The 115,343-nt window shown below is 63.6% G+C and carries 92 protein-coding genes and 2 pseudogenes (1 of these 94 running past the window's edge); 39 read left to right on the plus strand and 55 right to left on the minus strand.

Annotation, left to right across the window (positions count from 1 at the left end):
- Nucleotides 1-744 (plus strand): annotated as a pseudogene (locus tag DBR47_RS25350) (hypothetical protein); the annotation flags it as partial.
- A 56-nt stretch (nucleotides 745-800) separates the two neighbouring features.
- Here DBR47_RS25350 and yidC read toward each other — a convergent pair.
- From yidC to rpmH, 4 genes are all read right to left on the minus strand, one after another.
- Entirely contained in the window at nucleotides 801-2,516 is a 1,716-nt protein-coding gene (gene yidC, locus DBR47_RS09800; protein WP_124449466.1) for a membrane protein insertase YidC, read from the minus strand.
- Nucleotides 2,513-2,818, minus strand: a complete 306-nt coding sequence (yidD, locus tag DBR47_RS09805) for a membrane protein insertion efficiency factor YidD (RefSeq protein ID WP_231512255.1) — start codon at nucleotides 2,816-2,818, stop codon at nucleotides 2,513-2,515. The genes yidC and yidD overlap by 4 nt, the downstream gene beginning before the upstream one ends.
- 80 nt (nucleotides 2,819-2,898) lie before the next feature.
- Nucleotides 2,899-3,354, minus strand: coding sequence for a ribonuclease P protein component (locus DBR47_RS09810; RefSeq protein ID WP_197046973.1), 456 nt, complete (start codon nucleotides 3,352-3,354; stop codon nucleotides 2,899-2,901).
- Between the two features lie 17 nt (nucleotides 3,355-3,371).
- Complete coding sequence (gene rpmH, locus DBR47_RS09815) at nucleotides 3,372-3,506, minus strand: 50S ribosomal protein L34 (RefSeq protein ID WP_054021782.1); 135 nt, start codon at nucleotides 3,504-3,506, stop codon at nucleotides 3,372-3,374.
- Between the two features lie 704 nt (nucleotides 3,507-4,210).
- Here rpmH and dnaA point away from each other — a divergent pair.
- The 11 genes from dnaA to DBR47_RS09870 all read left to right on the plus strand — a co-directional run bounded on the left by dnaA (nucleotide 4,211) and on the right by DBR47_RS09870 (nucleotide 20,638).
- Nucleotides 4,211-5,830 carry a chromosomal replication initiator protein DnaA gene (dnaA, locus tag DBR47_RS09820; RefSeq protein ID WP_124450045.1) on the plus strand — a complete coding sequence of 540 codons (1,620 nt, stop codon included), beginning with the start codon at nucleotides 4,211-4,213 and terminating at the stop codon, nucleotides 5,828-5,830.
- Between the two features lie 207 nt (nucleotides 5,831-6,037).
- The gene (dnaN, locus tag DBR47_RS09825; RefSeq protein ID WP_124449472.1) at nucleotides 6,038-7,159 is read left to right on the plus strand and encodes a DNA polymerase III subunit beta; all 1,122 of its coding nucleotides are present in this window, start codon (nucleotides 6,038-6,040) and stop codon (nucleotides 7,157-7,159) included.
- A gap of 112 nt (nucleotides 7,160-7,271) precedes the next feature.
- On the plus strand, nucleotides 7,272-9,836 hold the full coding sequence (gene gyrB, locus DBR47_RS09830) for a DNA topoisomerase (ATP-hydrolyzing) subunit B (RefSeq protein ID WP_124449474.1): 2,565 nt from the start codon (nucleotides 7,272-7,274) through the stop codon (nucleotides 9,834-9,836).
- A gap of 79 nt (nucleotides 9,837-9,915) precedes the next feature.
- Complete coding sequence (locus DBR47_RS09835) at nucleotides 9,916-10,281, plus strand: hypothetical protein (RefSeq protein WP_124449476.1); 366 nt, start codon at nucleotides 9,916-9,918, stop codon at nucleotides 10,279-10,281.
- 53 nt (nucleotides 10,282-10,334) lie between these two features.
- A complete protein-coding gene (locus DBR47_RS09840) occupies nucleotides 10,335-11,108 on the plus strand; it encodes a KilA-N domain-containing protein (RefSeq protein ID WP_124450047.1) in 774 nt (257 codons plus the stop codon).
- Nucleotides 11,109-11,316: 208 nt separating this feature from the next.
- Nucleotides 11,317-13,827: a class I SAM-dependent DNA methyltransferase gene (locus tag DBR47_RS09845; protein ID WP_124449478.1), complete on the plus strand. Its 2,511-nt coding sequence runs from the start codon at nucleotides 11,317-11,319 to the stop codon at nucleotides 13,825-13,827.
- Complete coding sequence (locus DBR47_RS09850) at nucleotides 13,820-15,085, plus strand: restriction endonuclease subunit S (RefSeq protein WP_124449480.1); 1,266 nt, start codon at nucleotides 13,820-13,822, stop codon at nucleotides 15,083-15,085. Before DBR47_RS09845 ends, DBR47_RS09850 begins: the two co-directional genes overlap by 8 nt.
- Nucleotides 15,085-18,402, plus strand: a complete 3,318-nt coding sequence (locus tag DBR47_RS09855; protein ID WP_124449482.1) for a type I restriction endonuclease subunit R — start codon at nucleotides 15,085-15,087, stop codon at nucleotides 18,400-18,402. Before DBR47_RS09850 ends, DBR47_RS09855 begins: the two co-directional genes overlap by 1 nt.
- Before the next feature lie 70 nt (nucleotides 18,403-18,472).
- A complete protein-coding gene (locus DBR47_RS09860) occupies nucleotides 18,473-19,153 on the plus strand; it encodes a M48 family metallopeptidase (RefSeq protein WP_231512228.1) in 681 nt (226 codons plus the stop codon).
- A 179-nt stretch (nucleotides 19,154-19,332) separates the two neighbouring features.
- Entirely contained in the window at nucleotides 19,333-20,301 is a 969-nt protein-coding gene (locus tag DBR47_RS09865) for a DUF5655 domain-containing protein (protein WP_124449486.1), read from the plus strand.
- Between the two features lie 121 nt (nucleotides 20,302-20,422).
- Nucleotides 20,423-20,638 (plus strand): hypothetical protein, encoded by a 216-nt coding sequence (locus DBR47_RS09870; RefSeq protein ID WP_124449488.1) that lies wholly within the window; start codon nucleotides 20,423-20,425, stop codon nucleotides 20,636-20,638.
- Nucleotides 20,639-20,672: 34 nt separating this feature from the next.
- Here DBR47_RS09870 and DBR47_RS09875 read toward each other — a convergent pair whose 3' ends face one another.
- Nucleotides 20,673-21,236 (minus strand): YbhB/YbcL family Raf kinase inhibitor-like protein, encoded by a 564-nt coding sequence (locus tag DBR47_RS09875; protein ID WP_124449490.1) that lies wholly within the window; start codon nucleotides 21,234-21,236, stop codon nucleotides 20,673-20,675.
- Between the two features lie 122 nt (nucleotides 21,237-21,358).
- Nucleotides 21,359-22,171, minus strand: coding sequence for a helix-turn-helix transcriptional regulator (locus DBR47_RS09880; protein ID WP_124450049.1), 813 nt, complete (start codon nucleotides 22,169-22,171; stop codon nucleotides 21,359-21,361).
- A gap of 241 nt (nucleotides 22,172-22,412) precedes the next feature.
- On the opposite strand from DBR47_RS09880, the gene DBR47_RS09885 reads away from it, so the two are divergent.
- Nucleotides 22,413-26,444: a Pls/PosA family non-ribosomal peptide synthetase gene (locus DBR47_RS09885; RefSeq protein WP_370454896.1), complete on the plus strand. Its 4,032-nt coding sequence runs from the start codon at nucleotides 22,413-22,415 to the stop codon at nucleotides 26,442-26,444.
- A 4-nt stretch (nucleotides 26,445-26,448) separates the two neighbouring features.
- Nucleotides 26,449-27,027 (plus strand): 4-phosphopantetheinyl transferase, encoded by a 579-nt coding sequence (locus tag DBR47_RS09890; RefSeq protein WP_197046974.1) that lies wholly within the window; start codon nucleotides 26,449-26,451, stop codon nucleotides 27,025-27,027.
- 102 nt (nucleotides 27,028-27,129) lie between these two features.
- Here DBR47_RS09890 and DBR47_RS09895 read toward each other — a convergent pair whose 3' ends face one another.
- Nucleotides 27,130-27,603 carry an Lrp/AsnC family transcriptional regulator gene (locus DBR47_RS09895; protein WP_124449494.1) on the minus strand — a complete coding sequence of 158 codons (474 nt, stop codon included), beginning with the start codon at nucleotides 27,601-27,603 and terminating at the stop codon, nucleotides 27,130-27,132.
- Nucleotides 27,604-27,872: 269 nt separating this feature from the next.
- Entirely contained in the window at nucleotides 27,873-30,599 is a 2,727-nt protein-coding gene (locus DBR47_RS09900) for a TonB-dependent receptor domain-containing protein (protein WP_124449496.1), read from the minus strand.
- 413 nt (nucleotides 30,600-31,012) lie between these two features.
- Here DBR47_RS09900 and DBR47_RS09905 point away from each other — a divergent pair, with 413 nt between their 5' ends.
- Both DBR47_RS09905 and trxC read left to right on the plus strand, forming a co-directional pair.
- Nucleotides 31,013-31,813: a sporulation protein gene (locus DBR47_RS09905; protein WP_197046975.1), complete on the plus strand. Its 801-nt coding sequence runs from the start codon at nucleotides 31,013-31,015 to the stop codon at nucleotides 31,811-31,813.
- A 59-nt stretch (nucleotides 31,814-31,872) separates the two neighbouring features.
- Nucleotides 31,873-32,289 (plus strand): thioredoxin TrxC, encoded by a 417-nt coding sequence (gene trxC, locus DBR47_RS09910; RefSeq protein WP_124449500.1) that lies wholly within the window; start codon nucleotides 31,873-31,875, stop codon nucleotides 32,287-32,289.
- Between the two features lie 96 nt (nucleotides 32,290-32,385).
- On the opposite strand, the gene DBR47_RS09915 is transcribed toward trxC, so the two are convergent.
- The 15 genes and pseudogenes from DBR47_RS09915 to DBR47_RS09985 form a co-directional block, all read right to left on the minus strand.
- Nucleotides 32,386-35,196: a M4 family metallopeptidase gene (locus DBR47_RS09915; RefSeq protein ID WP_124449502.1), complete on the minus strand. Its 2,811-nt coding sequence runs from the start codon at nucleotides 35,194-35,196 to the stop codon at nucleotides 32,386-32,388.
- Between the two features lie 104 nt (nucleotides 35,197-35,300).
- Entirely contained in the window at nucleotides 35,301-35,858 is a 558-nt protein-coding gene (locus DBR47_RS09920; protein WP_197046976.1) for a PEP-CTERM sorting domain-containing protein, read from the minus strand.
- A 193-nt stretch (nucleotides 35,859-36,051) separates the two neighbouring features.
- Nucleotides 36,052-36,501 carry a hypothetical protein gene (locus DBR47_RS09925; RefSeq protein WP_124449506.1) on the minus strand — a complete coding sequence of 150 codons (450 nt, stop codon included), beginning with the start codon at nucleotides 36,499-36,501 and terminating at the stop codon, nucleotides 36,052-36,054.
- A 136-nt stretch (nucleotides 36,502-36,637) separates the two neighbouring features.
- Complete coding sequence (locus DBR47_RS09930; RefSeq protein WP_370454904.1) at nucleotides 36,638-36,865, minus strand: YbdD/YjiX family protein; 228 nt, start codon at nucleotides 36,863-36,865, stop codon at nucleotides 36,638-36,640.
- Between the two features lies 1 nt (nucleotide 36,866).
- On the minus strand, nucleotides 36,867-38,939 hold the full coding sequence (locus tag DBR47_RS09935; RefSeq protein WP_124449508.1) for a carbon starvation CstA family protein: 2,073 nt from the start codon (nucleotides 38,937-38,939) through the stop codon (nucleotides 36,867-36,869).
- A 158-nt stretch (nucleotides 38,940-39,097) separates the two neighbouring features.
- Nucleotides 39,098-41,110 (minus strand): TonB-dependent receptor domain-containing protein, encoded by a 2,013-nt coding sequence (locus DBR47_RS09940; RefSeq protein WP_231512258.1) that lies wholly within the window; start codon nucleotides 41,108-41,110, stop codon nucleotides 39,098-39,100.
- 201 nt (nucleotides 41,111-41,311) lie between these two features.
- A pseudogene (locus DBR47_RS09945) lies at nucleotides 41,312-41,806 on the minus strand (TonB-dependent receptor plug domain-containing protein); the annotation flags it as partial.
- Nucleotides 41,807-41,930: 124 nt separating this feature from the next.
- Nucleotides 41,931-43,169, minus strand: a complete 1,239-nt coding sequence (locus tag DBR47_RS09950) for a cytosine permease (RefSeq protein WP_124449514.1) — start codon at nucleotides 43,167-43,169, stop codon at nucleotides 41,931-41,933.
- A gap of 4 nt (nucleotides 43,170-43,173) precedes the next feature.
- The gene (locus DBR47_RS09955) at nucleotides 43,174-43,929 is read right to left on the minus strand and encodes an aspartate/glutamate racemase family protein (protein ID WP_124450052.1); all 756 of its coding nucleotides are present in this window, start codon (nucleotides 43,927-43,929) and stop codon (nucleotides 43,174-43,176) included.
- Nucleotides 43,930-43,982: 53 nt separating this feature from the next.
- A complete protein-coding gene (locus DBR47_RS09960) occupies nucleotides 43,983-44,918 on the minus strand; it encodes a branched-chain amino acid transaminase (protein WP_124449516.1) in 936 nt (311 codons plus the stop codon).
- Nucleotides 44,919-44,934: 16 nt separating this feature from the next.
- Nucleotides 44,935-45,723 (minus strand): SDR family oxidoreductase, encoded by a 789-nt coding sequence (locus DBR47_RS09965; protein WP_124449518.1) that lies wholly within the window; start codon nucleotides 45,721-45,723, stop codon nucleotides 44,935-44,937.
- 7 nt (nucleotides 45,724-45,730) lie between these two features.
- On the minus strand, nucleotides 45,731-46,126 hold the full coding sequence (locus DBR47_RS09970) for a cupin domain-containing protein (RefSeq protein ID WP_124449519.1): 396 nt from the start codon (nucleotides 46,124-46,126) through the stop codon (nucleotides 45,731-45,733).
- Nucleotides 46,127-46,163: 37 nt separating this feature from the next.
- Nucleotides 46,164-47,258: a DUF917 domain-containing protein gene (locus DBR47_RS09975; RefSeq protein WP_124449521.1), complete on the minus strand. Its 1,095-nt coding sequence runs from the start codon at nucleotides 47,256-47,258 to the stop codon at nucleotides 46,164-46,166.
- Complete coding sequence (locus tag DBR47_RS09980) at nucleotides 47,255-48,811, minus strand: hydantoinase/oxoprolinase N-terminal domain-containing protein (protein WP_197046977.1); 1,557 nt, start codon at nucleotides 48,809-48,811, stop codon at nucleotides 47,255-47,257. Before DBR47_RS09980 ends, DBR47_RS09975 begins: the two co-directional genes overlap by 4 nt.
- Nucleotides 48,812-48,825: 14 nt before the next feature.
- Nucleotides 48,826-50,982 (minus strand): TonB-dependent receptor, encoded by a 2,157-nt coding sequence (locus DBR47_RS09985; RefSeq protein WP_124449523.1) that lies wholly within the window; start codon nucleotides 50,980-50,982, stop codon nucleotides 48,826-48,828.
- A 185-nt stretch (nucleotides 50,983-51,167) separates the two neighbouring features.
- Between DBR47_RS09985 and DBR47_RS09990 the strand changes: the two genes are divergently transcribed.
- Together DBR47_RS09990 and DBR47_RS09995 are read left to right on the plus strand one after the other, a co-directional pair.
- Nucleotides 51,168-53,855 (plus strand): LuxR C-terminal-related transcriptional regulator, encoded by a 2,688-nt coding sequence (locus tag DBR47_RS09990; protein ID WP_124449524.1) that lies wholly within the window; start codon nucleotides 51,168-51,170, stop codon nucleotides 53,853-53,855.
- The gene (locus DBR47_RS09995; RefSeq protein ID WP_124449525.1) at nucleotides 53,852-54,241 is read left to right on the plus strand and encodes a YbaN family protein; all 390 of its coding nucleotides are present in this window, start codon (nucleotides 53,852-53,854) and stop codon (nucleotides 54,239-54,241) included. Before DBR47_RS09990 ends, DBR47_RS09995 begins: the two co-directional genes overlap by 4 nt.
- 1 nt (nucleotide 54,242) lies before the next feature.
- Here DBR47_RS09995 and DBR47_RS10000 read toward each other — a convergent pair whose 3' ends face one another.
- Both DBR47_RS10000 and DBR47_RS10005 read right to left on the minus strand, forming a co-directional pair.
- Nucleotides 54,243-54,881: a response regulator transcription factor gene (locus DBR47_RS10000; protein ID WP_124449527.1), complete on the minus strand. Its 639-nt coding sequence runs from the start codon at nucleotides 54,879-54,881 to the stop codon at nucleotides 54,243-54,245.
- Complete coding sequence (locus tag DBR47_RS10005; protein ID WP_231512229.1) at nucleotides 54,878-56,287, minus strand: cache domain-containing protein; 1,410 nt, start codon at nucleotides 56,285-56,287, stop codon at nucleotides 54,878-54,880. The genes DBR47_RS10000 and DBR47_RS10005 overlap by 4 nt, the downstream gene beginning before the upstream one ends.
- Before the next feature lie 447 nt (nucleotides 56,288-56,734).
- Here DBR47_RS10005 and DBR47_RS10010 point away from each other — a divergent pair, with 447 nt between their 5' ends.
- Entirely contained in the window at nucleotides 56,735-57,055 is a 321-nt protein-coding gene (locus tag DBR47_RS10010) for a high-potential iron-sulfur protein (RefSeq protein WP_231512230.1), read from the plus strand.
- A gap of 33 nt (nucleotides 57,056-57,088) precedes the next feature.
- The gene (locus DBR47_RS10015; RefSeq protein WP_197046978.1) at nucleotides 57,089-57,481 is read left to right on the plus strand and encodes a hypothetical protein; all 393 of its coding nucleotides are present in this window, start codon (nucleotides 57,089-57,091) and stop codon (nucleotides 57,479-57,481) included.
- Here the strand turns inward: DBR47_RS10015 and DBR47_RS10020 are convergent.
- From DBR47_RS10020 to DBR47_RS10030, 3 genes are all read right to left on the minus strand, one after another.
- The gene (locus tag DBR47_RS10020; RefSeq protein ID WP_124449529.1) at nucleotides 57,471-59,333 is read right to left on the minus strand and encodes a S8 family serine peptidase; all 1,863 of its coding nucleotides are present in this window, start codon (nucleotides 59,331-59,333) and stop codon (nucleotides 57,471-57,473) included. The genes DBR47_RS10015 and DBR47_RS10020 overlap by 11 nt on opposite strands.
- Nucleotides 59,334-59,450: 117 nt before the next feature.
- Entirely contained in the window at nucleotides 59,451-60,587 is a 1,137-nt protein-coding gene (locus DBR47_RS10025; protein ID WP_231512259.1) for an ABC transporter substrate-binding protein, read from the minus strand.
- Entirely contained in the window at nucleotides 60,581-62,683 is a 2,103-nt protein-coding gene (locus tag DBR47_RS10030) for a M13 family metallopeptidase (RefSeq protein WP_231512231.1), read from the minus strand. The genes DBR47_RS10025 and DBR47_RS10030 overlap by 7 nt, the downstream gene beginning before the upstream one ends.
- A gap of 303 nt (nucleotides 62,684-62,986) precedes the next feature.
- Between DBR47_RS10030 and DBR47_RS10035 the strand changes: the two genes are divergently transcribed.
- The 3 genes from DBR47_RS10035 to DBR47_RS10045 all read left to right on the plus strand — a co-directional run bounded on the left by DBR47_RS10035 (nucleotide 62,987) and on the right by DBR47_RS10045 (nucleotide 70,691).
- Nucleotides 62,987-64,108 carry a two-component system response regulator gene (locus tag DBR47_RS10035; RefSeq protein ID WP_124449533.1) on the plus strand — a complete coding sequence of 374 codons (1,122 nt, stop codon included), beginning with the start codon at nucleotides 62,987-62,989 and terminating at the stop codon, nucleotides 64,106-64,108.
- A 46-nt stretch (nucleotides 64,109-64,154) separates the two neighbouring features.
- Nucleotides 64,155-70,028 (plus strand): PAS domain S-box protein, encoded by a 5,874-nt coding sequence (locus DBR47_RS10040; protein WP_197046979.1) that lies wholly within the window; start codon nucleotides 64,155-64,157, stop codon nucleotides 70,026-70,028.
- Between the two features lie 72 nt (nucleotides 70,029-70,100).
- Nucleotides 70,101-70,691 (plus strand): DUF2242 domain-containing protein, encoded by a 591-nt coding sequence (locus DBR47_RS10045; RefSeq protein WP_231512232.1) that lies wholly within the window; start codon nucleotides 70,101-70,103, stop codon nucleotides 70,689-70,691.
- Here the strand turns inward: DBR47_RS10045 and DBR47_RS10050 are convergent, their stop codons facing one another.
- Nucleotides 70,692-71,486 (minus strand): CHAP domain-containing protein, encoded by a 795-nt coding sequence (locus DBR47_RS10050; RefSeq protein WP_124449539.1) that lies wholly within the window; start codon nucleotides 71,484-71,486, stop codon nucleotides 70,692-70,694.
- A gap of 107 nt (nucleotides 71,487-71,593) precedes the next feature.
- Here DBR47_RS10050 and DBR47_RS10055 point away from each other — a divergent pair, with 107 nt between their 5' ends.
- From DBR47_RS10055 to queE, 4 genes are all read left to right on the plus strand, one after another.
- Nucleotides 71,594-73,897 carry a helicase-related protein gene (locus DBR47_RS10055; protein ID WP_231512233.1) on the plus strand — a complete coding sequence of 768 codons (2,304 nt, stop codon included), beginning with the start codon at nucleotides 71,594-71,596 and terminating at the stop codon, nucleotides 73,895-73,897.
- A gap of 29 nt (nucleotides 73,898-73,926) precedes the next feature.
- Nucleotides 73,927-74,613, plus strand: a complete 687-nt coding sequence (locus DBR47_RS10060; protein WP_124449541.1) for a methyltransferase — start codon at nucleotides 73,927-73,929, stop codon at nucleotides 74,611-74,613.
- Between the two features lie 471 nt (nucleotides 74,614-75,084).
- Nucleotides 75,085-76,191: a 6-carboxytetrahydropterin synthase gene (locus DBR47_RS10065; protein ID WP_124449543.1), complete on the plus strand. Its 1,107-nt coding sequence runs from the start codon at nucleotides 75,085-75,087 to the stop codon at nucleotides 76,189-76,191.
- Nucleotides 76,192-76,201: 10 nt separating this feature from the next.
- Complete coding sequence (queE, locus tag DBR47_RS10070; protein WP_124449545.1) at nucleotides 76,202-76,837, plus strand: 7-carboxy-7-deazaguanine synthase; 636 nt, start codon at nucleotides 76,202-76,204, stop codon at nucleotides 76,835-76,837.
- 104 nt (nucleotides 76,838-76,941) lie between these two features.
- Here the strand turns inward: queE and DBR47_RS25355 are convergent, their stop codons facing one another.
- The 3 genes from DBR47_RS25355 to DBR47_RS10085 form a co-directional block, all read right to left on the minus strand.
- On the minus strand, nucleotides 76,942-78,756 hold the full coding sequence (locus tag DBR47_RS25355; RefSeq protein WP_124449548.1) for a methyl-accepting chemotaxis protein: 1,815 nt from the start codon (nucleotides 78,754-78,756) through the stop codon (nucleotides 76,942-76,944).
- 528 nt (nucleotides 78,757-79,284) lie between these two features.
- Entirely contained in the window at nucleotides 79,285-79,962 is a 678-nt protein-coding gene (locus DBR47_RS10080) for an OmpW family protein (protein ID WP_124449550.1), read from the minus strand.
- A gap of 26 nt (nucleotides 79,963-79,988) precedes the next feature.
- Nucleotides 79,989-81,128 carry an SGNH/GDSL hydrolase family protein gene (locus DBR47_RS10085; RefSeq protein WP_370454898.1) on the minus strand — a complete coding sequence of 380 codons (1,140 nt, stop codon included), beginning with the start codon at nucleotides 81,126-81,128 and terminating at the stop codon, nucleotides 79,989-79,991.
- A gap of 517 nt (nucleotides 81,129-81,645) precedes the next feature.
- On the opposite strand from DBR47_RS10085, the gene DBR47_RS10090 reads away from it, so the two are divergent.
- The 3 genes from DBR47_RS10090 to DBR47_RS10100 all read left to right on the plus strand — a co-directional run bounded on the left by DBR47_RS10090 (nucleotide 81,646) and on the right by DBR47_RS10100 (nucleotide 83,423).
- A complete protein-coding gene (locus tag DBR47_RS10090) occupies nucleotides 81,646-81,960 on the plus strand; it encodes a nucleotide pyrophosphohydrolase (protein WP_124450064.1) in 315 nt (104 codons plus the stop codon).
- Between the two features lie 53 nt (nucleotides 81,961-82,013).
- Nucleotides 82,014-82,667: a PolC-type DNA polymerase III gene (locus DBR47_RS10095; RefSeq protein ID WP_124450066.1), complete on the plus strand. Its 654-nt coding sequence runs from the start codon at nucleotides 82,014-82,016 to the stop codon at nucleotides 82,665-82,667.
- Nucleotides 82,668-82,904: 237 nt separating this feature from the next.
- Nucleotides 82,905-83,423 (plus strand): GNAT family N-acetyltransferase, encoded by a 519-nt coding sequence (locus tag DBR47_RS10100; RefSeq protein WP_124449554.1) that lies wholly within the window; start codon nucleotides 82,905-82,907, stop codon nucleotides 83,421-83,423.
- A 47-nt stretch (nucleotides 83,424-83,470) separates the two neighbouring features.
- Here DBR47_RS10100 and DBR47_RS10105 read toward each other — a convergent pair whose 3' ends face one another.
- Nucleotides 83,471-84,811 carry a polysaccharide deacetylase family protein gene (locus DBR47_RS10105; protein ID WP_197046980.1) on the minus strand — a complete coding sequence of 447 codons (1,341 nt, stop codon included), beginning with the start codon at nucleotides 84,809-84,811 and terminating at the stop codon, nucleotides 83,471-83,473.
- Between the two features lie 143 nt (nucleotides 84,812-84,954).
- On the opposite strand from DBR47_RS10105, the gene DBR47_RS24985 reads away from it, so the two are divergent.
- The 3 genes from DBR47_RS24985 (at nucleotide 84,955) to DBR47_RS10120 (ending at nucleotide 86,318) form a co-directional block, all read left to right on the plus strand.
- Nucleotides 84,955-85,602: a hypothetical protein gene (locus tag DBR47_RS24985; RefSeq protein ID WP_231512234.1), complete on the plus strand. Its 648-nt coding sequence runs from the start codon at nucleotides 84,955-84,957 to the stop codon at nucleotides 85,600-85,602.
- Nucleotides 85,603-85,607: 5 nt separating this feature from the next.
- Nucleotides 85,608-86,048 carry a putative toxin-antitoxin system toxin component, PIN family gene (locus DBR47_RS10115; RefSeq protein ID WP_124449558.1) on the plus strand — a complete coding sequence of 147 codons (441 nt, stop codon included), beginning with the start codon at nucleotides 85,608-85,610 and terminating at the stop codon, nucleotides 86,046-86,048.
- 84 nt (nucleotides 86,049-86,132) lie between these two features.
- On the plus strand, nucleotides 86,133-86,318 hold the full coding sequence (locus DBR47_RS10120) for a hypothetical protein (RefSeq protein WP_124449560.1): 186 nt from the start codon (nucleotides 86,133-86,135) through the stop codon (nucleotides 86,316-86,318).
- On the opposite strand, the gene DBR47_RS10125 is transcribed toward DBR47_RS10120, so the two are convergent.
- Nucleotides 86,301-87,449 (minus strand): hypothetical protein, encoded by a 1,149-nt coding sequence (locus DBR47_RS10125; RefSeq protein WP_124449562.1) that lies wholly within the window; start codon nucleotides 87,447-87,449, stop codon nucleotides 86,301-86,303. The genes DBR47_RS10120 and DBR47_RS10125 overlap by 18 nt on opposite strands.
- A 115-nt stretch (nucleotides 87,450-87,564) precedes the next feature.
- On the opposite strand from DBR47_RS10125, the gene DBR47_RS10130 reads away from it, so the two are divergent.
- On the plus strand, nucleotides 87,565-88,554 hold the full coding sequence (locus DBR47_RS10130) for a YafY family protein (protein ID WP_124449564.1): 990 nt from the start codon (nucleotides 87,565-87,567) through the stop codon (nucleotides 88,552-88,554).
- 15 nt (nucleotides 88,555-88,569) lie between these two features.
- Here the strand turns inward: DBR47_RS10130 and DBR47_RS10135 are convergent, their stop codons facing one another.
- From DBR47_RS10135 to DBR47_RS10150, 4 genes are all read right to left on the minus strand, one after another.
- Nucleotides 88,570-88,962: a DUF3597 domain-containing protein gene (locus DBR47_RS10135; protein ID WP_124449566.1), complete on the minus strand. Its 393-nt coding sequence runs from the start codon at nucleotides 88,960-88,962 to the stop codon at nucleotides 88,570-88,572.
- Between the two features lie 75 nt (nucleotides 88,963-89,037).
- Nucleotides 89,038-89,652: a cob(I)yrinic acid a,c-diamide adenosyltransferase gene (locus DBR47_RS10140; protein ID WP_124449568.1), complete on the minus strand. Its 615-nt coding sequence runs from the start codon at nucleotides 89,650-89,652 to the stop codon at nucleotides 89,038-89,040.
- A 107-nt stretch (nucleotides 89,653-89,759) separates the two neighbouring features.
- Nucleotides 89,760-89,990 carry a hypothetical protein gene (locus tag DBR47_RS10145; RefSeq protein ID WP_124449570.1) on the minus strand — a complete coding sequence of 77 codons (231 nt, stop codon included), beginning with the start codon at nucleotides 89,988-89,990 and terminating at the stop codon, nucleotides 89,760-89,762.
- 138 nt (nucleotides 89,991-90,128) lie between these two features.
- Nucleotides 90,129-91,571, minus strand: coding sequence for an OmpP1/FadL family transporter (locus tag DBR47_RS10150; protein ID WP_124449572.1), 1,443 nt, complete (start codon nucleotides 91,569-91,571; stop codon nucleotides 90,129-90,131).
- Nucleotides 91,572-91,826: 255 nt separating this feature from the next.
- On the opposite strand from DBR47_RS10150, the gene DBR47_RS10155 reads away from it, so the two are divergent.
- Nucleotides 91,827-93,248 carry an FAD-binding oxidoreductase gene (locus tag DBR47_RS10155; RefSeq protein WP_124449574.1) on the plus strand — a complete coding sequence of 474 codons (1,422 nt, stop codon included), beginning with the start codon at nucleotides 91,827-91,829 and terminating at the stop codon, nucleotides 93,246-93,248.
- A 139-nt stretch (nucleotides 93,249-93,387) separates the two neighbouring features.
- On the opposite strand, the gene DBR47_RS10160 is transcribed toward DBR47_RS10155, so the two are convergent.
- The 5 genes from DBR47_RS10160 to DBR47_RS10185 all read right to left on the minus strand — a co-directional run bounded on the left by DBR47_RS10160 (nucleotide 93,388) and on the right by DBR47_RS10185 (nucleotide 100,225).
- Entirely contained in the window at nucleotides 93,388-94,896 is a 1,509-nt protein-coding gene (locus tag DBR47_RS10160) for a SpoVR family protein (RefSeq protein WP_231512260.1), read from the minus strand.
- An 83-nt stretch (nucleotides 94,897-94,979) separates the two neighbouring features.
- Entirely contained in the window at nucleotides 94,980-96,260 is a 1,281-nt protein-coding gene (locus tag DBR47_RS10165; RefSeq protein WP_124449578.1) for a YeaH/YhbH family protein, read from the minus strand.
- Between the two features lie 35 nt (nucleotides 96,261-96,295).
- On the minus strand, nucleotides 96,296-98,218 hold the full coding sequence (locus tag DBR47_RS10170; protein WP_124449580.1) for a PrkA family serine protein kinase: 1,923 nt from the start codon (nucleotides 98,216-98,218) through the stop codon (nucleotides 96,296-96,298).
- Nucleotides 98,219-98,727: 509 nt separating this feature from the next.
- Nucleotides 98,728-99,633, minus strand: a complete 906-nt coding sequence (locus DBR47_RS10180; protein ID WP_124449584.1) for a ParB/RepB/Spo0J family partition protein — start codon at nucleotides 99,631-99,633, stop codon at nucleotides 98,728-98,730.
- Nucleotides 99,634-99,649: 16 nt separating this feature from the next.
- Nucleotides 99,650-100,225 (minus strand): alpha/beta hydrolase, encoded by a 576-nt coding sequence (locus DBR47_RS10185; RefSeq protein ID WP_124449586.1) that lies wholly within the window; start codon nucleotides 100,223-100,225, stop codon nucleotides 99,650-99,652.
- A 59-nt stretch (nucleotides 100,226-100,284) separates the two neighbouring features.
- On the opposite strand from DBR47_RS10185, the gene argC reads away from it, so the two are divergent.
- Complete coding sequence (argC, locus tag DBR47_RS10190; RefSeq protein WP_124449588.1) at nucleotides 100,285-101,229, plus strand: N-acetyl-gamma-glutamyl-phosphate reductase; 945 nt, start codon at nucleotides 100,285-100,287, stop codon at nucleotides 101,227-101,229.
- Nucleotides 101,229-101,669 (plus strand): GNAT family N-acetyltransferase, encoded by a 441-nt coding sequence (locus DBR47_RS10195; protein ID WP_124449590.1) that lies wholly within the window; start codon nucleotides 101,229-101,231, stop codon nucleotides 101,667-101,669. The genes argC and DBR47_RS10195 overlap by 1 nt, the downstream gene beginning before the upstream one ends.
- 17 nt (nucleotides 101,670-101,686) lie before the next feature.
- On the opposite strand, the gene DBR47_RS10200 is transcribed toward DBR47_RS10195, so the two are convergent.
- Genes DBR47_RS10200 through mnmG form a run of 4 tightly spaced genes read right to left on the minus strand, consistent with a single transcriptional unit; the run spans nucleotide 101,687 to nucleotide 105,910 of the window.
- Nucleotides 101,687-102,475 carry a GNAT family N-acetyltransferase gene (locus DBR47_RS10200; protein WP_124449592.1) on the minus strand — a complete coding sequence of 263 codons (789 nt, stop codon included), beginning with the start codon at nucleotides 102,473-102,475 and terminating at the stop codon, nucleotides 101,687-101,689.
- A complete protein-coding gene (locus DBR47_RS10205; RefSeq protein WP_124449594.1) occupies nucleotides 102,475-103,245 on the minus strand; it encodes a ParA family protein in 771 nt (256 codons plus the stop codon). The genes DBR47_RS10200 and DBR47_RS10205 overlap by 1 nt, the downstream gene beginning before the upstream one ends.
- A gap of 41 nt (nucleotides 103,246-103,286) precedes the next feature.
- Nucleotides 103,287-103,940: a 16S rRNA (guanine(527)-N(7))-methyltransferase RsmG gene (gene rsmG, locus DBR47_RS10210; protein WP_124449596.1), complete on the minus strand. Its 654-nt coding sequence runs from the start codon at nucleotides 103,938-103,940 to the stop codon at nucleotides 103,287-103,289.
- Nucleotides 103,941-103,951: 11 nt separating this feature from the next.
- Nucleotides 103,952-105,910, minus strand: a complete 1,959-nt coding sequence (gene mnmG, locus DBR47_RS10215) for a tRNA uridine-5-carboxymethylaminomethyl(34) synthesis enzyme MnmG (RefSeq protein WP_124449598.1) — start codon at nucleotides 105,908-105,910, stop codon at nucleotides 103,952-103,954.
- 124 nt (nucleotides 105,911-106,034) lie between these two features.
- Between mnmG and DBR47_RS10220 the strand changes: the two genes are divergently transcribed.
- The gene (locus DBR47_RS10220) at nucleotides 106,035-106,319 is read left to right on the plus strand and encodes a YkgJ family cysteine cluster protein (protein ID WP_124449600.1); all 285 of its coding nucleotides are present in this window, start codon (nucleotides 106,035-106,037) and stop codon (nucleotides 106,317-106,319) included.
- Here DBR47_RS10220 and DBR47_RS10225 read toward each other — a convergent pair.
- From DBR47_RS10225 to DBR47_RS10245, 5 genes are all read right to left on the minus strand, one after another.
- Nucleotides 106,309-106,548 (minus strand): DUF2061 domain-containing protein, encoded by a 240-nt coding sequence (locus DBR47_RS10225; protein ID WP_124449602.1) that lies wholly within the window; start codon nucleotides 106,546-106,548, stop codon nucleotides 106,309-106,311. The genes DBR47_RS10220 and DBR47_RS10225 overlap by 11 nt on opposite strands.
- Nucleotides 106,549-106,795: 247 nt before the next feature.
- Nucleotides 106,796-108,946, minus strand: a complete 2,151-nt coding sequence (locus DBR47_RS10230; RefSeq protein ID WP_231512235.1) for a peptidase domain-containing ABC transporter — start codon at nucleotides 108,944-108,946, stop codon at nucleotides 106,796-106,798.
- Nucleotides 108,939-110,192, minus strand: coding sequence for an HlyD family secretion protein (locus DBR47_RS10235; protein WP_124449604.1), 1,254 nt, complete (start codon nucleotides 110,190-110,192; stop codon nucleotides 108,939-108,941). Before DBR47_RS10235 ends, DBR47_RS10230 begins: the two co-directional genes overlap by 8 nt.
- 71 nt (nucleotides 110,193-110,263) lie before the next feature.
- Nucleotides 110,264-110,467 (minus strand): hypothetical protein, encoded by a 204-nt coding sequence (locus tag DBR47_RS10240; RefSeq protein ID WP_124449606.1) that lies wholly within the window; start codon nucleotides 110,465-110,467, stop codon nucleotides 110,264-110,266.
- 132 nt (nucleotides 110,468-110,599) lie between these two features.
- The gene (locus DBR47_RS10245; RefSeq protein ID WP_231512236.1) at nucleotides 110,600-111,442 is read right to left on the minus strand and encodes an autoinducer binding domain-containing protein; all 843 of its coding nucleotides are present in this window, start codon (nucleotides 111,440-111,442) and stop codon (nucleotides 110,600-110,602) included.
- A 108-nt stretch (nucleotides 111,443-111,550) separates the two neighbouring features.
- Here DBR47_RS10245 and DBR47_RS10250 point away from each other — a divergent pair, with 108 nt between their 5' ends.
- Nucleotides 111,551-111,865, plus strand: a complete 315-nt coding sequence (locus tag DBR47_RS10250) for a hypothetical protein (RefSeq protein WP_124449608.1) — start codon at nucleotides 111,551-111,553, stop codon at nucleotides 111,863-111,865.
- A 179-nt stretch (nucleotides 111,866-112,044) separates the two neighbouring features.
- Here DBR47_RS10250 and DBR47_RS10255 read toward each other — a convergent pair whose 3' ends face one another.
- The 3 genes from DBR47_RS10255 to DBR47_RS10265 form a co-directional block, all read right to left on the minus strand.
- A complete protein-coding gene (locus DBR47_RS10255) occupies nucleotides 112,045-113,913 on the minus strand; it encodes an ATP-binding protein (protein ID WP_124449610.1) in 1,869 nt (622 codons plus the stop codon).
- A 15-nt stretch (nucleotides 113,914-113,928) separates the two neighbouring features.
- The gene (locus DBR47_RS10260; RefSeq protein WP_124449612.1) at nucleotides 113,929-114,789 is read right to left on the minus strand and encodes a phosphate/phosphite/phosphonate ABC transporter substrate-binding protein; all 861 of its coding nucleotides are present in this window, start codon (nucleotides 114,787-114,789) and stop codon (nucleotides 113,929-113,931) included.
- Between the two features lie 94 nt (nucleotides 114,790-114,883).
- A protein-coding gene (locus tag DBR47_RS10265) for a cell wall metabolism sensor histidine kinase WalK (RefSeq protein ID WP_197046981.1) crosses the window boundary here: on the minus strand, nucleotides 114,884-115,343 show its 3' portion. It continues 1,394 nt past the right edge of the window; 460 of the gene's 1,854 nt are visible here — the last part of the coding sequence; its start codon lies beyond the right edge, outside the window; its stop codon occupies nucleotides 114,884-114,886.

The raw sequence follows: 115,343 nt of genomic DNA on the forward strand, positions 1-115,343 counted from the left end.
GCCCCTGCCCCTGCCCCTGCTCCTGCTCCTACTCCTGCACCTGCGCCATCTCCAGCACCTTCGCCCGCCCCGGTTTGCAGCGGCAACAGCTGGCTGACCCCCACCTACGATGTCTACAGCACGGCCAGCGCCACCGGCACGGCGACCGTGGCGAACTTTTACGGCAACAGCAGCACGGCGCCAACGCAGTGCATTGCGCTTGGCAGTACCTTGCAGGTCACGACCAGCGATGGCTTCAACCAGGTGTTGAACTGGGCCGACCCGGTTGCCAACAACGCCACCACCGTCGGCACCATGCTGAACAACCGAAACCTTTTGTTCACCTGCCGCAGCGGTAGCCACAACACCAACCATCTGGCGCTGCGCTCGGACACGGGCGCGGCGGTGTTCAAGGGCAGTGCGGCACGCTTGATGCTCGGCACGGCCTTCGCTTTCAGCTCGCTGGAATGCGGTGCAAGCGGTACGAGCATGCTGCGAGGTGCGACCACGGTGGCTGTTGCTGCCGACCTTTCATCGGCAACGATCACAGACACCACGAGCAACCCGGCCTCGGTGACGACGTTCAACGCCGAACAAATTGACGCTCTGTTCAGCCCTAACGGGCTGGTCACCGGCAACGGCAAGACCCTGCGCTGGGTACTTTATGTGGTGCCGGTGAGCTCGGGCCTCACCAAGCAGGTCATCGTTCACACCGCCGTACAAAGCGATGGCAGCATCAATGTGCTCTCGTTCCTGCAGCCCTGATCGACCATGAAAAAAGCCTCCGCATGCGGAGGCTTTTTGTTGGTGAGCGGCAGGCCTTAGTTCTGCACGCCCAGCTGCTTGTTGATCATCCACTGCTGAGCGATGGACAAGATGTTGTTGGTCAGCCAGTACAGCACCAGGCCGGACGGGAAGACGAAGAACATAAAGCTGAAGGCCAGGGGCATGAACCACATCATCTTGGCTTGCATGGGGTCGGGCGACTTGGGGCCCAGCGCCACTTGCAGCAAGCTCGACAGCGTCATCAAGATAGGCAGGATGAAGTACGGGTCCTTGGCCGACAGGTCGGTGATCCAACCCAGCCAAGGCGCGCCACGCATTTCAACCGTGGACAGCAGCACCCAGTACAAGCCCATGAAGAAAGGCATCTGCAGGAAGATGGGCAGGCAACCACCGATGGGGTTGACCTTCTCCTCGCGGTAGATGCGCATCATCTCTTGCTGCATCTCTTGCGGTTTGTCCTTCAGGCGCTCACGCATGGCCTGAATCTTGGGGCCCACGGCCTTCATCTTGGCCATGCTGCGGTAGGCACTGGCGTTCAACCAGTAGAACGCGGCCTTCAGCAAGACGACCAGGGCGATGATGGACCACCCCCAGTTGCCCAGATAGCTGTGCAGCTTCTCCAGCAGCCAGAACAGGGGCTTGGCCAGGATGGCGAAGATGCCGTAGTCCTTCACCAGTTCCAGGCCGGGGGCCAGGGCGGAGAGCTTCTTTTCTTCTTGCGGGCCAACGAAGAGTTGGTCATCGCGGATCTGCGTGGCACCGGGCGCCAGCACGGGCTGAGTGAAAACCATGCCGACGGCGTACTGATCAGGCACGGCGCCAGCAACCTTTTTGACGAAGAACTCGCGATGGCCGGCTTCGTTGTGCAACCAAGCACTGGCGAAGTAATGCTGGACCATGGCAACCCAGCCGTTATTGGCCGTCTTGTCGATCTCAACCTTGCCCTTGTCGATGTCCTTGAACTCGACCTTGTGGAACTTGCTGTTCTCGTTATAGACCGCCGGGCCGGTGAAGGTGCCGGTGAAGCTCGAGCCCTGCGGGCCGGCCACGCCATCGCGCACCAGCTGCACATAGACCTGTGGGGTTACCGGGGTGGTGCCGGCGTTCACCAGTTCATGGCGCACACCGACCACATAGTCACCGCGCTTGAAGGTGAAGGTCTTGACCAGCTTGACGCCGCCCACCACGGGCGACTCCATGCGCACCGTCAGCTCATTCATACCGGCCTTGAGCTCGCGCTCGCCGGGCAGCACCGTCATCAAGGTGTTGTGAGTGGGCAGTTGCTCACCCTGCGAGCCCAGCAAACCCGATTGAGCCTTGTAGCTCTTGCCCGCGGCGTCCAGCAGCACGATGGGCTTGGGCACGATGACGGGCTTTTGCTTCAGGCCCACGGCTTGCAGCAGCGGGTCGAACAGGCCGGGTTCCGGCACGTCCAGATAGCTCAGCAGCTCCACGCGGCTGACATCGCCACCCAGGGTTTCCAGCGTGACGTTCAAGACATCGGTCTTGATGTGCACCTTCTCGCTGCCCAGCACTGCAGGCGCGGCGGCCGGCGTGGGCACAGCGCCCGGCACGGCGGCAGGCGTCGGCACGCCCGTGGCGCCATTGCCCGAAGCGGCCGTGGCGACGGCCTTGGGCGCTGCGGGGCTGAACATGGACGGTTGCCCATTGTGCTTTTGCCAACCGTCCCAGAGCAGGACGAGGGACATGGTGAACACCACCCACAGCACGGTGCGGCGTATATCAGTCATGGGGAAGCTTCTGGTTGAGAGGGAGGGATGGGCTTGGTGGACGGCACCGGCTTGCTCAAACCTAGCTGGCTGAACAGGCGCGGCGCATGCTCGGGCACGCCATCATGGCCGCCCGCGCAAAAAGGGTTGCAGCGCAGGATTCTGTACGCTGCCAGATAAGTACCCGCAGCAGCACCGTGGCGTTCGAGCGCTTCGATCGCGTAGATGGAGCAGGTGGGGGTGAAGCGGCAGGACGCGCCCAGCCAGGGGCTCAGCATCAGCCGATAGCCGCGCACCAGACCAATCAGCAGGCGCTGGGCCAGGCCGAGGGGGGCGGGTACGGTGGGGTCGGGACTGCTGCTGCTCATCATCTTCGGTGTCGAATGCTGAGGAGGGGGGCGGCTCAGGGCTTGCTGCGGCTGTTCAGCACACGGCTGACCAGCTGCATGAGCTCGTCGCGCGCAGCGGCGCGCAGCGCCTCGGACGAGGCGCTGGGAAATAGCTTGCGATCAAAAGGCGAACGCAGGCGCACCACCCAGAGGCCGGGTGGCAGAGAAGGCTGCTGGTCGAAAGCCGCACGGATTTGTCGCTTCAGCAGAGAACGCGTGACCGAGCGTTTGGCATGCCGTTTCGGCACCACCACGCCCAGCCAACAAGCATCGGGCGGCAACTCATCCACAGGGCTGTGGACTTGTTGTGCGTCACCTGTTGATAACTCACGCTCGGCTGTGGATAAAACCTTGGCAGGCATCGAGGGCCGAGCGGACAAGTGATGCACAGCAAAGTGATTGCTGCGCGCACGGCTGGGACGACCCAGCACGCGTTCAAAGTCGGCCGATCGCACGATACGGCCGATCACAGGGCGAGTGCCTGGGCTCAGACAGCCAGACGCTTGCGGCCCTTGGCGCGGCGCGCGGCGATGACAGCGCGGCCGCCGCGGGTCTTCATGCGGACGAGGAAGCCGTGGGTGCGGGCGCGACGGGTCTTGGAAGCTTGATAAGTGCGTTTCATGATGGAGGCCTCTTGAGAAGGTCTAAGGACGTCGGATGACGCTTTAGCGGTTATTGGCGATGAATCGCCGGATGCAAAAAGTCAGATGCTGCCGGATGCAACAAGCTTTGCGCTCTGCGTCGCACTTGGCTGGCCTTGGGCCGATGGGCCCGACGAAGCCTTCACCGAGGTGAAAACTCCACAAGCCCACAGGCTTCAAAACAAGCCGGGTACTTCGCGCCAGAGCACTGCCAATGCGTTTGCAAGCAGCACTTACGAAGCCTGAGACCGAAATCTTGTTCACGCCTGTGAACAAGTCCTGCAATCCATCAAGTTTCGCGAGCACTACGTGGGTGGGTCTGCCCTGAGCTCACGACTGCAACAAAAACCGGATCGGCGAATCAAATGGGACTCAGCTTGAATCTCCACCCACCTTGCCTGGCACCCGGCCTCTGCGCTGCTCGCAAGCTCCTGCCTCTCTTTGCCGCAAGCACAAGCCAAGGCAATTCAAAACAAGACGAGCATTCCCCCTCCGCTTCATCCAGCGTCCGGAAAACCCGCGATTACACCAAATCTTTCGCCTCGGGTCAATGCCCGTGGCTTATCCCCAGGGGATTGCCCGGGATTGACCGGCTCGAAAATTCTGTGGATAACCTTGGTTTGGCTGGCCTTGAACCCGTACAATCCGGCCGCTCTAGAACAAGTTTTCCACAATGAGCGCAGACATGCTTGGCGCAGACCTTTGGCAACGCGGATGTGAGCGTTTGGCCACCGAGCTGCCCGAACAACAATTCAATACCTGGATTCGTCCCTTGCCGCCGGCCGTGGTTGCCGATGGTGTGGGTATCGATGCACTGGTCTTCTCCTTGCGCGTGCCCAACCGCTTCAAGCTGGACTGGATTCGCAACCAGTACGCCGGCCGCATCGAGTCCATCCTGACCGAACTCGCCGGCAAGCCCGCCCGCCTGGAGCTGGCCCTGGCCGCCCGCGAACCCATGGCCCGCCCAATCGCGGCGCCCAGCCATCAGCCCATGGCTGTCGGCCAGATCCTGCACAACGGCCTGCGGCCCGTCACCCAGCCGGCGGTGCAAACTGCCGTGCAACCCGCCGTGCAGTTGGCGGCCAATGCCGCCTCGCATCTGAACCTGACTCGCAGCCCCAAGACTCCGGGTCAGCCGCTTGCACAGGCCGCTCAGCCCCAGGCAACGGGCTCGCAGCAGAACTTCGGCCAGATGGTTCAGCCGCCTCAGGGGCGGCAGCTGCAGCCCGCGCAGCCGCAAAGCCCGCCGCAGAATCTGCCCCAGAACCTGCCGCCCAGTGCCAGCCGCCACCGCATCAATAGCGCGCTGACCTTTGACAACCTCGTCCCTGGCCGCGCCAACCAGATGGCCCGCACCGCCGCCCTGCATGTGGCCGGCGCCCCCGGCCAGATGTACAACCCGCTGTTCATCTACGGCGGCGTGGGCCTGGGCAAGACCCATTTGATCCACGCCGTGGGCAATGCCTTGCTGCGGGACAAGCCAGACGCCCGGGTGCTTTATCTGCACGCCGAGCAGTTCATCTCCGACGTGGTGAAGAACTACCAGCGCAAGACCTTTGACGAGCTCAAGGCCAAGTACCACTCGCTGGATCTGCTGCTGATCGACGATGTGCAGTTCTTCGCCGGCAAGGAGCGCACGCAGGAGGAGTTCTTCAACGCCTTCGAGGCCTTGCTGGCCAAGCGCGCCCACATCATCATGACCAGCGACACCTATCCCAAGGGCCTGGCCGATATCGATGAACGCCTGACCAGCCGCTTCGACGCCGGCCTGACGGTGGCCATCGAGCCGCCCGAGCTGGAGATGCGGGTGGCGATTCTGATCAAGAAGGCCGAGGCCGAGCAGACGCCCATGCCCGAGGACGTGGCCTTCTTCATCGCCAAAAACGTGCGCGCCAATGTGCGCGAACTGGAAGGCGCCCTGCGCAAGGTGCTGGCCTACAGCCGCTTCTCGCACAAGGAAATCAATATCCAGCTGGCGCGCGAGGCGCTGAAAGACCTGCTGTCCATCCAGAACCGCCAGGTCTCGGTGGAGAACATCCAGAAGACGGTGGCCGACTTCTACAAGATCAAGATCGCCGATATGTACAGCAAGAAGCGCCCGGCCAGCATCGCCCGGCCTCGCCAGATTGCCATGTACCTGGCCAAGGAAATGACGCAAAAAAGCCTGCCCGAGATCGGCGAGTTGTTTGGCGGCCGCGACCACACCACCGTGCTGCACGCCGTGCGCAAGATCGGTGGCGAGCGCCAGAAGAACACCGAGCTAAACCAGCAATTGCACGTGTTGGAGCAGACGCTCAAGGGCTGAGGCCCGCAAGCGTGCGTGGGGCGGACGAGCCGCCCAAGCGCTCGCCCCCAGCCCAAAGAACACAAACGGTGCAAAGACTAAGGTTTACAGCGGTCAGAAACAGCTGATATCTAGGTCAAAATGCTGGAGTACGGTGCCGCTGTATCAATCAGGCGCCGTGCGCGTCCAGCCGCCGAATAGAACGAGTGAAGAGAAAAGAGGTTTGACATGATTGTGTTGAAAGCCACCCAGGACAAGGTTCTTGCCGCCTTGCAGGCCGTTGCCGGCATTGTTGAGCGGCGTCACACCTTGCCTATCCTGGCCAATGTGCTGATACGCAAGTCCGGCAGCTCGCTGGAGTTGACCACCAGCGACCTGGAAATCCAGGTCCGCACCACCGCAGAGCTGGGCGGCGACGCCGGCGACTTCACCACCACGGTGGGCGCCCGCAAGCTGATCGACATCCTGCGCTCCATGCCCTCGGACCAGACCGTCTCGCTGACCGTCAACGGCTCCAAGCTGAATCTGCAGGGCGGCAAGAGCCGCTTCACCCTGCAGACCCTGCCCTCGGACGACTTCCCCCTGGTGCAAGAAGCGGCCGACTTCGGCCCCGCCTTCAGCGTGCCGCAGAAGACGCTCAAGAGCCTGATCAACCAGGTGCACTTCTCGATGGCAGTGCATGACATCCGCTACTACCTGAACGGCATCCTGTTCGTGGCCGAAGGCAAGAGCCTGACCCTGGTCGCCACCGACGGCCACCGCCTGGCCCTGGCCTCGGCCGAGCTGGAAACCGAGATCCCCAAGCAAGAAGTCATCCTGCCCCGCAAGACCGTGCTGGAGCTGATGCGCTTGCTCAAAGACGGCAAGGGCGAGGAAGAAAACCAGCCCATCGAGATGCGCTTTGCCGGCAACCAGGCCAAGTTCAGCTTCTCGGGCATGGAGTTCGTCACCAAGCTGGTCGAGGGCAAGTTCCCCGACTACAACCGCGTGATCCCCAAGAACCACAAGTTCAATGTGACCCTGGGCCGCACGACGCTGCTGTCCTCGCTGCAGCGCGCCGCCATCCTGACCAGCGAGAAGTTCAAGGCCGTGCGCCTGAGCTTCGAGCCCGGCCTGCTCTCCATCGCCTCCAGCAATGCCGAGCAGGAAGAGGCCAAGGAAGAGATCGAAATCGACTACGGCGGCGACCTGATCGAGACCGGCTTCAACGTGACCTATCTGATGGATGTGTTGCAAAACATGAGCCAGGACATGGTCAGCATCGACCTGAACGACAGCTCGGCCAGTGCCCTGATCACCATCCCCGAGCAAAGCGGCTTCAAGTACGTCGTGATGCCGATGCGGATCTGATCCCAGCTAAGAAATGACCCAAGCGGGCTAGCGGTTCATGGAACCCGGCCCGCTTCAGTGCTTTTAAAGGCAGCCGCCAAATGGTGCCTGCCGGTGTGAGAGAGAGTCCCAGATGACAGATGTTCCTAGCAATGAGCAAGCACCCAGCGGTGCCAACGCCAACGGTTTGAACGAAGCGCAACAAGCCGCCGTCACGGCGGAAGCGTCCTCCGGCGCGGTCTACGGCGCCGATTCCATCCAGATCCTGGAAGGCCTGGAAGCCGTGCGCAAGCGCCCCGGCATGTATATCGGCGACACCTCGGACGGCACCGGTCTGCACCATCTGGTCTTCGAAGTGGTGGACAACTCCATCGACGAATCCCTGGCCGGCCATTGCGACGACATCGTCGTCACCATCCACACCGACAACTCCATCAGCGTCAGCGACAACGGCCGGGGCATCCCCACCGACGTCAAGATGGACGACAAGCACGAGCCCAAGCGCAGTGCCGCCGAAATCGCACTGACCGAGCTGCACGCTGGCGGCAAGTTCAACCAGAACAGCTACAAGGTCTCGGGCGGCCTGCACGGCGTGGGCGTGTCCTGCGTGAACGCGCTGTCCAAGCACCTGCGCCTCACCGTGCGCCGCGAAGGCAAGATCCACCAGATCGAGTTCAAGAAGGGCTTCCCGCAGGACCGCTTGCTGGAGATGCGTGACGGCTTTGAAGTCAGCCCGATGAAGATCGTTGGCGACACCGACAAGCGCGGCACCGAAGTCCACTTCCTGCCCGACGACGAGATCTTCACCAACGTCGATTTCCACTACGAAATCCTGGCCAAGCGTCTGCGCGAGCTGAGCTTCCTGAACAACGGCGTGAAGATCCGCCTGGTCGACGAGCGCAATAACAAGGAAGACAACTTCGCGTATGCGGGCGGCGTGAAGGGCTTTGTTGAGTTCATCAACAAGGGCAAGAACACCCTGCACCCCACCATCTTCCACGCCCAAGGCGACAAGATCAGCGAGCAAGGCACCAATGTTGGCGTCGAGGTCTCGATGCAGTGGAACGAGAGCTATAACGAGAACGTGCTCTGCTTCACTAACAACATCCCTCAGCGGGATGGCGGTACCCACCTGACCGGCCTGCGCGCCGCCATGACCCGGGTGCTGAACAAATACATCGTCGACAACGATCTGGCCAAGAAGGCCAAGGTCGAGGTGGCCGGTGACGATATGCGCGAAGGCCTGGCCTGCGTGGTCTCCGTCAAGGTGCCCGAGCCCAAGTTCAGCTCGCAGACCAAGGACAAGCTGGTCTCCAGCGAAGTGCGCGCCCCGGTGGAAGACATCGTCGGCCGCCTGCTGACCGACTTCTTGCTCGAGAACCCCATCGACGCCAAGATGATCTGCGGCAAGATCCTGGACGCCGCCCGCGCCCGTGAAGCCGCCCGCAAGGCCCGTGAAATGACCCGCCGCAAGGGCGTGCTGGACGGCATGGGCCTGCCCGGCAAACTGGCCGACTGCCAGGAAAAAGACCCGGCCCTGTGCGAGATCTACATCGTCGAGGGCGACTCCGCCGGTGGTTCCGCCAAGCAAGGGCGCGATCGCAAGTTCCAGGCCATCCTGCCTCTGCGCGGCAAGATCCTGAACGTCGAGAAAGCGCGTTATGAAAAGCTGCTGACCAGCAATGAAATCATCACGCTGATCACGGCCCTGGGCACCGGCATTGGCCGCGGCGCCGGCAGCGACGACTTCAACCCCGACAAGCTCCGCTACCACCGCATCATCATCATGACCGACGCGGACGTTGACGGCGCCCACATCCGCACCCTGCTCCTGACCTTCTTCTACCGCCAGATGCCCGAGCTCTGCGAGCGCGGCCACATCTACATCGCCCAGCCGCCGCTGTACAAGGTCAAGGTCGGCAAGCATGAGCAATACCTGAAAGACGGCGTCGAGCTGGACGCCTTCTTGCTCAAGATCGCCCTGCAAGACGCTCATCTGCACACCGGCATTGGCGATGCCGTGCTGAGCGGCGAGGCCCTCGAAGCCCTGGCCCGCCAATACGTGCTGGCCGAAAGCGTGATCACCCGCCTGTCCAACTGGATGGACTTTGAAGCCCTGCGCGTGCTCGCCAGCGGCCTGGCCATCAATCTGGACAACAAGGAGTCCGCCGAGGCCGCCGCCACCGCCATGCAGGCCGCCCTGCACGAGGCGATCGTCACAAGCGAATACGACGCCCGCAGCGACAAGCTGCTGCTGCGCATCAGCCGCAAGCAGCACGGCAACACCCGCTCCTCCATCATCAATGCCGACTTCTGCCACAGCGCCGACTACGAAGTGCTGGCCGGTGCCGGCGTCACCTTCAAGGGCCTGATCGGCGAGAAGGCGATCGTCCGCAAGGGCGAGGGCGAGAAAGCCAAGGAAAGCAAGGTCGCCGACTTCCGCTCCGCCATGGACTGGCTGATGACCCAAGCCGAAAACGCCGTCGGCCGCCAGCGCTACAAGGGTCTGGGCGAAATGAACCCCAGCCAGCTCTGGGAAACCACCATGGACCCGACAGTCCGCCGCCTGCTGCGCGTGCAAATCGACGACGCCATCGAAGCCGACCGCGTGTTCACCATGCTGATGGGCGACGAGGTGGAGCCGCGCCGCGACTTCATTGAGACGAATGCGTTGAGGGCGGGGAATATCGACGTTTGAGATGCGGTGGGGGCCGTAAAGCTGCCAGGAAAGAAGAGATGGAGCGCTTCGTCACTCCAAACAGCCCAAAGGTGGCGCCATGAGCGCATTCGCCTCATCTCCCTATCCTGCAAGGCCCGCCGCTGACGCTTCATACCAAGAGCTTCTCGCCGAACTGCAAGCGGCCATCGGCCCCTTGCAGGCTTTGCACCAACAAGCCATTGAGGCCCTGGCACCCAAAGTGCTAGCGCTTGTACGCGCAGGCAGCCGCGATGCCGCGCAGATAGAACGCGCGCTAGATCAACTGTTGGACCACGCAGGCCATCCCGAGGGCCTGGCCCTGTTCAAAACCCTCTGCCGCTACTACTGGCCCTTAGACCCACAGGCCACCACGAGCTATGTGCAGGCCTACCGCGAGATGTGGGAGGGCGATGACAAGAACGATTCCGAGGAGGTGGCGCCGTGACTCGCAAATCAGCCAAGACCAAGACCCTCGACATCCAGGGCACCCGCGTGGCCATGGTGTCGTCGCCGCAAGGCGACTACATCTCGCTGACCGACATGCTGCGCGCCAAAGACGGTGAATTCTTCATCTCAGACTGGCTACGCAACCGCAACACGGTGGAGTTTCTGGGCATCTGGGAGTCGATTTATAACCCCGCGTTCAATTACGGCGAATTCGCCACAATTAGAAGTCAGGCCGGGCTCAACAGCTACAAGATCAGCGTCAAAGAGTGGGTGGAGAAGACCGGAGCCATCGGCCTCAAGGCCACGGCAGGCCGCTACGGCGGCACCTACGCTCACCCCGACATTGCCTTTGAATTCGGCATGTGGATCAGCCCCGAATTCAAGATCTATTTGGTCAAGGAGTTCCGCCGCCTCAAGGAGGATGAGAACAACCGCCTCCAGTTGGGTTGGAACCTGCAGCGCACGCTTTCCAAGATCAACTACCGAATCCACACCGACGCGATCAAAGACACCCTGATCCCGCCCACCATCACCAAGGCGCAGGCCAGCCAGGTGTACGCCAGCGAGGCCGACCTGCTGAATATGGCGCTCTTCGGTCAAACCGCCAAACAGTGGCAAGACGCTCACCCAGACACAGACGGCAACCAGCGCGACCACGCCACGCTGGAACAACTGGTGGTGCTGACCAATCTGGAAAGCCTCAACGCCGTTTTCATCCGCCAAGGCCTCTTAGCCCCGGAACGCCTGCACAAACTCAATGACATCGCCATCACGCAAATGCGCAGTTTGCTGACTGATCACAACATCAAAAAGCTGGCGTCTTGAAGAACGGAAAAACCAAGTCTTGGCGCCAAGAGTACGAGTCATGGCAATAGCCCTCTTGGACTCTTTACGGCGGGCTCTTCCAAGAGAGATGGATAAGAGTGGCTGCCGAGCCCAAATGCTCTCCTCATCAGCCATCGACCCCTGCGGCGACCGCAAGCGCCAACAACGATGGATTGATTGATAAAACCCACACGACCGGATTCCCCCAATGCCCTTGACCCTGCCCCAACTGGAGCGCCACCTCTTCAAAGCCGCCGACATCCTGCGCGGCAAGATGGACGCCTCTGAATTCAAGGAATACATCTTCGGGATGCTGTTCCTCAAGCGCTGTTCCGACGTGTTCGAGCAGCGTCGCGCCGAAGTGATTCAGCTTGAAATTGAATCCGGCAAGACGCCTGCTGAAGCCGAGGCCTCGGCCGAGAACAAGCGCTGGTACAAAAAAGATGGCTACTTCTGGGTGCCCAAAGAGTCGCGCTACAGCTACCTCGTCAACAACTCGCGACAAGCCAACGTCGGGAGCCTGCTGAGCAAGGCCTTGGCAGGCATTGAGGGCGACAACGTCAGCCTCTACGACGTGCTAGAGCACATCGACTTCACCCGCAAAATCGGCCAAAGCAAGATCCCCGACATCAAGCTGCAGCAGCTCATCACCCACTTCAGCCTGCACCGCCTGCGCAATGAAGACTTCGAGTTCCCCGACTTGCTGGGCGCCGCCTACGAATACCTGATTGGCGAATTTGCCGACTCGGCCGGCAAGAAAGGGGGCGAGTTCTACACGCCACGCTCGGTGGTGCGGATGATGGTGCGCCTGCTCAAGCCCGAGCTCAAACACGACATTTACGACCCCTGCTGCGGCTCTGGCGGCATGCTGATCGCCGCCAAGGAATACATCGACGAGCACGGCGAGGACGGTCGCAAGGCCAACCTGTTTGGCCAGGAGTTCAACGGCACGGTCTGGTCCATCGCCAAGATGAATATGCTGCTGCACGGCATCAGCACGGCCAATCTGCAAAACGAAGACACCCTGGCCGAGCCCCAGCACGTCGAGGGGGGCGAGCTGATGCACTTTGACCGCGTGCTCACCAACCCACCCTTCTCCATCGCTTGGGGCAACACCGAAGTGGATGCCGACGGCACGCCTGCCTGGAAGCCCAAGTTCCCCGAGCGCTTTCCCTACCAGGTGCCCCTGGGTGCCAAGAAGGCGGACCTGATGTTCCTGCAGCACATGGTCCATGTGACGCGCGACGGCGGCATGATCGCCACCGTCATGCCCCACGGCGTGCTGTTTCGGGGGGGCGATGAAGGCGACATTCGCGCGGCACTGGTGGAGCAGGACCTGCTGGAGGCCGTCATCGGCGTGGCGCCCAATCTGTTTTACGGCACAGGCATCCCAGCCTGTGTGCTGGTTTTGCGACAACAGGTCGCCAATGGCGCCAACCGCGTCAGCGGCAAGCCTGCCGAGCGCCAGGGCAAGGTGTTGTTCATCAACGCCGACCGCGAGTACTTTGAAGGCCGCGCCCAGAACTACCTGCTGCCCGAGCACATCGAAAAAATCGTCAACACCTTCGACGAGTTCCGCGCCATCGACGGCTTCTCAGCCATCGTCGACAAGGCCACGCTCAAAGCCAACGGCTACAACCTCAACATCCGCCGCTACGCCGACAACGCACCACCACCCGAGCCGCACGATGTGCGGGCCCACCTGGTGGGCGGCATCCCCAAGGCCGAGGTGGCTGACAAGGCCAAGCTGTTCAGCGCCCATGGCTTGAACCCACTGGACCTGCTGGTGGAGCGTGACGCCAAGTATTTCGACTTCGCGCCCGCCCTGGCCACACGGCAATCACTCAAGCCCGCCATCGAAGGCAATGCCGGGATCAATGCCAAAGAAGCCGCCATCCGCGCCGCCTTCGAGCAATGGTGGCAGGCCCACAGCGCCCGCATCACGGCGCTCTCGGGCCAGATGCAACAAGGCGAGGACAAGGCCTCCAGCCTGGTGGCCCTGCGCGCTGACCTGCTGCAAAGCTTCAGCCAAAGCCTGGAAGCCATAGGCCTGCTCGACCCCTTCCAGGTGCGCGGCATCGTGGCGGGTTTTTGGTACCAAACCAAGTATGAATTCCTAACCCTGCAGGCACGCGGCGCCAAGGGCGTGGCCGATGCCTGGCGCACCAGCATCGTCACCGCGCTGGAAGACAAGGCCAGCAAAGAAAGCCCGCTGGAGCACAAGCTGGTCAAGTTCCTGATGAGCGATTTCGTCGAAGCCATCACCGAGCTGGAAGCCAAAAAGGCCGAGCTGGACAGCCAAATCAAAGCCGCCAGCCCCAAAGAGGCCGAGGGCGAAGAAGGTGAAGCCGCCGAGGTGGCAGCGGACGAAGGCGACGACGAGAACGCCGTGGACGAAGCCCAGCTCAAGGCCTGGAAGAAGGAACTGGCCGCCGTCAAAAAGCAGCTCAAGGCCAAGCACGACAGCTTCAAACAGCACATCGATGCCGCAGTGGATGGCCTGAGCCCTGAGGCCTCTGCCGACTTGCTGCTGACCATTCTGCACAACGACATGAAGGCCATCGTCGAGCGCTACATCGCCGCCCAGCGCAAGCAGATCGTGGCGGCGTTTGAGACCTGGTGGGACAAGTACCGCGTGACGCTGACCGAGATTGAGGGCAAGCGGGATGAGGCGGCCAAGGCGCTGCAGGGTTTTTTGAAGGGGTTGCGGTATGTCTGAAGCAATGTGCACCGCCTCCCTAGGACAGAACATTAAGGTGCTGTCAGGGTTCGCTTTTCCCTCAGAAGGATTTAATCAACTCGTTGGCTTACCCCTGATAAGAATCCGTGACCTCGCGTCCTCAGACACGGAGGTTCGATTTAAGGGTAGGTATGACCCCACCTACCTGATTAAAAAGGGCGATGTTCTCATTGGGATGGACGGAGATTTCGAGGTCCATCGCTGGACTGGAGAAATCGCTCTATTGAATCAGCGTGTATGCAAGGTTGAGGCAGCTACGCGAGAGCTCGATCAGCGGTTCCTTTATTGGTATCTCAAGCCCAGAGTTGCAGAGATCCACAGGCGCACACCACAAACCACCGTTCGCCATCTTTCAGCGAGCGACCTCTACCTCATTCCGATGCCGCCAATCAGCGCAGACGAACAGGCAGCAGTTTCCCAAGTTCTTGACACCCTCGACACCGCCATCCACGAAACCGAGGCGATCATCGCCAAGCTCAAGGCCGTGAAGCAGGGCTTGCTGCACGATCTGCTGACGCGCGGCATCGCAGCCAACGGCGAACTGCGCCCGCCCCAGGCCGAGGCTCCGCATCTCTACAAGGAGTCGCCGCTGGGGTGGATTCCGAAGGAGTGGGAAGTCGAGTCGGTCACCAAGGTGTGCTCTGATGTAGTCGATTGCCCTCACTCAACGCCGAATTACCAAGACCAAGGTGTGTTGGTTGCCAGAACCATGCACATCAAGGACGGGATATTCCTTGAAACGCTGGCTTCGCGAGTTTCTGAGCGCCAGTACCAAGATCGAATTGCTAGGCTCGAACCGCAGGCAGGTGACGTGATCTTCACGCGTGAAGCACCAGTTGGCGAGGCGTTCGTCATACCTTTGGGTATGAGAATTTGCCTCGGACAACGAGTGATGTTGCTAAGACCAAAGAACGGTCGACTGGTTGCGCAGTACCTGCTTGCTCAAATCTACTCAGGTGCTGTCAAGGATCGGATTGCAACGCTGACCTCAGGGACAACAAATCCGCACCTCAACGTCTCGGAGGCAAAGGAATTCGAGATTCCGCTGCCGCCATTCGCTGAACAGCAAGAAATTGCAAAGCGCCTGAACGAGCACGAATCACGTCTTCAATCGGAAATTAGCGAGCAAAAGAAGCACTTACTCTTGAAATCCGGCCTCATGGACGACCTCCTAACCGGCCGCGTCCGCGTCACACCACTGCTGGCCGAGGCCGCACTAGAACAGGGGAGCGCCTGATGGGCTGGGAACTCGAAGACGTTGAAAAGCCCTTTGTCGCCCAGTTGCAGGCCCTGGGTTGGGCACATATCGAAGGCAGCCTTGACGACCCGGCGGTGACCGGCCGCAGCGGCTTTGCCGAGGTGATTCAAGAGCGGCTGCTGCGCGAACAGCTGCTTGCGCTGAACCCTGGGCCCGATGGCGCGCCCTGGCTGGACGAGGCGCGGCTGGATGAGGCCGTGGCGGCCATCACCCGGCTGGGCACGCACAGGCTGATGGAGGCCAACGAGAAGGCCACCGCCTTGCTGACCCGGGGCCTGACGGTGGACGGCCTGCCCGGCTGGCACGGCGGGCGCGGGCAGACCATACGCTTCATCGACTGGGACAAGCCGGCCAACAACCGCTTCACCGTGGTCAACCAATACCGTGTGGATTGCCCGCCAGGCTTCAACAGCGCCAAAGCTTTCATCGTGCCTGACCTGGTGCTGCTGGTGAATGGCATTCCGCTGGTGGTGGTGGAGTGCAAGAGCCCCTCGGTGCCCGAGCCGCTGGCCGAGGCCGTGGACCAACTGCGGCGCTACAGCAACCAACGCAAGGCAGCGTTTGAGGTGGATGACAACGAGGGCAACGAGCCTTTGTTTGCCACCAACCAGTTGCTGGTGGCCACCAGCTTTGACGAAGCCCGCGTGGGCTGCGTGGGCGCGGCTTTTGAGCACTACGCCCAGTGGAAAACGGTGGTCGGCCCCGATGGCACGGGCAGCGAAATCGAGGTGGCGCAGGCGCTGGGTAAGGCGGTGTTGTCTGAGCAAGAGCGCCTCATCTCTGGGCTGCTGACGCCCGCGCATTTGCTGGATGTGCTGCAGAACTTCATGCTCTTCATGCAGGCGGGCGGCCAGACCATCAAGACGGTGTGCCGCTACCAGCAGTACCGCGCCGTGAACCGGGCGATTGCGCGCATGAAGGCCGGCCAGACGCGGCTGCAGCATGGCGAGCACGATCAGCGCGGCGGCATCATCTGGCACACCCAGGGCTCGGGCAAGAGCCTGACCATGGTGTTCCTGGTGCGCAAGATGCGCGCGGATGCTGGGCTGCGGCGCTTCAAGGTCATCGTCGTGACCGACCGCAAGGACCTGCAGGGGCAGTTGTCCCTGACCGCCACGTTGACCGGCGAGGTGGTGGAGGTGGCCGAGAGCGCCAGCGGCGTGAAGGCCCTGGCGCGGCGCAAGGGGCCGGGGCTGATTTTTGCCACCATCCAGAAATACCGTGACCCGGATACCGCCGGGGATGCCCCGCTGACGGCGGATGATCTGCCCAAGGCGGAAGAGCCAAAGGCAAGCTACAAAACCGACGAAAAATTTGAGGTGCTGAACGAGGACGACAGCATCCTCGTGCTGGTGGACGAGGCGCACCGCACGCAGGCGGGCGACCTGCACGCGAACCTGATGGCGGGCCTGCCCAACTGCGCGCGCATAGGCTTTACCGGCACGCCCATCATCATGGGCGACAAGAAGCGCACCCATGAGATTTTTGGCGAGTTCATCGACCGCTACACCATCAAGGAAGCCGAGGCCGATGGTGCGACCGTGCCGGTGCTCTACGAGGGCCGCACGGCCAACGGTGCCATCAAGGACGGCGCCAGCCTGGACGAGTTGTTTGAAGACCTGTTCCGCCAGCACTCGAAAGAAGAGCTGGAAGCGATCAAGAAGAAGTACGCCACCAAAGGCCATATCTTTGACGCCCCGGCGCTGATTGCCGACAAGGCGCGCGACATGCTGCGCCACTATGTGAGCCACATCCTGCCCAATGGCTACAAGGCGCAGGTGGTGGCTTACAGCCGCTTGGCAGCGATTCGTTACTTCGAGGCCTTGCGCGCGGCCCGTGATGAACTGCTGGCCGAGGCCCATGCCCTCTCGCCCGAGGACAAGGCCTTGGATGACGAGGCGCTGTGCCAACGGCCTGCGGGCGTGCAGGCGGTGGTGCAGGCCTGGCGCTACCGCGAGACGCTGGCACGCATCGAGTTCGCGCCCATCATCTCGGGCAGCAACAACGATGACCCGGCATGGAAGCCCTGGACCGACGGCGCTGCGCATGAGCAGTTGATCAAGCGCTTCAAAAAGCCTTTGTTCCATGCCAAGCCCGAGAAGACCGACGCGCTGGCCTTTTTGGTGGTGAAGTCGATGTTGCTCACCGGCTTTGATGCGCCGATTGAAGGGGTGATGTACCTCGACCGGCCCATCCGCGAGGCGGAGTTGCTGCAGGCGATTGCCCGCGTCAACCGTACCGGCTTTGGCAAGCGCTGCGGCATCGTGGTGGACTATTACGGGGTGGCCCAGCACTTGAAGGAGGCGCTGGCGGCGTATGCCGATGAGGACGTGGCAGGTGCGCTGGCCAGTCTGAAGGACGAGGTGCCGGTGCTGCGCGACCGGCATCTGCGCGTGGTGGATGTGTTCCGCCAGCGTGGCATCGATCAGCTCTCGGACACCGAAGCCTGTGTTGAGGCCTTGGGCAACGAGAAGCTGCGTGCTGAATTCGCGGTCAAGCTCAAGGCCTTTTTGGGCTCACTGGACACGGTGCTGCCTCGGCCTGAGGGCTTGCCCTACACCCAGGACGCCAAGAAGCTCGCCTACATCTACGCCCGCGCCCGCAACCGCTACAAGGACACACCGGTACTGGGCAAGGATGTCGGCGCCAAGGTGCGCAAGCTGATCGACGACCATGTGATCTCGCTGGGCATTGACCCCAAGATCCCGCCGATTCAGCTGACCGACGCCCAGTTCGATTCGCAGGTGGCCCGCGCCGCAAATGACCGCGCCAAGGCTTCCGAAATGGAGCACGCCATTCGCTCCCACATCCGCAAGCACACCGACGAAGACCCGGTGCTGTACCGCAAGCTCTCAGAACATCTGAACGACATCCTCAAAACGCTGGGCGAAAAGTGGGACGAGGTGATCGCGCAGCTGCAAAAGATCATCGACGAACTGCGCACGGGCAAGGCCGGCAGTGCCGATGCACCCAGCGACCTGCCCGAGCATTGCGCGCCCTTTCTGCGCACCGTGCTGGATGTGGTGTGTGCGGGCCAAGCGCCCACGGGGGCCGAGTTGATGCGGCTGAAGGATGTGACGGTGGAACTGGTGGACCTGCTGGTGCAGGAGCTGCAAGGCAATCGTGACATCTGGAGCCCGTATAAGCGCGCGGCGCAGGAAGACCTGAATACCCAATTGTTCGAGCATTTGATGCGCTTGCGGCCACCCTTGGTGGATACCGACAAGGCGGGCGTGCTGGCCGACAAATTGATGGAACAAGCGCGCGCCAGTCACGACAAGTTGGTGCAGGTCTAAGGCCATGCAGGAGTCGCGGAAGTCACCCCATCGCAGCGCGGAGGCGCCAGCGTCAGAAGTTTGTATCGAAGTGGACGATCTGCACCTCACGATTCGACGCAGTGCGCAGCGCCGAACCATGCAGATCACGGTGGAGCGAACGGGGGAGCTGATCCTGAGCGCACCGCCCGAGGTGGGGGTCGACCGACTCCGCGACTTCGTCAGCGAGAAGCGCTTTTGGATTTACACCAAGCTGGCCGAGAAAGGCCAGTTGCAGCGCAAGGTCCCGCGCAAGCAGTTCGTTAGCGGAGAGGCCTTTCTGTACCTGGGGCGCAGCCATCGCCTCAAGTGGGTGGATGAGCAAGACCTGCCCCTCAAACTGGTGAACGGCCGCTTTGCGCTGCGCCGCGATGCGCAGGCAGGTGCACGGGAGCACTTCATTCGCTGGTACAGCGAAAGGGCTCGCGTTAGGCTGTCAGGCCGTGTGGCCGACTACCAGTCACGCATGGAGGTGACTCCGGCGGGCGTGAGGGTGCAGGACCTCGGGTACCGCTGGGGCTCATGCGGCAAGGGGGACTGGCTGTACTTCCACTGGAAGACCATCTTGCTGCCCGCCCGCATCGCGGAATATGTGGTGGTGCACGAGATCGCCCATCTGCACGAGCCGCACCACACGCCTGCGTTCTGGCTGCGCGTTGAGCGCGCGATGCCCGACTATGCGCAGCGTAGGGCCTGGCTGGCGGAACACGGAATTGATGTTGAGGGGATTTGAAAAAACATGGCGGACAACTTCACCTGTGAGTATTTCAAGCCGCTGAACCGATGGAAGGGGCAGCGGCGAGACGAGTCGAATCCCGAGCAGAACCGCGCGTACGAGGGCCTGAGAATGGCATACGAAGTGACGGGAGGCTTGGGCCAACCTGGTAAGGGACGCCTTGTTCCGGTAGTGGCATGAGCGACATCAAACTCTTTCGCCTCCAATCCGGCCGCGCCACCGAGCTGCAAGGCGATGCCTCCGACCTGGAGAAGCCGCTGCAGAACCTCATCGAGGCCAATCTCGAGACGCTGCTGGGCATTCGCTTCCTGGCCACCGAGTACTCCACCGGCAAGACGCATGGCGGGCGCATCGACACGCTGGGCCTGGACGAGAACCACTGCCCGGTGATCCTGGAATACAAACGCTCGGTGGGTGAGAACGTCATCAACCAGGGCTTGTTTTACCTGGACTGGCTGATGGACCACCAGGCCGAGTTCAAGCTGCTGGTGCTGGAGAAGTTCGGCAAGGCGGCGGCCGATGCCATCGACTGGAGCGCGCCGCGCCTGGTGTGCATCGCGGCGGACTTCACCAAGTACGACGGCCATGCGGTGCAGCAGATCAATCGCAATATCGAGCTGATTCGCTACCGCCGCTTTGGCGAGGATCTCTTGCTGTTGGAGCTGGCCAATGCCTCGTCAGCATCTGCGTCTAAAAACGGGGTTAGCAACAAGGTCAGCAAGCAGAGCAAGGACGCGAAAGACGCGCCGACCGAAAAGACCGTTGGCCCCGACAAGCCGTATGCAGAGATCGTTATGGGCTTGCCTTCTGAGCTGGCTGATTTGCTCGCCTCGCTGGAGGACTACACCTTGTCGCTGGGCGACGACGTGCAGCGCAAGGAGCTGCGGCTGTACGTGGCCTTCAAGCGGCTGAAGAACTTTGCCACCCTGGTGCTGCAGCAAAAGCGGCTCCTGCTCTATTTGCACCTCCATCCAGTACCGGTAGTCCAGGCACTCAAAAATGCTCGGGATGTTTCTGACATCGGCCATTGGGGAACCGGTGATGTGGAGATTTCGCTGAGCACGCTCGCAGAACTGGAGGCAGCCAAACCTTTCATCGCCGCCGCTTACGAAGGAAGGTCACATCAGGGGACGACTACGCCGTGATTGGGTTCTGGACTAAGGCCCCGCCAGATTTCATGGCCGAGCCTTATCACACGCCAATCCGGAAACTTCGAAAAAGTCTTTTCCCGATAAGGACTTGCTATCACACGCGAAAACGCCGCCCATGAAACCCTCCCCCCTCCGCCGCCTCCTCACCCAACGCGCCGCCAAGCCCGAGCATGCCAATGCTTTAGCCCTGATCGCCGCCATTGATGCCGGCGGCATCCCCCTGCATCCGGCCAAGGTGAATCAGATTGCAAGGGAGCTGGGCTTGGAAGTTTCGCGAGAGGCGGCGGTGGAGGACACGATAGCGCGCATCAGGGCGCGCCTCGTGGCTTAGTCGCCGCACCAAGTACCGACGCCTTCACCTCCAACTACTTCGCCTTCCCCCGCCCATACTTCGCCGTGAAGCTCGCCTTGCCCAGGGAGTTGGCGTTGATCATGAAGCCGGCCAGCGCAGCGGTGGCGTCGGCGGGGAGTTCGAGCTTGTCGGTCTTCAAGGCGTAGACGGTGAAGACATAGCGGTGCGGCTTGTCACCTTGCGGGGGGCAGGTGCCGCCCCAGCCGGCGACACCGTAGTCGATGCGCACATGGCTGGCGCCCTTGGGTAGATTGGCGCCGCCCACGGCGCCCGCGTCGGGCGCGAGCGCGTTCACATCGGCCGGGACGTTGATGACGGACCAGTGCCACCAGCCGGAGCCAGTGGGTGCGTCGGGGTCGTAGACGGTGACGGCAAAGGACTTGGTGCCGGCCGGCGCGCCGCGCCACTCGAGGGCGGGGGATTTGTTCTCGCCGCTGCAGCCAAAGCCATTGAACTCGAACTTCGCGTCCATCAGCTGGCCGGGCTTGATGTCGGGGCTGCTGAGCTGGAAGCCGGCCGCATGGGCCAAGGTGCTGGCGGCAAACAATGCACTGGCAAGAATGATGAGCTGTTTCATGGGTGGTGAGCCTCGGGTGAGTGACAGGGATTAAAGCAGGCCGCCATGATGAGGCGCGGCCAGCAAATCCGCTAGCCCGCGCACTTCATTTGCTGTGCGTGGCGCTCAGACCTCGCAGATGCTCAAGGCCTTAGATGCGAGGGTGCAAAGCCGAAGCGCTCGCGGAAGGCGGCGGAGAAGCGGCTATGCGAGTCGTAGCCGCAGCGCGCCGCCACTTCCGAAACCTGCAGCTCGGGGTCTTGCAGCAAGGCCATGGCGGTCTCCAGCCTGACCTCGCGCATGCACTGACTGAAGCTGGCCGACTCTTCGGCCAGGCGGCGCTGCAAGCTGCTGGCGCTCAGGTGAAAGGCCTGAGCCACCTCCGCCAAGGCCCAGGGCGCTTGCGGCCGCTGGCCCACCAGGCGACGCACGCGCTCGGCCCAGCTCATCTCGCGGGCCGGCGCAAAGACCAGGCCGCGTTCGGCCAACAGCAGCAAGACCTCCAGGGTCCGGTGCTCACACATGGCCGCTGAGGCGGTAGATGAAGCCTCACCCTGCGGCGGCTTCAAGGCCTGGAAGGCATGGCTGAAGCTGGCAACGAAGTCGTCGTCTGCCTCGGTGCTGGCGCAAGCTTGCACGGCGGGCGTGGCGGCAAATTGGCCGAAGCGCTGATGAAAGCGCTCCAGCAAGCCCGGCGCAAAACTGAGCACCCGTGCCTCGTAGCGGCCGCCCGCCGGGGGCTCGTTGAGCATGTCCCACTGCGTCAGGCGCGGGATCAGAAAGACATCGCCAGCGCTGAACTGCAGCTCACCCGCGGGCGTCACCAGGCGCTTGCGGCCCGCCATCACCCAGCCAACCAGGTCGTCACGCACCATGGCCGTGCGCACCTGATGGCGCACGGCGCTGGAGATGGTTTGGGCACTGGCGTCGAGGAAGCTGGGCAAGGGGCTGTGCATGGGCAAGGCTTGGGCGGCGGAGAAGCAAACCGCTGCATTCTCCACCGCTCGGCTTGAGCCAGGCCAAGCCAGGCGTCAGCCTCAGCAGCTAGATTCCTCACCCAGGCTTGGCCCAGGCCCGCGCGTGCGCAGGCCCTACCATTGCGACTTGCTAGCAGCCCGCGAAGCTTGTTTCTGCCCGCCTTGCTCGCCTCTTTTTCTTTTTGTCCTTCCATTCGCGCCCTCGCCGAGCCCACCTTCCTTGACCTCCTTGCTGACTTCCGAGCTTCACCATCTCCCGATTCTTCGCGGCCCCGAGCGCCCCAACCTGCTGCGCGCCGAGGTGCTGGCCGATGTGTTTGAGGCCACGGCCCGGCGCTTGCCCACGCAGATCGCCCTGCGCCAGGGCGAGCAAACGCTGAGCTATGCGGCGCTGGACGCCGCCGCAGATCGCGCCGCCTCCGCCCTGATCGCCGCGGGCGTGCTGCCCGGCCAGATCGTGGGCCTGTGGATGCCACGCGGCATGGACCTGCTGGTGATGCAACTAGCCATCGCCAAGACCGGCGCGGCCTGGCTGCCTTTTGATGCCGACACCCCGGCCGAGCGGGTCGCCGTGTGCTTGGATGACGCGGACGCGGCCGGCCTCTTGAGCTGCGCGGCCTGGCGCGAGCGCCTGCCCACGCTGGGCCGCCGCATCTGGGCCGCAGAAGACTTGCAAGCGCCTAGCGACCAGCCCCTGCTGCGCCGCGCAGGCGCTTTGCCTGAGCACACGGCTTATGTGATCTACACCTCGGGCTCCACCGGCAAGCCCAAGGGCATTGCCATCAGCCAGGGCAGCATCTGCCACTTCCTGCGCAGCGAGAACGAGGTGCTGGGCGTGCGCAGCAGCGACACGGTTTACCAGGGCTTCTCGGTCGCCTTCGATATGTCTTTCGAGGAGATCTGGATCAGCTACTTGGTGGGCGCCACGTTGTGGTTGGCGCCGCGCGAGATCGCGGCCGACCCCGACGCCTTGCCCCAGGCCCTGATCGAGCAAGGCATCAGCGTGCTGCACGCCGTGCCCACCTTGCTGGCCCTTTTCAACCAAGAGGTACCGGGCCTGCGCATCATCAACCTCGGCGGCGAGATGTGCCCGCCCAGCCTGGTGGCACGCTGGGCGCGGCCGGGCCGCCAGGTCTTCAACACGTACGGGCCCACCGAGGCCACGGTCTCGGCCAGCCTGGCCGAGCTGCAGGCGGGCGAGCCCGTCACCATCGGCCGGCCCCTGCCTAACTACCAGCTGATGGTGATTGCGGCCGATGTAGAGAACGGCCTGCGCCTGCAGCCCCAGGGCGAGACGGGCGAGCTGTGCATCAGCGGGCCCGGCGTGGCGGCGGGTTATTTGGGCCGGCCGGATCTGACGGAGGAAAAGTTTCTCAGCAACCCCTGGGCCAGCGAGGGCGGGCAAGACGCCCGCCTCTACCGCACCGGCGACCTGGCCCGCATCGACGAAGCCGGCCAGATCCACTGCCTGGGCCGGGTCGATGACCAGGTGAAGATTCGCGGCTTCCGCGTGGAGCTGGGCGAGATCGAGGCCCAGCTGGCCCAGCAGCCTGGCGTGGGCACCACGGCCGTGCTGCTGCGCCGCGATGAGGAAGGGCTGGAGCAGCTGCTGGCCTATTGCGTGAGCGACGGTTCCGCGCAACCCAGCGCTGCCTCCCTGCGCCAAGCCCTGTCGCAAAGCCTGCCCCCCTATATGGTGCCCAGCCGCTACGAGTGGCTGGCGGCCATGCCGCGCCTGGCCTCGGGCAAGATCGACCGCAACACGCTCAAGGCCAGGCCTTTGGAAGCGCAGGCGAATGCCGAGGACGATGGTTCCGACACGCCGCAGACCGAGGCCGAAGCCGCCTTGTTCGAGGCTTTGAAGCGCCTCTTCCCCGGCCAGGCAATTCGCCGCGAGACGGACTTCTTCAATGACTTGGGCGGCCACTCTTTGCTGGCTGCACGCCTGGCCTCGGCCCTGCGCGCCCAGGCACGCTTTGCCGGCCTGACGGTGAGCGAGCTCTACAAAGCCCGCCGCATCGGCGCGATTGCTGCCGTGCTGGAGACCTTGCACGCGCCCGCCGTTAGCAGCGAGCCCACCGCGCCGCCCTGGCAGCCACCGCCGGCCTGGAAGCGCTGGGCCTGCGGTATCGCCCAGGCCCTGGCCGTGCCGCCTTTGGTGGCCTTGCGCATGGCGCAGTGGCTGGCACCCTTCTTCACTTTTCACTTCTTCACCGGCGACCCGGCGGATTCGATCCCGGTCGCTGTGGCCATCTCGGTGCTGGTCTTTCTGGGCGTGACGGTGCTGGAGTTCGCCGTCGCCATCGCGGGCAAATGGCTGATCGCCGGGCGGCTCAAACCGGGCCGCTACCCGCTTTGGGGTGTGAGCTACTTCCGCTGGTGGTTGGCGGACCGCTTGCTGGAGGCCGCGCCGGTCTACTTCTTCAGCGGCTCCTCGCTCTACGTCTGGTGGCTACGGGCCCTGGGCGCACGCATCGGCGAGGACGTGATCATCGGCTCCATCACCCTGCGCGCGCCGGAGCTGCTGTCCATAGGCAAGGGCGTCAGCATCGGCAATGCGGTGAATTTTGAAAACGCCCGCGTGCACCACGGCGAGTTGGTCCTTGGCCGCATCGACATCGCGGACCATGCTTATGTGGGCTCTTACTCGGTGTTGGAAGGCGATACGCAGATCAGCGAATGGGCCCATGTGGACGGCCAGTCCGCGCTCTGCCAGGGCAGCCGTGTGCCCGCCTACCGCATCTGGGCCGGCTCGCCCGCAAGGGATACGGGCGCCTTCGATCCCGCCAGCTTGCGCCCGCGCCCGCCCGCCAGCCAGGCTCGCCGTGCGGCGGAGATGCTGTTCTTCATCTTCGGCGCGCTGCTGATCGCCACCCTGTTCTTCCTGCCCGTCTTCCCCACCTTCATGCTGATGGACAGCCTGGACGAGCTGCCATCGATGAGCTGGTTGCAGGGCGACTTCGTGCCCTTGCAGCTGCTGCACTACTTCTTGCTGGCCCTGCCAGCCAGCGCGATTCTGATCGTGGCGACGGCGCTTTTATCGGCCGCCATCCGCTGGGGCGTGCTGCCCAAGCTGGTGAGCGGCAGCTGGCCGGTGCACAGCTGGATGTATTGCAGCAAATGGCTGGTGAACCAGATTCAGGAATCCAGCCTGCAAGGCCTGCACGGCGTTTACGCGACCGTGTTCGCGCCCTGGTGGTATCGCCTGCTGGGCGCGCGCGTGGGGCGCGATGCCGAGATCTCCACCGCGCTGGGCGTGGTGCCGGATATGTTGACCCTGGGCGACGAGACCTTTATCGCCGATGCGGTGCTGCTGGGCGATGAGGAGATCGACGGCGGCTGGATGACGATGCGACCCACCGTGGTCTCACGCCGCAGCTTTGTGGGCAATGGCGCGTATGTGCCGGACGGCACGACCATCCCGGAGAACGTGCTGATCGGTGTGCTCTCCCGCGCGCCCGATGGCGATCAGATGCGGAGCGGTGACACCTGGCTGGGCACGCCGCCCATCAATCTGCCGGCGCGTGAGACGGTCTCGGGCCACCCCGAGTCGCTGACCTTCCGGCCCTCGCCCATACGGCGCCTGGCACGCGGCCTGATCGAAAGCTTCCGCATCGTGGCGCCGCATGCCATCGTGATCGCGGCCGGCTACACCGTGGTGCTGGACGTGATGCCCGATGCCAGCGAGGGCTTGTGGGCCCGCGTGGCCTGGGATCTGGCGCTGGCGGGTCTGATCTTCGGCCTGGCCGGCTTTGCCTTCGTGGCCTTGTTCAAATGGCTGCTGGTGGGCCGCTACCGCCAACGCGCCGTGCCCATGTGGACGCCTTTTGTCTGGTTGTCTGAAGCCGCCACCAATCTCTACGAGGGCATTGCCGTGCCCAACTTCCTGCGCTTCTTGCGCGGCACGCCCTGGCTGCCGCTAACGCTCAATCTGCTCGGTTCCAAGATAGGCCGCGGCGTTTATCTGGACAGCACCGACATCACCGAGTTCGACTGCGTACACATCGGCGACTACAGCGAGTTCAATGCCCTGACCTGCCCGCAAACCCATTTGTTTGAGGACCGGGTGATGAAGATTGACCATGTGCACATCGGCGCCCGCGTCAACGTGGGCCCGCGCAGCACCGTGCTCTACGGCGCCACCGTGGCCGACGATGCGCAGCTAGGCCCCATGACCTTGGTGATGAAGGGCGAGAACATTCCGGCCGGCTCAGCCTGGAGCGGCTGCCCGGCCGCACCGCAGCGGGCCTGATCCGATGCCAGCATCGGCTTCGGTCGTCCTCTGGCCCGCGCAAAGGCCTGAGAAGGCCGCCCAGGCCTTTGTGCTTGCTGTGGCACTGCCACCCACCCTGGCCCGCCCGCAAGCCCGCCTGGCCCTGCGCCAGGCCTTGCTAGAGGCTTTGGCGCTGCGGCTGGACGTGGCAGCGGATGACTTGCAGCTGGAGACGGTGCCAGGTCTTGCGCCAAGGCTGCTGGGGCAGGGCCGCATCGGCATCTCCTTCAGCCACGAGGCGGGCTTGTCGCTGGCGGCGGTCAATCTGCTGGGGCCGGTGGGCGTGGACTTGCTGCGGGACGCGCCAGCCCCGCCCGACTGGCAGGCCGTGGCGCGCGACTATCTGGGGCCGCAGGCCTTGCTTGGCATGCAAGCACAAGACTTCGGCCCGGCCTGGGCCGCCCACGAGGCGCGGCTCAAATTCCACGGCCAGGCCTTGAGCGAATGGCGGGCCGCGATGGCCGAGCCCGCATGGCTGGCCAGCTGCCAATGCCATGCCCTGCGCTTGCCGCAGGGCTGGGTGGGCAGCGTGGCTCTGCCTGCGGGGCAATTGCCGACTTAGCGATATCGACGCTCTTAGCATTTCCAGAACACGCGTCTATCCGCTAACCGTCGATGCAGAAAGCAAGGAATTCCTGCAACAAGGCAAGAAGCTCGCTTGGGCTCAGTGCGACAAATCCACCGGCAGCGCCGTGCGGCTCAGCACATGCTGCAAAACAAAGCTGGAGTGCACACCGGTGACGCCGGCGATACGGGTCAGACGACCCAACAGCAGAGTCTGGAAATGGTCCATATCGCGGACCACGATCTTGAGTTGGTAGTCGGCCGCCTGGCCGGTGATGAGCAGGCACTCCAGCACCTCGGGCAGCACGCGAATGGAGGCCTCGAAATTGGCAAAGCGCTCCGGCGTGTGCACATCCATGGAGATATGCACCAAGGCCATCAGCGAAAGGCCTAGCTTTTTCGCGTCCAGCAAGGCGCGATAGCCGGCGATCAGGCCGGCGTCTTCCAGGGCGCGCACACGGCGCAAGCAGGGCGAGGGCGAGAGGCCGACCTTGTCTGCCAGGTCTTGGTTGTTGATGCGGCCGTCTTGCTGCAAAACCTCAAGAATCTGCCGATCGATTCGATCCAACTCCATGCCAATTGCTCCGACAACCATTGTTTGAGCAATTTTCTGCCAAATTTACTCAAACTCTCGCCATCTTCGCAATTTTCTGCTCGAGCCGGACTTCTACACTGAAATCACTGAAGCAATCACATCCAAGCAGCGAGAACCCAAGCTGGCGCGGGTCGGCCCCATCCATTCAAGCCAACATCCCCGCAAAGCAAAAGACCCCAAACGCCACAAGCGCTTGGGGTCTTGGCTTTTGGGGCCGCGGGCCTCTGCTCAAGGCCCAGGGCAGTGATTCAGGAACCGAACTTATGGCTCAGCTGAATCCAGCCTTGACGGCCGAAGGGCTGGTACTGGCCGACGGGATAGTTGGGCCAGCCGCCCGAGCGGTCTTCGCGAATCGAACCCAGCAGGTTGTTGATGGTCACGCCCACCGTGGTGTTCTTGCTCAGCTCATAGTTGCTGCTGAGATTAAAGCTCCAGTAAGGGCCCAGCCAGCTCTTTCTATCGGCACTGGAAATCGGCGCGTTCAGGTTGGCGGCCAGGGTGTGGTTCCAGTCGCCCTTGCTCCATTTCAATGAGCTGCTGAAGCGATAGGGGAAGCCGTCGAAGTTGCGTGTGCCGACGGTTTCAGTGGCTTCGTCCTCGACGAACTGTTTGGACTTGAAACTCAGCACGCGGTTGTACTTGAGGTTCACATCGAAGCGGCCGAGCTGCTCTGAGGACCAACGGAAATTGCCGCTCACATCGACGCCCGAGGTGGCCGTGCTGGCCGCATTGATGGGGTTGACGCGGATCAGCGTGATCTTGTTGGGGTCCAACTCGGCATCGGCCGGATTGCGGGTGATGCGGGCGAGGGTATCGACGCATTCGGCCGAGCCAATAGGCTTTTTGCCCGTGCGGCAGTCCGACTCCAACCTGAGCAGGCGGTCTGCATCCAAGGTCGTGACCTCGTCCTTGACACTGATCCTCCAGTAGTCGAGAGAGATGTCAAAGGACTTGTTCGGCTCCCACACCAGGCCCAGGCCGCTGGAGTCACCATGCTCAGACTTCAAGTCCTTGCCGTTGCTGCTCACATAGTTGGGCTGCACGCTCTTGCATTTGTCCAAGGGCGTGTTGCTCAGGGCGCAGCTGTAATAGTCCGTGACCCCGGAGTAGTAGCCCTTGCTCTCCAGCGTGAAGAGATAGTTCATATCCGGCGCGCGGAAGCTGGTGCCATGGTTGGCACGCAGCAGGATCTCGGCTGTGGGGCGGAACTCCAGGCCGGCGCCATAGGTCAGGTCACCGTCCTTGCGAGCTTGGAATTTGTACTGGTCATAGCGCACCGAAGCGGTCGCTGTCAGCGTGCTCACAATCGGCGCACGCAGCTCGGTACCGAAGGCATAGCGATCGCGGCTGCCGGTGGTCGAAGGCGTTTGCGTGGTGTTGTAGAACACGCCTTGGCTCAGACGCGGATCGACACTGTTCAAAAAGCCCTGACGGCCAAACTCAGCCACCACGGCGGCCCGCACAGGACCGGCAGGCAGGTCGAACACCTCACCGTTGGCCGAGGCGCTGAAGTTATGCGACCACGCCTTGTCATTGGTATAAGAGCGGCCGCGCAGAGCGTCGGCTTCATCAGAGTTCAAAGGCGTGAACAAGCGTTTCACATCGGGCGCGTAAACCGGCTGGCCGTCTTTGGTACCCAGCTGTTTGCCCAGGAAGAACTCATCGATGCCCGCCAACCAGCGTTCGCTCTTCTGGCGGCTCAGGTAGGCACCCGTGTTGACGCCCACGTCATAGCCCCAGTTGCTGTTGGGGATGTCACCGCGCACACCAAAGGCCAGGTTGTAGCTGTTGTCGCGCCATTCGCGTTCGAACTGACTGGCGCCGCCCAATTCCTCTGGGGCAAACCGCCGCACCCAGCTCTCGACCCGATTGGTGTTTTGGTTGAAGAAGGTGCTGGCCGCATTGGCCCGCGAGGTCCAGCTCAAGCCCGCCGTGGTCGCGGTGGTGGAGCTGAAGGTGTTGACGCCCTCCAGATAGAGCTCGGCATTGGGGTGCAGCTCATAGCTCAGGGTCGTGGCAAGATTGCTGGATTGCAAGCCGGTTTGCGTCTGCCAGAAGGCGGTTGTGGGCCGGTTGGTGGCGCACACTTCGCCGGTGGGCGAGGTCGTCGTGGTGAAGCGAATCAAGCTGTCATGGAAGAGATTGCTGGCCGCCTCGCAACTGCCCGCCGGCGGCGCGACATAGACCTTGCCTTTCACATCCCGTTGGGAGAAGGCCGGGGTAAAAAGCGCGCTCTCGGACATCAGGTCACGCTGGCGTGCCCAAATCGGATTGCGCCCGCCCACTTCAAAGCCCCAGGCGCCTTTCAGTTTGCCGAAGTCGACACCACCCGCTGCCTGCAAGCGCACGTTTTCGCCGCCGCCCAGCTGGGTGCCGCCCGCACGCAGATTCAGCTCGATGCCATCCACCTGCTTCTTCAGGATGATGTTGATCACCGCCGCCACGGCGTCCGAGCCGTAGATGGAGGAGGAGCCACCGCTCAGCACCTCGATGCGATCCACCAAGGCCGAGGGAATGGTGGCCGTGTTGACAAAGTTGACTTGACCACCGTAGGCGCGCGGGTAGTCGGCCACACGGCGACCGTTCAACAGGATCAAGGTCTTGTTCGGGCCCAAGCCCCGGATGCTCAAGGTGTTGGCAGCCGGGGTAAAGGTATTGCCGTAGTCCACACTGGTGGTGAAGCCGGTGTTCTGCGTCAAGGAGTCCAGCACATCACCGACGTTCTTGTAGCCCAGCTTGTCAAAGTCGCCCGCCTTGATCACCGTCACAGGCGTCAAGCCCTCTTCATTCACCTTGGAAATGCGTGATCCGGTCACCACCACACGCGCCAGCGGCGAGGCGTCTTTGGCTTGGGCGGCTTCGCTCGGCGCCGGAGCTGCGGCTTTTTCCTGCGCATGGAGCACGCCGGATTGGAGTGCGAGTACGGTCAACAATGCGGCGGGCAAAGGCAAGAGCTTGCCTGGATGAACTGACATGAAGATCCTCGTTTTTTGGTTTTGATGGCCGCCACGATTTCTGGGGCGAGCCTCCCCTCACTCGATCTCGCAAACAGCTGCGAGAGTCCCTGTGAGCGCGGGGATCCATAACTCTAAAAACGAGCGTCACTCAGGCGAAGCAAAAAATTACGCAGTGCTTTGTCTGTGCAAACGGTAAGCAAATGCGAAATCCTTCCTTGCCTGCTGCGGGTCTCTCGCAAAGCAAGGGTCGAGCGCAGCACCCAGGCCTTTGGGGCGCCCTCGATTACCGATGTTTTCCCTCAGCTTTCATCAACTTCATTCAGTTTTTTCATATGGCCACCTTCAGCTTGCGCCTGGGCCCAGTTTGGCGGGAGCCAGCCTATGCTCGGCGCTCGCCAGATGGCGTGCTTTTGCGAAAAGAGAAACTGATCGTGTTCAAGAAGTTGTTGGCAGCGGTAGGTGTGGGTGGTGCGATGGTCGATACGGTGCTGGACAATCCCAGTCTGCGCCCCGGCGACACACTCACCGGCAAGGTGTTGATCAAGGGCGGCGGCGTGCCGCAAAGCATCGAGTATGTGGACTTGGTCCTGATGACCGAGGTCGAGAAAAAGATCAACGGCGAGGAGTACCGCGCCAGCCATGCGCTGCAGCGTTATCGCGTCTCGGGCGCCATCCAGCTGAGCGCCGGCCAGGACATGATCCTGCCCTTCGCCCTGGGCCTGCCGCTGGAAACCCCGGTCAACAATGCCCAGGCCCTGGCCAGCCCCGGCTTCCAGGCCTATCTGCCGCGGGTGCGCGCGGCCGTGTGGATTCACACCGACCTGGCCATCGCCTCGGCCCGCGATGCGGAGGACCGCGACTTCCTGGACATCCACCCCCTGCCGCAGATGCTGCAGCTGATCAGTGCGATGGCGCAGCTGGGTTATGCCCATGTCAGCAGCGATGTGGAGGCGGGCGCGGCGCGCTTCAACAATATCCAGAGCAGCCTGGGCTGCTACCAGGAGTTCGAGTTCAAACCCACCCGCAACAACTTTGGCAACAGTTTTGGTGGCGGCTTTGGCGGCAGCAGCGTGAAGGAGGTGGAGATCACCTGCATCCCGCGTACCGAGGGCGTGCATGTGCTGCTGGAGGTGGACCGTCGCTACCGCGGCGACAGCTATCGCAGCCTGCGCATGGGCAGCGACTGGCAACACGTCAACTGGCAGGAACAGCTGCAACGCGTGCTGGCTTGAAAACGCGCTCCGCAGCCCTCAGCTAGGCCACCAGACCCCTCGCTCAAGGAACCCTGTTCATGCTGATCACCTGCCCTCACTGCCACACCAAGAATCGCGTCCCTGACGAGCGGGCGACGCAAGACCCGGTCTGCGGCCACTGTGGCCAGGCTTTGCTGAGCGGCGAGGTCTTGTCGCTGACGAATGCCGCCGACTTTGACAAGGTGGTGGCGGGCAGCGAGTTGCCGGTGCTGGTGGACTTCTGGGCGCCCTGGTGCGGGCCCTGCCGCATGATGGCGCCGCAGTTCGAGCAGGCTGCCCGCCAGCTCAAGGGTCAGGTCTTGTTCATCAAGGTCAATAGCGATGAGGCCCAAGCCCTCTCGCAGCGCTACGCGATACGCAGCATCCCGACGCTGATCCAGCTGCGCGGCGGCCAGGAGCTGCAGCGCGTCTCGGGCGCGCTGCAGGCCGGGCAGATCATCCAGTGGCTGCGCTAAGTTCCACATAAAGGGCGCTGGCCTGAAGCAAAAAAAGAAAAGGGCGCCCGTCGGGCGCCCTTTTTTCATCCCTGGGTGAGGCCCAGGGTTTGGCTCTTAAGGCGTGGTGCAGCTATAGACGGAGACATCGTCCACATACCAACCCAGGGCGCCACCACCGCAGTCATTGCCCAGTTCAAAGCGGAGCTTGACCTTGGCACCCGGTGCCGCATAAGGCGCCAGATTGATGATGGAACGACCCCAACTACCGCCCACCTTGCCACCGTCGCCACCCGAGAAGGCCGCCTGGCCGGCCAGGGGGTTGTCGTTGCCGGCTGCCGCAGTGGTCAGCGTGGTGTTGTAGGGGTTGTAGATGAAGTCGGCTGCGTTCACCAAGGTCCAGGCACCGCCGTTGACGCTGATCTTCAGATTGGCCCCGTCATAGCCAGCCTCGGTGGAGACCCAATGGTCAAAGCTCATGCGCAAGGTGCTGGCACCGGCCGGAATGGTGATCTCCGGGCTTTCCAGACGCTGGACACCGGCTTCGCTACCGGTGCCACCGCAAGAACCGCCATTGATGTCGGCCGCGTAGATGGCATAGCCTGGTCGACCACTTGGCAGCTTGTTCACCACACCGAAATTACGCGGTGTGAAGGAGCCGCCAGCGATGCCGCCATTGCTCAGCGTCCACTTCAACCCGCCGCGCTTGCCGCCGTCAAAACCGTCAGCGGCGATGACCGTCGGGTTGCCGACCGGGCACTGTGCCGGCGGATTCTGCCCCAGCAGCGTCTGGAAGCCACACTGCGCAGGAGGCGTACGCAACTCAACCGCCAAGGCCGCCTTGGCCACTTGCTGGCAGTCCGAGCTGGTGATGACTTCGCCCGCAGGCATGCCGGACTTCAAGGCGGCCAGGCTGATGCCTGTCAAGTCGGCGCAAGACTGCTCGATGGCGTCGGCATGCTCAGGGAAGCCGCTGGCCTGGCTTTGATAGACGCTTTGGGCACGGTAGTAGATGTGCGCCGCCTTGGTCAGGCCGATGGCTGAGACGGTCTGGCCGTTGTAGCTGCCACCATCGACGAGCAAGGCATAGGCATGGTTGGGCACACCGGAGTTGCTGTGCACGCCGCCTTGGTCGCTGGTGATGGGGCCGCAGGCGTACTGCGCATCCGACACCTTGCCCGGGTTGCCATAGCAGGTGGGGTTGTACATATCGCGGATGGCGCCGCCGAAGGCGCTGGAGTCCTCACCCACCAGCCAGCGCACCGAGTTGTCGCTGCCCGGGCCGCGCAGCAGCGAGGCGGTCACACCAGTTTGAGCCTTGATGGCTGTGCCATCGGCCTGGGTTACCGACAGAGAAGGGACGGTGATAGTGGCATCGGAGCCGCCCATATTGATCGTACCGGCAGCGTTATTGCCGACGATGACGCCGACCGCGCCGTTCAACTGCGCGTTCTTGACCTTGACGGCAAAGCCGCAGGTGCCGCGGTCTACAAAGGCGATCTTGCCTGCCACAGCAGCGGCGTTGACAAAAGGCGTGGAGCAGCCGTCGGTCAGGCTGCTGCCGCTCGTCGTCACGCCATCATTCACCACCACCACGTCCTGGGTGCTGAGCGAGAAGGACTGCGGCCCAAAGGCGGCCGTGCCGGCATTCCTAACGCCGGCAATGGCGGCCGGAGACTGAATATTGACCTGCGCCACACTGCTGCTGGCCGTGCAAGCACCGGCGGTGCGCAAGGTATCGGGCGTGTCGCCACCACGGCCGTTGATGCGGTCCACGGTCTCGCCCCAGATGTCCGAATAGGCTTCGTTCAGCGCACCGGGCTGCCAGGCGTAGATCAAGCCATGGGTGTATTCGGTGTAAGCATGAGCCCATTCATGGGCGGTGACATCATCGGTGGTCGTGCCGGGGCAGAAGGAGATGTAGACACCATTCCAGGACGCATTCGGGCAGCCGTTGCCACGGTTGAAGATGGAATCCATGGTAGCGCCGAGGCCATTGAAGGAGTCGCGGCCGAAAGCGGTTTTGAACAGATCGTAAATTTCGCCCGAGGCGGCGATCATATTGTCGGCCTCGGTATTGCCGGTGGGGAAGGGGTTGCCTTCCACCCAGAAGGGCGCGTTCGGGTAGTTCGGGCCGGGCTGGGTAGTGTTGCCCGCGTCAAAGGCACGGCGATTCTTGCCCTCATGGATACCGGCGATGCGCTCGATGACCTTGCCCGAGTGCGCGTCAACAAAGACGAACTCACGCACATTCGAGCCATTGCCCACCTCGACCTGCCAGGCCAGGTGATTGGCGCCTTCCACACCCTTGGCCAGGCCTTCACGGTAGACCATCAGCGTCGGCTTGGACGTGCCCACCTTGGCCGCCGCTGCGCTGCTGAGCTCGGCCACCACGATCTTCTTGGCCGCTGCAGCAGCCTCGGCGGCGCTGCGAGTAGGCGTCGCATTGAGTTCGATGCCGGGAACAAAAGTTCCGTTCACCACGGTCAGCTTGCCGGCCGCGTCAAAGTGGCTCTTCAGCTCGGCGCCGAACACCGGCACGCCTTGGTAAAGCTGCTTTTGGCTGAGATGGGCGGCACCATATCGATCCTTGACCAACTGGCCGGCGCTGAGTTCGCTCGCGCTATTGCTGAGGCCGAACATGCTGCCGTAACTGCTCAAGAACTGCGCCGCGCCGCGCCGCAGTTCCTCGTCGGCGACCGGGCGTGCCGAGGCCGCCGAACGCGTGTTGCCCTGGGCCAAGCGCACAAAGCCAACGGCACCGGTGGCGCTGTTGTAGCTCACTTTGGGCGCCATACCGCTGTCGGTGCCAAGGCGCGCCAGCGCGTCGCGCTGACCCACCAAGGAGCCCGTCGATGCGGCCTGAGCGGTCAAGGCCATGCCGGCAGCCAGTGCCAGGACGGACAACTTCAGATGAATTCGAGTCATAAAAAACTCCCATCGGCGCACACGCGCCGCGGTAAGAAGAAGAGGGGATGGAGTACGAAGCTATCAGGCCCCAAAAAGGCCAAACGCCTAGCTTTGAGCTGGCCTCAGACGGCGCGCCGACGCGCGGCCAGCAGGCCCATCACACCCAGACCCATCAAGGCCCAGCTGGCAGGCTCGGGCACGGCGGCAATGGTGCCAACGGTCAGGTTGTCCATCGAGGCATAGAGCGATTGGCCTGGGGCGCTGATCGTGAGCGAGGTGATGTCCAGGGTCGACACGAAACCGCGATAGCTGTCGGCAAAGCTGGTCGGCGTGAAGCTGACGGTGGTGGCATCGCTCAGCGTCACGGTCACATTGACCGACTGCAAGCTGTCACCGAGGTCCACCGTAAAGAAGTTGCCGCCGACGGCCTTGACGCCGGCGCCAAAGCTCACCGTCAGGGCGTCATCGATCTGACTGGTGCCGAGGAAGCCTCCCGACAGGTACAGGCCGCTGGACGCCTGCGCAGTGAAGGCAAAAGTGCCGCTGCCAAAGGTCTGAGGACCCGGTGGCCCATCGCTCAAATCGGTAAAGGTCTCCGTATAACTGGCCGGAGCCAGCTGCGCCAAAAACCCGGACTGTGAGGTGTAGACCGTGGTGGAGGCGATAGCGGAGGCTGACATTGTGAGCAGCGCAACGACTGGTAGCAGGTGGCGGATAGCTTGCATACAGGGCCTTGTCAGAACGTTTGAGGGGAGGCGATACCCGGTCGGTAGGGCCGCTCCGATTCTGAAAGACCTGTGACTTAAATCACACCCTGGATATGAGGGAAGTAAAAACCAGAAGCTCCCCCCGATCACAGGCCGATTCCCGGCCTTATTTGTCGGCCAAATCTTCTTTCGTGGACAAATTCGAGGCTTGAATCAGCAAGGTCAGGACATAGTCGGCCGTGGCAATGGTTTTGCCTCCCACGGGCAAGGGCTCCAGGCGGATCAGGCGCAGCGGCTGGCCCTGAGCGCTGGCCTCGCCATCCACCGGCAAACGCATCTCCAGGCTCTGGCGGCTGGCGGAGGCGCGCTGCAGCCAAACGCGCACGACGGCCTCGCCGGCCCACACACATTGCACGCCCTTGGGGCAGCGGGAATCGCGGACGACCGCGTCGAAGCCGACCCGCAAATCGCTGCCGCGTAACTGGGCGGAGCCGCCAACCGGCAGTTGAAAGGCGGTGTCGATCTCAACCAGCCGAGGCTCCTGCGGCGTGGCCGTGCCACAGGCGGGCAAGAGCGCGGCCATGAGCAGCAGCGCGGCGGGGGCTTTTCTCAGCATCGCGTTCTCCCGTGGGTAGGAGCGCATCGTAGACCCAAGCGACAGCAGCCCCGACCTAGCCGCAGCAAAGAAAAAGGCCTTCACCCAATGAGTGAAGGCCTGTTCGCTGGCTCGCCTGGCTTTCAGCCCGGCCGCTTCAACAGCACATCTTGCCCTTGCCCGTGCCGTAGCGCGCTTGTTGGCGCTCGCGGAAGAAGGCCTCGAAGCTCATCGGGGCCTGATCCGGGTGGTTGGCCTGCATATGCTTGAGGTAGCCACCGTAGTCCGGCAGGCCCACCATCAGGCGCAGGCTTTGCGCCATATAGCGGCCGGCTTGGCCGAGCTCAGCACCCAACTCGGCGCTGCGCTCCACCAGGGCGGTCAGCTTAGCCAAGGCTGGCTCCGGCCGGCAGGGCTTGGTAAGGCGTTTCCTGCACCGTGGGTTTGCGCTCAGCGCGCGCCTTGAGCACGGCCTTGACGCTGTAGACCAGCACGCTCAGCACCACAAACATGAAGAGCACGCACAGGGCGGCGTCCAGGCGGTCGTTGAAGATGATGCGCTGCATGGCTTCCGCGCTCTTGGCCGGGGCGATCAGCTGGCCCTCGGCCAGGGCCTTGGCGTATTTGTCGGCATGGGCCAGGAAGCCCACCTTGGGATCGCTGGAGAAGATCTTCAGATAACCCGCGCTCAGCGTGCAAGCCAGCAACCAGGTGGCAGGCACGATGGTGGTCCAGCTGTAGCGGTCTTTCTTCATCTTGAACAGCACCACGGTGCCCAGCATCAGGGCCACGGCGGCCAGCATCTGGTTGGAGATGCCGAACAGCGGCCACAAGGTGTTGATGCCGCCCAGCGGATCGACCACGCCTTGGTAGAGGAAGTAGCCCCAAGCCGCCACGCACAGGCCGGTGGCGATCAAATTGGCGGGCAGGGATTCGGTCTTCTTCAGCGCGGGCACAAAAGTACCCAGCAGGTCTTGCAGCATGAAGCGGCCGGCGCGGGTGCCGGCGTCCACGGCGGTCAGGATGAAGAGGGCTTCAAACAAAATCGCGAAGTGGTACCAGAAGGCCATCATGGCCTTGCCGCCCACCACCTGGTGCAGGATGTGGGCCATGCCCACGGCCAGGGTGGGCGCACCACCGGCGCGGGCCAGGATGGTGTTCTCGCCCACGTCCTTGGCGGTCTGGGTCAGCATCTCGGGGGTGATGACAAAGCCCCAGGTCGAGAGCGTGTGCGCCACGGCCTCGGGCGTGCTGCCCACCAGGGCGGCGGGGCTGTTCATCGCGAAGTAGATGCCGGGGTCGATGCAGGAGGCGGCCACCAGGGCCATCACCGCGACGAAAGACTCGGCCAGCATGCCGCCGTAGCCGATGAAGCGGGCATCGCTTTCGTTGTTCAGCATCTTGGGCGTGGTGCCCGAGGAGATCAGGGCATGGAAGCCCGACACCGCGCCGCAGGCGATGGTGATGAACAAGAAGGGGAAGAGATTGCCCGACCAGACCGGGCCGTTGCCGCCCGCGAACTGGGTGAAGGCCGGCATTTCCAGCTGCGGGCCGACGATGACGATGCCGATGGCCAGGGCGACGATGGTGCCGATCTTCAAGAAGGTCGACAGATAGTCGCGCGGCGCCAGCAGCAGCCAGACGGGGATGGAGGCGGCGACGAAACCGTAGCCGATCAGCATCCAGGTCAGGGCCTTGCCGTCGAAGTCAAACAGCGGCGCCCAGGTGGCGCTCTCATGCACCCACTGGCCGCCCACGATGGCCAGCATCAAGAGCACAAAGCCGATGATGGAGACCTCGCCGATGCGGCCCGGCCGAATGTAGCGGGTGTAAATGCCCATGAAGAGCGCGACCGGAATCGTCGCCGCCACGGTGAAAGTGCCCCAGGGCGAATGAGCCAGGGCCTTGACCACGATCAGGGCCAGCACGGCCAAGATGATGATCATGATCATGAAGGCGCCGAACAAGGCGATCACGCCGGGCACCAGACCCAGCTCCTGCTTAATCAAGTCGCCCAGGGAGCGGCCGTCGCGCCGGGTGCTGATGAAGAGCACGATGAAGTCTTGCACCGCACCGGCAAACACCACGCCGGCCAGAATCCACAGCAGGCCGGGCAGATAGCCCATCTGCGCCGCCAGCACCGGGCCGACCAAGGGGCCTGCGCCCGCGATGGCCGCGAAATGGTGGCCGTAGAGCACGCCCTTGTGGGTGGGCACATAGTCCAGCCCGTCGTTATGCCGCCAGGCCGGCGTCATGCGCTTGGGGTCCAGCTCCAAGACCTGGGTGGCGAGGAAGAGGCTGTAGTAGCGGTAGGCGATGAGGTAGACGCAGACGGCGGCCACCACCACCCACAGGGCGCTGACGGCCTCGCCACGGCCCAGGGCCACGGTGGCAAGGGCAAAGGCACCCAGAATGGCAACAGCCACCCAGACCAGGTGGCGACGGAGTTTGACGAGCATGAGAGATGTCTCCTGAAGGTGCCAGCGGTGACGCAACAAGGGTCACGATGGCATAAGGCTTAGGCCTCCAGTGTCGGCAAGCGCTCGCTCGGGCGCATCCGTCAGGCCGCGTGCTGGGGGCACGCGGCAGTACTTAGGTAAAAACCCGAGAACCCCGTTTAGACGCCGAACTTATGGCTGTACTGCAGCCAGAACTGGCGGCCGTAAGGCGTGTAGTAGCTGGAGGGGTAGAAGGGCCAGCTGTCGGCCTCGTCCTTGCGGATGGTGTTGGCCACATTGTTGACGATCAGACCCAGCTTGCTGGCCTTGTTCAGCTGCACGCTGCTGCTGAGGTTGAACATGAACTTGGGTTCAATCCAGCTGTCGCCCGCGCCGCTGATGCGGCCGTTGCGAACACCGGTCAGCGTGTATTGCCAGTCGTTCAAACGCCAGCTGGCCGTGGTCTCCAGCTTCTCGGGCCAACCGCTATAGCTGTGGGTGCCGACCTTGTTGACCGCCTCGTCGGCCGGGAACTTGCGCTCCACAAAAGTCAGCACGCGGTTGTACTTCAGGCCCAGCTGGAAGTCGCCCCATTCGGCCGTCTTGAAACGGTAATTGGCCTTCAGGTCAATGCCGCTGGTGCTCTTGCTGGAGGCATTGATGGGGCTGACTCGCACCAAGCTGACAGCCTCGGGCTTGACCTCGGCCGTCACGGGGTTGCGGGTGATGCGGGCCAAGGCGTCGACGCAGGTGGACGAAGCTGCATCGAGCTTACCCAGGCGGCAGTCGGCCTCATCACGCAGCAGGCGGTCGCCGTCTTGCTTGGTGACCTCATCGCTGATGGCCACACGCCAGTAGTCCAGCGAGAGGTCCAGCGACTTGACCGGTTCCCACACCAGGCCCAGACCCGATGAGCTGCCACGTTCCGGTTGCAACTCCTTGCCGCTGGTCTGCAGATAGTTGAAGCCCGGGGCGACCCCGGCAAACTCGCATTTGTTCAGGGGCTGACCGGCACGCGCGCAGCGGTAGTGGTCGGTGGAGGAGGAGTAATAACCCTTCACCTCGTCGGCAAACAGGTAAACCATGTCCGGCGCCCGGAAGCTGGTGGCATGGCTGGCGCGCAGCAGGATCTGCTCCGTGGGCCGGAACTCAAGACCCAGGTTGTAGGTGCTGGCGCCTTGGCTGCGATCGGCGAAGCGGTAGTGGTCATAACGCAGGGCGGCCGTGGCCGTCAGCAGCTTGTGCAAGGGTGCCACCAGCTCGGCGCCCACGGCGGCGCGGTCGCGTGAGCCTTCCACGGTCTTGACCTCTTGCAAGCCATAGAACTCGCCTTGAGCCAGGCGCGGATCGGACTCATTGATAAAGCCCTGGCGACCGGCCTCCAGCGTCAGCGCGCCGCGCAAGGGGCCTCCGCTGAGCTGGGCCAAAGAGCCGTTCACGCTGGCGTTGAAATTGCTCGTCCAGGCGCGGTTATCGGCCCGGGTCTCGCCCATCAGCTGGTCGAACTGCTGGGCGTTGAGGGGCTTGAACAAGCGCGCCTCGTCGGGCGCATAAATGGCAACGCCCTTGGCATCGACGCCTTTTTGCGGGCCCAGGAAGAACTCGTTCACGCCGGACACAAAGCGCGGCTCAAAATTCTGATTGCGGTAGTGGGCATGGTTGACCGAGAGCTCGTAGCTCCAGTCCTTGAATTCCAGATCGCCACGCGCACCCAGGGCCAGGCTGTAGGAGTCGTCAAGCCAAGCGCGGTTGCTGCGCTCGATACCGCCGTACTCTTCGGGTGCGATGCGGCGGGTCCAGATCTCATTCTTCTTGGAGTTCTGGTTGTAGAAATAGCCCTTGCCTGCGCTTTCCGAAGTCCAGCTGGCACTGCGGGTATTGCTTTCGGTGCGGGTCTGGCCCAGCAAGAACTCGCCAAACAACTCATGGGCTTCGCTGAGCTTGAATTGCCCGGCCGAGGCGAAGTTGCTGCTGCGATTGCCCGACTGAATCGTCCAATGCGCTGGCGCAGCCTTGCCGCTGCCGCAGTAGACGCCCAGCTTGTTATCGACCCGGCTCACGCTGCCGTCAAAAAAGCCGACGGCATCCGCGCATTGCTGATCGGCCGGCAGGCGCCAGAGCGAGCCGTTCTTGGAGTCCTTGATGCCTATCACCGCCGTGGGGTTGGCGCCCTGAGCCGTGCTGTCGGCCATGAACTCGCGCTGGCGGCTCCAGATGGGCTGGCGCCCGCTCAACTCCAGGCCCCAGACGGCGCTCAGGCGGCCGCTGTCAAAGCCACCGCTCAGCTGCGCACGGGCGTTCTCGCCGCCGCCCAGCTGGGTGGCGCCTAGCTTCAGGTCCAGGGTGGTGTGATCGACCTGCTTCTTCAAGATGATGTTGATCACACCGGCCACCGCGTCGGAGCCGTAAATCGCCGAGGCGCCACCGCTGAGCACCTCGATGCGCTCCACCAGGGCCGAGGGGATGTTGGCGGTGTTGACGAAGTTGGCCGTGCCGCCTTAGGCGCGGGGGTAGTCCGCCACCCGGCGGCCGTTCAGCAGGGTCAGGGTCTTGTTAGGCCCTAAGCCGCGCAGGCTCAGGGCGTTGGCGGCGGGGGTGAAGGTGTTGCCGAAGTCTTCACCCTGGGTGAAGCCGGTGTTTTCGGTCAGGGCGGCGAGCGCATCGCCGACATTGCGATAGCCCAAACGATCCAGATCGGCGGCGCGGATGACGGTGACGCCGGTGGCGCCTTCGGCCTGGGTGCGCTGCACCCGCGTGCCAGTGACAACGACCTTTTCCAGTGATTTCTCTGGCTTGGGCTCGGCTTGAGCCTGGGTCTGGCCGGCAGAGAAAAGCAGGCACGCGGCCACGGCCAGGGGGGCCTGGCGGCCGATTTTTTGATACTGCATGGGAATCCCTCAAGAAACGACACGTGGCCCTACGCCGGGAAGCGTTTCCCGAGCGGGCCATCTATGCCGCAGATGCTAGGGGTTATCCCTTTGATTGAGAAAGAATCGTTTGTGATTTGCTTATTCAAATCTGCCCGGGCGTGGCCAGCGGCGCCCGCTGCTTCTTGCGCCAGCAGCGCCAAGCCGCGTAGACCGAGGCGCTGACGAGGATAGAGTCCAGCGCGGCCACCGGCGTCAAGGCCAGCTGCCATCGCGGCGCCAGGCCCGCCCAGGCGCTGCCGATCAGCCAGGCCAACAAGGCCTCCACCCGCCAAGGTCTGGCTTCGTCAGCGCCACCGAGCAGGACATGGACCAGGTAGATGCCTGCAATCGGCGGGATCATGATGCTCAGCCACAGCAGATAGGGCAGCAGCATTTCGCTGATGCCGGCCAGGCCCATGGCCGTGCCCAAGACCCCCGCCAGCAGCGCCATGCGCCAGGCGGGCTGGCGCGGGGCCAGGGTGCCGGCCACCAAAGTTGCCGCGTACAGATTGAAGGTATTGGTGGACCAGGCCGTCAGCACCACGGTCAGCATGGCGGGCAGGCCCAGACCCAAGGCCAGCATGATCTGAATCATGTCTCGTTCGCCGCTGACCAGGCTGGGCGCGCCCGACAGGATCAAAACCAGAGGAAAGCCCAGGCCATAGGCCAGTCCCGCCCCCAGCGCCGCGCGGCGGGGCGAGAGGGCAAAGCGGCACACATCCGGCGCCAACACGGCCCCGACGACCAAACCTCCCACCACCATGGAGATCCCTGCTCCCAAGGCTGAGGGCAGGGCCGGCGCATAGGTCCACAAGGCGCCGGTGCCGCCCTTCATGGCGGCAGCAAAGGTCCAGGCCAGTAAGCCGACCTTGAGCGGCGTGGTGAGGGTAGACAAAACATTGATCGCCCGAAAGCCCAGCATGGCCGTCAGCGTTGTGAGCACACAGCCGGCCAGCGACAGGAGCCAGGCCGGTTGGGCCGCCAAGCCAGAGCCCATGGACGCCAGCGCATGCCCCAACATCGTCGCCATCACGCCAAACCAACCCAGCACGCTGACGCCCAAGACCGCATTCGCCACCCGCGCACCTTGCTGGCCAAAGGCCTCCTCGATCAATTGATAGGTGGTGCAGCGGCGCGCTGCACCGGCGGCGCCGGTCATGGCCGCCAGCAGGCCCAGGATGGCGCCGCCCAGCAGGCAGACTTGCAAGCCGGCGCGCGCGCCAAAAGCATGGCTGATCTCCGCACCCATGACGAAGGCGGGCAGGGCGATCATCACCGCCAGCAAAATCAAGACGATGCGCCAGGCCCCGAGGGTGGCCAGCTTTTGCTCTGAGGCTTGCACGGCTTCAGCCCAGCTGCGCTTGCAAATCGGCAAAGCCAGCCATGGGCTTTTTGGCCGGTTTCGGCCAGCCACGCTTGCTGTGGCTCAGCCCGCTCTGGCACAGGGCCGTGGCCATATGGACGGTGACGGGGATGGGATCGATCACCGGCACTCCATTCAGGCCCACCCGGTTCAACTCGGCCGAGACCACATTGGCGCAGCCCAGAAAGCCGGTGCAGCCCAGCACGATGGCATCGGCCCCATCCTCCAGCACCGCCTTGCAGGCCTGTTCGCCCATGGCTTTTTGCAAGGCCTGTGGGTCGCCATGCAGGGCCAGCACGGGAATGTCGATCACGCGGATCGAACTCAGCTTGTCCGCCACGCCATAACGCTGCGCCAGCTCGGTGAGCATGGGGACGACCGCCGGCAACACGGTCACGATGGAAAAGCGCAGGCCCAGCATGGCCGCCGCATGCATGCTGCATTCGCCGGGGCCGAAGACGGGGATGTCCAGCAACTCGCGCGCCGCCTGCAAGCCGGGGTCAGCAAAGCAGTCCACGATCACTGCGTCAAAACCCTCGGCCTGGGCTTGCAGGGCCGCAGCCACCACGCCAGGCGCCGCCAACATTTCCTCGAACGCCGACTCGATGGAGGACGGCCCCTCCTTGAGCAGGGTCTGCGCAATCCGCAGGCCCGGGTGCTCCAGCGCCCGCAGATCGGCCAGATCGCGCAGGCCCTCGGTGATGATGGGGGTGATGACCTTGATGCGTTTCGTCGTCATGCTCATGAACACTCCTTGGGCTTTGCTCTGTCTCTATCGTTTGAGGCGCGGCTTCACAGCGCGCTCGGCACCAGGGTGCGCCAGCCATGCCTGTCCTCGACCTTGCCCTTGACGTAGTCGAGGTACTGCTGCTGCAGGGCTTTTGTGATCGGCCCGGTGCGGCCGCTGCCGATCTGGCAGCGGTCTACCGAGGCCACCGGGGTCAGCTCGGCGGCCGTGCCGGTGAAGAAGATTTCGTCGGCGCCGTAAAGCATCTCGCGCGGGATCTGGCGCGGCTCGATGTCGATGCCGATCTCGCGGGCCAGCTGCATCACCGAGTCCGCCGTGATGCCCGGCAGCAGGGTTCCGTCCAGCGCAGGCGTGAAGCAGCGGCCGCGCCAGACCACAAAGATATTCATGCCCGTGCCCTCGCTCACCAAGCCGCTGGGGCTGAGGCCTATGGCTTCTTGATAACCATTGCGCAGCGCCTCCCACTTCATCAGCTGGCTGTTCAGATACTGGCCGCCGGCCTTGGCCATCAGCGGGTAGGTGTTGGGATGGGCGCGCTGCCAGCTGCTGATGCAGGCGTCGACGCCCTTCTCCAGCGCGCCTTCGCCCAGATAAGTGCCCCAAGGCCAGGCGGCGATATAGGTTTCGATCGGGCTTTCCTCGGCCGATAGCCCGGCCCCGCCATAACCCAGCAAGACCATGGGCCGCAGATAGCAGCTGCCGAGCTTGTTTTTGGCCACCAGGGAGAGACAGGCGGCGGCGAGTGTGGCGATATCGTGCGGGGACTCCAGGCCAAAGACGCGGCAGGAATCCTGCAGCCGACGCAGATGCTCATGCAGGCGGAAGATGGCAGGCCCCTCCGGCGTGTCATAGCAGCGTATGCCCTCGAACATCGAGGTCCCGAACTGCACGGCCGTGCTCAGCAGATGCAGCTGGGCCTGATGCCAGGGGATCAGCTGGCCGTCTTTCCAGATCCATTCGCTTTCGGTGATTGCAGCCATGGCAGCCCTTGGTGTCTTAAAAAATGGAGCGGGTCCAACCTCCGTCGACGGCGATGGTCTGACCGGTGATGTAGCTGGCCCGGGCAGAGGCGAGAAAGGCCGCCAGCGCCGCAAACTCGGCCGCCTCGCCCAGGCGGCCCATGGGAATCTGCGCCTCCCAGCCGGCCTTGGCGGCCGCCGGGCTGAGCTGGCGCCGCGCGCCCACCGCCGTGGCCAGCTCGTCCAGGCGCTCGGTTTGGGTGTAGCCGGGTGCCAGGTTGTTGACGGTGATGCCCTCGGCCGCCACCTCATTGGCCAGGGTGCGGGCAAAGCCGGTCACCGCCGCCCGCACCGCGTTGGACAGCACCAGGTTTTCCACCGGCTGTTTGACCGTGATGCTGGTGATGGTGAGGATGCGGCCCCAGCGCTTTTGCCGCATGCCCGGCAGCACGGCGCGGCAAAGCTCCAGCGCGCTGTGCAGATTCATGGCCAGCGCCGCCTGCCATTGCGCGGGCGTGGTCTGCTCGAAGCTCAGGCTGGGCGGGCCGCCGCCATTGGTGACGAGAATGTCCACCGCGCCTAGCGCCGCCTCGCAGCGGGCTACCGCAGCGGCGGCCGCCCCCGGTTCAGACAGATCGGCCGCCACCGCCAGCGCCCGGCCACCACGAGCCACGATGCCTGCGACGACTTCGGCCAGCAGTGCCTCACGCCTGGCCACCAGTGCCACCCACGCGCCTTCGGCTGCCAGCTCCTCGGCCACCGCGCGGCCCAGGCCCGAACTAGCACCCGTGACCAAGGCCACCTTGTTGTTCAGCCCCAGATCCATGGCCGGCTCAGCCGCGCAGATGGTCGTCGACGCCGGACTGGATATAGCTGTCCGTCTTGTCCAGCCAGTCCTGCCGAGGCGGGTTGAAGATGTCGATCTCCAGCGTGTCCTCCAAGGCCTCGGCGCGATGCGGCACATTGGAAGGAATGGTCACCACATCGCCGGGTCGGGCGATGAACACGGTCTCGCCTTGCTCGCCGATCCAGAACTTCAGCGCACCCTTGAGCATGTACGTGATCTGCTCGTTCAGATGCGAGTGGCGCGGCACCAGCGCGCCCTGTTTCAGATGGATCTGGCTGATCATCATGCGTTCGCAGCTGACGATCTGACGGTCCAGCATGGGGCCGACGGCCTCCAGCGGCACCTCGTCCCAGTGGTGCAGGCGTGCGGTGGTCTCGCTCATTTTTTGATTCCTCGGTGGGTGGATTGCAAGCTGCGACTCAGCGGCGCTCCATGGCCAGTTGCTCCACGGTTTGATAGGCCTCTTCGTAGCCAAAGGCGCCGGGGCCGACGAGCTGGAGGGCCGCTGCCGTGCGCCACTCGGGCACACAGGGCAGGCCCAAGACGGCCACCCGCAGGCCATAACGCACTTGTTCCGCGGTGATGGGCTCACCCGTTTCCAGGTCCACGGTGCAGATCAGGTCGGGCGTGCTGGCCAGCACCTTGCCGCCAGCGCGGGCCATCAAGAACTCGTTTTGATACAGCAGGGTGGCGCTCTGGCCCTCGTACTCGTCCAGGCCGCTGATGCTGGCCTCGCCCTTGCTCCAGCGGCCGTCGATCTTGCGCTGCAGGTCGCTGACCTTGCCCTTGAACAAGCAATGCCCCTGGGTCACGCGCACCAGCTCGCGCACCGGGTCCAGATGACGGGCCCTGGCCTCGAACAAGGCCTGACCGGCCCGCTGCGTCATGCTGATGGAACCCCGCAACAAACTGGCCTTGGCCTGCGCACCGCTCATGGCATACATGGCCGAATAGCAGCTGCCGCCCATGTCCATGGTGATGGAGCGCACAAAGCGCTCCAGATGGGCGTTGTCTATCGCCTTCAGCACAAAGGTATTGCCCTTCTCATCGGCCAGGGTCAGGGGCATGGGCGATATGCCTTGCAAGGCGCATAAAGTCATATTGAGCTGCGGGAAGGCCCGGCCCATGGAGTCGGCATCCAGCAGGGGCAGGCCTAGCTCGGTGGCCACGCTGAAGGGGATCACGCTGTTCAAGCCGCCCACCTCGATGGAGAACAAGGCCTTGACCTTGCGGCCCAGCTTGGCCTCCAGCTCGCGCAGGGCCGTGATCAGAGGCCCCGTCTCGGCCAAGCGCTCCAGCATCACGGCGGGCGCGCCAATCATGGCAACGGAAGCAATCAAATCCTCGTCGTCCAAATCATCCAGGTCGATCATGCGGGTTGGGCCGTACTGGCGTATCGCCCGCTGCGCCAAGAGCTTGCCGATATGCGGGTCGCCGCCGCCACCGGTGCCGTACAGGGCCGCCCCGATCGCGATGGCGTCGAGGTCTTTCACATCGATGAGCTGGGCCGTCATGCTGTCACTTCCTTTTGCTCGTTCAGATCGCCCACCACGCGGACGCGAATGCGGGTGGCGTTGCCGCCGATATAGGCCAGCGCCACGTCTTCAACATCGATCATGCTCAGGCTGCTGGGCTTGGCACCGGCCTGCACCGCGCGGGCCTCGGCCTCGGCGCGCACCTGCTGGATGGCTTGCTCGCGGGGCACATCGTCCAGCCGTATCACCCGGTCGCTTTCACCGCTGACCTGGGCCATGGCCGCGCCCACCGCATTGGCGCAGCCGAAATGCGCAGGCACGGTGATGGCCATGCCCTTAAGCTGCGGGCCCAGCAAAATGCTGCCGCCGCCCACCACGATGACGGGCAGGGCCTCGGCCGAGGTGCGCATGCGCTCGACGGCGTTGAACACCATGTCCTGCAAGCGGCCATAGCACTGCGCCACCGCCGCCTCGGGCAGCTGGGCCACGCGCTTTGCATCGCCCAGCTTGGCGACGCCGGCAGCGACGGCGATGTCGGTGGCGGTGAGCGTGTCGCCGCCAAACACCAGGGCCTCGGTGTGGATGGCATAGCCCACGCTTTGCGGGCCTAGGGACTTGAAATCCGCCGCCACCCGCGAGCCCCCGCCCAAGCCCATGCTGTAGACATCGGGCATGCGGAAATTGGTTCTCACCCCGCCGACCTCGACGGCCACGCCGGCCTGGCGCGGGAAGCCGCTCTGCAGCACGCCGACATCCGAGGTGGTGCCGCCTATGTCCACCACGATGGCGTCCTTCAGGCCCGACAAAAAGGCCGCGCCGCGCATGGAGTTGGTGGGCCCTGAGGCCACGGTCAAGATGGGATAGCGGGCCGCCATCTCGGCCGCCATCAGGGTGCCGTCGTTTTGCGTCAGGTAGAAAGGCGCACGGATATCGCTGTCGGCCAAGGCCTGCTTGAAAGCGGCCACCACCTCCAGGCCCAAGGGCCCCAGGCAGGCGTTCAACAAGGCGGCGTTCTCACGCTCCAACAAACCCAAGCGGCCGATCTGCGAGGACAGGGTGATGCGGGCATCCGGGATCAGCTCGCGCACCCAGCCGGCCGCCGCCCTCTCCTGCTCGCTATTGAGGATGGAGAAGGCGCAGGAGATGGCCACATCCTTCAGGCCCAGTTCCGCAAACTCCTGGGCATAGCGGCGAATTTCGGCGGGGTCCAAAATGCCCAGCGGGCGGCCGTCGTACTCATAGCCGCCTTGTGCAAGGCGCCACTGCGGCTTGACCACGGCGCTGATGTCCTCCGGCCAGTCGCAGCAGGGCGGCAGGCCGCTGGTGGCCGGCAGGCCCAGGCGGATGATGCCCACCTGGGCCAGCTTGCGGCGCTCCACCAAGGCATTGGTGAACTGGGTCGTTCCAATCATCACGGCGCCTATGCTGGCCTTGTCCACCCCGGCGCCCTGGATCACCTCGCGCAAGGCCTTGACGACCCCGCTCATCACATCGGCCGTGGTGGCCGTTTTCAAACCAAACAAAACCTCGCGGCCCTGCATGACGACGGCATCGGTATTCGTGCCGCCCACATCTATTCCCACTCGAATCATGACTTCCCCTGTGTTCAATCAAAGCGGTACTTGAGTTCCAGGCCATAGGTCCGCCCGCTGGCCAGGGAGCCCAGGTCATAGGGCAGGCCGCTATAGGCCGCGCTGTTGTAGTCGGCGTAGTAACGCTTGTCGGCCAGGTTCTTGCCCTCCAGCGTGAGTGACCAGCGATCGCGGGCGTCGCGCAGGCTCAGGCGCAGGCCCAGCAGATCCAGGGCCGGCGAGACGGCCGCGTTGTCGGGGTGCCAGTACTTTTGGTCGCGGTGCTCATAGTCCAAGCGCATCGAGCCCATCAGGCCCGCGCCCAGGGCCTGGCTGTACTGCAGGCCCAGATTGAGCTTGAAGGGCACGTTCTTGGGCGTGTGCTTGCCCTCGTTCGCGGCGTTGATGCTGTCCTTGGCAATGATGCTGTGGGTCATGCCAAGGCCACCGTCCAGCTCCAGGCCTTTGAAGGGCAGGTAGCGGAAGTCCATGTCCAGGCCGCGAATATTGACCTTGTCGAGGTTGGCAATGACTTGCGAGCCGGACTTGATGTCCACATAGAAATACTGGAAGTCCTTGGACTGCGAGGCAAAGGCCGCCACATTGAACAAGAGGCGCCCGTCCAGGCCCACCATCTTGCTGCCCAGCTCCGCATTGCTGAGCGACTCGGGCCTGAAGCTGGCCAGGCCCGGTGCATTGAAGCCGCCCGAGCGGAAGCCGGTGCTCAGCGTGCCGTAGACCAGATCGTCACGGCCGAGTTTGCGCGTCAAGGTGAGCTTGGGCTGCCATTTGGAATAGCTCGCCTCCCGCATGCCCCCACCAATCAAGTCCTGTTGCTCGCGCTGGTCGCGGTCATAGCGCAGGGCGGTCGACAGGGTCAGTGCCGGGTTGAAGTCGTAGTCCAGCTGGCCGAACAGGGCCGAGGCCTTGTTATGGCTGCGCTCAGAGAGATTGACGATCACCTTGCTGGTGTCGTCAAACTGATCGTTGCTGCCATCGGTGTCGACAAACACCCGGGTCTCCAGGTCTTTGCGCGTGTCCAGGTAGTAGAGGCCGGCGATCCAGCGCAGCGGCTGATCGGCCGGCGAGGTCAGGCGCAGCTCCTGGCTGGTCAGCTGTACGCTGCGGTTCTGGCCCTGGCCGGCCTGGAAGCCCAGGCCCAGAAAGCCTTTGGGCAGATCCACCGGATTGGAGAAATCGATATCGCCCCGGTAGTTCTCCACCAGCTTGGTGCGGCTGGTGATGGAGCTGAGCGTGCCCAGGGCCAGATCGGCCTCCACCTTGGCGCTGAAGTCGCGCGTGCTGCCCCAGGTCTTGCCCAGCATGTTTTCCTTTGGCGCGACGATGTCGGCCGGATTCTTGCTCTGCACAATGCTGTCCCAGGTGGCGGGGCCGCGCAGATCGGTGGCGCTGGCGCGCAGATCGATTTGCACGCTTTCGCTGGGCCGCAGCAGCAGGCGGGCGCGCAGGGAGTCGTCTTTGTCGATGGCGTCCAAGGGCTGGTTCAAGAAGGTGTTTTGAATCAGGCCGTCGCCGCGCTTGCTTTGGCCCACCAAGCGGTACAGCGCCACCCCCTCTTTCAGCGCGCCGCTGATGCCGCCGGTCAGCTCGCGCGTCTTGCCATTGCCCAGGCCCAGACCGACAAAACCCTCGAACTTATCGCTGGGCGCCTTGGTCTCGATATTGATGGCGCCGCCTATGGCATTGCGGCCGTACAGCGCCCCTTGCGGGCCTTTCAAGACCTCGATGCGCTCGATGTCGAACAAGCTCATCTTGAGCTGCTTCTGATCGTTTTGCGGCACGCCATCGATCACCACCGCCACCGGCGAATCGGCGTTATTGATCTGGGTGACACCGCGCAAGACCACAAAGGAATTGCCGTAGGTGAAGGAGTTGTCGAAGGACATATTGGGCGTCAGATTGATGAAGTCCTGGGTGCTCTTGATGCCCATGGACTCGATCTGCTTGCTTGAGAAAGCCTTCACCGCCACCGGCACATCCTGCAAGCGCTCCAGGCGGCGCTGGGCGCTGACGACCACCGTCTCCAGCTTGGCGGCCCCCTCCTCCGTGGCAGGCTTGGCGGGCTCGGGGCTGCTGGCCTGGGCCCAGGCCATGGACGAGGCGCAGGCAGCGCTGAGTGCCAGCAGGGCGACGGTGAGGGGGCGGGCTTGGCTCGGGAAGGATGACTGCATGAATGACTCCGTGAAGCGGTAGACCAGGGGCTTGAGGCTTGGGCCCAAGTCTGTGCGCAAGGCCCTTCGCTCACAACGCAGGCCACGGGGGGGAAGGGCCTGAAAAACGGGGGATGGGGCTAACCCTGGGGCCGTGAACCCGCGGCGGCGCCATGCAAAAATGCGCCGCAAACTCGCCTCAAGCCATGCCCGCAGAACGAAGCCTACGTTTCGAGCCCATCGTCCATATCGACGAGGCCTTGTGGCGGCAGCGGGTGATGGCGCAGATCAGCGCGGCCGCCCCCGCCTCGGCGCGGCTGACCCTGCTGAGCGCACCGGCCGGCTTTGGCAAGACCACGGTGTTGGCCCAGATGGCCAGCCAAGCCCGCCAAGCCGGCCAGCAAGTGGCCTGGCTCAACTGCGATGAGCGCGACAAAGACCCCGCCATGTTTGCCAGCAGCCTGGGCGCGGCGCTGGCGCGCCAAGACCTGGGCAGCGGGCCGCATGAAAGCTTGCCCAGCCTCGGCCTGAGCGAGCGCATCGACGGCCTCCAACAGCCCCTGCTGCTGTGCATCGACGCCTACGAGCGCGCCTCCAGCCCGGAGGTGGACGGCATGATGGAGCAATTGGCCTGGGCGGCCCCGGCCAAGCTAGGCATCGTGCTGGCCAGCCGCGAGCCGCCCCATCACCACCTCACCCGCCTGCAACTGGCGGGCAAGCTGCGCATCGTGGACGCGGAGCTGTTGCGTTTCAATCGCGAGGAGGCCATGGCCTTGCTGGGCAACGCCATGCCCGCGCCCGCCGCCGCTCAGATGGCGGCCTATGCCGATGGCTGGGCTTTTGCACTGCAGCTGCTGCGCCTGCGCGCCAGCGCCGGAGGGCAGGCGCTGCCGACGCTGAGTCGGGAGACCTCGCAAATCAAGATCCCGCGCCGCCAAATCTTTGACTACCTGGCCAACGAGGTGCTGGCCACCCTGCCCCTCGCCTTGCTGGAGTTCCTCAGCGATGTGGCCGTGCTGGAGCAGGTGAATGTGGCGGCCGCCAACGGCTTGCGCGAGCGCCAGGACAGCCTGGGCTTTATCCGCGAGCTGACCCGCATCCGGCCCGTGGCCGTGGTGGACGAGCAGAGCTGGTCGGCCCGCCTTCACCCCTTGCTGCGCGAGTATCTGATCGACGCCCTGGAGCTGGCCCAGCCCGGCCGTGTTGCCCAGCTGCATCTGCGTGCGGCCCAGCATCTGGCACAGCAAGGCCAGCTGCACGAGGCGGTGGGCCACGCCGTGGCCGGCGGGCGTTTGGATCTGGGCGCTGACATCATCGAGCAGGCCGGTGCCTTCAGACTGTTCGCCGACGAAGGCGAGGTCAGGCTGCGCCTGATGCTGCAGCAGCTGCCCGAGGCCACCTTGCGCCGCCGCCCGCGCCTGCACCTCTTGCAACTGATGCACCAGGCCCTGGAGGGCGGGCCGGCCAGCACCTTGCATGAGTTCGAGCGCCTGGAGCAGCAGATCCGCGCCGCCGATACCCCGGCCGAGGACCCGGCGCGCTTCGATCTGGAGATCGTGCGTTGCACCATGTTGATCAACGCCTCCTCGCACCAGCTGTTTTTCTCGCCCTGGTCGGTGTTGGACCAAGGCATACGCCTGGCGCGCGCCCATGCCGCCGAAGATGAACGTTTGCTGGCCTGCACCGTCTCCATCGAGATCTGGTTTCTGCACCGCTATGGCCCCATCGCCCGCTGCGAACGCCGCATCCGCGAGATGGAGGCCTTGTCCGAGCATGGCGCCTACACCCATAACAGCCCTTGGATCCCCATGTACCACGCCCGCACCGCCCTGGCCCAGGGTGAGCTGGCCCGGGCCGAGAGCTATATCCGCCAGACCCTGCACCAGGACGACAACTTCCTTAACTTCCGCCAAGACTCGCTCAGCCAGCTGGTGCAGGCCCTGCTGGGTCAGCTGGCCTATCTGCGCGGCGAGCTGGAGCTGGCGCGCGAGCATCTGGCCGCCGTGCCCAGCGCCCAGGTGCGCCTGCTGGAGATCTTGCACGGCAGCCATGTGGAGCTGGCCTTGTGCGAGTTCGCGCTGGGCCACGCGGAGCAGGCCATGGCCCAGCTGCAGGTGGCGCGGCAGCTGGCCTTTGAGGAGAACCTGCCCCAGCTGGAGGTCTTAGCCGGTGCGGCCGAGCTGGAATTGCTGGCGCGCAGCGGCGACGCCCAGGCTTACCGGGCCCTGGCCACGCGCATCAAGCTCGATGAGTTGTGGGCGCGTGCCCAGGAGCCCTTTGCCCTGCCCTGGGTCTTGGTGTTGGCCTTGGCGCGCGCGCGGTACTTTCTTCATATGGCCGAGGCCGAGGCGCAAGCCGCGGCCCAGGTGGCCGATCAACTGGAGAGCCTGGCCCAGGCCAGCGGTCAGCGCTTGGGTGAGCTGTGTGCTCTTTTGATGCGGGCCCGCGCCCTCTCGGGCCTGGAGCCCGGCCGCCAGCAAGAAGCCCAGCGCAGCCTGGCTCAAGCCTTGAGCCTGGGCGCGCAAAGCGCCGTGGTGCAAAGCTTCATCGACTTCGGTGCCGAGTTAATCACCCTGCTGCGCAGCTGGCTGGCCGGCCAGGACGCAAGCGGCCGAGCGACGCCCGAGCTGCTCTGGGCCCAGCAGCTGGTGCAGATTTGGGAGCAGCGCTTTCGCGAGCGCGCCCAGGGTGCGGTGGCCAGCCTGCTGACCCCACGCGAGATCGATGTGTTGTGCGAACTGGCCAAGGACCACGCCACCAAGCTGATCGCCAAAAACCTCTTGCTCTCGCCCGAGACGGTGAAGCACCACCTCAAGGCCATCTTCGGCAAGCTAGGCGTGCGCAGCCGCGAAGAGGCCATACTGGCGGCCCGTAAACGAGCGATCCTGCCTTGACCGAAACTCATCGCCTTAGCCGCCCGCTCTGGCAGCGCCTTCTTTGGGTGCTGGCCGGCTGCACAAGCCTGGGCTTGGGGCTGATCGGCATCGTCCTGCCCTTGCTGCCCACCACGCCTTTTGTGCTGCTGGCAGCGTTTTGCTTCGCACGCGGCAGTGCCCGCTTTGAGCATTGGCTGCTGAATCACCCACGCCTGGGGCCGCCCATCCTGGCCTGGCGGCGCGAGCACGCCCTGCCGCTGCGCGCCAAGCAGCTGGCCTGGAGCATGATGGCCGTGGGCAGCGCCTGGTCGGCCTGGGTCTTGCCGGGGGCTTGGGCCGCCCTGCCGCCCACGATCTGTGCGGCGGTCGCGTTCTGGATGTGGCGGCTGCCGACCAAGGGTTGAACTAGAACGTCCGCGCGTGCTCGACGGCGTACTTGATCAGCTCCGCCTGCCCCTCCAGGCCCAGCTTGCGTTTGATGCTCTGACGGTGCGTCTCGACGGTACGCACGCTCAGGTCCAGGGCCTTGGCGATTTGCTTGCTCGATTCACCCCGCGCCAAGGCGGAGAGGATCTCGCTCTCGCGTGGTGAAAGCATGGGCCGCGGCTGCTGGTTGCGGAACAAGCGCTTGGACAGGGCCTCGCTGAGAAAGGTGCCGCCGGCCGCCACGGCATCGATGGCCGCCACGATCTCGCTGGCCGGGGCGTCTTTCAGCACATAGCCGCGCGCGCCGGCCTGCAGGGCACGCTGCACATACTCGGGGTTGTCGTACATGCTGAACATCAGCACGCGCAGGCCCGGCTCCCGCGCCAGCATGGCCTGGGTCAGCTCGATGCCGTTTTGAATCTCGCCCCTGGCCTTGAGGCCCACATCCATCAAGACCACCGTGGGCGCGCAGCTGCTCAGGCAGGCCAGGGCCTCCTGGGGCTCGCCCGCCTCAGCCACCACCTCCAGATGAGCCACGCTGCTCAGGCGTGAACGCAGGCCTTCGCGCACCATGGGGTGGTCGTCCACCAGCAGGATGCGAATCTGAGCGGCGCTCATGCGGCCGCCAGTTTCTGCAGCACGGCCAAGGGCACGAAAGCCTGGATTTGCGTGCCGTGGCCGGGCGCGGAGCTGATGAGCAGGCGGCCGCCGATGGCATCCAGGCGCTCGCGCATATTGCGCAGGCCTATGCCTAGCGATGGGTTTTGATGCACGGCCAGGGTGTCAAAGCCGCAGCCGTTGTCGGTCACGCTCATGCGCAGCTCGCCTTTTTCCTCGTCAATACACAGGGCCAGATCGACCTGGGCGGCCCGGGAATGCTTGGCCATATTGGTCAGGCTCTCCTGGGCCACACGGAACAAGACGGTCTTGACCACCTCGGGCAGTTCGCGCAAGAGCGCCTCCGGCCCTTCGATGCGCACACCCACCTGGGCGCCGCCGGCCTGGTCGAACTCATGGCCCAGATGCTGCAAGGCGGCCGGCAGACCCAAATTGTCCAGCAGGGCCGGGCGCAGGCGATGCGAGATGCGCCTGACCTCGCCCAGGCTGGCGTTGAGCCGACCCAGGGCCTTGGCCAAGGTGCCGGCCGTGGCTTCGGCTGCGCTATGGCTGGCCGATTCGGCCGCCGCCTCTACCAGCAGCTTGGTCGAGACCAGGGTCTGGCTGACCCCGTCGTGCAACTCGCGAGCCAGATGAGCGCGCTCGTCCTCCTGCGACTGCACGACCTGGCGGGCCAGCAGGCGAAGCTTGGTCTCGGCCACCCGCTGCTCGCTGAAATTCAGCAAGAGGCCGGTGGCGCTGATCAGGCCCACGCCGAACACGGCGATGCCCGCGATCCACAACATGGTGGTGGCGATATTGGCGCTGGCCTCGCGGTCCAGCTGGGCCATGGTGGCCTGGATGCCATCGAGGTAAAGACCGGTGCCCACCATCCAATGCCAGCGCTCCAGCGCGATCACATAGCCCAGCTTGGGCGCCGCTTGGCCGCTGGAGGGCTTGCGCCATGCGTAGTCCACAAAGCCGCCACCCTGGCGGGCCTGGGCAATCAGTTGCTGGATGGTCGGGCGGCCCTGGGCATCACGCTGTTCCCAGAGATTGCGGCCCACCAGCTCGGGCTGGCGGGAATGCATCAAGACCGTGCCGTCCAGGTCGTAGACGAAGAAATAACCGTCAGGTCCATAGTCCAGCGAGGCCAGCAGCTTGAGCGCCTGGGCGCGATCGGCCGCGTCCGAGCCCTTGCGCTCGTACAGCGGCTGCACGGTGCTGACGGCCAGGGCCACATAGTTTTGCAGCTCGGCCCGGCGCGCATCCATATAGGCCCGCTGCACCAGGGCATGCTCGCGCTCGACCAGATGGCGCTCCTGCTGGCGCACCGCCACGGCCAGCAGGGCCAGGGAAGCGACCAGGGGCAGGACGGCCAAGAGAATGATCTTGCTGCGCAAACGCATGGAAGAGGGCAGGGGCATGGCGCAATTGTCCATGCTGGCGCGCCATGCGCTGGTGCCGGGGCGCTGGAAGTGGGCGCGTGCTCACCGGGCCGTCTGATGTTTTTTGTCTGCAAAGCACCAGGCGATCTGGCCTTGGCCTGAGCTAGAGCAAAACATTTACAAAGCAAGCTCCCTACATTTGCCCGGTCAGGAACAGAATCAAGGCGACGCTGAATAAGTCTCCGTGATGCGGCGCGCCCCGGTTCGGGATGACCAACAAGGCGCAAACCACAGCCATAGCCGCTGCTATGGCGAGGATTTGCAAGGAGGTTGGGCGCCCGAAGCAGGGATGCGCAGCGCACGTGAGACTTGTTCAGCGTTGCCTAACACCTGTTTGTTCTACCCATTGCTGTGCCGAGCCCGCCGGCCCTCATCACAGCAATCCCTTTCCCCCCATCGGCCAGGCAAGCAACAGGAGTTCTTCAGATGAGCAGCAACAAGTCCTCACGTCGTGTTTTCTTGATGAGCGTGGCCGCCACCGGCGCCACCTTGGCCACCCTCAGCAGCGGCGCGCGCGCCCAAGCCAAGCTCGACGACAAGGACCCGCAAGCCGTGGCCCTGGGCTATGTGAGCGACACGGCCAAGGCCGACACCAAGAAGTACCCCAAGCACGCCAACACCCAGACCTGCAGCAACTGCGCCCTGTTCCAAGGCAAGGCCACGGACGCTGCGGGCGGCTGCCCCCTGTTCGCCGGCAAGCAAGTCGCTGGCAAGGGCTGGTGCAGTGCCTGGGCCAAGAAGGCCTAAGCAACACGCCTCAGAACGGCCGGCAGCTGCGCGATGAATCCCTTCAAGCGACTGCCCGGCTACGGCCCCAAGACGGCGGCCGGCCTGGAGCGCCAGATCTGGCGCCGCCTGCCGGCCGTTTTCTTTTGGGGCACTTTGCTACCCCTGCTCTTCGTCGGCCTGCGCCGCTGGCTGGCCGAGCCAGGCGTGGGCGATGCGCACAGCCTCTTGAAGGGCGAGTACATCGCCTACGGCCTGGTCGCCATGCACTGGACCTTGCTGCTCACCATCGCCATGGGCTGCCTGATCGTGATGGTCATGAAAGGCCCCGGCTTTGTGGCCGACGCCTATCCGCCGGCCGACCGGGACACGCCTTTTCTAGACCTGCCCCCGCTGCCCGACGATGAGGTCATCGATCCGGCAGCGCAGGACCAGCTCAAAGCTTGAGGCCGGCCAACTCGGCGCTCTTGCGCGGGTTGATCAGATTGACGCGGCCCGGCTTGCCGTCCGCGCCCAGCTGACGCTCGGCGCCTTGCAGGATCAAGGCCTTGAGCTCCACCGGCTTGAGCGAGGGCTTGAGCGCGATCAGCTTGGCCGCCAGATTGGCCACCTGTGGGCTGGCCATGCTGGTGCCGCTGAGCTTGAGGTGCTCGCCGCCGGGCACGGGGCTGTCCACTTCGAAGCCGTTGGCATGCACGACCACGGTCTTGCCGAAGGTGGAGAAACTGGTCTCGCTGCCCGAGGGGTCCACCGCGCCGGCGGTGATCAGATTGGGCAGCTCAAAACCGGCGGGTATGTATTCCTCGAAGTCGGCGCTATTGTCTTCATTGCCCGAGCCGGCCACGAAAAAGATCTCTGGCGCAGCTGCGATGGCGGAGCGCAAGGCGTCACGCTCGATCTTGAACAGGCGCTGGGCTTCGAGCTTGCGCTGCTCCGGGCTGCCACCCAGATTGTGATAAGCCAAAGCGCCCTCATAAGCGCTGGGGCCGTAACGCCAGCTCATATTGACCACCCGCACGCCGGCCTTTTTGAAGCCCTCCACCATCTGCGCGTAGACCTGGGCCGTGGCCTTGGAGCGCGCCTCGCTGGGCTTGTCGGGCTCGGTCTTGGCGGGCCACAACATGGTCGCGGCATAGACCTGGGCAAAGGGGTTGCCCGCGACCGCAATGCCGGCCACATGGGTGCCGTGCACATAAAGGCTGGTCAAAGCCATGTCCTCGCTGAAGGCCTTGACCTCCTCGGCCTTCATGCTGGACAGCTTGGCGCGGAACTTCTGCGACTCCGGCGTGTCCAGCGCGGCGCGCTGGTCCATCGCGCCCTTGATCATGCCGCGCAGCTGGGGCCAGCGCGGCTGGGCCTCGCCCAGTGAGCGCAACAATTCCTGAGAGGGCTTGCCCTCGGGATCAAAAGCCAGGCCGGGCGGCGTGGCGGCTTTGAACAAGCTCAGGTCCACGCCCGAGTCCCACACCCCCACCACCACGGTCTGGGCCTTGGCATCCGCGGGGATGGCGAAGGTACGCGGCGTCCAGATATCGGCGCGTGCCTGGGTCTTGTTGTTAGCGTCTATCACCGTCTGCAGGCCGGCCACGAGGGCGGCCTTGTTAGGCGTCAGCAATTCCTTTTGCACCCGGGCACCGATGATCATCTGCAGCATGCCGCTGGGCAGCACCATCTGGCCATTCTTGGCCATGGGGTCCAGCTGATTCTTCACCGCGCCCAGGATCAAATCGGGGTTGTAGGTTTCCAGGCCGCCCTTGGCGCTTTTCACATGGTCTTGCACATCGGCCCAGGGCAGGGCGGCGTAACGGCGTGTCACCTCGGCCTGCAGCCAGGCCGTGTCCCGTTTTTCCAGCTGCTGCTGGGCCAGCAGATCGGTGGTGATGCCGCTGCTCAGCTTGCCGCCCACCTTGTCTTGCAGGGCGCGGGCCTTGGCCGTCCAGCCCGGCACGGCGGCCCAGTCGCCACGCAGCTGGGCCAGGGTGGCCAGGGCGCTGTAGAACTCGCGCAAGGTGGGGGTGTCTTGGATGTCATAGGCCGCCAGATCGGCCAATAACTCGGCCTCCAGCTTGGCGCCCAGGGGTTTGAGTTCGGCCAGGGGCGCGGCCAGCATCTCGCTGGGCAGCTTGCTCAGGGTATGGGTATGGCGCGGCAGTTGATCCGCACGGGTGACGAGCTCCCGCTTGCCCGCTGTGGCCGGGGCTGGATTCGCCTCCTTGGCGGACTGGGCGCTTGCCGGCAGGCTGGTCAAAGAAGACAGGGCCGCGGCGAGGGCCGCACTGATCAAGGGCTTGGTGTTCAAGACAGTCTCCGAAAACTTGGTGGCCGGACGATAGCCAAAGCCGCCCCAGCCGGCCCAGGCCAAGCGACCAAGCGTCGCTCCGGCCGTATGAATGGCAGGCTGCCCGGTTGAATAGCTCTAGATTTCGGAGCGCAGTGCGATATAGCTGGAACTCTTGTGACGCTGCGGGCCGTAGTCCACATGAAAGCCGCCCAGGTCCAGATGACCCAAGCTGGCCAGGCCGCGGGCCAGGCTCTCCCGATTCAGCGGCGCTTTGCTATGGCGCAGGCCCTCGCTGAGCACGCGGGCGGCCAGATAACCTTCCAGGCTGATGGCGTCAAAATGGTTGTCGCCCACGTCGCGCATGGCTTTTTGATAAGCCGCCACCACCGCGATGCCGCGATCCAGGGGATCGGGCACGACCTGGGCCACGGTCAGCCGGCTGAGGTCCTGGCCCAAGGCCTCGCGCAGCGGCTCCAGGCCCACAAAAGACAGGCTGTAAAAGCGCCCCGCATAGCCCAGCTGCCGCGCCTTCTTGATGAAGGCCGCGCTGCTGGCATAGGTGCTGACCATGAAGATGGCCTCGGGCTGTGGCGAGACCAGCAGGGCGTCCAGCCCGGCCTGCACCTGCTCGCTATTGCGCTGTACCTGGGCCGTTGGGCCGATCTGCACGCCCAAGGGCAGGCCGGCATCGCGCATGGCCTCCAGCCCGGCGCGGCCGAAGAGATCGGCCTGGTAGAGCACGCCGATGCGCCGTATGCCCTTGGCCCGCATATCGGCTGCCATCACCAAGGCCTCGGCCCGGTAGCTGGCCCGCACATTGAAGACCAGGGGGTTGGGCTCCCACAGCACATCGGCGCCGGTGAAGGGGCCCACAAAGGGGATCTTCCAGCGCCGCACAAAGGGCAGGGCGGCATGGCTGGTAGGCGTGCCGACATAGCCGAACAAGGCCAGCACACGCGGGTCTTCGACCAGCTTGCGGGTGTTCTGCTCGGCGCGGGCGGGCTCGTAGGCATCGTCCAGCAAATGGCTCACCAGGCGCGCACCCGCAATCCCGCCTTTTTGATTGACTTGCTTGAAACAGGCTTGTGCGCCGGCATGAAAACGCAGGCCCAGGGCGGCGGCCGGGCCGCTAAGCGCGGCCGAGCTGCCGATATGGATCTCTCGCGCGCCCTTATCGGCCGCCTGCGCCCGCCGCAGCCCACAAGCCAGCAGGCCGGCCGCCAGCAAGAGCCCACGCCGATCGGCGCGCCTGGGCTTGCTCAGGCTCACCATATCTTGCAACGCTGGGCCTCGGGCTTGACCATCTTCTGGCCCGGCTTGCAGGCAAAAGCTTTCTCAAACTCCGGCATATTGACCACCAGGCCGTTGACCCGGTAGCGGCCCGGCGAATGCGGGTCGGTCACCGCCTTGACGCGCAAGGCCTCGGGCCTGTCATTGCTGCAAGCCCATTGCGCATAGCCGATGAAGAAGCGCTGCTCGGGCGTCAGGCCGTCGATGCGAGCCTCCAATGATTTGCCGGCGCTGGCCATATGCGCTTTCCAGGCGCTCATGGCCAGGATCAGGCCGCCCAGGTCGGCGATGTCCTCACCCAGGGTCAGACGGCTATTGATCTTGATGTCGTCAACAATGGTGTAGCCGCCGTACTGTTTGACGATGCAGGCGGCGCGCTGCTCAAAGGCCTTGCCGTCCTTGAGCGTCCACCAATCCTTCAGATTGCCCTGGGCATCGAATTGCCGGCCTTCGTCGTCAAAGCCATGGGTCAGCTCATGGCCTATGGTGCCGCCGGTATTGCCGTAATTGGGCGCATCGTCCAGCTTGGGGTCGAACAGCGGCGGCTGCAGCACGGCGGCAGGGAAGTTGATGTCATTCATCTGCGCGTCGTAATAGGCGTTGACGGTGGAGGGCGTCATGCCCCACTCGCCGCGGTCCAGCGGCTTGCCGATCTTGGCCAGCTGGCGGCGCGCCTCGAAGGCATTGCCCTGCTGCACATTGCCGAGGAAGTCGCCGCGCGTGACAGCCAGGGCGCTGTAGTCGCGCCAGCGCTCCGGGTAGCCCACCTTGTTGACGATGGCGTGCAGCTTGGCCAGGGCGCGGGTCTTGGTGGCCTCGCTCATCCAGGCCAGGCCCTGGATGCTTTGCGCCATCGCGAGCTCGATCTCGCGCGTCATCTCCTGCGTTTTTTCCTTCAGCTCGGGTGAGAAGTTATGCGCCACAAATTCCTGGCCCAGGGCCTCACCCAGCTGGGCGTCGACCAGCTCCACACAACGCTTCCAGCGCGGTTTGAGCTGGGGCGCGCCGGTCAGCGTGTGGCCGAAGAACTCGAAGTTCTGCTGCACCAGCTCGCTCGAAAGATGCGGGGCCTGGCTGCTGAGCAGGGCCCAGCTCAGATAGGTTTTGAGCTCGGCCAGGCTCATGGCCTTGAGGCGGGCATCCAGGGCCTTGAAAAAGCGCGGCTCGGTGACGTTGTAGACCGCGAAACCCTGGCCCAGGCCCAGAGCCTGCTGATAGGCCGCCCAGTCAAAGCCCGGTGTTAGCGACTGCAGGGCGCGGCCGTCCATTTTGTGAAAACTCTTGTAGGGGTCGCGCTTGTCCACCCGGCTCAGAGTGGCGCGGGCCAGGGCGGTCTCGGTGGCCAGCACGCTGCGGGCGGCGGCGCGCGCCGCGGCCGGCGTTTCGCCAAGATGCTCAAACATGGTGGCCACATGGGCCAGGAACTGCTGGCGCAGGCGCTGCGACTTGGCGTCTTGCTTGGTGTAGTAGTCGCGATCCGGCAGGCTGATGCCGCCGGCAAAGGCGAAGGCGATCACCTGGCTGGAGTCGGCAAAGTCCTGGCCCGCGCCGAGGTTGAAAAAGAAGCGCGGGTTGTTGTTGCCCAGGTGCAGGGCGGCGAGCAAGGCCGGCAGCTCTTGCTTGCTCTGCAAGGCCTGAATGCGGGCCAGCTGGGGCTGCAAGGGCTGCAGGCCCAGGCGATTGACCGCGGCCTCGTCCATGCAGGCGGCGAAGTAGTCCCCCAGCTTGCCCTGGTTGGCGCTGCGCGGCTCGCCGCCGGGCTGGGCCAGTTTGTCGAGAATTCCCCACAGATAGCGCTGATTGTCATCGGCCATCTTGGCGTAGACCGACCAGCGCGATTGGTCGGCCGGAATGGGGTTGTTGAGCATCCAGCCGCCGCAGGCGTACTGATAAAAATCTTCACAGGGCTCGGCCTGCTTGTCCATCGCCGCCGGGTCCAGGCTGGGGGTGTAGGGCAGGGCTTGCAAGGGCGCTTGGGCGCTTGGCGCCTGGGCAAGGGCCATTCCGGCCAGCAAGAGCAGGCTGGCAGCCAGCGAAGTTTTCAGCACAGCGGGGCGCTTGGGCATGGATGTAGGCATGGAGAAGAGGCGGTTTCGGTCTGAGGGTCGCCCATTCTCTGCCAAGCCGCCAGCGCCGGGTGAAGGATAGCGAGGGCAAGGTTCAAGCGGCTTGAGCCAGCACAAATAGCGGCCGTAGGTGAACAGCAACATAACGCCTTACTCGCCGGACCGATGATATTGATCTAAGCTGCGACGACTGTCTGCGTTACTCCCGAGCCGGGGTGTGCTCGCAAGTGCGGCGGGGGCCTCATCCGTCTCGCCGCAACTCGCTCGCAAACCCTCGCCTCAGAAATGAACGAAGCCGAGGATCCTGGGGGCCCAATGTCCAAACCCACCGTGCTGGTTGTTGATGATGAGCCGTTGAACCTGTCGGTTCTGTCCAAGCTATTGAATCCGCTCTACCGGGTGCTGGGTGCACGTTCGGGCCCTAGCGCCCTGGCCTTGCTGGAGAGCGAAGCGCCCGACCTGATCCTGCTCGACGTGATGATGCCGGAGATGGACGGCTATAGCGTGCTGCAGCGGCTCAAGCAGTCGGAGCGCAACCGCCACATCCCGGTGATCTTTGTCACCGCCCTGGGCGCCGAGCTGGATGAGGAACATGGCCTGCAGCTGGGCGCCATGGACTACATCGTCAAACCCATCAAACCCACGGTGGTGCTGGCCCGGGTGCGCACTCAGCTGGCCTTGAAGCAAGCGCGCGACGCCTTGTCCGACCAGAACACCTGGCTGGAGCAGGAGGTGGCCCGCCGCATGCGCGAGAGCCTGATCGCGCAAGACCTGACCCTCTGCGCCATGGCCGAGTTGGCCGAGACGCGTGACAACGAGACCGGCAATCACATCCTGCGCACCCAGTCCTATGTGGAGGCGCTGGCGCGGCGCCTGCAGCACACGCCAGGCTATGCCGAGGAGCTGAGCGAGGCCCAGCTGCAGCGCATCGTCAAGGCCTCGCCCATGCACGATATCGGCAAGATCGGCATTCGCGACGACATCCTGCTCAAGCCCGGCCCGCTGACGGCCGAGGAGTTTGAGATCATGAAAACGCATGCCCGCATCGGCGGCGACGCCATCGCCCATGCCATCGGCAAGGCCTTGAACATGCATTTCCCCGAGGGCGTGCCGGATCAGGCCGAGTACCCGGAGTCGGTGCGCTTTCTGGAAGCGGCCCGCATCATCGCCACCCATCACCATGAACGTTGGGACGGGCGCGGCTACCCGGATGCCCTGGCCGGCCGCGCCGTGCCCCTGCCGGCCCGCCTGATGGCCCTGGCCGATGTGTTCGATGCTCTGACCACCCGGCGCGTCTACAAAGAACCCTGGACCATTGCCACCGCCACCGAGCACATCAAGGCCCAGGCCGGCGCCCACTTTGACCCGCAGATCGTCGAAGCATTTCTGGACATCCAGGATCAATTCGCCGCCATCTCCGCCCGCCTGAGTGACTGAGGCCCGCCGGGCCCGACTTCGTCTTGATAGATCAATGGAAGCCCGCATGAGCCAGACCGCGGCCAGCAAACAAAGCCCTTTCGCCAGACCGGTGCTGGAGATCGCCAGCACGCAGGTGATCGCGGTCAAACCCCAGGACGATTTGATGGTGGCGGCCCGCCTGATGGCCAAACACCGCATCTCCTTCGTGCCGGTGTTGAACGAGCAGGGTCGACCGCTGGGCGTGCTGACCGAGGCCCGCCTGCTCAGCGCCCTGCGCGACTACCAACGCCAGGGGGGTGAGCCCTCGCGCTGGGGCAAGCCGGCGGCTGAGCACAAGCCGCATGCGGCAGGCAAACCCGCCCTGCCCGAGCTGCATATGCTGGAGGTCTTGCAGCCTCCCCTCTGTGTGCCTCAGCACATGAGTTGCGAGGAGGCCTACCGGCGCTGCCTGAGCCAGAACGTCCACCATCTGATGGTGGTCGATGAAGACGGGCTGGTGCTGGCCGTGGCCAGCGAAACCGACTTCCGCCTGCACCTCAATCTCAGCACATTGGCCGGGCGCCGCCTGGTGCCCTCGGTGATGAGCCATGTGGCCAACACCTTGCGACCGAGCGAGAAGGTCATCGACGCCCTGGCCATGATGACGCAGAGCGTGGACGGCAGCGTGGTGGTGGCGGTGGACGGCGAGCCGGTAGGCGTGCTGACCTCGCGCGACACCACCCGTTTCTTCGCCGCCCGCATGGACATGAGCCAGCTGTCCCTGGGCGAGGTGATGAGTCAGCCGGTGCAGACCATCACCGCCCAAGCCACCATCAACCAGGCGGCCGAACAGATGCTGGAGCACCGCCTGCGCCATCTGGTCGTGGTGGACGAGGACCGCCAAGTCATCGGCATGCTCAGCGAGCATGATCTGACCCGCTCCATGGCCATGGGCGTGCTGGACACCGCCATCGAGAACGACCGCGCCCACCAGCAGGCCGTGCTCAACGCCATCCCGGATCTGGTCTGGATGAAAGATGCCGACGGCGTCTACCTCAGCTGCAACCCCCGCTTCGAGCAGCTGTTTGGCGCGCCCGAGGCCGAGATCCGTGGGCGCAGCGACCGGGACTTTGTCAGCCCCGCCCAGGCCGAGGCCTTTCGCGAGCACGACCGCCTGGCCATGGTCAGCGCGCGCCCCATCACCCGCGAAGAGGAGGTGGTGTTCGCCAGCGACGGCCACAAGGAGCTGCTGCAAACCATCAAGACCGCTGTGCGCGATGCCGACGGCAGCCTGCTGGGCGTGCTGGGCATAGGCCGCGATATCAGCACCCTGCGCCGGGTCGAAAGCGAGTACCGCTTTCTGTTTGAGCACAACCCTGCCCCGATGCTGATCTACGAGCTGGACGGCATGGCGATAAAGGCGGTCAATCCAGCCTTCTGCACCCTGTTCGGCTACAGCGAGGCCGAGGCCAAGCGGCTCACCACGCCCGAGCTCTTTCTGCCCGAAGACCGAAGCGCCCTGCTGCAGGCGGTGCAGGCCTATAGCCAAATGCCAGCGGATACCAAGGGCCCGATCTGCGAGCCCTTGGGCCACGCGAAACGGGGCGTGGGCGAGTGGCGTCAGGTGCGCAAAGATGGCAGCCTGGTCCACGTCTTGGCCCATTCTCACGAGGTGGACTATGGCGGCCGCAAATGCCGCATGGTGGCCCTCAGCGATGTCTCCCGGCTCCACCGCGATCAACGCCGCGACCGCAGCCGCCTGGCCCTGATGGAGAGCCTGGCTCATGGCGACAGCCTGCCCTCCTTGCTAGAGCAGCTGATACGCCATCACGAGGCCGAGTACCCCGACAGCCTGTGCTCCATCCTGCTGCTGAAGGAGGACGGGCTGACCGTCACGGTGGCCGCCGCGCCCAGCCTGCCCAGCTTCTTCAACGAGGCGATCGAGGGCATGACGATCAGCCCCACGGCAGGCTCTTGCGGGGCGGCCATGTCCTTGCGCCAAAGAGTGGTGGTGGAGGACATCAACAGCCACCCCAACTGGCGCCCCTTCTTGCCGCTGACGCAGAAGGCCGGGCTGGGCTCCTGCTGGTCCGAACCCATCATCGGCCCGCAAGGCCGGGTGCTGGGCTCCTTCGCCGTCTACCGCCGCCAGCCCTTCAGGCTGAGCGACGAAGAGGTGGAGCAGTTCAACTTCTCGGTGCAGCTGGCCGCCACCGCCATCACCCAGGGCGTCACCCACCGCCTGCTGCGCGCCAGCGAGGGGCGCTTGCAAGACATTCTGCGCAATCTGCCCGACATCGTCTGGCTGAAGAACCCGCAGGGCGAGTACCTCAGCGTCAACGCCATGTTTGAGCGCATGGTGAACCGGCCCGCGGCCGAGGTGATAGGCCGCTGCGACGCCGATTTTGTTGATGTCCAAACCGCCACCCAGCTGGAGGCCATCGACGCCGGCGTGCTCAGCACCCGCCAGCCCCACACCAGCGAGCGCTGGGTCACCTTGCTGCGCGACGGTTATCGCGGTCTGTTCGAGGTCATCAAGACCCCGCTCTACGACGACAGCGGCGAACCGGTCGGCGTGCTGGCCGTGGCGCGCGACATCACCTTGCTGAAGAACGGTGCCCGAGCCATCGCCGAGCAGGAGCGGCTGATCGACACCATGTTCAGCCAGACCACCGATGCCATCGTGCTGCTGGACCCGCGCAGCGGCGCCTTCGTCACCTTTAACAATGCGGCCTGCGAAGGCCTGGGCTATAGCCGCGAGGCCTTCGCCAAGCTGCGTCCGCATGATTTGCAAGAGGAGTTGAGCGAGGCGCAGATCCAGGAAATGATTGCTCGCGCCCAGTCGGGTGAGCCCGTGCGATTCGAGACCCGGCACCGGCGCGCCGACGGCAGCACGCAGATCGCCGATCTGACCCTGCGCAGCCTGGACTACGCGGGCAAGCCCTTGATATCGGCCGTCTGGCGCGACATCAGCGAGGCCAAGGCCAGCGAGATCCGCATCCGCCGCCTCAATCAGTCCTATGCCTTGCTCAGCGAGGTCAACGAGGCCATCGTGCGCCGCCGCAACACCCAGGACTTGCTGAGCGAGGTCTGCCGCATTGCCGTCGAAGTGGGCGGCTTCCGCATGGCCTGGGCCGGCCAGGTGAGCGAGGACGGCGAGCGGGTGATACCCCTGTTACATGCCGGCCATTCCAATGGTTATGTGGAGCAACTGCAGCTGTTCTTTGCCGACAGCCACAGCCCCACGGTCAGAGCCTTGGACACCGGCCAGGCCGTGCTCATCCACGACATCGCGAAAGACGCGCGCATGAGCGCCTGGGCCGACGCGGCCCTGCAGCGCGGCTATGTCTCCATGGGCGCCTTCCCGATCGCGGTGGACGGGCGTATGTCCTTTGCCTTGATGGTCTATTCCGCCGCCAAAGACCATTTCGACTCAGCCCAGGCGGAGCTGCTTTTGCGCCTGGCGCGCAATATCGGCTTCGCCCTGGACTTCAATGCGGCCGAGCTGGCGCAGCGCAAGGAGCAGCGCTTCCGCGAGCAGCTGATCGAGTCGGTGGCGGGCGTCTTCTACGTGATGAACCAGGAAGGCCAGCTGCTGCAATGGAACCGCCGGCTGGAGGAGATCAGCGGCTTCAGCGCGGCCGAGATCAGCGCACGCTCGGCGCTGGATTTCTTCGACGGGGCCGACCAGCTCCTCATCTCCCAGCGCATACGCGAGGCCCTGGAAACTGGGGAGGCCCAGGCCGAGGCGGCCTTGATCGCCAAGGACGGGCGACGCATGCCCTATCTCTTTGTCTCGCGCCTGATCGAGCTGGGCTCCGAGCCCATGATCATAGGTACGGGCATCGACATCTCCGATCGCATCCGCTCCGAACAGGAGCTGGAGCGCTACCGCCAGCATCTGGAAGAGCTGGTGGACCTGCGCACGCTGGAGCTGAATGCGCTGAACACCCGACTCAGCCGCGAAGACCTGCGCCTGCGCGCCATGCTCTCGCTGAGCCAGCGCGCCGGCTCGCTCAGCGAACCCGATCTGCTGCAACTGGGCCTGGATGAAATCGCCCGCCTGAGTGCCTGCCCCATCGCCTGCCTGCACCGGGTTGATGAGGACGAGCGACTGGAGGAGGCGGTGATTTGGAGCCAGTCCACCCCAGGCCAGATGCGGCAAATGCCGGGCACGCCGGATCGACACCCAGCTGCGGAGGAGTCGCCGCCGCCGCATCTGCTGGCGGCGGTGCTGGCGCGCCGCAAGGTGCTGCGCGCGGGTGACCACGCCGATGAAGAATCCAATGCCAATCTGGCCCTATGCCCGCCCGGCATCATGCGCGCCATGGGCCTGCCCTTCATCGAGGATGACAAGGTGCGGCTGCTGCTGTGCGTGGCGAACAAAAGCGTGCCCTTCAACGACACCGATCAGCGCGAGCTGCAGATGCTCGCCGGCGATCTCTGGGACATCATCCGGCGCCGCCGCATCGAGATCGCGTTGGAACAGGCCAAGCATGAGGCCGATGCCGCCAACCAGGCCAAGAGCGCCTTCCTGGCCAATATGAGCCACGAGATTCGCACGCCCATGAATGCGATTCTGGGCTTCGCCCATCTGCTCAAACGCGAGGGGCTGAGCCCCTCCCAGCTGGACTATCAAAGCAAGATTTCAGACGCCAGCCAACACCTTTTGCAGGTGATCAACGACATCCTGGATTTCTCCAAGATCGAGGCCCACGAGATCCAGCTCGATAAAACCGACTTCGCCCTGGCGGAAAGCCTGGAGCGGGTGCGCGCCATGTTGCAAGACCGGGCCAATAACAAGAAGGTTGCGCTGCGCGTGCAGGTGGGGTCGGCCTGCCCCACGGTGCTGCATGCCGATCGCCTGCGCCTGGAGCAGATCCTTTTGAACCTGCTCAGCAATGCGATCAAGTTCACCGAGCGCGGCTCGGTGGAGCTGCGTGTGCGCTGCGAGCCCTCCAGCGAGGGCGTGGCGCAGCTGCGCATCGAGGTGCAGGACACCGGCATCGGCATGCAGGCCCAGCAGATGAGCCGCTTGTTCGAGGCCTTCCACCAGGCCGATGCCTCCATCACCCGCCGCTTCGGCGGCACCGGCCTGGGCCTGGCCATCAGCAAGCGCCTGGCCCAGCTGATGGGCGGCAGCATCGGTGTGCAGAGCAGCCCCGGCCTGGGCAGCACCTTCTGGGTGGAATTCCCGCTCAGCGCCGTGCTGGCCGAGGCCCAGACACCCCAGCCCGGCCCGGTGCAAGCGCCCAAGCCCAGCGGCAGCAGCATCTTGCGCGGTGCCCGCATACTGGTGGCCGAGGACGACTTCATCAACCAGGAGGTGGCAGGCGCCTTGCTGGAAAGCCATGGTGTGGTGACCGAGATGGCGGACAACGGCCTGGAGGCCGTGCGCAAGGCCGCCGAGAAGCCCTACGACCTGATCCTGATGGATGTGCACATGCCCGAGATGGACGGCCTGCAAGCCACGGTCCAGATCCGTCAGACCCAGGCCGGTGCCACCATCCCCATCATCGCCATGACGGCCAGCGCCTTTGCCGAGGACCGCATGCACTGCATCAGCGCCGGCATGAATGATTTCTTGGCCAAGCCGGTGGCGCCGGACGAATTGGAGCGCTGCCTGCGCAACTGGCTGCCTGCAAGTGCGGGCAGCGAACCGGTGCCGACTCCCAGCCCGCTGCCCCCCAGCAAGCCCGCCCCCAGCTACATCAGCTGGCCGGCCTTGCTCGATCAGCTGCTGAGCCTGCAAACCCTGCTGCAATCGCAAGACACCGCCGCCATCGACGCCATCGATCGCCTCACGCCCAGCCTGGTCTACGCCTTTGGCAATGAGGGCCATGTGCTGAACACCCAGGTGCAGAACTTCAGTTTCGACACCGCTTTGAGCACGTTGAAGAGCATGGTGAGCAAGGCGCGCCGCCAGCTGCAAGAGGAGGGCCATGGCGAAGCTGGATAATGGCCCCCTGCCCCTGCGGGGCCTGAGACAGGAGCCATGCCCAAGCCTTTGCCTTCCCAGCGGACTTCTCGCTTGTCCGCCCAGTCCTGGACGACGCAACGATTCACCCACCCAGCCGCTTGGCTGCTGGGTGCCTGCGGCCTGGCGGCCCTGCTGAGTGGCTGTGGCCTGAGCAATTCCATCGTCTCCACCAACAAGACCCCCGTCTATCAGAACGAGCGCTTTCAGTCGGACGACACCTTCTCCCGCCTCTTCGACGGCCCGGTGGACGAGGTCTGCGAAGCCGCGCGCCGCACCTTGCTGAGCCAGGGCTATGTGATCACCAGCGCACCGGGCGGCAGCGTCTCAGGGCGCAAGCGCTTCCAGCCCGATGGCGAGGTGCATGTGGAGATCACCTTCAATGTGGTCTGCGTGCCCGATGGTCGCAACGACCAGGTCACCACCGCCTACGTCTCGGCCCAGCAGGACCGTTACGCGCTCAAGAAGAACCCCAACTCGGCCAGCCTGGGCGTCAGCGCCCTGGGCTCGATCTCGGTGCCGCTCTCGTCCTCGGACGACTCCCTCGTCAAGGTCGCCTCCGAAACCATTCCGGCCGGTGCCTTCTACGACCGCTTCTTCAGCCTGATGCAGCGCCTGGCCTACGAGCGGGCGGCGGACAAGTAACTAGCAAGGGCCGTAGTCAATATAGCCCTTGTTGATCTCGCCAACCTTGCGCACCAAGCGGTAGACACCACCGCCTTCGCGGGTACGGCTGGCGTCGGTATTGCCCTCGATGGTGGTGAGCAGGCCGCCGGACACCGACTCGATGATGCCGGTGTGGCCCAGGCCGCCGCCATGGTCCATGATGAAGAGCATGCCGGGCTGCAAAAGACCCGGATTGCCCTGGGCCGCCGCGGCCAGGATGCGCCGCGCGCCCTGGCTCTCGGCCATCTGCCAATGCTTGAGGCAGCCGCCGGTCTTGAACATGGGGTTGCCACGGTGCAATTGCTCGGCCGCCGTCTTGAAACACCAGTAGGTGAAGGCGCAGCACCAGGAAAATCCACCACCCAGGCCCACACTGGCCAGATAGCGCTCCACATCGGTGCCGCGATTGGAATCGGGCGGAACCTCGCGCACCTGCCTGGCCTCCTCGCCCCGGGCCACCTGGATGAGCTGATTGAGCAGAGGGATGGTGGACGCCGCCTGTTGAGGCACGGCCTGGGCGCCGAAGAGCAGGGCCCAGGTGATGGCGCCGACCTCGCCGTCCTGCTTCAGAGGCCGGCCCTGGCTGTCCACATGGCGGGCCTGGAAGAGCTTGATCACCTGGCGCATCTTGGGGCCGAATTGATCGTTGCTTTCGTCCAGCGTGAGCTTGGGATCATTGCCGATGCCGGGGTCCCGATTGAGCTGGATCTTCAGGGCTTTGACGATGGCGGCGTCGGGCTCGCCGACCTTGATCAGATGACCGGGGTATTGCATGGCGGACCTCCTGAACTGCAGGGCTGGGTGCGGCCAGTGTCGGCAGCAAGCGCTGGGCCGCACATCCCTAAATGGGGTGAGGGTCAGATCTGTGCTCCACTCTCGGGGTGTCTGAAATCAATACCACTCTCCCTCTCGCCGCCGCTCCTGCCGCTGGCGCCCCCAACGCTGAGCATGGGCCCAAGAAGCCGCCAGCCCCTTCCTTCAATCTGCCGCAGCCGCGCCATCTGAAGCGCTTGCCGCCCGGGCTCAGCCCCGAGGAGCTGCTGCGCATACGCCAGGCGGCCTACCAGCTGCCTCATGTGCTGACCCCGGTCGACTTTGGCGGTGAAGCCACCAAGGAAGAGGCGCTGGATCGAGCCGGCCTCATCCTCTTGCAAAAAGCCGTGGCCGGGGCGCGCCCCAGCCGTTGGATCGCGCCCGGCCTGATGCGCACGGCCTTGCAGCATCTGGATCTGGTGGGCACGGCACCCACGGTGCGCGCCCTAATGCTGCAACGTGGCGTGGCCCTGGATCAGCTGGGCCTGGCGCGCGAGCCGGCGCAGGTGCAGGGCAGCGGCTGGAGCCGGCTGTGCTCGTTCACGCTCAAACTCTCACAACCAGGTTGGACGATTCCCGTCGCCTATCGACTGCCTTTGCAAGAGGCCGGTCCGGTCTGGGACTTCTATCGCGATGGCGATCTGGCCGCGCTGAAAAAAGCCTTGGGCCCGGCACCGGCCTTCGCGGGCGAGGCCGAGTTGCGCGCCCATCTGGAGAACCTGCTGGCCCGCAGCATCGCCGGCCACGAGGAACATCTGGACTCACTGCTGCCGCGCCTGCAATCGGAATGCGCCCTGCCGCAAGAGCTGGCCTTGCTGAAAGCCGCCTGCACCCGCGCCCAGGATCGCTGGGAAAACCGCGTCGCCGAACTCAACACCCTGGCTCATCTGAACAGCGAGTTAGCGTTCCAGGGCTACCCCGACACCTTTGACGCCGCACGCCGCCTGCAGCGCACGGTGACGCTCTTCGTCGGCCCACCGAACAGCGGCAAGACCCATGCGGCGTTCGAGCGCCTGGCCCAGGCCCATGACGGCGCCTACCTCGCGCCCTTGCGCCTGCTGGCCCTGGAGGGCCGCGACCGCCTGGTGGGCCGGGGCGTGCCCTGTTCCCTGCTCACGGGTGAAGAGAACGTGCCGGCCGAAAGCTCGCGCGTGGTGTCCAGCACCATCGAGATGGTCAACACTAGCAAGGCCATCGATGTGGCGGTGATCGACGAGGCGCAGATGCTGTTCGACACCTACCGCGGCTGGGCCTGGACCCAGGCCATCGTGGCGGTGCCGGCCAATGAGCTCATCATCATCTGCTCGGCCTATGCCGTGCCTGCCATCGAGAGCCTGCTGGGCCTATGCGGCGAGCGTTGCACGGTGCGCCATTTCGAGCGCAAGCAAGAGGTGCAGCTGCTGCCCGCCCCGGTGCCGATTGCCTCGCTCAAAAAAGGCGATGCCGTCGTGGCCTTCAGCCGCCGCGAGGTGCTGATGCTGCGCGACCAAATCGCGGCGGCCGGTCACCCGGTCTCGGTCATTTACGGCGCCCTGCCGCCCGAGGTGAGGCGGCGCGAGGCCGAACGTTTCGCCCAAGGTGCCACCCATATTCTGGTGGCCACCGATGCCATCGGCATGGGTTTGAACCTGCCGATCCGCCGTGTGCTGTTCAGCACCCTGAACAAATTCGATGGCCAGGGCGATCGCGCCCTGACCGTCTCCGAGGTGCATCAGATTGCCGGTCGGGCGGGACGTTATGGCATGCATGACGAAGGCTTTTGCGGCGTCTTGCGCGAGGCCGAGAACAGCGCCGCGCGCACGCTCAAAGACCTCTTGCCCAAGCAGCCGCGCGCGCCGCGCGATTTCAAATGCTCGGTGGCCCCCAACTGGTGGCATATCAACACCATCGCCCAGCGCCTGCAGCTGAACAAGCTGCGCGCCGTGCTGGGCGTGTTCATGGAACAGCTGCGTCTGGACGATGCGCACTTCCAGGTCGCCGAGCTGGAGCAGATGCTGGAGCTGGCCGACCAGCTGGACCGCAGCGCCGGCAGCCTGCCGCTCAAAACCCGCTTCATCTATGCCCAGGCGCCGGTGGACACCCGCACCGACGCCCAGGTGCAGGAGTTCCTGGACTGGACGCACCGTCACGCCGTCACAGGCAAGGCCGGTTCGCCCTGGTTCCTGGAAGACGTGGACGAGCACAGCCGCCTGGACCGCATGGAGCAAGCCCTGCGCTCCTGCACCCTGTGGCTGTGGCTGGACCTGCGCTTCCCCGGCGTGTTCGGCCAGGTGGAGGCGGTGGTGGATCTGCGCAGCCGGCTCAACGACGGCATCGAACGCCATCTCAAAGGCAAGAAGCCACTTTGGCAAACCCGCGGCGGCCGCCGTTGAATCCCCTCTCTCCAACCCTGGTCGATGCCATGCCCGGATATCTCTTCAAGCAAGAAAGCATCGCCATCACCGGGGTGGAGTCTTTGCAGATTCGCTCCCTGCTGGACCGCCAGCAATTTGCCGACCCCCTGGGCGAGGCGGAGGCTTTGGGCATCTCCTCGGCCTTCTGGCCCTTGTTCGGCCTGATCTGGCCCTCGGGCCTGCATCTGGCCGAGGCCATGGGCCAGCGCCTGCTGCGTGAGGACGAGAGCATTCTGGAAATCGGCTGCGGCCTCGGCCTGGCCAGCCTGGTGGCGCACCGGCGCGGCGCCCTGGTGACGGCCAGCGACTGCCACCCCCTGGCCGCCGCCTTTATGCTGGAAAACCTGCGCCTCAACGAGCTCCCCCCGCTGCGCTACTGCCACGGCAACTGGGCTCCCTTCGACGCCCAGGCCATCCCTAGCCAGCGCGTACCCCGGGTGCAAGGTCGCTTCGATCTGATCATGGGCAGCGACATTCTTTACGAGCGCGATGGCGAAGGCGCTTTGCCACAGTTCATAGCACGCCATGCCCTGCCACGCAGCGAGGTCATCATCATCGACCCCAATCGCGGCAACCGCTCGGCCTTCAGCAAGCGCATGGCCTTGCTGGGCTACCGCCTGGAGGAGACGGTATTGAAGTCGGCCCCAGAGGCCGAGGCCTATAGCGGCCGCCTGCTGCGCTACTGGCGCGAATAAGTTCCAAGCCCCGACTTATCCCCTGGCCATGGGCTTGAACGGCCCAAGTTGTGCACGGTCGCGCACAAGAAATGCACAGAGTTACCCACAGGGACGCGCTGGCTGGCCACCCAGGTCCGTTGATTTCCCGCCACAAAGCGCGAACGATTCGTGTGAACAAGCCTGTGTGCAGAAACAGAACAAGTGCAGGCTTGTCCACAGCGAAATGACATTTGCCAAACTTGTTATCTCTTGAGGCAAAAGTTCAGGGGCCACAGCCCACAAGCTTCTGAATGCGCTAAGTCCTTGCCAGCGCTAGAGAAAATCCGCTTGTCCACAGAGAGTACCGGCACCTACTATGACTATGAATTAAATATTTAAAAAGACTATGAATAAGAGAGAGAAGTGCAAAAGCGGGGCTCAGGAAGATTTGTGGGCATTCAGTACAAACCCTGGAAGAAGCGCGAAGCACATGTCACACTTGCGGCCCCGATGAACACGCTCACTCTCTTTTCCGCCTCCTGCGGCTTCGAATCCGCATGCCAGATCACGGCGCTGCCCATGGGGCATCGCAGCCGTGGTCTGCACGGCCACAGCTATTTCGCCACCATTCGCGCCGAGCTGCCCGAAGGCTGGGCTCCCTTCCCCGGGGCCGAGGTGGAAGAGCTGCGCCGCCGCCTGGAGGCCTGTGTGGCCCCGCTGGATCACGCCTTGTTGAATCGCTGCATCGAAGAACCGACGGACGAGAACATCGCCCGCTGGATTCGCCAGCGCCTGGAAACCGAGTTCGAGGTGCCGGGCATTCAGCAAGTCGGCATCCAAAGCACGCCGCATTCGGGCGTGGATCTGGACGCCCAAGGCATGGCCCATGTCTGGCGGCGTTACCGCTTCCAGGCCGCCCATCAGCTGCCCAATGTGCCCATGGGCCATAAATGCGGCCGCATGCATGGCCATGGCTTTGAGGTCATCATCCACGCCAATCAGGACTTGGGTGAGCGCGCCATCAGCATCGACTACGACCATTTGGACGAGGTCTGGGCGCCTTTCCACATGCTCTTGAACTACCACTGTCTCAATGAGATCGAGGGCTTGCACAACCCCACCAGCGAGGTGATCTCGGCCTGGTTGTGGGCGCGCATGAAGAGCGAGTTGCCGGAACTTTCCTGGATCACCGTCTACGAGACCGGCTCTTGCGGCGCCAATTTCGACGGCCAGCACTACCGCATCTGGAAGGAGCTGACGCTGGACAGCGCCATCCAGCTCAAGCGAGCGCCCACTGACAGCCCGCTGCGTGGCATCCACGGTCACACCTACACCCTGCGCTTGCATCTGCATGCGGAGCTGGATCAGCTGATGGGCTGGACGGTGGACTTCGGCGATGTGAAGACCTTGTTCGACCCCATCTTCAAGGCCATCGATCACCGCCCCCTGTACGAGATCGCCGATCTGCCCGATGGTGATACCGCCAGCCTGGCGGCCTGGGTGCTGGCCAAGGGCCGCGCCGCCCTGCCGCAGCTGGATCGCATCGATATGTATGAAACGCGAGGCTGTGGCTCCATCGTCAGCGCTAGCAGCGATGGCCCGGTGATTCCGGTTTGAGGATGCTGACGTGACTTACGCCGTCAAAGAAATGTTCTACACCTTGCAAGGCGAGGGCGCACAAGCCGGCCGGGCTTCGGTGTTCTGTCGCTTTGCGGGTTGCAATCTCTGGAGCGGGCGCGAGCAAGACCGGGCCGAGGCCGTCTGCAGCTTTTGCGACACCGATTTCGTCGGCACCGATGGCCAGAACGGGGCCAAGTTCGCTAGCGCCGAGGCCTTGGCCGATGCCGTGGCCAGCCATTGGCCGGCCAACACCGTCGGCAAGCCCTATGTGGTGTGCACCGGCGGCGAGCCCTTGCTGCAGCTGGACAAGGCCCTCATTGACGCCCTGCACGCCCGCGGCTTTGAGATCGCGGTGGAAACCAATGGCACCCAGCCCGCACCCGAGGGCCTGGACTGGATCTGCGTCAGCCCCAAGGCCGATGCCGAGATCGTGCTGACCCGTGGCCACGAGCTGAAGCTGGTTTATCCACAGCCTCTGGCCCAGCCCGAACGCTTCGCCGGCCTGGACTTTCAGCACTTCTTTCTGCAACCCATGGACTCGGTGCTCAAGACCCAGCACACCCGCGAGGCCGTGGCCTACTGCATGAGCCATCCGCAGTGGCGTCTTTCTGTGCAGATGCACAAGGTCATCGGTATCGAATAAGCGCGCAAGCGCTCTGCCAATGAAAAACGCCGAAGCTAGCTTCGGCGTTTTGCTTTGCACGATCTGTTGATAAGCGCGTGCATAGCTTGTGGATAAGCCTGTGTTTAAGCTTGTGTATTGTTGAGCTTGAAGCCCGCCACGATGGCCGCCAGATGGGCGGCTTGCTGCCGCAAGCTGTCGGCCGCGGCGGCGGACTCTTCCACCAGGGCGGCGTTCTGTTGGGTCATTTGATCCAGTTGGCCGACGGCGATATTGACCTCGTCAATGCCCTGGCTTTGCTCGCGCGAGCTGAGCGACAACTCGCCCATGATGGTGGTGACACGGGCGACGCTGTCGAGGATTTCCGTCATGCCTGCACCGGCTTCGGCCACCTGGCGTGAGCCCAGTTCCACCCGGTCCACGCTGGCACCGATCAGGGATTTGATCTCGCGTGCCGCGGTGGCACTGCGCTGGGCCAGGGCCCGCACCTCGGTGGCGACCACCGCAAAACCACGGCCTTGCTCACCGGCACGGGCGGCTTCCACTGCGGCATTGAGGGCCAGGATATTGGTCTGGAAGGCAATGCCGTCGATGGTGGAGATGATGTCGGCGATGCGATGGCTGGACTGCTGGATCTCCGCCATGCTGCCCACCACCTGGGCCACCACGCTGGCGCCACGGCTGGCGGCGTTGGAGGCGGTCTCGGCCAGGCTATTGGCTTGCACGGCCGCGTCGGCGCTGGAGCGCACGGTGCTGGTCAGCTCTTCCATGGAGCTGGCGGTTTGCTCCAGATTGGCGGCGCTTTCCTCGGTGCGCTGGCTCAGGTCCTGATTGCCCAGGGCAATTTCACGCGAGGCCACCGCAATAGACTGGCTGGTGGCGCGCACATCCACCATCACATGCTCGATCTTGGCGACGAAAAGATTGAAGGCCTGGGCAATGCCGGCGATTTCGTCTTCCCCCTTGACCTGCAGGCGCTGGGTGAGGTCGCCATTGCCGGAGGCAATTTGGTCTAGGGCGGCGCGCACCCGTCCCAGGCCCATCAGCATGGCGCCAACCACCGCGGCCAAGAGCAATGCGGCCAGCACGGCCACCGCGACCATGGACAAGGCTGCGTTGCTGAGCACCTCGCTGAGGGCAGACAAAGCCTCTTCGCGTTCGGCCGCCAGCACCAGGGTCCAGCTGGTGCCGGGCACCGGGGTGGAGCGCAGGAAGTAGCGCTGGCCTTGGGCTTGCACCTCGCTCAGGCCGGCATCGGTGGCGGCCACTTGCTTGAGCAACTGGGCATCCAACTCGGGCGCCCAGTCGGTGGCGGGTTTGAAGGTCAGGGCTTCATTCGGATGGGCAATGATGCGGCCCTCCTGATCCAGCAAAAAGGCCAGACCCTTGTCGGTCGGCTTGATGCTATTCAGGCTGGCGATCACATCGTCCAGCACCACGTCCAGGCCGGCCACGGCACGCACCTGACCCTGTTCCTTCAAGGCGCGGGCAAAAGTCACCACCAGCTTCTTGGAGGAGGCGGCGATATAGGGTGCCGTCAGCACCGCTTGATCACTGGCCTCGGCCAGCTTGTACCAGGGGCGGGCGGTGGGGTCGTAGTCGGCCGCGCGTTGGCGGCTGGGGATGGAGACCATGCGGCGATCGGCATGGCCGATATAGGCCATGTCCAGGCGGCCGGAGGCGACGGCTTGCTCCAGGGCGGGCACGGCATCGGCTTGATGGACCGCGGGCAAGAGAGCACCCACGATGTCTTGCTGCTTGCGCACCCAAGCGCCCATGGCCTGAGCCTCGGCATGGCCCAAATCGCTCATCTGGGCCTGCAACTGCTTGCGGGCGTGTTTGCTGACGGTGAGGTAACTCGCCAGGGTGGCGACGCCAACGGCGCCCACAACAATGGCGACGCAGACAGCGATCAATCGCTGCTTGATGGTTTTGAACATGGTGTTGGTTTGCCCCAGCGTGTGAGCCGGGGGCTTCTCTTGGGATGGAGCGGCGGACACTGACTCCGCCATCCATCCAAAGCAAGCAACAAACCAAAGCACTCAAGCCCGCGGGCCTCCTCCTCTTCGTTTGCGGCCTGCTTTCTCGCGAAGCAGCCTATGAAGCGGCCAAATTCTAGGTGCGCCACCCCGTAAACCAAGGGTTTCTACTTAAACCAAGCCATGACCGTGAACTTAGTCACGGAAGCCTTCTGTAGAGGCCCCATAACTTTGACGTTTATCAGCACCTGCAGCGAGTTCTAAGGCCTTTCGCGGACGAAAAAACCAAGCCCATCAGGCCTTCAAAGGTTGCTCGGTCTTATCCAGCACCTGCTCGGGTGCTCAAGGCAATCTCCAAGCGATGTTCCTGCCCCATCTTTCGCCTGCCCGCCAGGGCTCGATATACGGCGAATTGCAGATCACGCCACATGAAGAAAGGGAGCCCGGAGGCTCCCTGCAGTGCGGGACGGACTTGAATCAAGCCCTCATTCAAAAGGTATAGACCAGGCCCAGCGAGAAGGCGAGGGGATTGAGTTCCACATCGATTTCCTGACCTGTGGATAAGTGTCCCTTGGTCTTGATCAAGACCTTGGTGGCCGTGGCATCGAGCGACCATTGGCTGGAGAACTTGGCGGTGAAACCCAGTTGCAGCGTCGGGCCCCAGCGGTTTTCCATGGTCATGATGGTGGGGTTGCTGGGCGAGCCGCCGGTCAGACCGGACAAGGCCGCCGTGCTCTTGGGCTTCATGAAAGCGCCATAGGTGAAGCCCGCGCCCAGATAGGGCCGCAAGGTGCTGCTGGGCAAGCCAAAGCGGTATTGAGCCGTCAAGGTCACCGGCAGGGCTTGCACATCGGCCAGCTTGCCCGTGCCCTCGATCGCACCCGCGCCTCTGACCTCATGTTTGAAAGGAATCGCCAGGGGCAGATCGATGGCGATATTGTCCGTCCACATATAGGTCAGGCCGCCTGAGACCTGGGTGGCATTGCCGATGTCTACCTTGGTTCCGGCCAGGCTGGGGGCGCTGAGATCGCCGCTGGAGACGGCCGGCCGGATGGTGGTGGCGCCAAGGCGAGCGCTGATGCTGCCGGCCGATTGCGCTTGGGCCGAGCCCGCCATCAACAAGCTGCTGGCCGCGGCAAAACCGAGAAGAGTCTGCATAGATTTCATACGATGTCTCCTGATAGTGGCCACGATCACAACCAGCCCTTGATGGCCAGGGTTTTGGAGATCAGCTGAGCGGTCAGCTGATGGCCGTAAGGCGTGGGGTGAAAGCCGTCGGAGAAGGCGTAGCTCTTCCACCAGTCGGCCCCGGTGACGCCGGCAGGCGGCGAAGCCGACAAGGTGCTGGCGGTGCAGGTCGCGAAGGTGTAGGTCGGCAGGCCGTCGGCGCCAACCCCGGTGATGGGGCAGGCCGGTGTCTTGACGTTGCTCAAACCATACTGGGCCGGGCTGGCCACTTGCTCATTGAAGGCGGTGTAAAAGTCGACGATGGCGACCTTGCTCTCGCCAGCAAACTTGCTGTCCAACTGCTTGTTAAAAGCCTCAATCCAGCTTTTGAACAAAGCCTCGGCCTGAGCGCGCGCGGTGGCACCCGCCGTGCCGCCGCCGTTGGCCGCGGCAATACTGTCCAGCACCATCTGGAAGCGCGGGGTGTTGGTGATGCCCGGCATATTGAGGATCACAACCTGCTGAGCGCCCTTGTCCAGCACATTGGCCTTGATGGAGGCATAGAACTTGTCGGCCAGGGCCTGCATATAGCTCAGGCCTATGCTGGCCGCACCGCTCGCACCCCCAGCCAGAGCCGTGCCCACCTGGGTGGGAGTCAGCAAGGTCATCAGCAGGCTGGAATAGGCGGCGGCCTTGTCGGTGGGCACCTTCAGATAAGCACCGACCAGATCGGCAGCGTCATTGCCGCCCCCGTCGATGACGGCCAGATCACCGGCCGCATAAGCCCCCAGGGAACCTGCGGTGGCCAGTTGCAGCGGGATGCCACGCGGATCGGCCGGATTGCTGTGATTGATCACCCCGCCGCCGACGGCGAAATTGCTGCAGCCTGGCTTGGCATTCGGCGCAAAAGTGGTGCCGGTGAAGGTGTAGAAATTGCACAGGCTCAGGCCATAGCTGGCGGCAACCCGCTCGGGATAAATCTGGGTGTCAGCGCTCTGCACGGTGAACTTGATGCCGAAGGTGCCTGAGTCGGCCAGGCTATCGCCAAAGACCTTGACCGCGGTGATCTTGAGCTGGGGCGTGGTGTCTGAGGAGCCACCACCACCGCAAGCCGCCAGCGCCAGGCTGGCCGCGACCACAAGAAACTTGGTTTGAAACCGCTTCATCATTTGTCTCCATCAAAAGGCCGACGGCCTCTGGGGAGGCGGGCCGTGAACCACTCTAGTCATGTGGAGAAGTGCTTGATGTGCGTGTTTGCCCGTGGATGTTGCGTAAAGAGGGCGCGTTACCTATGAGTTGGCGTGCCAAATTGGCGTTTCTGTCGCCTGGGTGACGCGCCGCAAGAACGGAAGTTTTCTGCTGTCATGCCCGGGTCAGCCCTGTCAATGCAAAAAGCTGTGGATAAAAAAAGTACAAGCACCTGCTTATCCACAGGCCAAGCGAAGAAGCCAGACTTGTTGTCATTTGGCGCGCCTGTTCACAAGCCCTCCACACACATGCTTATAACTTGCATAAACCTTTGTTTTTAATAGAGAAAATTAACTTATCCACAGAAAGGATGCCCCTCTACTAAGATTACTAAATTGAAATATTAAAAAACCATGAATACAGAAGAGGACAAGATTTTTTTCAAGCCGCACAGTCTGCAGACCCGCCGGAAAAGTCATGCCACACTTGCGCCCCATGGACATCGCTGGACTGCAAAAGCGGCTGCGCCAGTTCGCCTCGGAGCGTGACTGGCAGCCCTACCAAACCCCAAAAAATCTGGCCATGGCCATGGTGGTTGAAGCAGCCGAACTGGTGGAAATCTTTCAGTGGCTGACGCCCGAGGAGTCGCTGGCGATCGCCAGCAAGCCGGAACAACATCAACATCTGGGTGAAGAAATTGCCGATGTGATGCTGTATCTGCTGCAGATCGCCGATCACAGCGGCGTGGACCTGGAGGCTGCGGTGGAACGCAAGCTGGGCCTGAACGCGATCAAGTACCCCGCGCCTTGAAACCCAAGGCGCCCAGTCCCTTGTTTTTTTGAGAATCTTTTGTCTTGAGCCGAATGCAGACGATTGCCGTCATCGACTTTGAAACCAGCGGTCTGGCGCCGGCTGGGGGCGGGCGAGCGACCGAGATCGCGGCCGTGCTGGTGCGTGATGGACGCATTGTGGACAGCTACCAGAGCCTGATGAAGACGGGGGTGTGGGTTCCCCCCTTCATCGAGCAGCTGACGGGCATCAGCAACGCCATGCTGGACGAGGCGCCCTCCGCTGCCGAGGTGATGCGCGAGGTGGCGGGCTTCACCCAGGGCTGCCCCATCGTGGCGCACAACGCGCCGTTTGACCGCGGTTTTTGGCAGGCCGAGCTGGCCTTGGCCGGCTGCGAGCCCGATCCGGCCCATGAATTTGCCTGTACGGTGCTGCTGGCGCGGCGCATCTACCCCGAGGCCCCGAGCTGCAAACTGGGCAATTTGGCCCAGTTCCATCATTTGCCCGACTCGGGCCGCGCCCACCGGGCCTTGGCCGATGCCAGCACCACGGCCCATCTTTTGCTGCGCATCCAGCAAGATGTGGCGCGAATTTTTGCTGCTGAGCTGGGTGATTTGCCCGTGGACCATGCCTTGCTGATGCATCTGCAGCGGGCCAATAAGGCTGCCATGAAGCGTGCGGTGCAGGACTTTGTGCGGCGGCGTCAGCCCCTGCACAGCGCCGCTTGAATCGGTGATTAGCGGCCCTCCCAATGGGCAGCCAGCCTGGCTCCGCCGAGATATGCACAGTTTTTGGGGCCTAAAAAATTGTGCTGTCAAGAGCCGCTAGGCGCCGCTTTGACGCGCAGAATCTCGCCCTTCCGTTTCATTTAGCCACCAGCCCACAGGCCCAGCGCGGCCAGTCCCCAAGAGCGACTCGAGATTTCTCGTGCCGGGCTTTGGCTTTGTTTCCCAGAGTTTCTTCGTATGTCGAGTATTCAGGTTCGCCCCGCCACACTGCGTGATGCCAAGGGCATTGCAGAAATTCACGTCGCGGCTTGGCAAGACGCCTACAAGGGCTTGTTGCCCGATGCTGTGTTGGACGCCATGTCCGTGCAAAAGCGCCAGGCTTTCTGGCGCGAGGCCATCGATTTGTGCGAGCCCCAGGTCGTGGTGGCCCACATCGACAACGAATTGATGGGTTTTGCGGGTTTTGACCGTTCGCGCGACAAGGGCACGCCCTCCAGCACGGGCGAGATCTGGGCCATGTATGTGAACCCCGTGCACTGGGACAAGGGCGTGGGCCTGGCCCTGTGGGATGCCGCCCGTGACGGCTTGCAAGAAGAAGGCTGCACCAAGGTCACTCTGTGGACCTATCTGCGCAATGAACGCGCCCTGCGCTTCTTCGAACTGGCCGGCTTCAAGCGCGAGCTGGGCAGCGCCAAGACCACCGAAGTCGGCGGCACCCGCCTCGAAGAGCTGCGCCTGCATCGGTCCTTGGTCTAAGACAAGGCAGTCGGACTGAGTCCGATTTCATGTGCTAACCGGGCTTGTCAGCCCGGTTTTTTTGCCGCCATGTCCTCGGTCTCAGGCACTTCCAGCGCCTGCCCATTCCAGTGCGCGAAGCGATAGCCGCGCTCCTTCAAGGCCAGGATCAGCATGGGCAGGGCTTGGGTCGTGACCGCGTGGATATCGTGCATCAGCACGATGCCGCGACCTGCATGATCCAACTCCTTCACGACTCTTTGCACAATCGATTCCGCTGAAGGATCGGCCCAGTCCTGGGAGTCCACATTCCACAGCACCAGGCGCAAATGCTGCTGTTCGATAGCAGCCAGGACGTCCTCGTTCAAAGCGCCATAGGGTGCGCGAAACATGGCTGTCCGTGCCGGCCCGGGAGGGACGGCCAAGTCCAGCAAGGTCTGCGTACTGACGATTTCTTGATTGATCTTGGCCAAGCTCAGCTTGGGCAATTGTGGATGGCTGTAGCTGTGGTTGCCGATGGCATGACCCGCCTCCACCATTTGGCGAACCAAGTCCTGGTTGCGCCCTAGCGGGCTTTGAATCTCTTTGCCGTCCTTGAGCTCCTTGGGCTCGGCCAAATTGTGTCCCAGCTGGAAGAACAAGGCCTTGATCTTGTGCTCTGCCAGGGTGGCCAGGATGCTGGGGGTATGAACCGGGTGCGGGCCATCATCAAAGCTCAGCAAGACGGTCTTGGGCGGCAGCTCCAAGGCGCGCCATTGGTGGTCTCGCGCCAGTTTGGCCTGTTCGTGCTCGTTCAGCGGGGCCGCTGCACGGTTTGATTCCGCCTTCAGCAAGGCATCCACATCGATTTGTTCCTGCAAGCTGGCCAGATGCAGGACCTGCTGGTTTTGCAAGCGCAGGCTGCTGTTGTCTCGTAGCGCCCGCAGGCGTTGCAGCAGGGTCTGCATTTGGTCGTGCAAGTCGCCATGCAGGCCAAACTGCAGGCGCATCTCATTCACCAAAGGGCGCAGCGCCAGGAGTTCGGTGTTCTCTTCGGGCACGGCCAGGGCCGCGCTCAAGACGGTGCGCAGCGGTTCTGCCCGGCCAGCATGAGCGGCGCTGCTGAGTTCAAGAATCAGGGCTTGGCTCTCGCGGTTCTGACGCGCCTGAATCGATTTCAGGGCTTGCAAGGCCTGTGGCTTGCGCTTGTCCGTGCTGGGAAGTGCCGACAAGACCAGGGAATTTTGCCCCTCCTGCAGGAGCGCGGAAACACGCGAGTTCAGGCGTACATTGTCTGTGTTCTCTGCTTTTGAGACGCTGGCGGCGTCTTCGATGGCCAGGGGCTTGGCCGGCGATTCGGCGCAGGAAGTGGAAGCAATGCCGGCCCAAAAAACGGCGGCGAAGGCGCAGTGGATCAAGGTCTTCAACATGGCGAGAATTTTAGGCTTGTGTCGCTTCCTCCTTACTTCATTACTTCCTTGTTGCACGGACAAAAGAGTTTTGCTTTGAGAGGATTTGAGCATGCAAGGAAAGGGTAAAGTAATGGCCCCTTACTTTCAGAAGTTCACTCCAAGTGCTGGCTAAGCTCACTGTTAAGAATCAACTGACCCTCCCGAAAAGCGTGACCCAATCCCTGGGCCCCGTTCAGTACTTTGAAGTCCAGGAAAAAGCCGGGCAAATCATCCTCACCCCGGTGCGAATCCAGCGCGGCGATGCCTTGCGCGCCAAATTGGCCGAGCTCGAAATCGGCGCCAAAACCATTGAGAGCGCCCTGAGCTGGGCCAGCAAAAAAACAGGCGCTGAAAAAACGTCGAGTCCAAAAACGTCGGCGAAAAAAAAGAGCGCCGAAAAAACGGCCGCCCCCAAAAAATCCCTGGCAAAACCATTGAGTCAGCCGGCCGCAAAAAAGCCGCTCAAAAAAACAGGGCCTGAAAAATCCACCGAGCCGACCGTGCAAAAAACGGCAGAGAAGAAAACGCTGAGGTCGGCCGCGAAAAACACCGTCAAAACCATTGAGACCCTGCCGCGCGGCAAAACGCCGGCGAAAAAGGCGCTGCCAAAACCATTGAGTGAGGCCGTCGTGTCGCCTGCACAAAAAACGCTCAAAAAAGCAGCAAGCGAAGTCAAAGAAGCGAAGCGCCCTGCGCGGCCCACCATGGAAGCAAAAGCCAGTAAGCGCGCTGGTAGCACGGCCAAGCCTGGCCGCGTCAGCAAGGCATGAGCACGATGAGCAAGAACAAGAAGAACGTGGCCGTGCCCTGCGTGGTGTTTGATACCGGCGTGCTTTTGCACGCCTTGCTGGTCAATGACGAGCGCGCCAAGCAGTTGCGCATGAGCTGGCAGGCAGGCGCTTGCCGTCCCTTGATTGGCACCGACAGTGCGCAGGCCTTGATCCAGGCCCTGGGCTATCCGGCACTGGCCTTGGACGAGTCGCAGCAACATGAATTGCTGGCCGACTTTCTGCCTTATGCTGAGGTCGTGGCTGCGCAGGCGAATGGAGTTAGGAGGTCTGCGCAGACCAAGGGTCAGGTCTTGCCCGCGGCATTGCAGAGCTTGCTAGCCGCGGCCGGAGATCGGGTGGATTGTCTGGTCAGCGATACGGTCAAGCCGGCAAAAGTGAGTTTTTGCCGTGTGAGCAGCACTGAGGAGTTTTTGGCCTCACTGTGAGGCGCTGCCCAGCCGAAGTACGCCTTTGTTTTAGAAGAATAGCGAGCCCCGCGGTAGCGGGTAGATCAAGGGTACTTGACGGGCATGTGGAGAGTGATTTTTTACGAGCGCAGGGGTGGGCGCGTTCATGTCGATCGCACGGGACCATGGCTGCCAACCAAGCAGCTGGCGCAGCAATGGGCCAATTGGTTTGGCGCCCTGGGCTATCACGTGGCATTGCAGGACCAGGGCAGCGAGATGGAGCGGCGCAAGCTAGGCTCGCCCGGTTGAATCCTGCTCTGCAGGCGTCGACAGCCCGCTGCGCGGGCAAAAGCCTTTGTTCTCCAAGGCCCAGCCTTCCATGGCATTGGGCGTGCTGTGCTGCATCACATGCAAGGTGCTCAGGCCCTTGGCCGCAGCACGGGCCACCAGGGCCTCGGCCTGGGCCGCGTTCAGCTGCGCTGCAAAGCGCGTCCAGCGCTTGATCAGCAAGGGCTGTTGCCAGGCGTCTTCCAGGGCCCAGCGGATCTGCTGTTCATGATCCAGGTCTTTGACGGCCAGCACACGGGGCGCCAAGGCCATGATGAAACGGTTGAAGTCGGCGCGCATGCTCTCGCTTGGCAAGAGGCTTTCGATGCGGGCCAGGCGCTGGCTCCAGCCGGGCTTGGCCAGCTGGCGTGTGACCAGGGCTTGCAAGGCCTGGATGGGGTTGAACAGGCGTAGGCGATTGGGCGGCAAGACGCTCAGCGGGATGCGCGCCGCTTCTTCATGCGGGAGTTCGGTGACAAAGCTGCACAGCACGGCGATGCGCTGCCATTCCGCCGGGCCCAGACCGGCCACGCTTTGAAGCGGGCCTTGTTGCACGCTGTCTGCCACGCTTTGCGCGCTGGCCCAGTCGTGCCCGGCCTTGGCGGTATTGGCGGCGCGGCTCATGGCGACGATATTGCCGGCCGCGTAGCCGGCGTCATTGCGAACCCGGTCGATGGAGCGTTGCTGGCGGTGGCCGGTTTTTTGATTCAGTTCCTGGCGGGTGATGGGGCAGTGGCTGACATCGATCTGTTGCAGGAAGTTGGGCGTCAGCTGCACGTCCTCGAAGCTGCGGCCCCGCGCCCAGGCATGGGTGCGCAACTGCAGCCATAGGCCGGCGTGGCTATGGCTGCGCAAGGTCCGGCGGCCAAATGTGGCACGGCCGGCCTGCCAACCCTGCAGCAGCGGGGATTGCTTGAACAAGTGTTCGACCGGCGGCGTCAGGCCGTGCTGGGCAAAGTCCCAACCCAGGGCCAGGCCCAGGCTTTGGTTGGCCGGCAATTCCTCTAGCCTCGTCGTGGTTTCAAAGGCCTGGGTGTCGAAACCCAGCAGCGCTTGCTGATCTGGGTGTGACGATTGCGGGAACTTCGATGTCCTTGTTGCGATCTGTGCCATTTCATGCTCCGGGTTTGCCGACCCTCACAACCCTTGCGAGGACCTTGTGGCACAGTGTCAGCGGCCGCTAGCTCATGGCGTGAGCCAGCGTCCGCCCACAAAAACAGGGGGACATATGGACAGAACCGAACGTTTCTACAAGATCGAGCTCTTGATCCGCAACCGCGAATGCGTCAGCTTCGCCACCTTGCTGGAGGCCTTGGAGGTTTCACCGGCCACGCTCAAGCGCGACCTGCAGTATCTGCGCGAGCGCATGGATGCGCCCATCGAGTACGACGCCCTGGCCAATGGCTATCGTTTCGGCCAGGCCGTCGCAGGCCCGCAGGGGAGGGGACGAGCGCATGAGTTGCCGGGCGTGTGGTTCAGCGAGAAGGAGTTGCATGCCTTGCTGACCATGCATCAGATGCTCTCTGGCTTGGATGAGAACGGCATCTTGAGCCGTCATCTGCAACCCATGTTCGACAAGCTGACCGGCATGCTGGGGGCGGACGAGGCCGAGGCCAAGGCCCTGACGCAAAGGGTCAAGCTGATCAGCACCGCCAAGCGGCGCGTGCCCTCGGAGTTTTTTGAGACGGTGGGCAGTGCGGTGGTGAAGCGTCAGCGCTTGCGCCTGCAGTACCGCAGCCGTGGGGCGGGCAGCGCTTTGAAGCAGCGCCTGGTCTCACCGCAGCGCCTGGTGCACTACCGCAACACCTGGTATCTGGATGCCTGGTGTCACGAGAGCGAGGGCTTTCGGCGTTTCGCTTTGGATGCCATGGAGGCGGCCGAGTTGTTGCCCGAGCGCGCCAAGGCGGTGGCGATCAAGCAGCTGGAGGCGGAGCTGGATCAGGGCTATGGCATCTTTGCCGGGGCCAAGACCCGCGAGGCGCAGCTGATCTTCAGCGCCGAGGCGGCGCAATGGGTCTCGCGGGAGGAATGGCATCCGGCTCAGCAAAGCGAGTGGCTGGCCGATGGGCGTTGGCGCTTGCGCGTGCCCTATGTCGATGCCACCGAATTGCTGATGGATTTGCTGCGGCACGCGGGCCAGGTCGAGGTGGTCGGTCCGGCCGATTTGCGGGCCGCTTTTGCAAAACGGCTGCGCCAAGCCGTCGAGGCCTTGGCTTAGCGCTGTGACCCTTGCTTAGAGCAGCTCGGCGGGCACATTGCCGCCGTTGTCGGCCAGCTTTTGCAGCACGGTCTTGTGCAGCCACATATTCATTTGCGCCGAGTCGCCCATCTTGTCGGCCGGGCAGCCCAGCTCGGTGGCCAATTCCTTGCGCGAGGCCAGGCTGCTGTCCAGGCCCAGCAGCTTGAGCAGGTCAACGATGGAGACCTTCCAGTTCAGCTTTTCAGCATGGGCTGAAGCCAGGGCCTCCAGCTGGGAAACCACGTCCACCACCGAGATGGCGACGGGGGCCGCCGGTGCCGCGGCCACAGGGGCTGCGTCGGTGGCGGCAGGGGCTGCAGCAACGGCGGCTTCAGCGTCTTTGTGGCCGAAGCCCAGCTTGTCGAGAATCTTGCCGAAAAAGCTCATGTCTTGTCCTTCAAAAAAGGTGGAGATCGAAGGCTCAAGCTTGATGCATTCCGGCGTCAAAAATGTGAACGCAGCCTAGGTGTTTTCAGCGTCGCCGGTTTCGGTGTCAGCCTCGTCGGCCTGCTGTTTTTGCAGGCGCTCGCTATGCCAGTAGACGTCGTCACCACCCAGGCCGTCCAGATTGGCGCGGTTGAGCACGCGGGCCAGCACGAAGAGCAGGTCGGACAGTCGGTTGAGGTATTGGCGCGGCGCGGCGTTGATGGTCTCGGTGGCGGCCAGGGTGACGACGGCGCGTTCGGCGCGCCGAGCCACGGTACGGCAGACATGCGAGATGGCGGCGCTGCGGGTGCCGGCCGGCAGGATGAATTCCTTCAGCCGGGGCAGGGCGGCGTTGTAATGCGCCAGCGCCTCGTCCAGACCCAGCACGGCGTCCATCTTCAGCAATTCATAGCCCGGCATGCAGAGCTCACCGCCCAGATTGAAGAGCTCGTGCTGGATGGTGATGATGAGCTCGCGCACATCCTTGGGCAGGGGCTCGGCCAGCAGCACGCCCAGCTGGGAGTTCAGCTCGTCCACATCGCCCATGGCCTGCACGCGCAGATGGTCTTTGGGCACGCGGCTGCCATCGCCCAGGCCGGTGGTGCCGTCGTCGCCGGTGCGGGTGGCAATGCTGGATAGTCGGTTGGCCATGGCTTGATTGAGGCTCAGGAGTGGATCAAGCCCGGCATCATGCCCGAGCACGCATGGCCTTGAATCGCAGCCGGGTTTGAAAAGGCTTTAAACGCGCTCAGTGGCGCTCAGTGACGTTTGCCGCTGCGGTGGATGGCTGGCTTGTCCGCCGCATGTTGATCGCCTCCACGGCCCTCTTTAAGCGACGCATGAACCCTTTGCACCGTCTCGGGAGGGCGGGCGTCCAGAGGTGGGCGGCGGAACTCTTGCAGGATCAGGCCGAAGAGGTCAAAGCGGATGGCTCCCAGCACGGCCAGGGCGATGGCCAGCACGATCAGGATCAGGGTCAGGTCAGACATGAAAAAACCTCCGGTGCTTGTTCATGGAATCCAGGTGGATGGTTCCATGGTGGCACTCGGAGGTTGTGGGGGCAAGCGGCTTTTGCAGCCGGCTTGCCCTGGCGCAAGCGGCGCTTGGGCTGCTTGCCTATACCGCCATCAGAACTGATGGTTGTACTGCACGCCGAACAGGATGGAGCTGATGTCGTAGTGGCCACGGATGGTGGCGCAGCTGGAGGTGTTCAGATCCGGGCGGCAAGAGGCTTGGCCACCGTAGTCGGCATTGCTGAGATCGCTGCTACCAACCTTGACATAGCTCAGAGCCAGATCGACCGAGTTTTTGGCGCTCAGCTTCCAGTTCAGACCACCCGACAGCCACAGGCGGTCGTTGTCCGGCAGCGAGGGGGTGCGGTTGGCGGTGCTGACGGGCGAGCCGTCATAGGCCACACCGGCACGCAGCTTGAACTGGTCGTTCAGCTGGTAGTTCATGCCCACCGAGTAGCGCACCGTGTTGGTCCAGTTCTCCGGGGTCACGGAATCGGGCAGCTTGTTGGCAAAGTCAACGCGCAGTTCCTGGAAGCGCGAGTGGCGGGTCAGGGTCAGGTCGGCCATCAGGGCCAGCTTGTCCATCTGCTTGAAAGCCGACAGGGACAGGGACTCGGGCGTGACCACGTCCAGGCTGGCATCGCTGTCGCTGTACTTGGCGAGCAGGCCTGCTTGCACCTGGCTGCCCAGGCCGGGCTTGATGCCGTTGAGCACGGCGGCGATATTGGTCGCCGGTGTCTGCACCTGCCAGCGTGCATCGCCGCTCAGCTGATGCTTGATCTTGGAGCGGTAGGCGACGCCGAAACGGGTGTCCTTGTCGTAGCTGTACATCAGGCCCAGATTGAAGCCATAGCCCCAGTTCTTGCCTTCCACATCGACGCGGCCGGAGAAGTCATTCGTGCCCGACATCTTCTGGATCAAACCGGCCACCATGGCCGGGGGCAGGGCGCCCAGCAAGGGCTTCAGGGCCGGGTCGCCCAGCACGCCGGAGCCGAAGTCCGCGGCTTTGGACAGCTTGCCTTCGATGTACTGCGCGGTGATGCCGCCACCGAGGCTCCACTGCTCGTTGACCTTGAAGGACAGCGAGGGGTTCAGGGCGATGGTTTTGAGCTCGGTGCCGATGGTGTTGTAGCGGCCGGCCCAGTCGCTGTTGTATTCGCTCTTGGAGCCGAAGGGCACGAAGACGCCGAAGCCTGCGACCAGGCTGTCCGACAGCTGGTAGCTCAGATAGCCGTGGGGCACGGCCGTGGTGTTGACGAACTTGCCGCTGTCGCCGCTCAGGGGGCGGCCCAGCACGGTCGTGCTGCCACGGTCTTCGTAGCTGCCCGAGGGGGCGACGACGGTCAGCACGCCCGAGGCGTTGACGCCCTTCAGGCGGGTCAGTCCGGCGGGGTTGTAGAACAGCACCGAGGCGTCTTCGGCTTCGGCGGCGTTGGCATTGGCCGTGCCTTGCGCGGACGCAGACTGCGAACCGAAGTGGTAGCCCGAGGCCATGGCGGCTTGCGCAAGCAGGCTGGCCAGCAGAGCGGCGGAAATCGAGGTGAGATTGAATCGCATGGCTTGTCTTAGGAATAGTTATCGGGGCCACACCTTGGACGGCGACCGGGGCAAGGCGGGCGGGCATAGGCTAACCGAAAGTTTCATGGAGTTACGCCAGTAGAGAGCTCCCTCTAGACGAGGTGCGAACGAAGGTCGGCGGGCCGCAACAGCAGGGCTTTCCCTGTTTGCTGATCGCACGCTTGAGCGCGCCGAATGAGTGCAGCCGGCCTGCCTAGAATCAAGCGGCGGGATCGTCCTGCACGGAGACTCTCGATGAACGCTGCCCTCCCTCTGACCCATGTGCCCGAGCACCTGGCGCGAGCCATGCCCGCCGCCATGTTGCAGGCCTTGCAGCAGCGCTTCGGCGCGCGTTGCCACACCGGCCTGGCCATGCGGGAGCAGCATGGTCGCGACGAGTCGCCTTTCGACGTGCCACCGCCCGAAGCCGTGGTGTTTGCCGAGAGCGTGGAGGACGTCGCCTTCACCCTGGCCCTGGCGCATGAACATGCCGTACCTGTCATTCCCTATGGCAGCGGCACCTCGCTGGAAGGCCATCTGCTGGCGGTGCAGGGCGGCGTGAGCCTGGATGTCTCGCGCATGAATCAAATCCTGCAGATCAATGCCGAGGACCTGACGGTCACGGTGCAGGCCGGCGTCACCCGTAATCAGCTGAATGCCGAGCTGCGCCACGCAGGCTTGTTCTTTCCCATCGACCCGGGCGCCGATGCCTCGCTAGGCGGCATGGCGGCCACCCGGGCCAGCGGGACCAATGCGGTGCGCTACGGTAGCATGCGCGAGAACGTGCTGGGCCTGGGCGCGGTGACCGCCCAGGGTCAGGTCTTGCGCACCGGCACGCGGGCGCGCAAGAGCAGCGCCGGTTATGACCTGACCCGCCTGCTGGTGGGCAGCGAGGGCACGCTGGCGGTGATCACCGAGGTCTGTCTGCGCATCTACCCCTTGCCCGAGGCGGTGTCTGCCGCCGTCTGCTTCTTCCCCACGGTGGATGCGGCCGTGCAGACCACGATGCAAATCATCCAGATGGGCCTGCCCATCGCTCGCTGTGAGCTGTTGGATGCCAACACGGTACGAGCGGTCAACCAGCACGATCATCTGGGCCTGCGTGAGGCGCCCATGCTCTTGATGGAATTCCACGGCTCCCCCGCCAGCGTGGCAGAACAGGCGCAGACGGTGCAGGAGATTGCACGCGAATTGGGTGGCGAGGACTTTGACTGGGCCAGCACACCCGAGGCCCGCACCCGTTTGTGGACGGCCCGCCATCACGCCTATTTATCGGCCGTCCAAAGCAAGCCGGGCTGCCGCTGCGTGACGACCGATACCTGCGTGCCGATCTCCCGCCTGGCCGAGAGCATCAATGCCTCGGTGGCCGAGGTGGAGGCGGCGGGCCTGCCCTACTTCCTCGTCGGCCATGTGGGCGATGGCAACTTCCATCTGGGCTATCTGATCGACCCGGCTTTGCCGCAAGAGCGCGAGACGGCTGAGCGCCTGAGCCATCAGATGGTGATGCGTGCGCTGAAGATAGAAGGTACTTGCACCGGTGAGCATGGCATCGGCCTGCACAAGCAAGGCTTTTTGATCGAAGAAGCCGGCGAGCCCGCCGTGGCCATGATGCGTAGCATCAAGCAGGCCTTGGACCCGCGCAACATCATGAACCCGGGCAAGATTTTTCAACTTTGAAAACGGGCGTTGGTGGCGAAATTCGCCCCGCCGCCGGGCCGCCCCAAGGCGGGGCGCACTTGGCACAAGGCCGGGTCAATCCCGGCCTTGTGCCAGCCCCCCACGGGGGGGGGCAGTGAGCGTACCCGCGAGCGGGGGGTCAGTGTGTCGGTGCGGGGACCGACCAGCGCTTGGTGATATCGCCCTTGTCATTGGCGCTTTCCAGCTGCACGCCAAAGCCCCAGAGCCGGGCCACATGCTTGAGCACTTCTTGCGCGCTCTCGTGTAGCGGCCGGTTCATATGCTGGGTGTGACGCAGGGTGAGGCTGCGGTCGCCGCGCAGATTGACGTTCCAGACCTGGATATTGGGCTCGCGGGTGCTGAGGTCGTACTGGCGTGACAAGGCCTCGCGCACATGCTGGTAGCCGGCATCGTCGTGGATGGCCGAAATCTCGTATTCGCTCTGCGCCTCATCGTCCACGATGGAGAAAAGCCGGAACTCACGCATCAGATTCGGGCTGAGGAACTGGCCGATAAAGCTCTCGTCCTTGAAGTTGCGCATGGCCTGGTCCAGCGTTGGCAGCCAGTCGGCACCGGCGATATCGGGGAACCAGCGGCGGTCTTCCTCGGTGGGCTGCTCGCAGATGCGCTTGATGTCGGTGTACATGGCAAAGCCCAGGGCATAGGGATTCAAGTTGGCCATGGGCTGCTGGGCGACCACATTGGTGTGGGACTTGAGCCATTCGATCATCATGCCGTCTGAGAGATAGCCGTCGTCATACATCTGGTTCAGCAAGCGGTGATGCCAGAAAGTGGCCCAGCCCTCGTTCATCACCTGGGTCTGGCGTTGTGGGTAGAAGTACTGGGCGATCTTGCGCACGATGCGCACGATCTCGCGCTCCCAGGGTTCAAGCAGGGGCGCGTTCTTCTCGATGAAGTAGAGGATGTTCTCCTGCGGCTCCTCGGGGAAACGGCGCGCCTCGGTGGCGTCATCGCCTTTGTCGGCGCGCCTGGGCAAGGTGCGCCACAGGTCGTTGATCTGCTGCTGGGCATGGGCCTCGCGTTCTTCCAGGCGGGAACGTTCCTGCGCCAGCGAGAGTTTGGCGGGCCGGCGATAACGGTCCACGCCGTAAGACATCAGGGCATGGCAGGAGTCCAGCAATCGCTCCACATGGTCCAGGCCATGACGCTCCTCGCAGGCGCTGACGAAGTTCTTGGCGTAGACGAGGTAGTCGACGATGGAGGAGGCATCCGTCCACATGCGGAATAGATAGTTGCCCTTGAAGAAGCTGTTGTGGCCGTAGCTGGCGTGCGCAATCACCAGGGCCTGCATGGCCATGGTGTTCTCTTCCATCAGGTAGGCGATGCAGGGGTCGGAGTTGATGACGATCTCGTAGGCCAGGCCCATCTGGCCGCGCTTGTAATTGCGCTCGGTGGCGATGAACTCCTTGCCATAGCTCCAGTGGCGGTAATTGACCGGCATGCCCACCGAAGCGTAGGCGTCCATCATCTGCTCGGCGGTGATGATCTCCAGCTGATTGGGGTAGGTGTCCAAACCGTAGCGTTCAGCGGTGGCGCGTATGACCTCGTGGTACTGGTCCACCAGCTCAAAAGTCCAGTCGCTGGGCGAGGGCAGGGGCTGGCTGGGGCGGCTCAGCAAGGGCTTCATGCGTTGCAGGGCCGGCTTGATGCGGAGAGGTTCGCTGGCGCCCAGGGGTCGGCCGCCGGGATTCGTGCTGGATTCAAGCGTACTCATGCGGCCGCTCCTTCCTTCTTGAACAACTCCCGGAACACCGGGTAGATCTGCGCCGCCTCGGTGGCCTTGCGCATGGCGAAGTGCGAGACCTCTTCGCTGAGCTTTTGATATTCCTCCCAGAGGTTTTGTTCCTGTTCGGCCACCTGCACATAGGCGAAGTAGCGGCACAGGGGCAGGATCTGCTGGGCCAGCAGCTCACGGCATTTGCCGCTGTCGTGGTGCCAGTTGTCGCCATCGCTGGCCTGGGCGCCGTAGATATTCCATTCGCTGCGCGGGTAGCGGGCGCGGATGATTTCTTCCATCAGCACCAGGGCGCTGGAGACCACGGTGCCGCCTGTTTCGGTGGCGTGGAAGAAGTTCTGCTCGTCCACCTCCTGGGCTTGCGTGTGGTGGCGGATGAAGACCACATCGATCTTCTCGTAATGCCGGGTCAGGAAGAGATAGAGCAGGATGAAGAAGCGCTTGGCCAGGTCCTTGCGGCTCTCGTCCATGGAGCCCGACACATCCATCAGGCAGAACATCACGGCGCGGGCCGTGGGCACGGGCACCCGCACCCGGTTGCGAAAGCGCAGATCGATGGGGTCGAGAAAGGGGATGGCCTCGATGCGGCCGCGCAGCAGCTGGATGCGCTCCTCGGTCTCCTTGCGCAGATGCAGGGTCTCAGGGTCGCGGCTGTCCTCGCGTTTGAGCAGGGCCAGGCGTTCTTCCAACTCGTGCAGCTCGCGCCGCTTCTCGGTGCCCAAGGCGATGCGGCGGCCCAGGGCGCCGCGCATGCTGCGCACCACATGCAGATTGGTGGGCGTGCCGTCATTGGTGAAGCCGGCGCGATGGCTTTTCCATTCCGGCGTTTCGGCCAGCTGGGTGCGTTCCAGATTGGGCAGGGCCAGGTCGTCGAAGAAGACCTGCATGAACTCTTCCTTCGTGAGATGGAAGACGAAATCGTCCTCCCCTTCGCCGGAGTCGCTGGCCTGACCGCCGCCTTGGCCCTGGCCGCCGCCCTTGGGCTTGGCGACGCGGTCACCCTTCACATGCTCGGTATTGCCGGGCCGCACGACCTCGCGCACGCCGCCTTCGCCATGGCCGAAAACAGGTTCGCTGAGATCTCGCTTGGGGATGTGCACATCCTCGCCGCGGTCCATATCGCGGATGCCGCGGCCATCCACCGCGCGACGCACGGCCTCACGGATCTGCTCTTTGTGACGGCGCAGAAAGCGCTCCCGATTGCCAATCGACTTGTTCTTGCCTGAGAGCCGTCTATCGATGATTTGCTGAAGCATGAGCGTTCCTCGGAGAGGCTGGCGATGGCCCTGGTTCAGGAGCTCTTGCGGACCCGCAGATACCACTCGCACAGCAGCCTGACCTGCTTGGCGGTGTAGCCCTTGCCCACCATGCGGTTGACGAAGTCCTCGTGCTTTTTGGCTTCGTCGGCGCTGGCCTTGGCGTTGAAGCTGATCACCGGCAGTAACTCCTCGGTGTTGGAGAACATCTTCTTCTCGATCACCGTGCGCAGCTTCTCGTAGCTGGTCCAGGCTGGGTTTTTGCCGGCGTTATTGGCGCGGGCCCGCAGCACGAAGTTGACGATCTCGTTGCGGAAGTCCTTGGGATTGCTGATGCCCGCGGGCTTCTCGATCTTCTCCAGCTCGGCATTCAGGGCCACGCGGTCGAAGACCTCACCGGTGTCGGTGTCGCGGTATTCCTGGTCCTGGATCCAGTAGTCGGCATAGGTGACGTAGCGGTCAAAGATGTTCTGCCCGTACTCGCTATAACTTTCCAGATAAGCGGTTTGGATCTCCTTGCCGATGAACTCGGCATAGCGCGGTGCCAGCGACTCCTTGATGAAGCTGATGTACTTCTGCTCGGTTTCGGCCGGGAACTGTTCGCGCTCGATCTGCTGCTCCAGCACATACATCAGATGCACCGGATTGGCCGCCACCTCGGCGCTGTCGAAGTTGAAGACCTTGGACAAAATCTTGTAGGCGAAGCGGGTGGAGATGCCGCTCATGCCCTCGTCCACACCGGCGTAATCGCGGTACTCCTGGTAGCTCTTGGCGCGTGGGTCGGTGTCCTTCAGGTTCTCGCCGTCGTAGACCTGCATCTTGGAGTACAGCGAGGAGTTCTCGGGCTCCTTCAGGCGCGTCAAGACGGCGAACTGGCTCATGATCTTGAGCGTGCCGGGCGCGCATTTGGCCTCGGCCAGCGAGGAGCCCCGGATCAGCTTCTCGTAGATCTTCACCTCCTCGCTGACGCGCAGGCAGTAGGGCACTTTGACGATGTAGATGCGGTCGAGGAAAGCCTCGTTGTTCTTGTTGTTGCGGAAGGTCTTCCATTCGCTCTCATTGCTATGGGCCAGCACGATGCCGTCGAAGGGGATCGCGCCAAAACCTTCCGTGCCCTTGTAATTGCCTTCCTGCGTGGCGGTCAGCAAGGGGTGCAGCACTTTGATCGGCGCTTTGAACATTTCGACGAACTCCAGCAGGCCCTGATTGGCCAGGCAGAGGCCGCCGGAATAGCTGTAGGCATCGGGGTCGTCTTGCGAGAAGGTCTCCAGCTTGCGGATGTCCACCTTGCCCACCAGGGAGGAGATGTCCTGGTTGTTTTCATCGCCCGGCTCGGTCTTGGCCACACCCACTTGCTTGAGCACGCTGGGGTAGCGCTTGACCACCTTGAAGCGGCGGATATCGCCACCGAACTCTTCCAGACGCTTGACGGCCCAGGGGCTCAGGATGCGGTTGAGATAACGCCTTGGGATGCCGTATTCCTGCTCCAGGAGTGGGCCGTCCTCGGCCGGGTCAAACAGGCCCAGTGGTGACTCGTTCACCGGTGAGCCGGCCAGGGCGTAGAAGGGCACTTGTTCCATCAGCTGCTTGAGGCGTTCGGCGATGGAGCTTTTGCCGCCGCCCACCGGGCCCAGCAGATAAAGGATTTGCTTTTTTTCCTCCAGGCCTTGGGCGGCGTGGCGGAAGTAGCTGACCACCTGTTCGATCGCCTCTTCCAGGCCGTAGAACTCGGCGAAGGCGGGGTAGATCTTGATGGTCTTGTTGGCGAACAAGCGCGACAGCCGGGTGTCGTTGCGCGTGTCAATCATCTGCGGCTCACCGATGGCCTGCAGCATGCGCTCGGCGGCGGTGGCGTAGGCCAGAGGGGAGCGCTTGCACTCGGCAAGGTAGTCCTCCAGCGAGAGTTCTTCAACGCGGGTGCGCTCATAGCGCTTGGCGAAACTGCTGATCACGTCCATGCTGACCTCCTGTAAGGTCCCTGGCGGCGCGCAGATACAAGGCAGTGCATCCGGCATCGTCTGGGAAGTTCTGATGGCGTCCTTGGGCGGGACCGAGCCTGGGGCCGGGAGGCCAGGGCGTCATCAGAGCTTTCCGAAATTCAGGGCAGCTGGGCCTGAATCCGAACGCTGCTTTGCCGTGTTTGGAAGTGCGGGATCAAAGTTTGAAGAAGGCTTGCAAAACTCCTCTTGTCCATACCTGAGAGCTTGGGCTTCAGGCGCCTATTTCAATGCCTGAAAAAGCTTGGCTTTCCATGCTCATTCAACTCTGAAAACAGGGCTTGCGTTGACACATGCTACGCCGATCTGCCAAACATTGTGTGGTGTGGATATCGCAGGCCAAACACGTTTTTTGCAGGGCTTGATGCGATTCTTGTGCAAGCGTTGTCCCTGTGGATTGCGTGCTAGTTTTAGCCAAAGAAAAAGCCGTGAGTTGTGTCACGGCTTTGTCGTTTGGCTGAGGCGAAAACTCAGGAGGCTTGCGGCCCGCGCAGGCGGTCGATCAGGCCATTCAGCTCATCCAGCGAGCCGAATTGAATCGACAGCTCGCCTTGTTCGCCGCGCTTGGTTTTCTTCTTGACCCGCACCTCGACCACGGCGGCCAGGATGTCGGAGAGTTCTTCTTCCAGGCGCAGCACATCGCGGCTCTTGTCGCTCTTCACACGCAGCAGCGGTGTCTGGCGGCCGGCGCCCTGGCGCGATACCAACTTCTCTGCCTCGCGTACGCTGAGTTTCTTGGAGGCGATTTCGGTGGCGCAGGTGATTTGATGCGCGCCGTCCAGGGGCAGCAGGGCGCGGGCATGGCCCATATCGATGTCGCCGGCCATCAGCATGTTCTGCACCGGCTCCACCAATTGCAGCAGGCGCAGCAGATTGCTGGCGGCGCTGCGCGAGCGGCCCACCGCCTGAGCGGCTTGTTCGTGCGTGAGGCCAAACTCCTCGGTCAGGCGCTTCAGGCCTTGCGCTTCTTCCAGTGGGTTGAGGTCCTCGCGCTGAATGTTCTCGATCAAGGCCATGGCGGCCGCGGCCTCGTCGGGCACGGCCTTGACCAGCACCGGCACCTCGCGCAGACCGGCCAGTTTGGCGGCGCGGAAGCGGCGTTCACCGGCGATGATCTCGTAGCGGATGGCGCCATCGGGCGTGATGGGCCGCACCAGGATGGGCTGCATGATGCCCTGGGCCTTGATGCTCTCGGCCAGCTCGTAGAGCGAGCCTTCATCCATGCGGGTGCGCGGCTGGTATTTGCCGGCCTGCATCTGTTCCAGCCTCAGGCTGCTGGGTTCACCGTCGCGGCTGGCCGCGGGTGTTTCGCTGACTTTGGGGCCTAGCAAGGCCTCCAGGCCCATACCGAGGCCCTTGGGTTTTTTTGTGACCATAGCGGTGGATTGTCTCTTACTCGTTCTGCAAGCCCGTCTTGGCACGTTCCAGGAGGCTTTGTAGCAAGACCTGACCCTCGGGCCAGTCACCCAGGCCGGAAGCCGTGTTGAGGTGGCCGCGCGGGCCGGCCATCACCCATTCGGCGCCCCAGTCGGCGGCCATTTGGGCGGCGCGCTCCAGATTGCAGAAAGGGTCGTCGCTGCTGGCCACGACGATGGCGGGGAAGGGCAGGCGGGGTCGGCGTATCGGCCGCCAGTTGTGCAACTGCGGCGGCATATCCTCGCGCTCGGTGTCCGGCGGCGCCACCAGCAGGGCGGCGGCGACTCGGGGCGTGTGCTTTGAATGCTCTGCCCAGCTGGCCAGCAGCTGGCAACCAAGGCTGTGCGTCACCAGTACGGCGGGTGTGGCAGCCAAGCGGGCGTCGTTCAACAAGACTTCGTCCAGCCGCGCCATCCAGTCGCCGCGCCGCGGCCAATCCCAGTCGCTTTGCTCGATGCGGCTGTGGCCCAGCTCCCGTTCCCAGCGGCTTTGCCAATGCTCGGGGTCGGAGTTCTGCCAGCCGGGGAGGAGGTAAACAGGTGGGGAATTCATGGCAAGGCCTTATGCTTCGGTCTGATTTGATTTGGCGCCGATTTTGCGGGAGAAGTTTGATGAGTTTCAAAGTGTTTGTGGACGGTCAGGAAGGCACGACAGGCCTGCGCATCAATGAGTATTTGGCCGCCCGCAGCGATGTGGAAGTGCTGCGCATTGACGCTGACAAGCGCAAGGATGCGTCTGAGCGTGCGCGCCTGCTGAATGCCGCCGACGTGGCGTTTCTGTGCCTGCCGGATGCGGCTTCACGTGAAGCGGCCGCCATGATCAGCAATCCCAACACCTGTTTGATCGACGCCAGCACCGCCCATCGCACGGTGCCGGGCTGGGCTTTCGGTCTGCCCGAGTTGGCGGCCGGCCAGCGTGACAAGATTCGCGCGGCCAAGCGCATCGCCAACCCCGGCTGCCATGCCAGCGCCTTCATCCTGGCCCTGCGCCCGCTGGTGGATGCCGGCCTGCTGAGCGCCGACGCGCTGGTGTCGGCCACCTCTATCACCGGCTACTCGGGGGGCGGCAAGTCCATGATTGCCCAGTACGAGGCAGGTGGCGACCAGAAGCTGAAGTCGCCCCGGCCCTATGCCCTGGGCCTGGCGCACAAGCATCTGCCCGAGATGATGGCTCACACCGGCCTGCGCAATGCGCCGGTGTTCATGCCCATCGTGGGGGATTTTTACAAGGGCCTGGCCGTCACCGTGCCCCTGCACCTGAGCCAGTTGCGCGCCGGCACCACGCCCGATCAAGTGCGTGAGGCGCTGGCTGTGCACTATGCGGGCGAGCGCTTCATCCGTGTGATGCCGCTGCGCGACGCCGACACCCTGGCCGAGGGCTTCTTCGACGTGCAGGCCTGCAATGACACCAACCGGGTGGACTTGTTTGTGTTCGGTAGCGAGACACAGATCCTGGTCATCGCCCGCCTGGACAATCTGGGCAAGGGCGCCAGCGGCGCTGCGGTGCAGGCCATGAATGTGCATCTGGGTCTGGACGAAGGCCTGGGTCTTTGCTGATGATCCAGTCAAAGCGGGCCTGGTTGCGTGACGCAGCCGTGCCCGCAGCCGACTTGGCGGCCATCCGTGAAGCCGTCGTGCTCCATGGCCGCCAGCAAGCGCAGGGCTCCGATGAGCAGGCGATTGCTTGCGCTCTTTACGACGAAGACGGCGCGCTGCTGGCCGGCGCCTGGGGCCGTACCGAGTTCCAGCGCCTTTACATCAGCTATCTCTGGGTGCGCGAGGATGCGCGCGGCCAGGGTCTGGGGGGCGAGTTGCTGCGCCAGATCGAGGCGCAAGCCTTGGCCCGGGGCTGTGTGGATGCGTTGATCGAAACCTTGCTGGACGAGGTGGCCGAGATTTACGAGCACCTGGGCTACGCCTGCATCGCCCATGTGCACGACTTTGTGCCGGGCTTCACTCGACACACCTTGCTCAAATGCTGGGCAGCGCGCGATTGATCAGGTGCTCTGCACCATCAATCCACCACCCCATGCGGGCTGCGGTAGTGATAGCGGTAGGCGAACTGAAAGCCTAGTCGACGGTACAGGCGCTGCGCGACTTCGTTGTCCGTGCCCACCTGCAGATAGGCTTCCTGCGCGCCTTGGCGAAAGGCCTGCTGTAGCAGGGCTTTGCAGAGGTTTTTGGCGCAACCCATGCCTCGATATTGCTGCGGCGTAAAAATGTCGTAGAGGCCTGTTATGACCCCTTCCTGAGCTATTTGCCCGCAGGCCAGCAATTGTCCGGCGGCGTCTTGCAGGAAAAAGCCTTGGTAGGGCACGCTGGAGGCTTTGAGGCGTTCGGCATGGGCCGCAATCGCGCGTTCACTGGAGCCACGCAAGGCGCCGACGGCGGCGGCATAGCGGCTTGCATCGACGGCTAGCAAGACCTGACCCTGTTCCAGTGTTTGCATGTCGGCCGCTGAGGAGAAGGTCGTCAGATCGGCCAGCACCATCACATCGGCGGCATCGAAAGCGGGCCAGCCTTTGGCGGCCAGCAGATCGTCCAAATTCGCGGGTTGGCTGAACGGGGTGAGCCGCACGATCAGGGGCAGGCCGGCGGCGTCGAAGGAGGCCTGGCAGCGGGCCAGCAAATCATCCAAAGGCAGATGGCCCTCGCTCAGCGCATTGATGCAGCGGGAGCGCTTGGCTTTGCCGGGGGAGAGGCGGATGGACCAGCCCGCAATCTCGCCTTGTTGGGGCGGGGCGCTGGCGTTGAGGCCGGCTGCCTCCGCCCGCTCGGCGAGCAGGGCCAGGGACTTGTCCATCACATGGTTTCGATCCGCCGCACCATCTCGCGGGCGAACTCGACAAAGGCCTGAGCGCCCTTGGACGAGGGGTCAAAGACTACGCCGGGCAGACCATAGCTGGGCGCCTCGGCCAGACGCACATTGCGGGGGATGACGGTGTCGAACACCTTGTCGCCGAAATGGGCCTTGAGCTGATCGCTGACCTGGTTCTGCAAAGTGATGCGGGGGTCGAACATGACGCGCAGCAGGCCGATGATTTGCAGATCGGCATTCAGATTGGCATGCACCTGCTTGATGGTGTTGACCAGATCGGACAGACCTTCCAGCGCAAAGTACTCGCACTGCATGGGCACGATCACGCCGTGCGCGCAGCACAGGCCGTTCAGCGTCAGCATGGAGAGTGAAGGCGGGCAGTCGATCAGGACAAAGTCGTAGTCCTTGTCCACGCTGGCCAGCGCGGCCTTGAGGCGGCGCTCGCGGCGCTCCAACTCCACCAACTCGACCTCGGCACCGGCCAGTTCACGGTTGGCGCCCAGCACGTCGTAGCCGGCTTTCTCGCTGTGCTGCTTGGCTTCCTGCACGCTGGAGGATTCCAGCAAGACGTCGTAGATGCTCAGCTCCAGCGCCCGCTTGTCGATGCCGGAACCCATGGTGGCATTGCCCTGCGGATCCAGGTCCACCACCAGCACGCGCTGACCGACCTTGGCCAGACCTGCGGCCAGATTGACCGTGGTGGTGGTCTTGCCGACGCCGCCTTTTTGATTGGCAATGCAGAAAATTTTGGCCATGGATGCTTTTTTTAGTGATGCGGAATATTAGCTGCTGCTGTTCAGGATTTTGGCCGAATCCAGATCAAACAACGCTGTGCATCCAGCCCTGGCACCTGCAGTTGTTCCACGTGAAACACATCCAGGTCTGACGGCAGTGCAGCCAATTCCTCGGCGGGGTGTTGGCCCTTCATCGCCAACCAGATGGCCCCGGGCTTGAGGTGCTGGCGGGTGAGGGTGCTGAAGTCCAGCAGGGAGGCAAAGGCGCGCGAGGTGATCAGGTCGAAGGGTGCTGCCTTCAGCTGCTCCACCCGGGAATGCTCGCCGTGCAGATTGGGTAGGCGCAACTCGGCCGCCACTTGCTTGATGAAGGTGGCCTTCTTGGCCACGGCATCCACGCAGGTCACATCGACATCGGGTTCGCAGATGGCGACCACCACGCCGGGCAGGCCGCCGCCGCTGCCCACATCCATCAAGCGGAGTTTCTGGCCTGCCGCATGTCGGCGCAGCGCAGGCAAAAGACTCAAACTGTCCACCAGATGCTGGGTCAACATGGCTTGCGGGTCGCGCACGGCGGTCAGGTTGTAGACCTTGTTCCACTTGGCGATCATGTCTAGATAGGCCAGCAGCTGGTCTATCTGCTTTTCGCTGAGATTCAGATTCAGCTGGCTGGCGGCGGCGGCCAGTGGGGCGCGCAAAGGGTTTGTTGTTGTCATGGCGGAGGAGTTCAGGCAGCGTTCTCGGTGAAGCCGGCAAAGCGCTTCTTCTTCAAGTAGACCAGCAGCAGGGAGATGGTGGCTGGCGTGACGCCCGAGATGCGCGAGGCCTGGCCGAGAGTTTCGGGCTGGTGCTTGCCCAGCTTTTGCCGCGCCTCGAAGGAGAGGGCGGTGACCTGGGAATAGTCCAGCTCGGGTGGCAGGCGCAGGTTCTCATAGTGGGAGGCGCGGGCCACGTCTTCGGTCTGCTTGTTGATATAGCCGGCGTACTTGACGGTGGTTTCGATCTGCTCGATGACGGCATCGGCCATGGTCTTGCCCAACTCGCTGCTCAAGGTTTCACGTGAAACACCGGACTCCGGGCGGGCGATAGCGGCGACTTCTTGCAGCGTGTCGAAGACCACGCCGGGGCGGCGCAGCAGGTCGATCAGGTTGTATTCCCGCTCCAGGGCTTTGCCGACCAGGCGCTCCGCATCCGCTGCGGGCAGGATGTTGGGATGCACCCAGGTGGACTTCAGCTTCTCTGTTTCACGTGAAACAGCGTCGCGCTTGCGGTTGAATGAGGTCCAGCGCGCGTCGTCCACCAGGCCCAGCTCGCGGCCCATCTCGGTCAAACGCATATCGGCGTTGTCCTCACGCAGCTGCAGGCGGAACTCCGCCCGGCTGGTGAACATGCGGTAAGGCTCGGTCACGCCCTTGGTGATCAGGTCGTCCACCAGCACGCCCAAATAGGCTTGGTCGCGGCCGGGCAGCCAGGCATCACGCCCCTGCACCTGCAAGGCCGCGTTCAGGCCGGCGAACAGACCTTGGGCGGCGGCTTCTTCATAGCCCGTCGTGCCATTGATCTGGCCGGCGAAGAAGAGGCCGCGAATGGCCCGGGTCTCGAAGCTGGACTTCAGCTCGCGCGGGTCGAAGTAGTCGTACTCGATGGCATAGCCGGGGCGCAGGATGTGGGCATTCTCCAGGCCGGGAATGCTGCGCACGGCGGCCAGCTGGATGTCGAAGGGCAGAGAGGTGGAGATGCCGTTGGGGTAGTACTCGTGTGTCGTCAGGCCCTCGGGCTCCAGAAAAATCTGGTGGCTGTCCTTGTCGGCAAAGCGGTTCACCTTGTCTTCGATGCTGGGGCAGTAGCGCGGTCCCACGCCTTCGATGACGCCGGTGAACATGGGGCTGCGGTCAAAACCGGAGCGGATGATCTCGTGGGTGCGGGCCGAGGTGTGGGTGATCCAGCAAGGCACTTGGCGCGGATGCTGTTCGGCCGAGCCCATGAAGCTGAACACCGGCAGCGGGTTCAGATCACCGCCTTGCTCTTCGCATTTGGAAAAATCGATGCTGCGGCCGTCGATGCGCGGTGGTGTGCCGGTTTTGAGCCGACCTTGCGGCAGCTTCAATTCTTTCAGCCTGGCCGAGAGGCTGATGGCCGGTGGGTCACCGGCGCGGCCGGCGGCGTAGTTTTCCAGGCCCACGTGGACGCGGCCGTCCAAGAAAGTACCGGCGGTCAGCACGACCGTGCGGGCGCGGAACTGCAAGCCCATTTGGGTGACGGCACCCACGACGCGTTCACCCTGGCCATCGGACTCCACCATCAAGTCGTCCACCGCTTGCTGGAACAGCCAGAGATTTGGCTGGTTTTCCAAGCGGTGGCGGATGGCGGCCTTGTAGAGCACGCGGTCGGCCTGGGCGCGGGTGGCGCGCACGGCAGGGCCTTTGGAGCCGTTGAGGATGCGGAACTGGATGCCGCTCTCGTCGGTGGCCGCAGCCATGGCGCCACCCAGGGCGTCCACTTCCTTGACCAGATGACCCTTGCCGATGCCGCCGATGGAGGGGTTGCAGCTCATCTGCCCCAGGGTCTCGATATTGTGGGTCAGCAGCAGGGTGGCGCAGCCCATGCGGGCAGCGGCCAGGGCGGCCTCGGTGCCGGCATGTCCGCCACCGACGACGATGACGTCAAATTCTTTGGGGTAAAGCATGGGGAGAGAGCCGCTTCATCAGAGCGCCAGGATAGGCGCGGGCAAACCGCCAATTTTACGGGTCGGGTGTGGATAAGTCACCGGCCGGGGTCTTGTTCTGGCTCGCTGCGCCGACAATATCGCGATGAAATGTCGAGATCATTGCGCCGCCTGCTGCATCGCCCCGTCGATCAGCTCGCCCATCCCGGGCATGCCTGTTGTGGACGGCATCTCCAAACCGGCCGGCGTGCGCTGTGTTCAGCTCGATGCGCAGGACCGCTGCAAGATTTTTGGCCAGCCCGAGCGGCCGGCCGTGTGTGGCTCTTTGCAGCCCTCGGAACTGATGTGCGGCGAGAGCCGCGAACAAGCCATGCGCTGGTTGGGCTGGATGGAGCAGGAGACGGCACCAGCCCCCGTCGTCAAGCGCTGAGCTGCAAGCTCGCAGATTCGCTGGCTTGGCGGCGGCGACTCAGCGTCTGCCGCATGGCCTTCAGGCGCGGGTGCTCCCAGTACTTGTCGAAGAAGTGGTGCATCACCGTGTTCACCAGCGGTTCGACGAAAGTCACCGCCCCGGCGATGGCCACATTGCCGGTCAGGGCGAAGGTGACGCCGAAGGAGGTGCCGAGGTGAAGCACACCAAAGGTCGCGGTCTTGGCCATGAAGGGAACTCCTGCTGCTATTGCGTTTTACTTGCGAATAGTTAAATGCTAAGGGCTGCCCGGTTGGGCGTCTATTTGAGTTCCTTGATGGTGGCGATAGCCATGCGGTCGGATGAAGTTTGCGGGCCGAGCGCCGGGCCGCCCCAAGCCGGCCCGCCCTTGGCAGATGTTCGCGGGGCAAGCTCCGCGAGCATTGCCGTCCCCTCGGGGGACCGGCCAAGGTACGCCTTGGACGAGGGGTCTATTCCTAGGCTTGCACGCTACGCAAATCCTGCGCCACCCGCCCGCCCTGCAAGGCGATGACCCGCTGCGCGGCGGCAATGGTTTCAGGCCGATGGGCGATGACGATTTTGGTCAGGGCCAGTTGGCGCAGTGAGGCGTTGACCTGGCGTTCCTTGTCCACATCGAGGGCGCTGGTGGCTTCGTCCAGAAACAGGAACTGCGGCTTTTTGTAAAGGGCCCGAGCCAGCAGCACGCGCTGGCGTTGGCCGCCGGAGAGGCTGTGGCCCATATCGCCGATCAGGCTTTGGAAGCCCATGGGCATGGCCACGATATCGTCGAACACGCAGGCCAGGCGGGCACATTGCTGCACCCACTCGGCGTCGGCATCGGGGTCGAAGAAGCTGATGTTGTCGGCAATGCTGCCGGCGAACAGCTGGTCGTCCTGCATCACTGTGCCTATGCGCTGGCGCCAGGCGGCCGTGCCGATCTTCTGCAGGGGCTGATCACCCAGCAGGATCTCACCCGACTGCGGCGCGTGAATGCCCAGCATCAGCTTGAGCAAGCTGGTCTTGCCGCAGCCCGAGGGGCCGATGATGGCGACCGATTCGCCGGGCTCGATGCGCAGGCTGCAACCCGCCACTACCAGGGGCTCGCCATCGGCATAGCGGAAGCTGACCTCGCGCAGTTCGAGGGCAAGCCCAGCAGTGTCAGCCGGGGGCAGGGCGACCAAGGCTTGCTCCGTCGCCTCGGGCGCCGTCAGCACGATGTCGGCCAGGCGCTCGCCTTGCAGGCGCAACATGCTCAGCTCCACCGTCTTGTCGATCAGGCCGGCTAGGCGCAGGCTGAACTGCTCTTTGTAGGCCAAAAAGGCGAACAACATGCCGACCGACAGCTCCCGGTCCAAGACTAGCAGGGCGCCCAGCCAGACAATGGCCACCCGCTCCAGGCCGAACAGCAGCTTGTTGCCCACGCCCATCCACAGGTCCAGGCGGCGGATATGGATGGCGGCATTCATCTGCTCCACCACCAGATTCGAGTAACTCGCACTCCGCTCGGCCTGGGCGTTAAACAGCTTGATCGCCTGGGCGCCGCGCAGCGATTCAAGAAAATGGCTGTTCTGCCTGGCCTCGTGGATCAAGGCCTCCTCCGAGGCCGCCCGCAGGGGCTTGAAGAAGCTCCAGCGCAGCAAGGCATAGCTGCCTACTGCGAGCAGCGCCACGGCGCTCAGGCGAGGGCTGTAGACCCACATCATGGCCAGGGTGACCAAGACCATCACCCCGTCCAGCACCGCTTCCGCAAACTGGGTGGAGAGCGAGCGCTGGATGGTCTGCACGCTGCCGAAGCGCGACCAGATATCGCCGATCTGGCGCTTCTCGAACCAGGCAAGGGGCAGGCGCAGCAAATGGGTGAAGACCTGGGTCAGCCATTGCACATTCAGCGTGGCCGACAAAAACAGCACCGCCCAGGAGCGTAGCGCGCCCACCATCACCTGCAGCAAGACCAGCAGGCCAAAGCCCAGGCCCAGAGTCACCAGCAGATCCCGGTCGGCGCTGACCAAGACGCCGTCCACCACCCATTGCAGCAAAAAGGGCGAGAGCAGGGCCAGCAACTCCAGCGTTACCGCCAGACCCAGGATGATGGCGACCGAGCGCCGCAGGCCGGAGATGCGCCCCAGCAGCTGGCGCCAGCGCAGCGGCGCGGGCTTGGCTTGGGGCACGAAATCGGCGGCCGGGCGCAGCTCCAGCGCGATGCCGGTGAAGTGGCGGGACAGCTCGGCCAGGCGGACGCTGCGGCGGCCGTGCGCCGGGTCGTGGATCACCGCCTCCTCGCCGCGCACCTCGGCCAGCACAACAAAATGGTTGAAGTCCCAGTGCAAGATGCAGGGCAGATGCAGCTGGGCCAGATGTTCGGGCTCGGCCCGCAGGGCGCGGCTCGTGAGGCCTAGCTCCGCAGCCATGCGCACCAGATCGGCCATGGTCGCGCCTTTGAGCGAGAGCGAGAAGCGGCCGCGCAGCTGGCGCAGATCGCAGTGCTTGCCCTGGGCGCTGGCGATCATGGCCAGGCAGGCCAGGCCGCATTCGGCCCCCTCGGTCTGCAGTACCACGGGCAGGCGTTTGCCGCCGCGCCAGCTCAAACGCAGTTTGGACAGCAGTGACGAGGAAGAGGTCTCAGACACGATGGGCTAGGCTCAGAATGGGCTCGAAAATCCACTCGATCAAACGGCGCTTTTCCAGCATCACATCGGCGTCCAGCTGCATGCCGGCGGCCAGGGGCTGGGCTTGGCCGTAGGCCGAGACGGTTTGCTGGTCCAGCTTGACGGTGATGCGATAAAGCGGCTCGCTGGCCGGCCCTTGGCTCAGGGCCACGGGCAGGTTCAGGGTGGACAGCTCGGCCGGGCTCAGCGGGGTGCGTGAGACGTTCAAAACACTGCCGCTTTGTTGGCCAAACTTTTGATACGGAAAGGCCTGGTAACGCAGCTGCACCGCCTGCTGCGCGTGCAAAAAACCGACCGCGCTGGAGGGCGCGAACAGCTGCGCTTGCATCTGCGTTTGCGCCGGTAACACGCTGGCCAGGGGAGCGCCGCTGTTCACGCTTTGCCCGGGCTCGGCTTGCAGGGTGGAGACCATGCCATCGCTGGGCGCACGCAGCACCAGACGGCGACGGCCTTCGGTTTCCAGGCCTTGCTGCTGCAGGGCGGCCAAGTCGCGGCTGATCTCGCCTTGCAGTACTTGGGTGCGTAGAGGCAGCTCGCGGGCTTGGGCCTCCACGGCCTCCAGATCGCGTTGCAAGCCCTCGCGCTGGCGTTCCAAGGCCTGGGCCTGGGCGCGCAGGCCCAAGAGCTCCTCGCGCTTGGTTTGCACCTGGGCGGTGGAAATGAATTGATCGCGGCTCAGCGACTCCAGCCGTGCCAGCGCTTCGCCGGCCAGGGCCAGTCGTTCGGCGTGCAGGGCGCTTTCCGCCTGCAGCTGGCCCAACTCACGCTGCAGGCCGCTGCGGCGTTGTCCGAGGGCGCGTTGCTGTGTTTCCAGCAGGCGTTGCTGCTGCTCGGCCGTACCTTGCAGGCTTTGCTGGCGTGCGCTCAGGTTGCGGGCAATGCCCTCGGGCGTCTGGCTGGCACTGTCCAGGGCGAGCACAAACAGCACATCGCCTTGCTTGACCTGCTGGCCCTCGCTGACCAAACGCGTGAGCACCGTGGCGGTTTGCGGCGCGTTGACGCGCAGCACGCCTCGATCGGGCACCAAATAGCCGCTGACCCTGGCCTTGCGGGTGTACTCCGTCAGGCTCAGAAAGGCCCCGACCAAGAACAAACTGCCCACGGCCGCAGCGGTGAGCAGTTGGAGTGACAGCGGTGGCAGGACTTGCACCTGACCCAGCCAGCCTTTTTGATCTTGGCCAGCCAGGGCTTCGGGTCTGAACAGCATGCGGATCTGAGGGACGACGAACTCCGCTGGGTTGGGATGCCGCTCTTAGCGCGGCATCGGGTGGGGGCTGATTACCAGCCGCCGCGTGGGCCAGGAGCTTCGATAGACAGGCTCTCAGCTGCAGGAGGAGGCTCAACAATCCAGCCGCCGCGTGGGCCGGCGCCAGAAACTTGTTCAAGCATTTCAGCCGACAGTTCAAACGGGGCTGCGATCTTTGCAGTCGATTGAACGGAAGAAACTTGGGTCAAAGATTGAGTGGTTGCAGTTGCTTGCATGATGGAATCCGTTCGTTGAACACACTCCAATGAGTGCTTGAAGTCAATTTCAACAGGACTTCTAGATGCCGGTAACTGTCAACTCTGACACTTGTCAGAGTAGTTTTGCCAGGCAGCGGATCAAATTTTCTCTCAGCGGATTAAGCCAAGGCGAAGTGCTTTCAGAACGGCCTGATGTTTGGTTGTGCAATCCAGCTTTCGCATGGCGTTGCTGAGATGGAGAACGGCGGTACGTTCGGAGATGCTAAGTATGGCGCCGACTTCCCATGCTGTCTTTCCATCCATAGTCCAACGCAGTGCTTCTAACTCTCGAGGTGTTAGGTGCAGGGTCCCAGAGGAAAGCACATCCTGGCCCTTGGGCATGATTACTCGCCAAGCGGCCTCCTGCGCATAGACCGCGAACAACTGGAGATCAGCCAGCATGCGGGTCATCAGCGATACATCAGTTGGCAGACCCTCGTCACGGTCGACGCCAAGAAAGAAGTGGCGCCCTTCTGGCATATGCAATGCCAAGGCAATTCCATTTCTATAGCCGAACTGGGCTTGGTCTTCCCAAAGTTGTGCTTGACCACAAGCGACATACGTCTCTTGGTTCCACACGATGGGAACACTTTGGCGTTTGCAGTGCTGCATGACAGGGTCGCGCCGCCAAGTGTCCTTGTCGAGGAAGTGCTCGGCGTAAGACGCAGGCGTATTGTCAACCGTCTCAAATTCGGAAACGCCCAAGGTGTGATCAACGACAGCTGTCGCAGACACCGTCGCAAAACCCAGACCCTGCGCGAAGCGAATGATTTCGCTACGGAATTGATCGCGGGATTGGGCTTCGAGTACCGATTGGTAACCCCCCTGCAGCATCGCATTCGTCCAATTTAGGCGAGCCGTTCGTGATGCATCGAACGACGACTCCGTTTTTTCCCTGACAAGGTTTACAGCTATCGAATTGCGGCAAGTGTCTTCACACTCGTCACATTCCAAGCGCGTGCGCTTGAGCTATTTTTACCCGCCTCATTTAAAAGATTTTTACTTATGACCCCAGCCTGGATTGTGTATGCGTGGCCCCGAGTTTTGTGTAAGGCGTTGCACGTGCAACAGCTACAGTTCGCGCATTTAAGCACTCAAGTGTTGGTGCCAGGCGACGACAAACGGCCCTCTCTGGGGCAAACCCTGTGGCAGGGCGACGACGGTACGGCACGTGCTGGCGTGGCTTGGGACTGGGTCAGCATGCCGGCCGGCGTGGTGGCCATGGTCGATCCCATGGCCTTGATCACCAATCTGCAATTCCTCACGCCCGAGGGCGAGGTGCTGGCACCGTTTGAGTCGGCCCGCCAGCTCAACGAGATCGTGCACGCCTTGCCCTGGCAGTACGAGGTGCAAAGAGCGCTATCGGCCCAGCACTGAAGTCCTAGGAGTCTGCGCGGCAGAAGAGGCGTCGGCTGCGAAGTGGCCGCAGCGGCCCATTTCGCACCGGCTTTTTGCCCCATAGCCGGGCTATGGGGCTGCAAATCCAGCGCAAACTGGTCTCGCTGGGGCCACTTCTCGCTATCGACGCCTTCTGCCGCGCAGACTCCTAGCGAAGCTCAGCACTTGAACCACAGCGTGACGCAGGTGCCCTGGCCGAGTTCGCTTTCCACCTGCAGTCGGCCGCCCATCAGTTCCATCAATTCCTTGACGATGCTCACATTCAGGCCGGTGCCGGGGATGTGGCCCGAGGTGTCGGCACGGAAGAAGCGCTCTCCCATGCGAGCCAGGTGCTCGGCCGACAGGCCAATGCCTTGATCGCGGATCTCCAGGCCGCAAAAAGTCTGCGCCTGTACCGTCTCGTCTTCGCTGATTTGCTTGGTGGCGCGCACAAATCGCAGCGTCACCGGGCCGCCCTCGGGTGAGTATTTGTAGGCGTTGGACAAGGTGTTGAGCAGGATCTGCTGCATTTTCTGCGGGTCTATGCAGACTTGCGTGGGCACATTTGCGCCCTCCACCACGGGGCGCTCCCGGCCTTCCGGCGGCTTGAAGTCGGCTAAGAATTCGTCCACCACCTGGGCCAGATCCAGCATGCCGAACTTGAAGTCGCTATTGCCGCGCGCCTCGATGCGGGCCAGGTCCAGCAGCTCGTTGAGGATGTTGATCATCAGCTTGCACTGGCGGTGAATGCGGGTCAGCATGTTCTGTCGCTTGGCCTCGGGGATCTCGCGGCCCACCATCAACTCGACAAAGCCGTAGATGCTGGTCAGCGGCGTGCGCAACTCATGCGCGGCCAGGGACAGGAACTCGGACTTCATGCGATCCAGGTTGTGAGCCTGGGTCACATCGCAGACGTACAACACCCGTTTGACGGCCGTGCTATCGCTTTGCCGGCCGCTGAAGCTGAGCACGCGGGGCTTGTCACCGCGCAGCGTCAAGACTTGTTTGGTCGGGCCAAAACAGGCGTCCAGGCCAGGGAAGGGCTGTTCGCTCTCGGCGGCTTGTTCAAGCAACAGGGTCTGCAGCTGTGTATCGGTCTGGCCCAGCACCTGCTCGGAGCTGAGCTGGGAGAGGCTCAGAAAGGCCTGGTTGGCGAACTGCACGCGGCCGCCTTCATCAAAGGTCAAGAGGCCGTCCGGGCTGAGGGTGAAGATGGCGCCCAGCTGGGCGTTCTGAGCCGCCAGCTGGGCTTCGTGCTGTTGCTGGGTCTGGATGCTGTCCTGCAAGACCAGCAAATGCTGTTGCAGCAGGACCGAGGCCTCGTTCAGCGACTTTTGCAGCTTCTGGAACTCCAGCGGGCCTTTCACTTCCAGCTGGGTCTGGCCCTCGCCGTCGATCAGAGTGGCGGCGAAGCGACCCGCCTCCTCGAACAGAGTCATGGTGGGGCGCATCAAGCGGCTCAGCAGCAGGGCGCTCAGGCCGATCACCAGGGCCACGGCCAGCAAGGCGTTGCGCCAGATCAGATGGCGCTGGGCCTGCAGCTCGGCCAGATCGGAATTCACCTGTACCCAGCCCACGGTTTTGGCACCGGCCTTGACCGGGCTCCAAGCGTCGAAGCGCATGCCATCGGCCGAGATTTGGCTCAGGTCCTGCCCGTCTTGAGGCAAGGGCAGCAACTTCTGATGAGACTCGAATTTGGCGTGGGCCGGCCGGCCGGGTTCTTGATGAATCTCCGCCAGCAGCTGCCCCTGAGCCGAAAAGACATGGACCAGACGAACATTGCGATGCTCGGCAAAGGCGATCACCAGGCCTTCCAGCTCGTCCAGGCGATCGCTCAGGATCAGATTGCCCGAGGCCAGGGCGATGTGCCGGGCCAGGGCGCGGCTCTCGGACTCCATATGGGCCAGATTGCTGCGCTGCTGCTGGTAGCCTCCCCAGCCTCCCCATAGGCCCAGGGCCAGCAGCAAGACCAGGCTGACCATCAAGATGGTCTGGGTCTGCAGATGTTGAGGGCGCAGTCCGCGCCAAAGGGCAAGCAGCTTCTCCATCACGCGGCCCCCCGCTTACTCGACATAGCGTTCAAGATGGAGCTTCTCCAGCGGTGCGTAGTCGCGCGCATAGTCGGCGCGAGTCGGCTTGGGCATGGGAATGTCCTCAAACTGCGCTTTGAGGGTGGCGTCATTGGCCAGCTTCAAGAGCGCACCGGCCACGGCCTGCTGCGCCGCCTGGGGCACACGGGGATGCGCGCTCAGCGGGTGAGGCGCGGTGGGCGGGGTTTCCATCAGCACCCGCAAGGCGGCACGCACCTCCTCGGACTCGCCGTCCAGCGTGCTGCGTATGCCTCCGCCGGCCAGCGCCTTGCCCAGCAAGATCTGCCGATAGGTGTTGGCATGGGTCTTGGCGAAAAAGGGCTGGAAGCTGACGCGGTAATGCTCGCTCAGCTCGGCCCGGATCAGCAGCGAGGCCCCCAGGGCATTGGGCGCCGGGAAGGCCAGCACCTTGCCTTGCAAGTCCTGCACGCTTTTGATGGCGGAGTCCTTGCGCACAAGCAGCAGGCCAACCAGGGGCTTGCTGTCGCGCAGCAGCGGGGTGTAGCCCTGGCTCGCATGGGCTTGCACCTGGTGAAAGGGGTTCATATAGGCAAAGTCGGCCTTGCCGCTGTTCAGATCGGCCTCGAAAGCCGGGATGTCACGGCTGAGCTTCAGCGTCAGCCGGAGGCCGGTTTCTTGCTGCACGCGCTCCAGGATGGGCCCCCAGCTGCTCTGTATATCGGCAGCCTGGAACTGCGGCACGACGTAAAGCGAATAGCTCGGGGGCGAGGGCGGCGCTGCCTTGGCCGCCCCAGCCGTCAAAAGCAGTAGCAAGCCGGCCATGCCGGCCAAAGCCTTGTTGCGATCAAGCGGAAGCCATGAACCAAAGGGCATGAACGACTCCAAACAGCAGCTGCCAGATCAGGCTATCACGCGCCGCGGCGTCGAACAAGGAGCGATTGACTGGTAAGTTATGTGGTGTGAGAAATCAGCACTTGATCCACAAAGTAATGCAGGTGCCTTGGCCCAGCTCGCTCTCGATTTGCATATGGCCGCCCATCAAATCCAGCAATTCCTTGACGATGCTGACCCCCAGACCGGTGCCGGGGATATGGCCCGAGGTGTCGGCGCGGAAGAAGCGCTCGCCCATGCGGGCCAGGTGCTCGGCCGAGAGCCCGATGCCGTGATCGCGCACTTCCACGCCGAAGTGGCGCCGGCCTTCCAGGTTGTCGCCATCGGCCATGCGCTTGCCCTGCACCAGGCGCACCTCGACCGGGCCGCCGCCGGGGGAGTATTTATAGGCATTGGACATGGTGTTGAGCAGGATCTGCTGCATCTTCTGCCGGTCGATGCAGACCATCATGGGGGCCTGGCCCGGTTGGCGCAGCTCGAAGCGGGGGCGCTCGCGGCCTTCCGGCGTCTTGAAGTCGGCCAGGGTTTCGCTGACG

It is taken from the genome of Paucibacter sp. KBW04 (assembly GCF_003852425.1).
Classification (GTDB): domain Bacteria; phylum Pseudomonadota; class Gammaproteobacteria; order Burkholderiales; family Burkholderiaceae_C; genus Paucibacter_A.

Excerpts from the sequence above, each read along its gene's own strand:
- yidC (WP_124449466.1), bottom strand. The coding sequence starts at position 2,516 with ATGACTGATATACGCCGCACCGTGCTGTGGGTGGTGTTCACCATGTCC.
- rpmH (WP_054021782.1), bottom strand. The coding sequence starts at position 3,506 with ATGAAACGCACTTATCAAGCTTCCAAGACCCGTCGCGCCCGCACCCAC.
- dnaA (WP_124450045.1), top strand. The coding sequence starts at position 4,211 with ATGCTTGGCGCAGACCTTTGGCAACGCGGATGTGAGCGTTTGGCCACC.
- dnaN (WP_124449472.1), top strand. The coding sequence starts at position 6,038 with ATGATTGTGTTGAAAGCCACCCAGGACAAGGTTCTTGCCGCCTTGCAG.
- gyrB (WP_124449474.1), top strand. The coding sequence starts at position 7,272 with ATGACAGATGTTCCTAGCAATGAGCAAGCACCCAGCGGTGCCAACGCC.
- DBR47_RS09835 (WP_124449476.1), top strand. The coding sequence starts at position 9,916 with ATGAGCGCATTCGCCTCATCTCCCTATCCTGCAAGGCCCGCCGCTGAC.
- DBR47_RS09840 (WP_124450047.1), top strand. The coding sequence starts at position 10,335 with ATGGTGTCGTCGCCGCAAGGCGACTACATCTCGCTGACCGACATGCTG.
- DBR47_RS09845 (WP_124449478.1), top strand. The coding sequence starts at position 11,317 with ATGCCCTTGACCCTGCCCCAACTGGAGCGCCACCTCTTCAAAGCCGCC.
- DBR47_RS09850 (WP_124449480.1), top strand. The coding sequence starts at position 13,820 with ATGTCTGAAGCAATGTGCACCGCCTCCCTAGGACAGAACATTAAGGTG.
- DBR47_RS09855 (WP_124449482.1), top strand. The coding sequence starts at position 15,085 with ATGGGCTGGGAACTCGAAGACGTTGAAAAGCCCTTTGTCGCCCAGTTG.
- DBR47_RS09865 (WP_124449486.1), top strand. The coding sequence starts at position 19,333 with ATGAGCGACATCAAACTCTTTCGCCTCCAATCCGGCCGCGCCACCGAG.
- DBR47_RS09870 (WP_124449488.1), top strand. The coding sequence starts at position 20,423 with ATGAAACCCTCCCCCCTCCGCCGCCTCCTCACCCAACGCGCCGCCAAG.
- DBR47_RS09875 (WP_124449490.1), bottom strand. The coding sequence starts at position 21,236 with ATGAAACAGCTCATCATTCTTGCCAGTGCATTGTTTGCCGCCAGCACC.
- DBR47_RS09880 (WP_124450049.1), bottom strand. The coding sequence starts at position 22,171 with ATGCACAGCCCCTTGCCCAGCTTCCTCGACGCCAGTGCCCAAACCATC.
- DBR47_RS09890 (WP_197046974.1), top strand. The coding sequence starts at position 26,449 with ATGCCAGCATCGGCTTCGGTCGTCCTCTGGCCCGCGCAAAGGCCTGAG.
- DBR47_RS09895 (WP_124449494.1), bottom strand. The coding sequence starts at position 27,603 with ATGGAGTTGGATCGAATCGATCGGCAGATTCTTGAGGTTTTGCAGCAA.
- DBR47_RS09900 (WP_124449496.1), bottom strand. The coding sequence starts at position 30,599 with ATGTCAGTTCATCCAGGCAAGCTCTTGCCTTTGCCCGCCGCATTGTTG.
- trxC (WP_124449500.1), top strand. The coding sequence starts at position 31,873 with ATGCTGATCACCTGCCCTCACTGCCACACCAAGAATCGCGTCCCTGAC.
- DBR47_RS09915 (WP_124449502.1), bottom strand. The coding sequence starts at position 35,196 with ATGACTCGAATTCATCTGAAGTTGTCCGTCCTGGCACTGGCTGCCGGC.
- DBR47_RS09920 (WP_197046976.1), bottom strand. The coding sequence starts at position 35,858 with ATGTCAGCCTCCGCTATCGCCTCCACCACGGTCTACACCTCACAGTCC.
- DBR47_RS09925 (WP_124449506.1), bottom strand. The coding sequence starts at position 36,501 with ATGCTGAGAAAAGCCCCCGCCGCGCTGCTGCTCATGGCCGCGCTCTTG.
- DBR47_RS09935 (WP_124449508.1), bottom strand. The coding sequence starts at position 38,939 with ATGCTCGTCAAACTCCGTCGCCACCTGGTCTGGGTGGCTGTTGCCATT.
- DBR47_RS09940 (WP_231512258.1), bottom strand. The coding sequence starts at position 41,110 with ATGGCCGACAGCACGGCTCAGGGCGCCAACCCCACGGCGGTGATAGGC.
- DBR47_RS09955 (WP_124450052.1), bottom strand. The coding sequence starts at position 43,929 with ATGACGACGAAACGCATCAAGGTCATCACCCCCATCATCACCGAGGGC.
- DBR47_RS09960 (WP_124449516.1), bottom strand. The coding sequence starts at position 44,918 with ATGGCTGCAATCACCGAAAGCGAATGGATCTGGAAAGACGGCCAGCTG.
- DBR47_RS09965 (WP_124449518.1), bottom strand. The coding sequence starts at position 45,723 with ATGGATCTGGGGCTGAACAACAAGGTGGCCTTGGTCACGGGTGCTAGT.
- DBR47_RS09970 (WP_124449519.1), bottom strand. The coding sequence starts at position 46,126 with ATGAGCGAGACCACCGCACGCCTGCACCACTGGGACGAGGTGCCGCTG.
- DBR47_RS09975 (WP_124449521.1), bottom strand. The coding sequence starts at position 47,258 with ATGACGGCCCAGCTCATCGATGTGAAAGACCTCGACGCCATCGCGATC.
- DBR47_RS09980 (WP_197046977.1), bottom strand. The coding sequence starts at position 48,811 with ATGATTCGAGTGGGAATAGATGTGGGCGGCACGAATACCGATGCCGTC.
- DBR47_RS09985 (WP_124449523.1), bottom strand. The coding sequence starts at position 50,982 with ATGCAGTCATCCTTCCCGAGCCAAGCCCGCCCCCTCACCGTCGCCCTG.
- DBR47_RS09990 (WP_124449524.1), top strand. The coding sequence starts at position 51,168 with ATGCCCGCAGAACGAAGCCTACGTTTCGAGCCCATCGTCCATATCGAC.
- DBR47_RS10000 (WP_124449527.1), bottom strand. The coding sequence starts at position 54,881 with ATGAGCGCCGCTCAGATTCGCATCCTGCTGGTGGACGACCACCCCATG.
- DBR47_RS10005 (WP_231512229.1), bottom strand. The coding sequence starts at position 56,287 with ATGCCCCTGCCCTCTTCCATGCGTTTGCGCAGCAAGATCATTCTCTTG.
- DBR47_RS10010 (WP_231512230.1), top strand. The coding sequence starts at position 56,735 with ATGAGCAGCAACAAGTCCTCACGTCGTGTTTTCTTGATGAGCGTGGCC.
- DBR47_RS10015 (WP_197046978.1), top strand. The coding sequence starts at position 57,089 with ATGAATCCCTTCAAGCGACTGCCCGGCTACGGCCCCAAGACGGCGGCC.
- DBR47_RS10025 (WP_231512259.1), bottom strand. The coding sequence starts at position 60,587 with ATGGTGAGCCTGAGCAAGCCCAGGCGCGCCGATCGGCGTGGGCTCTTG.
- DBR47_RS10030 (WP_231512231.1), bottom strand. The coding sequence starts at position 62,683 with ATGCCTACATCCATGCCCAAGCGCCCCGCTGTGCTGAAAACTTCGCTG.
- DBR47_RS10035 (WP_124449533.1), top strand. The coding sequence starts at position 62,987 with ATGTCCAAACCCACCGTGCTGGTTGTTGATGATGAGCCGTTGAACCTG.
- DBR47_RS10040 (WP_197046979.1), top strand. The coding sequence starts at position 64,155 with ATGAGCCAGACCGCGGCCAGCAAACAAAGCCCTTTCGCCAGACCGGTG.
- DBR47_RS10050 (WP_124449539.1), bottom strand. The coding sequence starts at position 71,486 with ATGCAATACCCCGGTCATCTGATCAAGGTCGGCGAGCCCGACGCCGCC.
- DBR47_RS10060 (WP_124449541.1), top strand. The coding sequence starts at position 73,927 with ATGCCCGGATATCTCTTCAAGCAAGAAAGCATCGCCATCACCGGGGTG.
- DBR47_RS10065 (WP_124449543.1), top strand. The coding sequence starts at position 75,085 with ATGAACACGCTCACTCTCTTTTCCGCCTCCTGCGGCTTCGAATCCGCA.
- DBR47_RS25355 (WP_124449548.1), bottom strand. The coding sequence starts at position 78,756 with ATGTTCAAAACCATCAAGCAGCGATTGATCGCTGTCTGCGTCGCCATT.
- DBR47_RS10080 (WP_124449550.1), bottom strand. The coding sequence starts at position 79,962 with ATGAAATCTATGCAGACTCTTCTCGGTTTTGCCGCGGCCAGCAGCTTG.
- DBR47_RS10085 (WP_370454898.1), bottom strand. The coding sequence starts at position 81,128 with ATGAAGCGGTTTCAAACCAAGTTTCTTGTGGTCGCGGCCAGCCTGGCG.
- DBR47_RS10090 (WP_124450064.1), top strand. The coding sequence starts at position 81,646 with ATGGACATCGCTGGACTGCAAAAGCGGCTGCGCCAGTTCGCCTCGGAG.
- DBR47_RS10095 (WP_124450066.1), top strand. The coding sequence starts at position 82,014 with ATGCAGACGATTGCCGTCATCGACTTTGAAACCAGCGGTCTGGCGCCG.
- DBR47_RS10100 (WP_124449554.1), top strand. The coding sequence starts at position 82,905 with ATGTCGAGTATTCAGGTTCGCCCCGCCACACTGCGTGATGCCAAGGGC.
- DBR47_RS10105 (WP_197046980.1), bottom strand. The coding sequence starts at position 84,811 with ATGTTGAAGACCTTGATCCACTGCGCCTTCGCCGCCGTTTTTTGGGCC.
- DBR47_RS10115 (WP_124449558.1), top strand. The coding sequence starts at position 85,608 with ATGAGCAAGAACAAGAAGAACGTGGCCGTGCCCTGCGTGGTGTTTGAT.
- DBR47_RS10120 (WP_124449560.1), top strand. The coding sequence starts at position 86,133 with ATGTGGAGAGTGATTTTTTACGAGCGCAGGGGTGGGCGCGTTCATGTC.
- DBR47_RS10125 (WP_124449562.1), bottom strand. The coding sequence starts at position 87,449 with ATGGCACAGATCGCAACAAGGACATCGAAGTTCCCGCAATCGTCACAC.
- DBR47_RS10130 (WP_124449564.1), top strand. The coding sequence starts at position 87,565 with ATGGACAGAACCGAACGTTTCTACAAGATCGAGCTCTTGATCCGCAAC.
- DBR47_RS10135 (WP_124449566.1), bottom strand. The coding sequence starts at position 88,962 with ATGAGCTTTTTCGGCAAGATTCTCGACAAGCTGGGCTTCGGCCACAAA.
- DBR47_RS10140 (WP_124449568.1), bottom strand. The coding sequence starts at position 89,652 with ATGGCCAACCGACTATCCAGCATTGCCACCCGCACCGGCGACGACGGC.
- DBR47_RS10145 (WP_124449570.1), bottom strand. The coding sequence starts at position 89,990 with ATGTCTGACCTGACCCTGATCCTGATCGTGCTGGCCATCGCCCTGGCC.
- DBR47_RS10150 (WP_124449572.1), bottom strand. The coding sequence starts at position 91,571 with ATGCGATTCAATCTCACCTCGATTTCCGCCGCTCTGCTGGCCAGCCTG.
- DBR47_RS10155 (WP_124449574.1), top strand. The coding sequence starts at position 91,827 with ATGAACGCTGCCCTCCCTCTGACCCATGTGCCCGAGCACCTGGCGCGA.
- DBR47_RS10160 (WP_231512260.1), bottom strand. The coding sequence starts at position 94,896 with ATGAAGCCCTTGCTGAGCCGCCCCAGCCAGCCCCTGCCCTCGCCCAGC.
- DBR47_RS10165 (WP_124449578.1), bottom strand. The coding sequence starts at position 96,260 with ATGCTTCAGCAAATCATCGATAGACGGCTCTCAGGCAAGAACAAGTCG.
- DBR47_RS10170 (WP_124449580.1), bottom strand. The coding sequence starts at position 98,218 with ATGGACGTGATCAGCAGTTTCGCCAAGCGCTATGAGCGCACCCGCGTT.
- DBR47_RS10180 (WP_124449584.1), bottom strand. The coding sequence starts at position 99,633 with ATGGTCACAAAAAAACCCAAGGGCCTCGGTATGGGCCTGGAGGCCTTG.
- DBR47_RS10185 (WP_124449586.1), bottom strand. The coding sequence starts at position 100,225 with ATGAATTCCCCACCTGTTTACCTCCTCCCCGGCTGGCAGAACTCCGAC.
- argC (WP_124449588.1), top strand. The coding sequence starts at position 100,285 with ATGAGTTTCAAAGTGTTTGTGGACGGTCAGGAAGGCACGACAGGCCTG.
- DBR47_RS10195 (WP_124449590.1), top strand. The coding sequence starts at position 101,229 with ATGATCCAGTCAAAGCGGGCCTGGTTGCGTGACGCAGCCGTGCCCGCA.
- DBR47_RS10200 (WP_124449592.1), bottom strand. The coding sequence starts at position 102,475 with ATGGACAAGTCCCTGGCCCTGCTCGCCGAGCGGGCGGAGGCAGCCGGC.
- DBR47_RS10205 (WP_124449594.1), bottom strand. The coding sequence starts at position 103,245 with ATGGCCAAAATTTTCTGCATTGCCAATCAAAAAGGCGGCGTCGGCAAG.
- rsmG (WP_124449596.1), bottom strand. The coding sequence starts at position 103,940 with ATGACAACAACAAACCCTTTGCGCGCCCCACTGGCCGCCGCCGCCAGC.
- mnmG (WP_124449598.1), bottom strand. The coding sequence starts at position 105,910 with ATGCTTTACCCCAAAGAATTTGACGTCATCGTCGTCGGTGGCGGACAT.
- DBR47_RS10220 (WP_124449600.1), top strand. The coding sequence starts at position 106,035 with ATGAAATGTCGAGATCATTGCGCCGCCTGCTGCATCGCCCCGTCGATC.
- DBR47_RS10225 (WP_124449602.1), bottom strand. The coding sequence starts at position 106,548 with ATGGCCAAGACCGCGACCTTTGGTGTGCTTCACCTCGGCACCTCCTTC.
- DBR47_RS10235 (WP_124449604.1), bottom strand. The coding sequence starts at position 110,192 with ATGCTGTTCAGACCCGAAGCCCTGGCTGGCCAAGATCAAAAAGGCTGG.
- DBR47_RS10240 (WP_124449606.1), bottom strand. The coding sequence starts at position 110,467 with ATGCAAGCAACTGCAACCACTCAATCTTTGACCCAAGTTTCTTCCGTT.
- DBR47_RS10255 (WP_124449610.1), bottom strand. The coding sequence starts at position 113,913 with ATGGAGAAGCTGCTTGCCCTTTGGCGCGGACTGCGCCCTCAACATCTG.
- DBR47_RS10260 (WP_124449612.1), bottom strand. The coding sequence starts at position 114,789 with ATGCCCTTTGGTTCATGGCTTCCGCTTGATCGCAACAAGGCTTTGGCC.